This window comes from Neobacillus sp. OS1-32 (assembly GCF_030915425.1).
Classification (GTDB): domain Bacteria; phylum Bacillota; class Bacilli; order Bacillales; family Cytobacillaceae; genus Neobacillus; species Neobacillus paridis.
On the sequence record NZ_CP133263.1, the window covers coordinates 3,689,539 to 3,804,881 of the forward strand.

The 115,343-nt window shown below is 42.0% G+C and carries 90 protein-coding genes and 4 pseudogenes (2 of these 94 only partly in view); 62 read left to right on the forward strand and 32 right to left on the reverse strand.

Annotated features, from left to right (window positions below; genetic code table 11):
* The 12 genes from manA to RCG24_RS18325 all read left to right on the forward strand — a co-directional run.
* A protein-coding gene (manA, locus tag RCG24_RS18270; protein ID WP_308077670.1) for a mannose-6-phosphate isomerase, class I crosses the window boundary here: on the forward strand, positions 1-536 show its 3' portion. It extends 424 nt beyond the left edge of the window; 536 of the gene's 960 nt are visible here — the last part of the coding sequence; the start codon falls outside the window, past its left edge; the stop codon is at positions 534-536.
* Positions 537-1,615: 1,079 nt separating this feature from the next.
* Positions 1,616-2,944 carry a group II intron reverse transcriptase/maturase gene (gene ltrA, locus RCG24_RS18275; protein WP_308076963.1) on the forward strand — a complete coding sequence of 443 codons (1,329 nt, stop codon included), beginning with the start codon at positions 1,616-1,618 and terminating at the stop codon, positions 2,942-2,944.
* A gap of 754 nt (positions 2,945-3,698) precedes the next feature.
* Positions 3,699-5,270 carry an L-carnitine/gamma-butyrobetaine antiporter gene (caiT, locus tag RCG24_RS18280; RefSeq protein WP_202655982.1) on the forward strand — a complete coding sequence of 524 codons (1,572 nt, stop codon included), beginning with the start codon at positions 3,699-3,701 and terminating at the stop codon, positions 5,268-5,270.
* Positions 5,271-5,365: 95 nt separating this feature from the next.
* Positions 5,366-6,505 carry a crotonobetainyl-CoA dehydrogenase gene (gene caiA, locus RCG24_RS18285; RefSeq protein ID WP_202655981.1) on the forward strand — a complete coding sequence of 380 codons (1,140 nt, stop codon included), beginning with the start codon at positions 5,366-5,368 and terminating at the stop codon, positions 6,503-6,505.
* A 72-nt stretch (positions 6,506-6,577) separates the two neighbouring features.
* The gene (gene caiB / locus RCG24_RS18290) at positions 6,578-7,789 is read left to right on the forward strand and encodes an L-carnitine CoA-transferase (RefSeq protein WP_308077671.1); all 1,212 of its coding nucleotides are present in this window, start codon (positions 6,578-6,580) and stop codon (positions 7,787-7,789) included.
* 118 nt (positions 7,790-7,907) lie between these two features.
* Positions 7,908-8,678, forward strand: coding sequence for an electron transfer flavoprotein (locus RCG24_RS18295; RefSeq protein WP_308077672.1), 771 nt, complete (start codon positions 7,908-7,910; stop codon positions 8,676-8,678).
* Positions 8,679-8,702: 24 nt separating this feature from the next.
* Complete coding sequence (locus RCG24_RS18300; protein ID WP_308077673.1) at positions 8,703-9,656, forward strand: electron transfer flavoprotein subunit alpha/FixB family protein; 954 nt, start codon at positions 8,703-8,705, stop codon at positions 9,654-9,656.
* Between the two features lie 133 nt (positions 9,657-9,789).
* Entirely contained in the window at positions 9,790-11,073 is a 1,284-nt protein-coding gene (locus RCG24_RS18305; RefSeq protein WP_308077674.1) for an FAD-dependent oxidoreductase, read from the forward strand.
* On the forward strand, positions 11,070-11,354 hold the full coding sequence (locus RCG24_RS18310; RefSeq protein ID WP_202655976.1) for a ferredoxin family protein: 285 nt from the start codon (positions 11,070-11,072) through the stop codon (positions 11,352-11,354). Before RCG24_RS18305 ends, RCG24_RS18310 begins: the two co-directional genes overlap by 4 nt.
* Positions 11,355-11,421: 67 nt before the next feature.
* Positions 11,422-12,978, forward strand: a complete 1,557-nt coding sequence (caiC, locus tag RCG24_RS18315; protein WP_308077675.1) for a crotonobetaine/carnitine-CoA ligase — start codon at positions 11,422-11,424, stop codon at positions 12,976-12,978.
* Positions 12,979-13,267: 289 nt separating this feature from the next.
* A complete protein-coding gene (locus RCG24_RS18320; RefSeq protein ID WP_202655974.1) occupies positions 13,268-14,143 on the forward strand; it encodes a MaoC/PaaZ C-terminal domain-containing protein in 876 nt (291 codons plus the stop codon).
* A gap of 119 nt (positions 14,144-14,262) precedes the next feature.
* On the forward strand, positions 14,263-15,603 hold the full coding sequence (locus RCG24_RS18325) for an MFS transporter (RefSeq protein WP_308077676.1): 1,341 nt from the start codon (positions 14,263-14,265) through the stop codon (positions 15,601-15,603).
* Between the two features lie 132 nt (positions 15,604-15,735).
* Here RCG24_RS18325 and RCG24_RS18330 read toward each other — a convergent pair whose 3' ends face one another.
* The gene (locus RCG24_RS18330; protein ID WP_308077677.1) at positions 15,736-17,208 is read right to left on the reverse strand and encodes a sigma-54 interaction domain-containing protein; all 1,473 of its coding nucleotides are present in this window, start codon (positions 17,206-17,208) and stop codon (positions 15,736-15,738) included.
* Positions 17,209-18,220: 1,012 nt separating this feature from the next.
* Between RCG24_RS18330 and RCG24_RS18335 the strand changes: the two genes are divergently transcribed.
* A complete protein-coding gene (locus RCG24_RS18335; protein WP_308077678.1) occupies positions 18,221-18,364 on the forward strand; it encodes a hypothetical protein in 144 nt (47 codons plus the stop codon).
* Positions 18,365-18,665: 301 nt separating this feature from the next.
* On the opposite strand, the gene RCG24_RS18340 is transcribed toward RCG24_RS18335, so the two are convergent.
* On the reverse strand, positions 18,666-19,286 hold the full coding sequence (locus RCG24_RS18340) for a GntR family transcriptional regulator (RefSeq protein WP_308077679.1): 621 nt from the start codon (positions 19,284-19,286) through the stop codon (positions 18,666-18,668).
* Positions 19,287-19,514: 228 nt separating this feature from the next.
* Between RCG24_RS18340 and RCG24_RS18345 the strand changes: the two genes are divergently transcribed.
* From RCG24_RS18345 to RCG24_RS18370, 6 genes are all read left to right on the forward strand, one after another.
* The gene (locus RCG24_RS18345) at positions 19,515-21,146 is read left to right on the forward strand and encodes a mannitol dehydrogenase family protein (protein WP_308077680.1); all 1,632 of its coding nucleotides are present in this window, start codon (positions 19,515-19,517) and stop codon (positions 21,144-21,146) included.
* A 2-nt stretch (positions 21,147-21,148) separates the two neighbouring features.
* Positions 21,149-22,219 (forward strand): mannonate dehydratase, encoded by a 1,071-nt coding sequence (gene uxuA / locus RCG24_RS18350; RefSeq protein WP_308077681.1) that lies wholly within the window; start codon positions 21,149-21,151, stop codon positions 22,217-22,219.
* A 14-nt stretch (positions 22,220-22,233) separates the two neighbouring features.
* Positions 22,234-23,256, forward strand: coding sequence for a zinc-binding alcohol dehydrogenase family protein (locus RCG24_RS18355; RefSeq protein ID WP_308077682.1), 1,023 nt, complete (start codon positions 22,234-22,236; stop codon positions 23,254-23,256).
* Positions 23,257-23,464: 208 nt separating this feature from the next.
* Complete coding sequence (locus tag RCG24_RS18360) at positions 23,465-24,826, forward strand: MFS transporter (RefSeq protein ID WP_308077683.1); 1,362 nt, start codon at positions 23,465-23,467, stop codon at positions 24,824-24,826.
* A gap of 26 nt (positions 24,827-24,852) precedes the next feature.
* Positions 24,853-25,500, forward strand: a complete 648-nt coding sequence (locus RCG24_RS18365) for a bifunctional 4-hydroxy-2-oxoglutarate aldolase/2-dehydro-3-deoxy-phosphogluconate aldolase (RefSeq protein WP_308077684.1) — start codon at positions 24,853-24,855, stop codon at positions 25,498-25,500.
* 25 nt (positions 25,501-25,525) lie between these two features.
* Positions 25,526-26,548 (forward strand): sugar kinase, encoded by a 1,023-nt coding sequence (locus RCG24_RS18370; RefSeq protein ID WP_308077685.1) that lies wholly within the window; start codon positions 25,526-25,528, stop codon positions 26,546-26,548.
* Positions 26,549-26,692: 144 nt separating this feature from the next.
* On the opposite strand, the gene RCG24_RS18375 is transcribed toward RCG24_RS18370, so the two are convergent.
* The 11 genes from RCG24_RS18375 to RCG24_RS18425 form a co-directional block, all read right to left on the reverse strand.
* On the reverse strand, positions 26,693-27,691 hold the full coding sequence (locus RCG24_RS18375; protein WP_308077686.1) for an HAAS signaling domain-containing protein: 999 nt from the start codon (positions 27,689-27,691) through the stop codon (positions 26,693-26,695).
* Positions 27,678-28,025, reverse strand: a complete 348-nt coding sequence (locus tag RCG24_RS18380; protein ID WP_202655970.1) for a PadR family transcriptional regulator — start codon at positions 28,023-28,025, stop codon at positions 27,678-27,680. Before RCG24_RS18380 ends, RCG24_RS18375 begins: the two co-directional genes overlap by 14 nt.
* Positions 28,026-28,230: 205 nt before the next feature.
* Positions 28,231-28,458, reverse strand: a complete 228-nt coding sequence (locus RCG24_RS18385) for a hypothetical protein (protein ID WP_202655969.1) — start codon at positions 28,456-28,458, stop codon at positions 28,231-28,233.
* Positions 28,455-29,672 (reverse strand): Ger(x)C family spore germination protein, encoded by a 1,218-nt coding sequence (locus tag RCG24_RS18390; RefSeq protein ID WP_308077687.1) that lies wholly within the window; start codon positions 29,670-29,672, stop codon positions 28,455-28,457. Before RCG24_RS18390 ends, RCG24_RS18385 begins: the two co-directional genes overlap by 4 nt.
* Entirely contained in the window at positions 29,669-30,775 is a 1,107-nt protein-coding gene (locus tag RCG24_RS18395; RefSeq protein ID WP_308077688.1) for a GerAB/ArcD/ProY family transporter, read from the reverse strand. Before RCG24_RS18395 ends, RCG24_RS18390 begins: the two co-directional genes overlap by 4 nt.
* Before the next feature lie 11 nt (positions 30,776-30,786).
* Positions 30,787-32,325 (reverse strand): spore germination protein, encoded by a 1,539-nt coding sequence (locus tag RCG24_RS18400; RefSeq protein WP_374049165.1) that lies wholly within the window; start codon positions 32,323-32,325, stop codon positions 30,787-30,789.
* 572 nt (positions 32,326-32,897) lie between these two features.
* Entirely contained in the window at positions 32,898-33,977 is a 1,080-nt protein-coding gene (locus RCG24_RS18405) for a YkvI family membrane protein (RefSeq protein ID WP_308077689.1), read from the reverse strand.
* Positions 33,978-34,225: 248 nt separating this feature from the next.
* Complete coding sequence (gene menC / locus RCG24_RS18410; protein ID WP_308077690.1) at positions 34,226-35,332, reverse strand: o-succinylbenzoate synthase; 1,107 nt, start codon at positions 35,330-35,332, stop codon at positions 34,226-34,228.
* The gene (locus tag RCG24_RS18415) at positions 35,329-36,345 is read right to left on the reverse strand and encodes a GNAT family N-acetyltransferase (protein WP_308077691.1); all 1,017 of its coding nucleotides are present in this window, start codon (positions 36,343-36,345) and stop codon (positions 35,329-35,331) included. Before RCG24_RS18415 ends, menC begins: the two co-directional genes overlap by 4 nt.
* The gene (locus RCG24_RS18420; protein ID WP_202655956.1) at positions 36,311-37,483 is read right to left on the reverse strand and encodes a M20 peptidase aminoacylase family protein; all 1,173 of its coding nucleotides are present in this window, start codon (positions 37,481-37,483) and stop codon (positions 36,311-36,313) included. The genes RCG24_RS18415 and RCG24_RS18420 overlap by 35 nt, the downstream gene beginning before the upstream one ends.
* A 279-nt stretch (positions 37,484-37,762) precedes the next feature.
* Positions 37,763-38,614 carry a MurR/RpiR family transcriptional regulator gene (locus RCG24_RS18425; RefSeq protein WP_202655955.1) on the reverse strand — a complete coding sequence of 284 codons (852 nt, stop codon included), beginning with the start codon at positions 38,612-38,614 and terminating at the stop codon, positions 37,763-37,765.
* Positions 38,615-39,051: 437 nt separating this feature from the next.
* Here RCG24_RS18425 and RCG24_RS18430 point away from each other — a divergent pair, with 437 nt between their 5' ends.
* Complete coding sequence (locus RCG24_RS18430) at positions 39,052-40,233, forward strand: NupC/NupG family nucleoside CNT transporter (protein WP_308077692.1); 1,182 nt, start codon at positions 39,052-39,054, stop codon at positions 40,231-40,233.
* A gap of 544 nt (positions 40,234-40,777) precedes the next feature.
* On the opposite strand, the gene RCG24_RS18435 is transcribed toward RCG24_RS18430, so the two are convergent.
* Positions 40,778-41,296 carry a glycerol-3-phosphate acyltransferase gene (locus RCG24_RS18435; protein ID WP_308077693.1) on the reverse strand — a complete coding sequence of 173 codons (519 nt, stop codon included), beginning with the start codon at positions 41,294-41,296 and terminating at the stop codon, positions 40,778-40,780.
* A gap of 304 nt (positions 41,297-41,600) precedes the next feature.
* On the opposite strand from RCG24_RS18435, the pseudogene hcp reads away from it, so the two are divergent.
* The 3 genes and pseudogenes from hcp to RCG24_RS18450 all read left to right on the forward strand — a co-directional run bounded on the left by hcp (position 41,601) and on the right by RCG24_RS18450 (position 45,552).
* Positions 41,601-42,892 (forward strand): annotated as a pseudogene (gene hcp, locus RCG24_RS18440) (hydroxylamine reductase).
* 191 nt (positions 42,893-43,083) lie between these two features.
* Positions 43,084-43,905 (forward strand): ABC transporter ATP-binding protein, encoded by an 822-nt coding sequence (locus RCG24_RS18445; RefSeq protein ID WP_202655952.1) that lies wholly within the window; start codon positions 43,084-43,086, stop codon positions 43,903-43,905.
* 3 nt (positions 43,906-43,908) lie between these two features.
* The gene (locus tag RCG24_RS18450) at positions 43,909-45,552 is read left to right on the forward strand and encodes a hypothetical protein (RefSeq protein WP_308077694.1); all 1,644 of its coding nucleotides are present in this window, start codon (positions 43,909-43,911) and stop codon (positions 45,550-45,552) included.
* A gap of 98 nt (positions 45,553-45,650) precedes the next feature.
* On the opposite strand, the gene RCG24_RS18455 is transcribed toward RCG24_RS18450, so the two are convergent.
* From RCG24_RS18455 to RCG24_RS18465, 3 genes are all read right to left on the reverse strand, one after another.
* On the reverse strand, positions 45,651-46,868 hold the full coding sequence (locus RCG24_RS18455; RefSeq protein WP_308077695.1) for an MFS transporter: 1,218 nt from the start codon (positions 46,866-46,868) through the stop codon (positions 45,651-45,653).
* Positions 46,869-47,088: 220 nt separating this feature from the next.
* Complete coding sequence (locus RCG24_RS18460; protein ID WP_202655949.1) at positions 47,089-48,720, reverse strand: PucR family transcriptional regulator; 1,632 nt, start codon at positions 48,718-48,720, stop codon at positions 47,089-47,091.
* A 202-nt stretch (positions 48,721-48,922) separates the two neighbouring features.
* Positions 48,923-49,816, reverse strand: coding sequence for a sulfite exporter TauE/SafE family protein (locus RCG24_RS18465; protein ID WP_202655948.1), 894 nt, complete (start codon positions 49,814-49,816; stop codon positions 48,923-48,925).
* Positions 49,817-50,158: 342 nt separating this feature from the next.
* On the opposite strand from RCG24_RS18465, the gene argF reads away from it, so the two are divergent.
* The 5 genes from argF to arcC all read left to right on the forward strand — a co-directional run bounded on the left by argF (position 50,159) and on the right by arcC (position 55,919).
* Positions 50,159-51,172 carry an ornithine carbamoyltransferase gene (gene argF / locus RCG24_RS18470; RefSeq protein ID WP_308077696.1) on the forward strand — a complete coding sequence of 338 codons (1,014 nt, stop codon included), beginning with the start codon at positions 50,159-50,161 and terminating at the stop codon, positions 51,170-51,172.
* 50 nt (positions 51,173-51,222) lie between these two features.
* Complete coding sequence (locus RCG24_RS18475) at positions 51,223-52,746, forward strand: YfcC family protein (RefSeq protein ID WP_308077697.1); 1,524 nt, start codon at positions 51,223-51,225, stop codon at positions 52,744-52,746.
* Positions 52,747-52,878: 132 nt separating this feature from the next.
* Positions 52,879-53,733: a dimethylarginine dimethylaminohydrolase family protein gene (locus RCG24_RS18480; RefSeq protein WP_308077698.1), complete on the forward strand. Its 855-nt coding sequence runs from the start codon at positions 52,879-52,881 to the stop codon at positions 53,731-53,733.
* Positions 53,734-53,803: 70 nt separating this feature from the next.
* Entirely contained in the window at positions 53,804-54,736 is a 933-nt protein-coding gene (locus tag RCG24_RS18485; RefSeq protein ID WP_308077699.1) for an NAD(P)-dependent oxidoreductase, read from the forward strand.
* Between the two features lie 244 nt (positions 54,737-54,980).
* Positions 54,981-55,919 (forward strand): carbamate kinase, encoded by a 939-nt coding sequence (gene arcC / locus RCG24_RS18490; RefSeq protein WP_308077700.1) that lies wholly within the window; start codon positions 54,981-54,983, stop codon positions 55,917-55,919.
* Positions 55,920-56,134: 215 nt separating this feature from the next.
* Here arcC and RCG24_RS18495 read toward each other — a convergent pair whose 3' ends face one another.
* Positions 56,135-56,662 carry an NUDIX hydrolase gene (locus tag RCG24_RS18495; protein ID WP_308077701.1) on the reverse strand — a complete coding sequence of 176 codons (528 nt, stop codon included), beginning with the start codon at positions 56,660-56,662 and terminating at the stop codon, positions 56,135-56,137.
* Positions 56,663-57,100: 438 nt separating this feature from the next.
* On the opposite strand from RCG24_RS18495, the gene rpoN reads away from it, so the two are divergent.
* The 12 genes from rpoN to caiB (RCG24_RS18555) all read left to right on the forward strand — a co-directional run bounded on the left by rpoN (position 57,101) and on the right by caiB (RCG24_RS18555) (position 72,633).
* Positions 57,101-58,483, forward strand: a complete 1,383-nt coding sequence (rpoN, locus tag RCG24_RS18500) for an RNA polymerase factor sigma-54 (protein WP_308077702.1) — start codon at positions 57,101-57,103, stop codon at positions 58,481-58,483.
* 53 nt (positions 58,484-58,536) lie between these two features.
* The gene (locus RCG24_RS18505) at positions 58,537-60,495 is read left to right on the forward strand and encodes a sigma-54-dependent Fis family transcriptional regulator (RefSeq protein ID WP_308077703.1); all 1,959 of its coding nucleotides are present in this window, start codon (positions 58,537-58,539) and stop codon (positions 60,493-60,495) included.
* 294 nt (positions 60,496-60,789) lie between these two features.
* Positions 60,790-61,557 (forward strand): electron transfer flavoprotein, encoded by a 768-nt coding sequence (locus RCG24_RS18510; protein WP_308077704.1) that lies wholly within the window; start codon positions 60,790-60,792, stop codon positions 61,555-61,557.
* Positions 61,558-61,575: 18 nt separating this feature from the next.
* Complete coding sequence (locus tag RCG24_RS18515; protein ID WP_308077705.1) at positions 61,576-62,511, forward strand: electron transfer flavoprotein subunit alpha/FixB family protein; 936 nt, start codon at positions 61,576-61,578, stop codon at positions 62,509-62,511.
* Positions 62,512-62,538: 27 nt separating this feature from the next.
* Positions 62,539-63,828 (forward strand): FAD-dependent oxidoreductase, encoded by a 1,290-nt coding sequence (locus tag RCG24_RS18520; protein ID WP_308077706.1) that lies wholly within the window; start codon positions 62,539-62,541, stop codon positions 63,826-63,828.
* Positions 63,825-64,112: a ferredoxin family protein gene (locus tag RCG24_RS18525; protein WP_308077707.1), complete on the forward strand. Its 288-nt coding sequence runs from the start codon at positions 63,825-63,827 to the stop codon at positions 64,110-64,112. The genes RCG24_RS18520 and RCG24_RS18525 overlap by 4 nt, the downstream gene beginning before the upstream one ends.
* 211 nt (positions 64,113-64,323) lie before the next feature.
* A complete protein-coding gene (locus RCG24_RS18530) occupies positions 64,324-66,387 on the forward strand; it encodes an FAD-dependent oxidoreductase (RefSeq protein WP_308077708.1) in 2,064 nt (687 codons plus the stop codon).
* A gap of 90 nt (positions 66,388-66,477) precedes the next feature.
* Positions 66,478-67,233 (forward strand): enoyl-CoA hydratase/isomerase family protein, encoded by a 756-nt coding sequence (locus RCG24_RS18535; RefSeq protein WP_308077709.1) that lies wholly within the window; start codon positions 66,478-66,480, stop codon positions 67,231-67,233.
* A gap of 38 nt (positions 67,234-67,271) precedes the next feature.
* Complete coding sequence (locus RCG24_RS18540; protein ID WP_308077710.1) at positions 67,272-68,549, forward strand: MFS transporter; 1,278 nt, start codon at positions 67,272-67,274, stop codon at positions 68,547-68,549.
* 59 nt (positions 68,550-68,608) lie between these two features.
* Positions 68,609-70,186, forward strand: coding sequence for a class I adenylate-forming enzyme family protein (locus tag RCG24_RS18545; RefSeq protein ID WP_308077711.1), 1,578 nt, complete (start codon positions 68,609-68,611; stop codon positions 70,184-70,186).
* Positions 70,187-70,214: 28 nt separating this feature from the next.
* Positions 70,215-71,366, forward strand: a complete 1,152-nt coding sequence (locus RCG24_RS18550) for an acyl-CoA dehydrogenase (RefSeq protein WP_308077712.1) — start codon at positions 70,215-70,217, stop codon at positions 71,364-71,366.
* A 34-nt stretch (positions 71,367-71,400) separates the two neighbouring features.
* Positions 71,401-72,633, forward strand: coding sequence for an L-carnitine CoA-transferase (gene caiB, locus RCG24_RS18555; protein WP_308077713.1), 1,233 nt, complete (start codon positions 71,401-71,403; stop codon positions 72,631-72,633).
* Between the two features lie 385 nt (positions 72,634-73,018).
* Here the strand turns inward: caiB (RCG24_RS18555) and RCG24_RS18560 are convergent, their stop codons facing one another.
* The 5 genes from RCG24_RS18560 to RCG24_RS18580 form a co-directional block, all read right to left on the reverse strand.
* A complete protein-coding gene (locus RCG24_RS18560) occupies positions 73,019-73,795 on the reverse strand; it encodes a TIGR03084 family metal-binding protein (RefSeq protein WP_308077714.1) in 777 nt (258 codons plus the stop codon).
* Positions 73,796-73,899: 104 nt separating this feature from the next.
* Positions 73,900-74,760, reverse strand: a complete 861-nt coding sequence (locus RCG24_RS18565; RefSeq protein WP_308077715.1) for a GNAT family N-acetyltransferase — start codon at positions 74,758-74,760, stop codon at positions 73,900-73,902.
* Position 74,761: 1 nt separating this feature from the next.
* Positions 74,762-75,679, reverse strand: coding sequence for a DUF2156 domain-containing protein (locus RCG24_RS18570; protein ID WP_308077716.1), 918 nt, complete (start codon positions 75,677-75,679; stop codon positions 74,762-74,764).
* Positions 75,680-76,088: 409 nt separating this feature from the next.
* Positions 76,089-77,342 carry an MFS transporter gene (locus tag RCG24_RS18575; protein ID WP_308077717.1) on the reverse strand — a complete coding sequence of 418 codons (1,254 nt, stop codon included), beginning with the start codon at positions 77,340-77,342 and terminating at the stop codon, positions 76,089-76,091.
* A 68-nt stretch (positions 77,343-77,410) separates the two neighbouring features.
* Positions 77,411-78,628, reverse strand: coding sequence for a CoA transferase (locus RCG24_RS18580; protein WP_308077718.1), 1,218 nt, complete (start codon positions 78,626-78,628; stop codon positions 77,411-77,413).
* Between the two features lie 844 nt (positions 78,629-79,472).
* On the opposite strand from RCG24_RS18580, the gene RCG24_RS18585 reads away from it, so the two are divergent.
* The 5 genes from RCG24_RS18585 to RCG24_RS18605 all read left to right on the forward strand — a co-directional run bounded on the left by RCG24_RS18585 (position 79,473) and on the right by RCG24_RS18605 (position 85,980).
* Positions 79,473-80,441 carry an SIS domain-containing protein gene (locus RCG24_RS18585; RefSeq protein WP_308077719.1) on the forward strand — a complete coding sequence of 323 codons (969 nt, stop codon included), beginning with the start codon at positions 79,473-79,475 and terminating at the stop codon, positions 80,439-80,441.
* Positions 80,442-80,459: 18 nt separating this feature from the next.
* A complete protein-coding gene (locus RCG24_RS18590) occupies positions 80,460-81,278 on the forward strand; it encodes a fructoselysine 6-kinase (RefSeq protein ID WP_308077720.1) in 819 nt (272 codons plus the stop codon).
* A gap of 88 nt (positions 81,279-81,366) precedes the next feature.
* Positions 81,367-82,086: a GntR family transcriptional regulator gene (locus RCG24_RS18595; RefSeq protein ID WP_308077721.1), complete on the forward strand. Its 720-nt coding sequence runs from the start codon at positions 81,367-81,369 to the stop codon at positions 82,084-82,086.
* Between the two features lie 733 nt (positions 82,087-82,819).
* The gene (locus RCG24_RS18600; protein ID WP_308077722.1) at positions 82,820-84,442 is read left to right on the forward strand and encodes an amidohydrolase; all 1,623 of its coding nucleotides are present in this window, start codon (positions 82,820-82,822) and stop codon (positions 84,440-84,442) included.
* Positions 84,443-84,507: 65 nt separating this feature from the next.
* Positions 84,508-85,980, forward strand: a complete 1,473-nt coding sequence (locus tag RCG24_RS18605; protein WP_308077723.1) for a YfcC family protein — start codon at positions 84,508-84,510, stop codon at positions 85,978-85,980.
* 104 nt (positions 85,981-86,084) lie between these two features.
* Here the strand turns inward: RCG24_RS18605 and RCG24_RS18610 are convergent, their stop codons facing one another.
* Complete coding sequence (locus RCG24_RS18610; protein ID WP_308077724.1) at positions 86,085-87,800, reverse strand: putative bifunctional diguanylate cyclase/phosphodiesterase; 1,716 nt, start codon at positions 87,798-87,800, stop codon at positions 86,085-86,087.
* Positions 87,801-88,341: 541 nt separating this feature from the next.
* Between RCG24_RS18610 and RCG24_RS18615 the strand changes: the two genes are divergently transcribed.
* The 10 genes and pseudogenes from RCG24_RS18615 (at position 88,342) to RCG24_RS18660 (ending at position 101,026) form a co-directional block, all read left to right on the forward strand.
* Positions 88,342-88,833: a zinc ribbon domain-containing protein gene (locus RCG24_RS18615; protein WP_308077725.1), complete on the forward strand. Its 492-nt coding sequence runs from the start codon at positions 88,342-88,344 to the stop codon at positions 88,831-88,833.
* Between the two features lie 12 nt (positions 88,834-88,845).
* On the forward strand, positions 88,846-90,462 hold the full coding sequence (locus tag RCG24_RS18620) for a double zinc ribbon domain-containing protein (protein WP_308077726.1): 1,617 nt from the start codon (positions 88,846-88,848) through the stop codon (positions 90,460-90,462).
* A gap of 57 nt (positions 90,463-90,519) precedes the next feature.
* On the forward strand, positions 90,520-91,956 hold the full coding sequence (locus RCG24_RS18625) for a zinc ribbon domain-containing protein (protein ID WP_308077727.1): 1,437 nt from the start codon (positions 90,520-90,522) through the stop codon (positions 91,954-91,956).
* Position 91,957: 1 nt separating this feature from the next.
* Positions 91,958-93,313: a beta-N-acetylhexosaminidase gene (nagZ, locus tag RCG24_RS18630; protein WP_308077728.1), complete on the forward strand. Its 1,356-nt coding sequence runs from the start codon at positions 91,958-91,960 to the stop codon at positions 93,311-93,313.
* 570 nt (positions 93,314-93,883) lie between these two features.
* Positions 93,884-95,202 (forward strand): annotated as a pseudogene (locus RCG24_RS18635) (GntP family permease).
* A gap of 381 nt (positions 95,203-95,583) precedes the next feature.
* Entirely contained in the window at positions 95,584-96,360 is a 777-nt protein-coding gene (locus tag RCG24_RS18640) for a 3-hydroxybutyrate dehydrogenase (RefSeq protein ID WP_308077729.1), read from the forward strand.
* Positions 96,361-96,727: 367 nt separating this feature from the next.
* Positions 96,728-97,564 (forward strand): DUF4405 domain-containing protein, encoded by an 837-nt coding sequence (locus RCG24_RS18645; protein WP_308077730.1) that lies wholly within the window; start codon positions 96,728-96,730, stop codon positions 97,562-97,564.
* A gap of 217 nt (positions 97,565-97,781) precedes the next feature.
* Complete coding sequence (locus tag RCG24_RS18650) at positions 97,782-98,993, forward strand: acyl-CoA dehydrogenase (protein WP_308077731.1); 1,212 nt, start codon at positions 97,782-97,784, stop codon at positions 98,991-98,993.
* A gap of 94 nt (positions 98,994-99,087) precedes the next feature.
* Positions 99,088-99,864, forward strand: a complete 777-nt coding sequence (locus RCG24_RS18655) for an SDR family oxidoreductase (RefSeq protein WP_202655918.1) — start codon at positions 99,088-99,090, stop codon at positions 99,862-99,864.
* A gap of 91 nt (positions 99,865-99,955) precedes the next feature.
* The gene (locus RCG24_RS18660) at positions 99,956-101,026 is read left to right on the forward strand and encodes a phosphotransferase family protein (RefSeq protein WP_308077732.1); all 1,071 of its coding nucleotides are present in this window, start codon (positions 99,956-99,958) and stop codon (positions 101,024-101,026) included.
* 260 nt (positions 101,027-101,286) lie between these two features.
* On the opposite strand, the gene RCG24_RS18665 is transcribed toward RCG24_RS18660, so the two are convergent.
* The 3 genes from RCG24_RS18665 to RCG24_RS18675 all read right to left on the reverse strand — a co-directional run bounded on the left by RCG24_RS18665 (position 101,287) and on the right by RCG24_RS18675 (position 103,011).
* Complete coding sequence (locus RCG24_RS18665; RefSeq protein WP_202655916.1) at positions 101,287-102,192, reverse strand: PhzF family isomerase; 906 nt, start codon at positions 102,190-102,192, stop codon at positions 101,287-101,289.
* Positions 102,193-102,329: 137 nt separating this feature from the next.
* A complete protein-coding gene (locus RCG24_RS18670) occupies positions 102,330-102,533 on the reverse strand; it encodes a zinc ribbon domain-containing protein (protein WP_202655998.1) in 204 nt (67 codons plus the stop codon).
* A gap of 175 nt (positions 102,534-102,708) precedes the next feature.
* A complete protein-coding gene (locus RCG24_RS18675; protein ID WP_308077733.1) occupies positions 102,709-103,011 on the reverse strand; it encodes an MTH1187 family thiamine-binding protein in 303 nt (100 codons plus the stop codon).
* Between the two features lie 215 nt (positions 103,012-103,226).
* On the opposite strand from RCG24_RS18675, the gene RCG24_RS18680 reads away from it, so the two are divergent.
* Positions 103,227-104,024, forward strand: coding sequence for a carbon-nitrogen hydrolase family protein (locus RCG24_RS18680; RefSeq protein ID WP_202655914.1), 798 nt, complete (start codon positions 103,227-103,229; stop codon positions 104,022-104,024).
* A gap of 154 nt (positions 104,025-104,178) precedes the next feature.
* On the opposite strand, the gene RCG24_RS18685 is transcribed toward RCG24_RS18680, so the two are convergent.
* Positions 104,179-105,099, reverse strand: coding sequence for an NAD(P)H-dependent flavin oxidoreductase (locus tag RCG24_RS18685; RefSeq protein WP_202655997.1), 921 nt, complete (start codon positions 105,097-105,099; stop codon positions 104,179-104,181).
* Between the two features lie 354 nt (positions 105,100-105,453).
* On the opposite strand from RCG24_RS18685, the gene RCG24_RS18690 reads away from it, so the two are divergent.
* Together RCG24_RS18690 and RCG24_RS18695 are read left to right on the forward strand one after the other, a co-directional pair.
* Positions 105,454-106,233, forward strand: coding sequence for a hydroxypyruvate isomerase family protein (locus tag RCG24_RS18690; protein WP_308077734.1), 780 nt, complete (start codon positions 105,454-105,456; stop codon positions 106,231-106,233).
* 16 nt (positions 106,234-106,249) lie between these two features.
* Positions 106,250-107,143 carry an NAD(P)-dependent oxidoreductase gene (locus RCG24_RS18695; protein ID WP_202655912.1) on the forward strand — a complete coding sequence of 298 codons (894 nt, stop codon included), beginning with the start codon at positions 106,250-106,252 and terminating at the stop codon, positions 107,141-107,143.
* 224 nt (positions 107,144-107,367) lie between these two features.
* On the opposite strand, the pseudogene tatC reads toward RCG24_RS18695, so the two are convergent.
* From tatC to RCG24_RS18715, 4 genes and pseudogenes are all read right to left on the reverse strand, one after another.
* Positions 107,368-108,074, reverse strand: a pseudogene (gene tatC, locus RCG24_RS18700) (twin-arginine translocase subunit TatC).
* Positions 108,075-108,209: 135 nt separating this feature from the next.
* Positions 108,210-108,857 (reverse strand): DUF1232 domain-containing protein, encoded by a 648-nt coding sequence (locus RCG24_RS18705; protein ID WP_308077735.1) that lies wholly within the window; start codon positions 108,855-108,857, stop codon positions 108,210-108,212.
* A 120-nt stretch (positions 108,858-108,977) separates the two neighbouring features.
* Positions 108,978-109,622 carry a sporulation membrane protein YtaF gene (gene ytaF, locus RCG24_RS18710; RefSeq protein ID WP_308077736.1) on the reverse strand — a complete coding sequence of 215 codons (645 nt, stop codon included), beginning with the start codon at positions 109,620-109,622 and terminating at the stop codon, positions 108,978-108,980.
* A 1,237-nt stretch (positions 109,623-110,859) separates the two neighbouring features.
* Positions 110,860-111,760 (reverse strand): annotated as a pseudogene (locus RCG24_RS18715) (AraC family transcriptional regulator).
* A 164-nt stretch (positions 111,761-111,924) separates the two neighbouring features.
* Between RCG24_RS18715 and RCG24_RS18720 the strand changes: the two are divergent.
* The 4 genes from RCG24_RS18720 to gnpA all read left to right on the forward strand — a co-directional run.
* Complete coding sequence (locus RCG24_RS18720; RefSeq protein ID WP_202655909.1) at positions 111,925-113,268, forward strand: carbohydrate ABC transporter substrate-binding protein; 1,344 nt, start codon at positions 111,925-111,927, stop codon at positions 113,266-113,268.
* A 74-nt stretch (positions 113,269-113,342) separates the two neighbouring features.
* Positions 113,343-114,233, forward strand: coding sequence for a carbohydrate ABC transporter permease (locus RCG24_RS18725; RefSeq protein ID WP_308077737.1), 891 nt, complete (start codon positions 113,343-113,345; stop codon positions 114,231-114,233).
* Between the two features lie 12 nt (positions 114,234-114,245).
* A complete protein-coding gene (locus RCG24_RS18730; protein WP_202655907.1) occupies positions 114,246-115,127 on the forward strand; it encodes a carbohydrate ABC transporter permease in 882 nt (293 codons plus the stop codon).
* Between the two features lie 18 nt (positions 115,128-115,145).
* Positions 115,146-115,343, forward strand: partial view of a 1,3-beta-galactosyl-N-acetylhexosamine phosphorylase gene (gene gnpA, locus RCG24_RS18735; protein WP_308077738.1) — the beginning only. It continues 1,974 nt past the right edge of the window; the window shows 198 of its 2,172 coding nt (coding positions 1-198); its start codon is at positions 115,146-115,148; its stop codon lies beyond the right edge, outside the window.

The window sequence follows — 115,343 nt, forward strand, 5'->3', positions numbered from 1 at the left end:
AGGAATTGGTCTCGATGATTGACCAAGGGGAATGGGACAGGCTGTTAAGGCGCATTAAAGTCAAGGCCGGCGACTTTGTCTATGTTCCCAGCGGTACCATTCATGCGATTGGAAGAGGCATCGTCATTCTCGAAACGCAGCAAAGCTCTGATATCACATATCGTGTTTATGATTATGATCGGACAGATGCTACCGGTAAGAAGCGCGAACTGCATTTGGAACGGGCCAAACAAGTGACTACTGTTCCCCATCAGGATGCGGTTTTAGAGCAGACGGAAACCGTGAATGGCGGCTTAGTTGAAAAGAAATTAGTAGAAGAACAGTATTTTACCGTGTCTCATTGGCAAGTAGACGGACAGGCCAATTGTAAAATGACAGCAGATTACCTGCAGGTGAGTGTCATCGAAGGGAAAGCTGTGCTCACAATTGCTGGACAGTCCTTCGACGTCAAAAAAGGCAGCCAATTTATCCTGCCTCATGGTGTTCGGGAATATCAATTAGAGGGAAAAGCGGAATTTATTGTTTCGCATGAATAAGTAAAAATTGTCACTCAGGAGTTTTTTTAAAAAAGGGTTTAAAGCATGGGGGAATGCCCTCATGCTCTTTTCTTACGCAGGAAAGGGGGTAAAGATCTGAACGGTGTCAGCCATCGTTTATTTTTTAAATAAAGTGGTGGAAAAAGCAACGTTGAGGACGACTTGAGTGTCGTTCTTTTTTCAAACGAGGGAAATAGGAAGCTCACGGAAAATTCTTCTGGAAAATTGTCGTGTGAAAATTCAATTCAATTAAACGTTTGTTTAAAATGACAAGATTTTTAAATATTTAGTGGCCAGACTCATTACCTACCAAGGAATTGGCTATTTTTAATCAAACGATTGTTTAACTTTGCTTAGCAGGACAATGTTGAAATTTGTCAGCGGTTAAACCTGAATCATCATTTTTTCAAAAAAAGAATGATGATTTTGTGCGCTTGGCAGCGCATCGGACTAGAGGGTGAAAGTCCCGAACACACCGAAGTGGCGGAAGTGTATAGCTGACAGGTAGTGCATTGCCGTGAGGAAATGTGCAGAGGACTTGAAGGCAAAACCTGGAACAGGCGACTATTTAACCATGTTGGCTGGCTGAGTCGGATAACCCTGCAAAATAAGGGAGTGTCCAAAACCACAAGAAGGCTCTGTTAGTTAGGAGGACTGGATTCAGGGGAAAGCCCGATGACGTGACCCAAGGAGGTCTCATCGTCTCCATACATACTATGGTAAACCTTAAACAAGTCAGTGATTGGCAAGTTAAGGCTATGGATGGTGAGAAGTCAGAGCAGGGGATAGTAGTGAACAAACTTACCGGAAAGGTCGCAAAGGTAAGTGACTCAATACCTAGTTATTGAGAGGAGCCATAACCCAAAAGGTATGGACTCTATGCGAAGCCCGTCTGTCCATGGAAGAGAAACTGAGTTAGCTTAGAATACGTCATGTCCATACAGAAACCGAGAGGACAAATCCATAGAATCGGGGTCGAACAGAAGGGTAGACCGTATGGGGCGTAGTACTTTATGGATCTGTTGATATTGCCGAGGTTGGGCTAGTTAATCATCAGACTGAAAGGAAAGAAACGGAACATGAACGGAAAAGAAGACAAACAAGGTTTTCGTGAGGGAGTAAAGACTCCACAAAAGAAGAAATGGTATAGTCTCATAGATAAAATATGGGCAATGCCTAACATGGAGGAAGCCTTTAAAGAGGTAAAAAGGAATCGTGGAGCCGCAGGGGTAGACGGAGTAACCATTAAAGCATTTGAATTTGGTGTGGAGGATAATGTACAAATCCTTCAACGTGAGTTACGAGAAAAGACATACAAGCCGAGACCTGTGAAGCGTGTATATATTCCAAAGGCTGACGGTTCAAAAAGACCTTTAGGCATCCCAACCGTGAGAGACCGAGTAGTACAAGCTTCTGTACGTAGAATAATAGAACCAATATTTGAAGCTAAATTTCTTGATTGTAGTTTTGGTTTTCGACCGAATCGAAGTGCACATATGGCATTAGAGAAAATCCGAAAGGATTTACTGGATGGGTATGTGTACGTAATTGATGCAGACCTGAAATCATATTTTGATACAATTCCGCATGACAAACTTATGACTTTAGTTAGGGAAGAAATAGTGGACGGAAGTGTCATTAGATTGCTTGAAAGTTTTCTCCAAGCAGGAATTATGGAGGGTGGCAGTTTCCATCTAAATGAAAAAGGTACTCCACAGGGCGGTGTCATCAGTCCGTTACTTGCGAACATATATTTGCATCCATTGGATGAACTTATGACAGAAAGAGGGCATCGCATTACACGATATGCAGATGACTTCGTTATTTGTTGTAAATCACAAAAGGGTGCCGAAAGGGTACTTAAATCAGTCACTCGATTCCTTGAACAAAAACTCGGATTAATCATCCATCCCGAAAAGACTAAGATTGTTAATAATATGAATGAATCATTTGTTTTTCTGGGGTATGAATTTAAACAAGCTTTCTGGGTTAAACCTTCTAAGAAATCTATAAAGAAGTTTAAAAGTAAAGTCAAGGAGATAACAAAGCGAAACCAAACGGTGAACATTGAAAAACTGATTAAAGAAAGACTCAACCCATATTTAAGAGGATGGGGAAATTATTTTGGATATTGGCACTCAAAGACACTAATGGTTAAGTTTGATAAATGGATTAGAAGAAGATTACGGTCTGTTCAATTAAGAAGTTGGAGGAAAATAAGGAAACTACATAGGGAGTTACGCAGAAGAAAATGGAAAGGGGAACTTCCACAGCTTCGGATGTATGCATGGAGAAGTTCAAAGTGTAAACCCGTAAACGTAGCCCTTCCAAATGAATGGTTTTATAAAGAGAAAGGTCTTGTTTCTCTTGTGGATATTTACAATGAACATCATCCCCAACGGGGATAATCATGGAGGAGCCGTATGCGATGACCCGCACGTACGGATCTGTGAGAGGCGCATGAGTAATTCATGCGCCTACTCTATTTTTTTTTGAGCAAAAAAGTGTCTCTCGAAGATCATCTCTGCTGAAGATTTTGAAATCCGAGCAACTTTGATTAGTAAAATAATTTTTACACCAACGCAGATTCCTTATGAAAAAAGGATATTTTCCTAGAAAAAATATTTTACACGTAAAAATTTTTTTACAACAGAGAATATTGGATTCTATTTTTTCTATCCGTTCTTTTTAAATTGAGTGACAAAATGCTCACCATTTCACATGTTAGTCACAAATTCGTGATATTCCTGTCAAAATTTCAGCGGCATGATTTTAAAATTTGGCACGGATGATGCAAATATATAAGGACGAAACCATGGTTTTTAGTACAAAGAGTTTTAGTTTCCTACAAAACATTCTAATTGAAGGGTGGGTGGCTTTTTCAAAGAGAGGATTTCAAAGAATGTGTTTAGCTAATAAGGAAGTGAAAATTTTTCCAAAATTTATACTCCCTTATGTCGCATAAATTCAACTACGCCTCATGAACCGTCCTTAAGGACTCGTCAGTCGGCAAGTTTTCATTTAATCGCAAACTTAAAGCTGAAAGCAGAATACAATTCTTGAAAACCAATCTACCAACAAACTTCTCCAGGCCCATAATAAGCAAAAACAATTAGATGGACCAACATTTGGAATTTTAATTTAGGTAGGAGTGGGATCTTTATGGAACCAAATAAGAAAAAATTGAGTCTTGATCACGCCATATTTTGGCCGCCATTAATCATTATTGCTATTGTATGTGCATTCATTATCAAAAATCCTGAGCAGGCAAACAAAATATCGGGAAGTGCCTTAAGCTGGGTAACCAACAACCTTGGCTGGGCCTTTGAATGGTACGTCATTATTATGTTTGCGATCTGTATGTATTTCGTTTTTGGAAAGCTCAAAGATAAGAGATTGGGAGACGGCCCGCCAGAATTCAGTACGTTTTCTTGGCTCGGAATGATGTTTACCTCTACGTCAAGTGCAGCTCTCATTTATTGGGCATCGATTGAATGGCTCTATTATATGCAAAGTCCGCCGCATGGCGCTAAACCATACTCAACGGAAGCGGCTATGTGGGGATCTGCTTATGGGATGTATCACTGGGGACTTATTCCTGTTGCCATGTATGTAGTTGTCGGTGTAGCCATTGGATACAACTTCTTTGTTAAGAAAAGAGATGTCATTAAACCAAGCAGTGTGTGCGGCGTTTTAGGCAAGCGGAAAGAGGGCTGGCTCGGGAAAGTGATTGACGTCCTCTATATTATTGGGATGGTTGCCGGCGTGGGAACATCGTTAGGCTTAGGTACTCCACTTGTAGCTGAACTTATTTCCAAGATTTTTGGAGTTAAACATACCTTATCGCTGGACGGTTCGATTCTGATCGCCTGGATTGCCTTATTCATCATCACTCTCTATTTCGGTTTACAGAAGGGGATCAAATTCCTTAGCGACCTCCGGGTTTGGCTGGCATTTGGAGTTATCATATTCGTTCTAATTTTTGGGAACATGTCTTATATTTTAAACGGCTTTACAGATGCAGTTGGCATGATGCTGCAAAATCTAATCGTTATGACCTTTTATACCGATACATTTGGAAAATCCGGTTGGCCGCAAGGTTGGACGATTTTCTATTGGGCTTGGTTCTTGAACTGTGTATTATCTTATGCGATTTATCTTGTCAAAATTTCCAAAGGAAGAACGATTCGCGAATTTGCGCTCGGCGTTTTAGGATCGATTACCATTGGTGAAATGGTGTTCTTCGGTGTGTTTACCCCTTACAGCATGAATATTTACTATAAAGGAATTATTGATATTCCAGCGATCTTTGCAAAATTTGGAGCACCACATACCATCGTCGAAATTTGGTCTACTTTACCGCTAGCTGCAATCGTTTTACCTGTTTTACTTGTATATTGTTTTGTTTCTACTGGTACATTCATCAACGGTGTGGCTTATACGTTGGCAATGGTTACGACGAAAGGGATTACCGAAAATGATGAACCTTCAAGATTTAATCGTATTTCCTGGGCGTTGATTCTTGGTTTATTAGCGATTTCATTATTGTTACTAGGTGGACTGCAGCCGTTACAAACTTCCTCTGTTATCGGCGGCTTGCCAATGATGGTCGTTTGTATCATTATTCCGATTTCTTTCTTCAGAGAAATTAAGAAGACCGGCTGGGGCGGTATTGAGCAAGATTTAAATGCAAATGTAGCGATGAATCTGAAAAAGAAAAAACAAAGTGTCTAGAAAAAACAACCGGATAAACATTTGTAAAAAAGCAAGTTTTCTCTGCCGCTTAGGCAGAGAAACTGCTTAATTGATAGATTTAGGAGGTTTCAACAATGGATTTCAGACTTACAGATGAACAGGAATTATTAGTAAAAGGTATTCAGGATTTAATGGCAAGAGAAAACTGGGAAAGTTATTTTGCAGAATGTGATGCCAAAAGTGAATACCCTGAAAGATTTGTAAAAGAACTAGCTGATTTAGGTGTGGACAGTCTTTTGTTACCTGAAGAATATGATGGCTTTGATGCAGGATTGGTAACGGTAACAGCTGTTTGGGAGGAACTTGGAAGGCTGGGTGCCCCGACTTATGTGTTATATCAGCTGCCTGGATTTAATACGATTTTGCGTGAAGGCACCGAGGAGCAAATCGAGAAGATTATGGCTTTACGTGGTACCGGCAAGCAAATGTGGAATTCAGCAATTACTGAACCAGGAGCAGGATCAGATGTTGGTAGCCTGCAAACAACGTACACCCGTAAAGATGGAAAAGTATATTTAAACGGCCATAAAACATTTATCACAAGCAGTGCAAAAGCTCCTTACCTGGTGGTTATGGCCAGAGATTCCGAAAACTACGATACCTTCACAGAATGGTTTGTCGATATGAAGAAACCAGGAATCAAGCTGGAAAAGCTGACAAAGCTTGGTTTACGAATGGACAGCTGTTGCGAAATCTACTTCGACAATGTGGAATTAGAAGAAAAGGATATGTTTGGTAAAGAAGGCAACGGCTTTAACCGTGTGAAAGAAGAATTTGACTTTGAACGCTTCCTCGTTGCCTGCACGAACTATGGTACGGCTTATTGTGCGCTTGAAGATGCCGCGAAATATGCGAACCAACGGGTCCAATTCGGTGAGGCGATTGGAAGAACGCAATTAATTCAAGAGAAGTTCTGCAACATGGCAATCAAAGTAACGAACATGCGCAATATGTTATATGAAGCTGCTTGGAAATATGATCATGGCATGATGACTTCCGGAGATGCGGCAATGTGTAAATATTACTGTGCCAATGCTGCCTTTGAAGTGGTTGATGATGCGATGCAGGTTTTAGGCGGCGTAGGTATTGCTGGTGACCACCGCATCAGCCGTTTCTGGCGCGACCTTCGTGTGGACCGCGTTTCTGGTGGAACCGATGAAATGCAAATTCTTACTGCAGGTAGAGCAGTGCTTAAAAAATATCGTAATCAATAAATAGCAATTTTTCGCTAGGAATAGTTGTTTAACAGCAATGGTGATCCGCTCAAGAGGAGGAAATGAATCGAAATGTCAATGGAAATGAAAACTCCCGCATTTGGGAACTTACAAGGATTAAAGGTTGTTTACTCCGCTGTTGAAATTGCCGGTCCGGAGGCCGCACAGATGATGGCAGAATGGGGTGCCGATGTTACCTGGATCGAAAATACCTCCAATGGGGATTCAATGAGGGATACAACATATGTCAAAGAATTGGAACGCCGCAATCAAAAGAGCTTATCCTTGAATATCTTCTCAGAGGAAGGCAGAGAAGTATTCTTAAAATTAATTGAAACCGCCGATATTTTTATCGAATCAAGTAAAGGTCCGGCATTCGCCAAGCGTGGTCTTACCGATGAATTATTATGGGAGCATAATAAATCACTCGTTATCGTCCATGTTTCCGGATTTGGTCACACTGGGGTACCGGATCGAGTCAACCGGGCTGCCTACGACCAAACAGCTCAAGCGTTCAGCGGCTATTTAGCCCAAAACGGTACAGAAGAACAGCCAATGATTGCTTCTCCATATACAGGTGATTATTTTACATCCCTAATGGTTGTAGGATCTTCGCTAGCCGCCCTCTATAAAGCACAAAAAACAGGGGTTGGCGAAAGTATTGACGTCGCCATGTACGAAGTTATGCTTCGCATGGGTGCCTATTATATGATGGATTACCTTAATGGCGGCATTCTCTATCCGCGTGCCGGGGCAAGACATCAGAACCTCTGCGGCATCGGGGTCTATAAATGTAAAGATGGCTTTTTGAGCCTCTGTCTATATGGAGCGAAACAGAACAAAGCCCTACTTGATCGAATCGGTCTGGGTTACCTGTGGGGTACTGAGGAGTATCCGGAAGGCACGACTGCGCTTTGGCTTGATGGACCTAAGGCAGAGCTTATCGAGCAGAAACTGGAAGAATACTTATTGACGCAGCCGGTAGACGAAGTGGAAGAGGACTTCTCCAATTGCAAAATTGCTGCGAATAAAGTGATGACATTTGAAGAATTGCCGGAGCATCCACATTTTAAAGCGCGTGAGGCCTTCATTGAATGGGAAACGATGGAAGGCAAGAAGTGTAAAGGACCAAACATCTTCCCTAAATTCAAAAACAACCCGGGACAAGTTTGGCGGCCAATGCCAACACTAGGAATGGATACGAAAACGATTTTAACAGATTTGGGATATTCCAGTGAAGAGATCCACGAACTGAAGGAAAAAGGCATTATTAAAATGTCTTAAGGGAAATGGCTCACATTTCAATTCATGAAGCGGGATGTATGAATCATTTGAATTCATGCACCCGCCCTATCAAGAAATCAACGATGAAGCAGACTAATGATTAAGAAGGTGTAAAAAAATGAGAGTTATTGCATGTAGCAAAGCGGTTCCTGAAGAACAGGACATTGTTATTTCAAAGGATAGACAAGTTTCTTTTGATAAAGCGGAATGGAAATTCGGTTCCTATGACCTAAACGCAGTTGAAGCAGGGAAACAGATTGTCGAGGCTGCAGGGGGCCAATTATCCGGTTTATGTGCCGGCGGAAAAATTCTCGAAAATCCAAAAATGAAAAAGGATATCGTTTCCAGAGGGCTTGATGAGTTATTTACCGTAACAGATGAAGCGCTAGAACAGGTAGACAGTTTTCAAACGGCTAAAGTTCTTGAAGCGGCAATTAAAAAAATGGGCGAATATGATCTCGTTTTATGCGGCGCTGGTTCTTCTGACTTATATGCACAAGAAGTCGGTAATCAACTAGGTGAATTATTAGGCGTGCCGGTAGTGAATGCGGTCAACAAAATTACTCCTGAAGGAGATAAAGTGATCGTGGAACGGGCGCTGGAAAATGAAATTCAAGTGCTGGAAATTTCTCTACCTGCCGTTCTGTCTGTAACTTCAGAAATTAATACTCCACGTATTCCTGGAATGAAGGACATTATTTCTGCGAATAAAAAACCAGTCACAAGATGGAGCTTGGCTGACATCGATGTGGCTGAATTGGAACCATCTCGTGAAGTTGTCAGTACGTTAGCACCAGAGCAAGCCGATCGCCGCCTGAATATTTTAGAAGGCGATTCTGAAGAAGCAGTTGCAGAATTTGTAAAACTGATTAGTGCCGAATTGAAGTAAACAGAATAACGAGGTGAAATGAACATGACTGTAAATAAAGTATGGATTATAACGGATGACCGTAATGCTTTAGGAGAATTATGTGCTGGCGGACGCCAGCTGGGCGAAACAGTATCCGCCGTTGTCTTTGCCGATAAAACACAAGCAGAAGAAGCGATTCAACTTGGAGCAGACGAGGTTTACGTATTTGGACAGCCTTCGGAATCAGTGGTGATCGAATCTTATTCCAAAGCAATTGCCGATATGATTCGTGAGGCGGAAGTAAATTTAGTGATGGTTCATGCTTCTGTTAGCGGCAAGCTCATTGCCGGAAAAATTGCCGCCCAATTAGGAACGGGAGCATTAGCTAATATCTCAGATATTGATGTCGAAGATGGCATCGTGGTGAAACATATGGTGTACGGCGGGGCCGCAGTTAGAACGGAAAAGGCCTTATCAAAAACGGCTGTTGTTACCGTAGGAACCGGTGTATTTACAGCATTGGCAAAAGATCCGTCACGACAAGGGAGCGTAACTGAAGTAAATCCGGAACTGGCTAATACAGGAATCCGCGTCTTGGAAACACGTCCAAAACAAGGTGAGGTCGTCAATTTAAGTTCCGCCAAACGAGTAGTCGGGGTTGGCCGTGGTTTTGCCAGCAAGGATGACCTGCAAATGGCGGAAGAACTTGCTACTTTAGTTGGTGCGGAAATGGCTTGCAGCCGTCCAATTGCCGAAGGTGAGAAATGGATGAGCAAGGAGCGCTATGTAGGTGTTTCAGGTGCCGTTGTGAAGCCGGATATTTATCTGGCAATTGGAATCTCTGGCCAAATCCAGCATATGGTAGGCGTCAATCAGGCAAAAACACTTGTGGCCATTAACAAGGATAAAAATGCCCCGGTATTCAAACAAGTGGATATTGGTCTGGTCGGGGATATCTATCAAGTTCTGCCGCAAATTGTTGCCAAATTAAAAGAGCAAAAATTAGTGACGGTTTAGTAAGTGGAGGCTGCTGACAGCAGCTTCTTGCCACATCTAAACAAAAGGATAAGCAGAACGGAAGACAAGCTGCAAGGTTACAGCAACTTAGAATCAATTATCATCAAATACAACAGGGCAGAGGTGAAAAAGATTGAGCGAATTTGATGCCATTATAGTAGGTGGAGGCCTTGCCGGCTCTACTGCGGCTTATGTCTTGGCGCAGCAGGGGTTGGAGGTTCTACTTATCGAAAGAGGAAATTATGGTGGTTCCAAAAATATGACCGGCGGTCGTCTCTATGCTCACAGTTTGGAAAAAATCATTCCAAACTTTGCTGAGGAGGCACCAGTCGAGCGAAGAGTGGTTAAAGAGCGGATCAGCATGATGACAGAAAATGATGCGTTCACGATCGATTATCATTCACCGCGTTTAGCACAAGCTGGCAGTGATTCATACGTTGTCATGCGCGGTGAGTTTGACCGCTGGCTTTTCGACAAAGCGGAAGAAGCAGGAGCGATGACTGCAGCTGGTATCAAGGTAGACGAGCTGATTGTTGAAAATAATCGCGTCACTGGTGTGATCTGCGGTGATGAGGAAATGCGGGCTGACGTCGTCATTCTCGCCGATGGGGTCAATTCCTTATTGGCAGAAAAAGCTGGCTTAAGAAAAAGAGTTCAACCATCTCAGGTAGCCGTAGGAGTCAAAGAAGTATACGGGCTGCCTGCCAAGGTGATTGAGGATCGCTTTGGCTTAACAGGTAATGAAGGTACGGCTTGGTTATTTGCCGGTTCGCCAAGCAATGGCTTGGTTGGCGGCGGCTTTCTGTATACCAATAAGGAAAGCATTTCTCTTGGTCTAGTCCTCGGTCTTGAACATATCGGCGAAAGTGAAAAAACAATTGAAGAAATGATGGTTGCCTTTTCCAATCACCCTGAAATAGCTCCGTTAATTAAGGATGCCAAGCTATTGGAAAGAAGTGGACACGTTGTTCCGGAAGCCGGTTTATCGATGGTTTCAACCTTGTACGGTGACGGTTACTTAATTTGTGGCGATGCCGCCGGCTTTTGTTTAAACATCGGTTACATGGTGCGAGGAATGGATTTGGCGATTGCCTCAGGAGAGATGGCCGCAAAAGCTGTCATTGCTGCAAAGGAAAAAGGCGACTTCAGTTCAGCGACACTACAAAGCTATAAAACTATGCTGGATGAAAGCTTTATCATGAAGGATCTGGCTGTTTATAAAAATTTCCCATCGTTTATGGAAAATCTGCGGATTTTTAACCAATACCCGGCAATGGTATCGGAAATTATGGCAGAAATGTTTATCGTCAACGGGTCTCCTGCCGTTCCATTACGGAAAAAGGCCATGAAACATCTGAAGACTGTTGGCTTAATGAATCTGCTAAAAGATGGATTTAAGGGGGTTAAATCTGTATGACCATGTCTGTTGAAGAAAAATTGGGCGTCAATAAGTTTTTTGTGAATGAAGGCAAACCCCATATAGAGATCGACCCTAACTATCCCGATATGAAGGAAAAGCTGAAGCTTGTCAAAGCCTGTCCGGGCGGCTTATATAAACTGAATGAAAATGGAACATTATCGTTTGATTATGCCGGCTGTCTGGAATGTGGGACCTGCAGGATTTTGTGTTTAGGTACGGTTGTTAAGAAATGGGAGTACCCGGAAAGTACCATGGGTGTGGAATACCGGTACGGATAATAAAGTGAAACTTCCATCAGCGGGGATAAAATAGCTGAACCTTTTGAGATGCTAAGAGGTGGAAAAAATGGCAGATATAGTGGGGAACAAGACTTTACGGGATTTGTGGGATGAGCTGGTCCGTATCTACGGTGAAAAAAAAGTCTTGATCTTTCATGACTGCAATGGAAATGTCAATGAATTTACCTATCGACAGTTAAATGAAGAAATTAATAAGACAGCCAATTTATTCCTCGATCTAGGAATAAAGAAGGGCGATCATGTTGCCATTCAACTGCATAATTGCCCGGAATTTTTAATGAGTTGGTTTGGTCTGGCAAAAATCGGTGCCGTCATGGTTCCTTTAAACACACAATATACCGAAGAAGAATGTGAATACATTATCAATAAATGTGACGGTGTCGAGCTCGCCATTGTGGAAGAAGAGTTTTTACCGTTTTACCAAGGTGCCGACTCTGGCAAGATGATGGGGATCAAACACATATTGTTGGCGAGAACTGATAAGCAGCTCCCTGGTACAGTAAATTTTACCGAAAACAAAGACAAGCAGCCTGTGGAATTAACGGAACTGATCCCTTTAACAAGCGATGATACCGCCGAGATTTTGTTTACATCAGGAACTACATCAAGACCAAAGGGTGTTGTGCTGACACATTGCAATATGTTATATGCCGGTCATTTTACTGCCTGGCAGCTATCGATGCGGCAGGATGATCGCTATTTAACAATTATGCCGGCCTTCCATGTTGATTTTCAGCTTAATGCCTTAATGCCTGTGTTGACCGTCGGGGCGACGATGATTGCTGTGGAGAAATACAGTGCAAGAAGGTTTTGGAAACAAATTGTTGATTATAAAGCGACGATTACAGAATGTGTCCCGATGATGCTTCGGACAATGATGCTACAGCCTCAGCAGGAATGGGAAAAAGACCACTGCGTTCGTGAAGTGTTCTTCTACCTAGCAATGACTCCTGAAGAAAAGTTAGCTTTTGAAGAGCGTTTTAACGTGAAATTTTTAAATTCATATGGCTTAAGTGAATCTCTTGTTGGTGTTATTGGCGACTCTCCATCTGGAGAAAGGAACTGGCCTTCGATAGGGAAACCGGGACTGTCCTATGAAGCAAAAATTATTGATGAAGAAGGCGATGAGCTTCCTCCTAATGCCATTGGAGAAATTTATATAAAAGGTGTTCCCGGAAGAACGATCATGAAGGAGTACTATCATGACCCTGAAGCGACAGCAAAATCCCTAAATTCAGAGGGATGGCTGCATACCGGAGATAAGGGTTATGTGGATGAGTCCGGTTGGTTTTACTTTGTGGACCGCAAAGTAAATATGATTAAAAGATCGGGAGAAAACATTTCCACCTCGGAAATTGAAAATATTCTGATGTCCCATCCGAAAATTGAGGAGGCGGCAGTCATCGGCGTCCCCGATCCGATTCGGGACCAGGCAGTCAAGGCCTTTATTGTCTTTAAAGAGGGCGAAGAGCTTAGCCAGGAGGAGATCTTAGCCTATTGTCATTGCCATATGGCTAAATTCAAAGTGCCTTCCTTTATCGAAATAAGAAAATCATTACCAAGAACCTGCACTTATAAGGTCCAAAAAAAATTACTTAAATAAGCAGATTAGTCAGCTCTGGCTGCATGAGCGGTCTATGAAATGATCAAACGCTGATGAATAGAATGAGTGGTAACAACTAGCATTTGCTAGGCTAATAAAAAAGCGTGCCTGTCTTCCTAAAGCTTTATACTTTCTTAACGCATAAGCGCACCAAGGAAAGCTTCATAAAAGCATAGGTATCGCAGCCCAAAAGTTATGTTTTGGGCGACCTAGCCTCTGCCTTCGCCCTTTGGGGCTCGCCAGTCGGCGAGTTTTCTTTAAAATTATAGATTTAGAAAGGATGAAAAAAATGACGTCAGCAACAGAAACCAAATCAAGAATTAAAATGGAAATGGTTGGACAAACATTCGGCCCATTCGAAAGGGATTACAATTTTAAAGATTTGATCCTTTTTGCCCTTGGCTGCGGTGCCGGCATCGATGGTAAAACAGATTTGGAATATGTTTACGAGAAGGACTTGAAAATTCTCCCCATGTTTGCAGCGATGCCAATTGTCGACAGTGAAGTCACGAAAACGATTGATTACGGCTATAATTATGCCGGCTCCCTTCATTGGGGCTTTGATTTAAAATTCCACAAGCCGTTGACAAAATTATCTGGTAAACTAAGTACACATGTATTGCTGAAGGGCTTATACGACCGTGGTCCTGACAAAGGTCTGTTAGCCCAGCATGTTGGTGATACGTATGATGAAAATGGCGAATTATTATTTACCAATGAAAGCTGGGATTGTTTAATTTATGATGGTGGCTTTGGCGGACCGAAACCACCAAAAGATATTGTAGAAATGCCGGATAGAGAACCTGATTTTGAAGTGGAGGAGCGGATTCCTGAGAATCAAGCGTTAATTTACAGACTATCAGGAGATTTCCATCCACAGCATATCGATTGGGAATATGCCAAGGCAAATGGCCAAATGAAGCCAATTCTTCATGCTGTAAGTTTTGCTGGGGTTGCCTGCCGTCATTTTATTAAAACATTCATTCCTGGTGAACCGGAGAGATTAACCCGCTTCAAAACACGTATAACGGCTTCTCTTCTGCCTGGAGCAACGATTAAAACACAAATGTGGAAAATGGGTGAAAATAAGATTCATTTTAGAGTCATCGATGCTTACACACAAGCAAAGCCTTACCTGAACTTTGGCATTATTGAATGGAAATAGATTGATGATACCTAAAGGTTAAACTCACTGGAATGCGGCAGCGGAGCCTTGGTGATTGTTAAAGAGTGAGCAAGTGCTTCGCTCCACTTCCAGCCGAAGGTTTACCAAAAAGGGAGATAATGATGATGCAACCACAAAAAACCCTCGATGATTTTGAATTAACACCTTTTTTAAAAAAGATTATCATTTTTGCCAGCGGCGGTCCATTTTTGGATGGCTATGTTCTCGTTATTATTGGGGTAGCTCTGGCCCAATTAGGCCCAAAATTGCATTTGACGGCGCATTGGAGTGCATTGGTCGGAGCAGCCGCCTTGGCAGGGATTTTTATTGGCACGGCCCTATTTGGTTATGTAACCGATATAATCGGCCGACAAAAGATGTTTACTATTGATATTATCGCTATTGCCATTATTTCTATTGCTACAATGTTTGTTACTACCCCCATTCAACTTGTTATTATGAGGTTTTTAATCGGGATCGTGATTGGAGCAGATTACCCGATTGCCACTTCTCTAGTAACGGAATTTACACCACGAAAGTACAGGGCTATTTCAATCGGATTTATTGCTGCTATTTGGTATGTAGGAGCCACCGCAGCGGACATTGTCGGATACTATTTGATTGATGTTGACGGTGGTTGGCGCTGGATGCTGGGCAGTTCTTTTATCCCTTGCGTGATCCTTTTAATCGGAAGATGGGGAACACCGGAATCGCCGCGCTGGCTGGCAAGCAAAGGGCGGATGGAAGAGGCGAGAGCGATTGTAGCCAAGCTCTTTGGTCCCGATGTAGAAGTGGAAGCAGAAGAGGTTCAAAAGACTCGTTATAGTAAGATTTTTGAAAAAGGCTATTTCGGAAGGATGCTGTTTGTCGGTACCATCTGGGCCTGTCAGGTAGTTCCGATGTTTGGATTATATACCTTTGGGCCGCAAATCATGAGTGCCTTTGGCTTTGGTTCAGGCAGCCAAGCGATATTAGGTGATATCGTGATCAGTATGTTTTTCTTAATCGGCTGTATTCCGGCAATGTTCTGGCTCAATTCGATTGGCCGACGCCCTTTACTAATTGGCAGCTTTGCGATTATGACGTTTGCCCTAGCTGTTTTGGGATTTTTCCCAAACGCTAATATCTGGATTGTTGTTGCGGCCTTTGCGCTATATGCTTTCTTTTCCGGCGGACCTGGGATTTTGCAATGGCTTTATCCAAATGAACTGTTCCCAACGGAGATTCGCGCTTCGGCTGTAGGAGCCGCCATGGCCTTTAGTCGAATTGGCACCGTTTTGTCAACCTATGCCTTACCAATCTTTATGGAGGCTCGGGGAGTTGGCCCAACGATGTTTGTTGGCGTGGCCATCACAGTTCTCGGTTTAGTCGTGTCCATAGCGATGGCTCCTGAGACAAAAGGATTAACATTGGCTCAGTCAAGCTCGGTCGATTTAGGGAAACGAGTAATAGCCAAATAATCTGGTTCCTAAACCGTATGCTGAAAAATTCGAAGAGATCCTTAATCTCGTATTACATTAAAAAGTTATCCTGAAAAAGACAATGAAAAAACCTTAACATTTACGAAAAAGTGTTAAGGTTTTTTATTTGTACTATTTAATGTAAGTCTCATGCTCGATGTCGATATTCAATTTCTTTAGTTTGTAAAATAAACTTTGGCGTGACAAGCCTAATTCTTTTGCAGATTGATTCATATTCCCGTTATTTCGCTTGAGCGCTTGCAGCAATATATCTTTCTCAACTTGGTTCATAATTTGTTTAAAATCGTTTGTTTTTGGCAAAATGATCGGCAAAATATTACTTTTGAGGGCATTCTCTTGAATGAAAGCAGGTAAATGCCGTACTAACAGGGAAGTATCATTGGGATCAACCATGTTCATTGCATGCTCGATACAGTGACTTAATTCCCGGACATTTCCCGGCCAGTTATAATTTTCGAGTATTTTCATGACCTCCGGGGAGAGTCTGTCGATTTTTCTTCCCAGAATCTTATTGTATTTTTTTATATAATGCCAGGATAATGTAATGATATCCTCCTTTCGGTTTCGTAAAGATGGACATTCTAACGTAACAACGGCGAGCCGGTAATAAAAATCACTCCTTAGCTTTTCATTTTCAATCGCCTCTAAGGGATTAATATTCATCGCACTAATAATCCGTGGATTCACAGGGATTTCCTGGTTCCCTCCGACCCGGCGAATGCGATTGGTCTCCAATGCTCTTAACAATTTGGCTTGTAGAACAATACTCATGGAATTGAGCTCATCAAGAAAGAGAGTGCCATTTTTAGCTTCTTCAAATAGTCCGGCTTTATTTTCAGCCCCGGTAAAGGCACCTTTCGTTGTTCCGAACAGTATGCTTTCCAGTAACGAATCTGGAATCGCCGAGCAGTTGACGGCGATAAACGGCTCTTTTGCGCGGGAGCTTTCGTTATGAATACTTTGGGCAAAAAGCTCTTTACCGGTTCCGGTTTCCCCTAAAATCATGATGCGTGACTCTGACCGGGCCATTCTTTTTGCCGATTGAATCACACTTTGCATCGCTTCTCCCGAGCCAATAATGTCCTCGAAGCAAAACTGGGTTCCATTATTAATCTGATGATGCAGTTGATTATTAAGGGCTTTTTGCAGTTTAGTGACAATCTCTGTAAGGGCTTGGATTTTGCTGGTATCGCGGCTGATCGCGACTGAACCGGTGACCTCCTGTCCTGTGAAGACAGGAAAAATGTCCATTACGAGCTCTACAGGCCCTCCACTGGCTGAAGTATAACGTAATAGCGTATTTTTTAATACCCGTTTTTCTTTGATAGCCTTTATGTGGACACTATTTTCTTCCCCGAGTTTATAAACATCTAATACATTTTCTCCGATAATTTCACTCGTTTTATAGCCGTCCAGCTTTTCAAAATCCTTGGATGCAAAAACGATTCTTCCTGTGGCATCAACAATGGAAATATAACAGTCTTCTAAGCAATCTAAAGAGTGAATAATTAATTCCAAATCATCATGGTCCGCTATCGAATTGTTTTTAACTATTTGAGATTTCGAAAAATTGTTTATGGCCATCAATTACATCTCTCCTAAATGGCGTTCATTATTTGTTAAAAAAATCAGATAACTTACTGAAAAATCTTTGATGTCCTGTAACAGTACCGTTTCCTCTATTCTATTTTGTCACAGTTTTTCTAGCTGTGTGATTTCAAAAAATGAAAGTTTTATTAAATTTAGCTGCCTGTTATCTTGACGAAAGCTGGGATGATCGGGAAGTAAAGTTGATTGAAATTTTTTGATGCTACAATCACAATCAACATAGAAAACAATCCTAAGACGGCGATGAATCCATAAAGATTCATATTTCTTTAATTACGGGAGATGGTCATGAGAAATGCAAGACTAATTAGAATTCACAATGTTGTCACAAAGATTCGCTTGATTCTTAATTTTCTGTGTTACAATGTAATTGTAAAAGATAAATAACAAAAACATAACATCTTAGGAGACTCAACCATACGTGTTCGTTCCGTTCGTGAACGAGTAGTAAGGTAATTCCTTTACAAAACGGAATGAGGCGGAGCAAGAAGATCATTTTGAGAAAAGGATAAATCATTAATGATTCCTTCAAAATTAGCATTAGTTAAACCTAATGCTCAATTAAGAAGCAAGCTTGAAAGTGAATAAAAAAACACTTACAAGTCAGAAAAATCAATGATTTATAAGGTGAATATGAAGGAAAATAAACCGACATATTCTACCCGACTTGATCAAAAAGATCGATTGCGAAGAGGTCAAATTCCAATTGGGGAATAAAGAGTCTTAATCGGTACTAAACCGAAAAAGTTTCTTACAGGAATTTGAATTCCATTTAATATGCGAATTAATTCCTTTAACGGAACAAACACACATCGGCTAATTTTACCGAAAATCCAAATTAAAATTACTTTTAATAAGGATCAGGTTAAAATTTTAAATTGGCTGATGTCATGGTTGGGTCTCCTAAGGTGTTATTTACTAAGGAGCTGTTTCATAAAATGGAGCAGTTCCTTTTTATTATCCTAAAATCAAATAAATACTGTGAACATTGCTGAATTTAAAGAAAAAAGCCGATCAAGATCTCGATCGTTTTAAAGTTACCGTGATGGTTGGTGTGATGTTAATTGGCTTCGTTGCCTTGATGGCTGCGATTAAAAATATTTTTGATATTAATGCGTTGCGTATGGCTTGATAAATTTTCTAGGTGTAGGAATACTCCATTGGCAAATCATTGGTGTCTAGCACCGAGCGAACCATTTAATTCCAAGCTTTGTAAAATTATATTTGGATTTTGTAAAAAAGCTGTAGACTTTGTTAAATTATCCTTCGATTTCGTAAAAAAAGCCGTGGTTTTTGTAAATATGTGCTCGGATTTTGTAAAAATAGACGAAAAAGGCCCGCCATCTTCAGCGGGCTCAATTGGGTAACAAGAATAATTTCTGTTAATCACTTCATTTAAAAAAGTCAGGGAATTTATTTACTACTATTTCTTGCTAATCTAACATCATATGGAGATGGGCAGCCGTTAAAAAATTAGCTTCTTCGGGATCTTTATTGATCAATGCCTCTAGTAGACGATAGTGTTGGCTAATTAGTATTTTCAAATTAAGATCTTCTGTGGTGACCCGTAACCAGCGGAAGCGTTCAAGATGGATATTATGATCATCTAACCAGTTCCAAACTTCTTGCCGTCCCGCAATTTCAAAGCACGCTTTATGGAAAAGATTGTCGTTATGAAAAAATGAGCGTCGATCTTTTGCATTCACGGCTTTTTCTTGCTCTTCAATGAGTGTTTCCAAAATTTTTTGTGTTTCTCTTGTTAGTTTTGCACAGCATTCAATCATGACCTGTCTTTCTAAGTGCTCACGAACGAAACGAGCATTTTTAGCTGAAGCAAGGTCAATCAATGAAATATATGTTCCACTTTGTGGGATCGTATATACTAATTCTTGCTGTCGTAATTGGATTAATGCTTCTCGAATCGGCGTGCGTCCAATATTCAACATTTCCTCTAAACCCTTTTCAGAGATTTTTCTTCCTGGTTCTAAATCAGAATAGATTATTTTTTTACGGATTGCTTGATAAGCCTGTTTTAGTAAACTTGTTGTCAGCACTCCTTTTCCCCCTCTATCTTTCTTTGCTGTTATTATATCAAAAAATGTTATGGTATAAATCTAACATATCAGTTTTTGGCATAATTCTAAGGATATTAACCTAAATCATTATAAACCCATAGTAAAAATAGCGTTATTAGTAAACATTTTGTAATTGACACCGCTATCACATGGGTATATAATGCAATTAATCCCAAAAACTAATATATCAGTTTGGAGGTCGAAAGAGTGATTTCAATAAAAAATTGGCAAGAGTCATTAATAGAATTAAAGCAGCAAGGAATTGAAGTTCCGAATTTTGATGTAAATAAACTAAAAGAAAACGGTCAAAAGCATCCGGTTTGGCTCCATTTTGGAGGCGGAAATCTCTACCGTGGTTTTCATGCTGAAATTGCTCAACGATTAGCGAACCAAGGAGAATTGACTTCTGGTGTTGTTGTTTGTGAAACTTTCGATAATGAAGTGGTGGATCAAGCCTATCATGCCTACAACAACGACTTTTTAGAAGTAGTCATGCATGAAGACGGAACATTAGATAAACGTTTGATAGCAGTAACAGCCGACAGCTTTTACTGCAATCCGCAAAATGAGGCAAGTTTTTCACGTGTGGTCCGCTATTTTGAAGACCCAACGTTGCAATTTACGACTTTCACAATTACAGAAAAAGGTTATGGCTTAAAAGATCCGAATGGAAAATTTTTTCGAATTGTGGCTGAAGACATTCAAAATGGCCCAGAAAAAGCTCAACATACCATGAGTATCGTGGCTAGTCTACTGTACAAACGCTTTTTAGCAGGAGAGTTGCCAATTGCAATGGTCTCTACCGATAATTTTTCTCAAAATGGTAAACGCTTCCTAGACAGCGTCTTGACCATCGCAAAAGAGTGGCAAAACAACGAATTCGTCCCAGAAGCTTTCATTGCTTATTTAGAAAATGAGGAAAAAGTCAGCTTCCCATGGAGCATGATTGATCGGATCACACCAAATCCATCTCAATCGGTACAGAAAATATTAGAAGAAGACGGTTTTACCGATTTGGATATCATCCATACGCAAAAACATACCAATATTGCTCCATTCTCAAATACTGAAGTGGTTCATTACTTGGTGATTGAAGATCAGTTTCCAAATGGCCGGCCTGTGTTAGAGAAAGCCGGTGTGATTATGACTGATCGGAACACAGTCGATAAGGCTGATACGATGAAAGTTACGACTTGTTTGAACCCGTTGCATACAGCATTAGCAGTTACTGGCTGTCTACTCAATTACAAGTCTATCTCCGAAGAAATGAGTGATCAAGATTTAGTAAGCTTGATTAAAGAAATCGGCTATTACGAAGGGCTGCCAGTAGTAGAAAACCCCGGAATTATTGATCCAAAGCAATTCATTGATGAAGTCATTAAACGTCGATTGCCTAATCCTAATATTCCTGACACACCGCAACGTATCGCTAGCGATACATCACAAAAAGTGGCCATTCGTTTTGGTGAAACAATTAAAAAATATCTAGCTAAAGACAAAGATGCTGGTCAATTGACATTTATCCCAGTTGCAATTGCTGCTTGGTTACGTTATCTCCTTGCGGTAGACGATAATGGCGAAGGCTTCCAACCAAGTCCAGATCCATTACTTGAAGATCTACAAAAACAGCTTACTAGCATTGAAATCGGAGTACAAGACCAGCAAAAAATTCATGAAGCGGTGATGCCGATTTTAGCCAATGAGACGATCTTTGGATCTAATCTGTACAAGGCTGGTATAGGAGAAAAAATTGAAAAAATCTTTACTGAAATGTTGACAGGGATTGGTGCTGTTCGTAAGACATTGCATCAATATGTAACAGAATTTGGAGGAAAATAAACATGGAAATGACTTTTAGATGGTATGGTCCCAACGAAGAAAGAATTTCTCTGCAAGAGATTCGCCAAATTCCCGCAGTAAAAGGGATTGTCGGTACGTTGATGGATATCCCAGTCGGAGAAGTTTGGCCAAAAGAACGCATCAAGGCACTAAAAGAAGAGATTGAGGCAGCAGGGTTGACGTTGAAAGTCATTGAAAGTGTAAACATTCATGATGACATCAAGATTGGTTTGCCTACACGGGATAAATATATTGAAAATTATAAACAAACAATTCGAAACTTAGCTGAATTCGGAATCGAAGTCATCTGCTACAACTTTATGCCTGTATTTGACTGGGTGAAGTCTGCTTTGGATTATAAACTGCCAGATGGCTCTTTAACCTTAGCTTATATCGCTAAAGATATCCCTGAGGATCCTGAAGAAATCATCCGCAAAGTTGAAAATTCCAGCAACGATTTTTCGTTACCTGGTTGGGAACTAGAACGTTTAGCCCAAGTTAAATCCTTATTTAAAGCATATAAAAATGTCGATGAAGAGAAACTGCGTGAAAACTTTGCATACTTCTTGAAAGCGATTATCCCTACTTGTGAGGAAGTCGGCGTGAAAATGGCGGTCCATCCTGATGATCCTCCATACTCGATCTTTGGTTTACCACGAATTGTGAAAAATCGAGAAGACTTGGATTGGCTATGCAATGTCGTAGACAGCCCTTGCAACGGGATCACGTTATGTACTGGAAGTATTGCTGAAGATCCGGCCAATGATGTCTATGCTATCTTGGCTGAATTCTGTAAACGTGATCGAATTCCATTTGCTCATGTACGTAATATTAAATTCATCCAAGATAAAGACTTCTATGAAGCACCTCATAAATCAGAATATGGTTCTTTAGACTTATATAAAATCTTAAAGACTATGTATGATAACGGCTTCGACGGCTACATTCGTCCAGACCACGGACGCATGATCTGGGGTGAAACGGGCCGTCCAGGTTACGGTTTGTATGACCGTGCATTAGGTGCAAGCTATCTAAACGGTTTATGGGAAGCAATCGAAAAAAATAATTTATAGAAGGAGGTTTTAATATGTTGGCAGCAAAAGTTTACGGAAAAGAGGATTTGAGATTAGTAGAAGTAGAAAGACCCGTACTTTCAAAAGACTCGACTGAAGTAATTGTAAAAGTGAAGGCAGCAGGTATCTGTGGAAGTGACAATCATATCTATCACGGAGAAAATCCCTTTGCAACTTTACCGAGAGTTATCGGGCATGAATTTGTTGGAGAAGTGGTTGAAATAGGAAATAAAGTGTCTGGACTAAAGGTTGGCGATCACGTTGTAATCGAACCTATTACCTATTGTGGAAAGTGCTATGCATGCCGGCAAGGAATGCCTAATGTTTGTAAAGAATTAAAAGTATCGGGTGTTCATGTTGATGGCGGGATGCAGGAATATGTAAAAGTCGATGCGAAGCAAGCACACATCATTGATAAAAAAGTTCCATGGACTACAGCTGTATTGGCAGAACCTTACACGATTGCCGGAAATGCAACAATCAGAGGCAAAGTGGAATTAGGAAAAACCGTGTTGATCCAAGGAGCAGGCACCATAGGACAATTAATTTTAAGAATGGCTAAAGCTAAGGGAGCATCAGTAATGATTTCAGATATATTGGACTCCCGTTTGGAATTTGCAACATTAAATGGTGCTGACAGAGTTGTAAACGTTTTGAATGAGGATTTAGCGGAAAAACTGAACGAGTGGACAAATCATGAGGGAGCAAATGTAGTAATTGATGCCGCCTGTACAAGAAAAACATTCGAAAGCTGCTTTGCATACGCTTCAGTAGCTGGTGCGATCGTACCTTTAGGAATGTCTGCAGAGCCTTCCCAAATCGCACAGAAACCAATCATGCAAAAACAATTGACTGTCTATGGTTCCAGATTGCAAGCTTATCAGTTTGCCCCTGTTATTAAAGCGATAGAAGAAGGAATATTAGCAGATGACGGAATTGTCACACAGACATTTTCAATTAATGATATTCAAGAGGCTTTCAATTTAATTAATAAGGAACCAGAAAAAGTAAGAAAAGCTGTTATTATTTTTGAATAATCACCTGATGGGAGCATCAGTAATGATAACTGATGTCCCCTAAACCCGATTAATCACCTGGTATAGACAGAACTGTAAACGTTTTAAAAGTGAAAATAGTGAAAAGATGAGCGGACTTTTAATTAATAAAGAACCAGAAAAAGTAAGAAAAGCTGTTGTTACTTTTGATTAATCACCTGTCATGTCTGGCAGATAAGGAGAGGGCATTATGAAAAATAAAAATACTGACTATCATATTTCAACCAAAGAGTTAGTTAAAGTTACTGCAAGTGGCTGGTTGGGTACGGCTATGGAGTTTATGGATTTCCAACTGTATTCATTGGCTGCGGCTATCGTATTTAATCAGATATTTTTCCCGGAAGCCAGTCCGGCAATGGGCTTAATTATGGCAATGGGAACCTACGGCGCTGGTTATGTAGCTCGTTTAGTCGGTGCTTATATTTTTGGACGAATGGGTGATAAGATTGGAAGAAAAAATGTTCTAGTTGTCACTATTATGATGATGGGGATCGCTACCACACTAATCGGTGTGTTACCAACTTATCAACAAGTAGGTATATTAGCTCCAATTTTATTAATTGTGTTGCGAATTATTCAAGGACTAGGTGCCGGCGCTGAAATTAGCGGTGCTGGAGTAATGGTTGCTGAATTTGCGAAACCTTCAAAACGTGGGTTAGTAGGTAGTTTTGTTTGCTTAGGAACATCTTCTGGAACACTATTAGCGAATTTGGTCTGGACAATTATTTTGACAGTTCAAACAGAGCAGCAGCTTCTTGCATGGGGCTGGAGGATTCCTTTCTTCCTATCTTTATTAACAATGATCACGGCGATCATCATTCGTCTGCACATTAAGGAAAGCCCAGTTATGGAAGAAAAGAAAAAATTATTAATAGAAGAAAGGGAAAATGCAGTACATTCTGGATCCAATTTGTCTAAAAATAAAGCTAACGTAGCAAAAACTAAAAATGGCAAGAAAAACTTTTTCGTTGCTTTAGGTCTTCGCTTTGGACAAGCAGGTAATAGTGGGTTATTACAAACCTATATGGCAGGTTATATTGTAACAATTTTAGCTTTAGAAAAAACGATTGCAACAAATGCTAATATTATTTCTTCGCTAATATCCTTTATTACAATTCCAGTAGTAGGTTATATAGGTGATAAAATCGGCAGGAAAAAGATGTACATGATATTATCTATAGCAATGGCTATCTTTGCTATTCCGATGATGATGATGATAGATTCAGGTAATCCAGTAATTATTACTATCGCTTTAATACTAGGCTTGAATATTGGCGTACAAGGAATGTTCGCTCTCGAAAATGTTGTTTTGGCTGAACTATTCGGTTCCAAGCATCGAATGACTTTGATGGCTTTGGCAAAAGAAATTGCAGGATGTATTGCCACTGGATTTGGTCCTATCATTGCAGCAGCACTTGTCGCAGCCTTTACTAATAGCTGGATTCCACTTGCGATTATGATTATTGTCTTCTCTTTATCTGCCTTTATCAGCGCATATGCATCAGCTGATACTACTGGCAGGAATTTAAATGAACTTGAAGATGCGGCGTAAATTGTTAAAGAGAAAGAAGGATTTAAATGAAAAAAGTCAATATTTTAAATAGATTGGAAAAGGCCGGCGTAGTAGCAGTTATTCGCGGTGAATCAAAAGAAGAGGCATTAAAAGCAAGTCACGCTATTATTAATGGAGGAATGAAAGGGATTGAATTGACCTTTACGGTCCCTCAAGCCGATCAAGTAATTGCTGAACTTGCCAGAGAGTATGCTAACAACAAAGATATTGTGATTGGTGCAGGAACCGTGTTAGATGTAACAACAGCTCGGCTGGCCATTATGGCGGGGGCGCAATTTGTTGTCAGTCCTTGTTTTGATGAAGAAACCGCAAAACTCTGTAATCTTTATCAAATCCCTTATTTACCTGGCTGCATGACAATCACCGAGATGAAAACGGCCTTGACTTATGGGGTGGACATTATCAAATTGTTCCCGGGTAGTGCTTTTGGACCAAGTATCGTCAAAGCTTTCAAAGCCCCGATCCCTCATTTGAACATTATGCCAACCGGTGGGGTAAGCCTGGACAATATGGAAGATTGGTTCAAAGCCGGTGTTGTTTGTGTTGGCGTTGGAGGCAACTTGCTTGCACCAGCAGCAACCGGAGATTTTGAAAAAATTACTGAAGTAGCTAAACAGTATATGAAAAAATATCAAGAAATAAAGGCAAATTAGTTGTTAAAGAAGTGGAGGCAATTGAATGAAAGTCCTTACTTTTGGTGAAATGTTGCTGCGCTTGAAACCACCAGCTAATGAACGGATTTTACAAACACATACATTTGAAGCAACTTATGGAGGAGCCGAGGCTAATGTAGCGGTATCCTTAGCACTACTAGGAAATGAAGTCGCTTATTTATCGAAGTTTCCGAATAACTTGCTTGGTCAAAGTGCGGTAGGCACCTTGCGAAAATACGGTGTGGATACGAGTAAAATTTTGACGGGAGACGGTCGTCTAGGTATCTATTTCTTTGAAAAAGGGGCCAGCGTTCGTTCGACCAATGTTATCTATGATCGGGCGTACAGTGCCTTTTCACAAACGAAAGCTGCTGAATTTAACTGGGGAGAAATTTTTAAAGACGTCGATTATTTCTATTTTTCTGGTATCACTCCAACGATTTCTAAAGAGTTGAAGGATGCCGCTTTAGCGGCCTGCAAATATTGTCAGGCGCATGCAATCCCCGTAGTTTGCGATTTGAATTACCGGGGCAAAATGTGGACACCAGAAGAAGCCCAAACTGTTATGGGTGAGATCATGGAGTATGTCACCGTTTGTATCGCCCATGATGAAGATTTTGAAGCAACGCTAGGGATCAAAGCCTTTGATGGAGATGACTCCCGTGGAATAGAACAAAAAGAATCTTTCAAAACGGCGATGAAAAAAGTCCAAGAGCGTTATCCAAACTGCAGAATGATTGCCAGCATTTTACGCAACATCTATTCAGTAGAAGACAGTGAATGGACTGCCCTATTACTAACGGACGATGTCTTTTACGAAACCACCACCTACAAGATGCATGTAATGGAAGGTGTAGCTGCTGGAGATGCCTTTGGTGCTGGATTAATGCACGGACTATTACATGACTACACCCCAACTGAACTCGTACAGTTTGGTTTGGCAGCCAGTGTGCTAAAACTAACTGTCTCTGGGGATCTTAACTTAGTTTCAGAAGTAGAGATCAAAAACTTGATAAAAAGTAATAACGGTGCGCGACTGGCTAGATAAATGGCTTAATTTAATCTAAATTTAAAGCTTGTGGGTTTAAACTGATTACCCACAAGCTTTATTTGTGACAGCTGCTGCCTTGCTCTTCATATGAAAAAATATCCGCCCCCCTCACATTAAAACAGGCTATGGTCAAAATTCAACTTAACGGGTCCCAGCCTTGCGAAACCCATCAATGACATTGAACGCCGCAAATACAGTAAAGATGGAAATTATACCGCCAACGATCCACATTTTTAACTGACTGGCAGTAATAGAAAATAGATTGGTCAGATACGTAATAAAATCGTAGTTTAATAGATTGGGATGAACTAGTATCACAATGAATACGAGGGTTCCTAATACTTCAACAACAGAATGGCAGATGGCAACGTTTTTCGTCCATTGTCTTGCGGTTAATTTATATAGGGCCAAGGCAATCTCCAAACCGATGACCAACACAACGATTGGCCAATATTGGAGTAAAACATTTTGATTGAAAGCAGGAGTCACGAATTCAATTCCATTGTTGCCGCCTTGATAAACACCGACAAGCTGATTGGCATAAAAATAAAGTGTTGCCCAAATCGCGGTCCACATTAAACTTCCAAACACTTCAGTCTTTGAAATGGCTTTTTTCCTGGGGATATTAGGGATTTTTTTTAAATCATCAGGGGTCCATTTTTTAAGGCAGGCTGCCAGCGGTTTGTTATCTTTTCGATTATCCATTCTTTCGATCATCGCAAACACAATTGTCAGCCAAAAGAATGTCTGGATTCCCACTTCTATGATTCTCGCAATCCCTTTGCCTATTAGACTTATAATAATACCGATGACAGTTTGGTCACCGCTATACCCGATAAAATATTCCGCCAGCATCGTGATCAACGAAATAACCGCTGCAATCGGCAAAATCATTTTTAGAAGTGTCAGATAGACATCAAAATAGCGCGGACCAATTAAGTGCCTTGGCCGATCCTGATAATTGCCGGCCAACGTAACGGGGTCCCCCAACTTTTCAAGAACCGCCTTTGCCTCATCTTCGCTGTAATCAGCTGGCAGCATATCCTCAATCGTTGACCGTAACTCTAGGGCAATATCCTCCCGATTTTTTTCTGGAAGCCTTCGAGTCACTTCCTGGATATAAATCTCAATTAGGTTCATCTTCTTCCTCTCCCTTTAATAGGCTATATAGCTGTTGCGAGTTCTTCAGCCACTCCTTTTTTAATTGTAAAAAAATCTCTACCCCATAATCGCTTAAAACATAGTACTTGCGGGGTCTGCTCTCGGATGTATCCCAGCTGCTCGTCACCAGCTCCTGTTTTTCTAAACGGCGAAGCAGTGGATACAGGGTGCTTTGATCGATGGTAATTCCCGATCCCTCCAATAACTGAACAAGTGAATAGCCGTATTGTGGGGTCCGCAACTGACTTAATACCGCTAATGTCAATGTTCCTCTCCTAAGCTCGGTTGTTAATGACTGCAATAATTGACTCATTCCCCCACCTCATTTCCATTACTGTAGATGATACAGTATTTGCTATATACTATGCATCGTACACTATTATTGTGCCGAAAACAATGAAAAACTAAAAAAGAACCAACAAATTAGACCTCGTCTAAAGTGTTGGCTCCTTTTTTCAGGGCTGATTGATTTTATACAAACTATTGGAATTTTACCGGAACCCACTGGACCCTGTCACTCATTTCTCCAGCAGTTTCCCCAAAGGTTTAAAGATTCCGTCCATCAGCTCTGTCGGACCAGGCGGATTAGGAAAGAAAACAAGCATGCTTCCAAGGAACCAGCCGATTACAGATAGCGAAAGGAAAATAATTTTTTCCTTTTTCGATCCCCGCCCAAGCTTCGGCCATTCAAATAATGCCATGCAAACGAAAATGAACGTAATCCCTAGTACCGCAGCCCACTTCATTCCGTTTTCACCTCTTGTTTCGGATAAGCACCAGGTTCGGTGACGATTCCCGGTCTGCGGATTTTCGCTGTTGTCTCAAGCGTTACTTCAACCGTTGGAAAAATATCATCCCAATTCTGTTTGTATTTTTTCCAGACATTGGGGTAAGCACGGTGGAAGGCTTCGGCAAAGCCAAAAATATCGGCATTCATCTCGTGCTGAACCTGCTTTAAAGCTTCCTTCACTTTATTATCAATATCTGCCTTTAAGTCTTGTTCCAGCCTGTGAATCGTTTGCGGATTTCCAGTATTAAGGGTTGTCCCATTTTGAATAAGGTCATCTTCTGTTTTGGCTTGCATGGTGATTTTCCATTTTCCATTTTCAATTTTAGGAATCAGCCTAGAGTAGGCCCGCAGCAGTTGCATTGAAACGTATCCTTCCGTATTGTCCGGCTTTACCGTTACAACGGCTAATTCGATTTCATTTCTCAGCCATAGTAATCCCCTTGTTGTCGAGGCATCGATCGAACCAATCATTTTTCCATTTTTCAAAACGGCTGTTCCAATAATATCGGCGATCGTTTGCTTTTTATCTTGACTTTCCGGCGGAGATAATATATCGATGTAAGGCAAAGCGGCGGTTCCACTTTCCCCGATGAGCATTTCCGCGAGATCTTTCAACGTGATATCCACGCCAATCTTTAAGCCTGCCAAATTCCGCAAGACTTCTGCCAAATCCCGCTCTAATGGTGGATTAAGGCTAAATATGTTTTTCACCTTTTGTTTGCTGATAAATATGTGAGAACGTTCACGTGTTTGTGGATGGCGCATGATAAAATCGATGGTAGGGCGAAGATCTTCGTCTCTGGCCAACTCCTCATCGATCACAAACACCTCATTATGCCCCCAAAATAAATGACGGGGGAATTCCTGTTGTAGCATCGAGATCGCCTCCGCAATCGAGATGCCTTCAGCTGAACGGACTAATACTTGCTGACCTTGACCGCCGTTGCCGCCGCCCATTTCTTCTCCCACACCGGCGTTTTTCGGAATATAGACAATCACACTTAATTCAATCGTCGATTCTGTTTTTTTATCAATGCCAGCCGCCGTAATAATCGCCATATCATTCAATTCTTTTCTGTCCCAGCAGCCTGTAAGAAGGGTAACAGGCAGGAGAAGGGAAGAGATTTGCAGCAAGATATTTAATTTTGTAAAAAAAGTAATCGCTCTCATTGGCCTCTATCCTTTTTCTGTTGAAACTTCTGTTGGATCCAAGCGATGCATAGCAGTACAACCGGAATCCCCAGCTGGAGCGTTAACATATAAAAAGCCCCCGATGTTCCTAGAAAGTGCGCTAATGATTGCAGATTGGGAGCTGCCCAATGGCCGAGCACCAGTATAAGAAACCCGATTGGCAAAACAATCGGGCGATAATCAGATAGGCTGAGCCACTGAGCCATCCCAAGAACAGTGCTGTAATAAAACATGGAAATTTTTATAAAAGTTCCGGACACCCAAATGGCCATAACGATGGCTTCAAGATGCTCCAAAAAGTCAGCAATACTGATGTAGCGGACGGCAACCATGACCGGATAGGTATCCTTTATGGTCAGCTTGCCTAGAAGCATATAGGTGGACAGGTTCGTTATGACTAACAGGAACATGACACTTAGAACGGAAAGCACGCCCCATTTCATCGCTTTTCCGGAATCTTTTAATAACGGTAGGACAAACGCCATCAGGATGAACTCACTGAACCAGGCTGAGGGGACAATCGAGCCCATGAAAGAGGGCATGATTCCATTCTCCATTACGGGTAATAATTTTTTCGGATCAAGATCTTTGACGAGTAATAAGGTCATAACTAAAAAAAGCAAACTTACGACCGGTACGATTATTTGTGAAGATCTACCGATTGCCTCAATTCCGCCGTAAACGGCAAGGGCGCAAACAAGGAGCATCGAACCCATCACCACATTCATCGGTGTGGTGTTAAGAAAAGTGCCAACGACAAACTCACCGTATTCCCGGACGATAATCCCATTCAGGTGGAGAAAATAAAGCAAGAAGATCAGCCCCAAAATTTTTCCTGCTATTTTCCCCAGGATTTGCTCGCTATATTGAATAAGACTTTTTTCAGGATAGAATTTATTTAATTTACAGGAGATATAGACCGTTAACAAGCCGCTAATAGCTGCCCAAATCGGTGATAGCCACAAATCTTGTTCAGCGTGTTTGGCTGTAATCGCCGGAACTAATAATAAGGCTGTCGCAAAAATGGTCGGATTCATCATCAGCGCCAGCTGAAAGGCAGATATTTTCCCTTTTTCAATCATTGTGATAACACCTACTCCGTACCTTTGGATGGGTCTGGTTTTTGCCCCGGTGGCTGCCGATTTTGATTGTAATCCCCTGTTAAACGGGGCCGTTTGCGCAGTGCCCACCACGGCGCCCGGAACATGACATCCTTCATTTCGCTCGCTCTCATTGGACCCATTGGCGATAAATAAGGCAAGCCAAAGGAGCGCACGGTGCTTAAATGGACAATAATGGCAATCAGTCCAAGCATAATTCCCAGCAGTCCTAACGTCCCCGCCAGGAGCATGATCGGAAAACGCAGCATTCGGATGGCGATAGCGGCGTTGTAGCGTGGTATTGTGAACGAAGCAATTCCCGTAATCGCCACAACCATAACCATGGGCGCGGAAACAAGGCCTGCGGATACGGCCGCTTGCCCGATGACAAGTGCCCCGACGATGCTGACAGCAGAACCAACTTGCTTAGGAAGCCGGATTCCCGCTTCCCGTAATGCTTCGAAGGTGATTTCCATAATCAATGCCTCGACCAACGCGGGAAAGGGAATCAGTTCCCTTGACTTGGCAAAACTGAGCAGAAGAGTGGTGGGCACCATCTCTTGATGATAGGTAAGGACGGCTACATACCCAGAGGGCAGCAACAAGGCCATCACGAGAAATCCATAACGCAGCCAACGAATTAATGTGCCAATCATGAACCGTTGATAATAATCCTCGGAGGCTTGAAGCAGCGAATAGAGTGATGTCGGAACAATGATGACAAAAGGCGTTCCGTCTACCAATATCACAATCCGTCCTTCCAGGAGATTAGCCGCAGCCACATCCGGACGTTCGGTGTTCAATATTTGCGGAAAAGGGGAGTATGGATGGTCTTCAATGAATTCTTCGATATACCCGCTTTCCAAGATGCCATCAATCTGAATCCGTTGCAAGCGACTCTTAGCTTCCTCTACCAGGGTGGTATCTGCCAGCCCGTCCATATAGGCGACGATTACTTTCGTCTGTGTTTGCCGTCCAATGTTCATCGAAATCATTTTAAGCTGGGGACTTTTAATTCTCCTTCGTAAAAGCGAAGTATTGACAGCAATCGTTTCCGTAAAACCTTCCCGTGAGCCGCGAACGACTGATTCAGACAACGGTTCTTCAATCGCTCGTTTTTCCCATTTGGACAAACCGACAGAAATGGCTATGGAATATTGATCTACAAGGATGACAGGGTTGCCCGTTGAGATTTGTTCCGCTACTTCAGCAAACGTCTTGTTTTCTTTTATACTGGAAACGGTTATGCTTTGTTCCATGATTGCATGCAAATTTTCTAACTCGGCGGGTGTTTGCTGCATGAGTGGTGACAGGACGCTTTTATCCATTTCTTCAATATTAGACATGCCTTCAATATAGATCAGGAGAGCTTTCATTTTACCGGCAATGGAAAAATGACGATACACCACATCTGCACAATTGTGGTAAACCGATTGAAAGAACTGCTCATTTGTTTGTAAATTCGCGCTAAGTGAATCCTGCAATGAAAGAGACGATGGATTCGTCCCCGGCTTTTGAATGGGCTCCTTCAATCCGGTTAATTTTCTTTTTTTCAATCTTTTAAACAAACCCAACTACATCACCCCAATTCATTGCATCCTTGAACTTGTCACGATCTTCATAACATTGCCCTTTGTTAGCTAACAGGAAAGTATAACTATTTTCATTCTTTGTGGTGCAACGCTGATTTTGCGCTGCATGGTGGACTAACAGGAAAGTCTAAGTTTTTTACTCAAATTTAGACTTTCCTGACGCATAAATTCAACTGTGCCTCATAAACCGGTCTTAAGGACTCGCCAATCGGCGAATTTTCATTAATCTGCGATTTGGAATGTGATACGGGAGAATATCGGCAAACACCCCGGCAAGTCGACCACACCCCAGTATTTACATTATTCCTCTCATTTAAACCATTATCGGCAAATGGGGAATGTGGTGAATGAATGGGCGTGGCAGAAATGCGTGAGGCTGTGGTGGGAAAGTCAAAAGCATTTTTTTAACAAAAAACTCCCCAAAAACAGCGGTGTGCCCGTGTTCTTGAGGAGTTTTTTATTTTTTTTACGTAGGTATCCATTTCATCGGTTTTGACCGAGAACTTTCTACACTAAACTGCGATTTCTCCCTCTTGCTTTTCTGCTTTTTCTTTCCGTGAACGAGCCCAGGACACGATAATCGCGGCCATAATGGTAAAGCCGAGGTATCCCATGACAGGATAAACAGTTCCGACCAGCTTGATAAAGCCGATAAAGCTGGAAGCGAAGGCTAGGATGCCAAACCCGACAACAGCCGGTTTAAATTTGGAATTGCCCGGCTTTACGATGCGGGCGGCAAAGGCGTAAAGCATGCCAACCGCTGTATTATAAATCATTCCGAGCAAGGCAATCGACATTAGTGCTCCAAGCACAGGATGGAGCTGGTTAGCAAGAAGTAATGTTGGCATGTCTACTCCTTGTAACGTATCCAGCTTGGCAAACATGCCAATGTTAATGAGTAAAATTAACAGTCCAAGCCCAAGACCGCCTAAAATTCCGCCACGACCAGCGACCTTTGCATCTTTTGTTGTTCCTCCCATCACCGCAAGCATCGCTGCTCCCGCGGCTATATTATAAGAAACATAAAGAAGTCCGCCGAGCAGCCAGTTTGATGCTGCTGCCGGTTGTTTTTTGGCAACGGCTTCAAGTGCAGTAAAGCTTTGATCCATCGTTAATAAGGAATAGCCAGTAATAATGAGGACCAGCACCATTAAATATGGCGTAATCCAACTGATGACGGACAGTAATTTTTGAACATTTAGGCAAACGGTTAAAATGGTGAGGACCGCCATAACGACATTTCCGACCATTGCCGGCAACCCAAATTGCTGTTCAAAAATCGAGCCGCTTCCGGCCATCATGACAACCGTCACGCCGAATAAGAAGAAAGTAATAATGATATCCACAACCACTCCCAGATAACGGCCGCAAATATGATAAATGACCGCTTTATGAGAATCGGTTTGCAGTTTTGATCCAAGCTGTGTTAATTGCATGCCCAAGAAGGCAAAGAAAAAGGTTGCAATCACACCACCGATGATTCCCAGTAAACCAAAGCTGGTGAAAAATTGTAGTATTTCCTGACCGGATGCAAAACCGGCCCCGACGATAATGCCGATATAAGCCCCGGCAATTTGTAAGCTTTTCCTCATGATAAAACCTCCAACCTATTCGTTAAATTATTTAAATATTAAGACAATTTATGGCGTGAGAGGGGAAGACCTCTCTTACGGAAAAAATGAAAATCGCTAATAAAAGCTTTAGAATCGCTAATATATCGCTCGAATTCGCTAATAAAAGATCTAAATTCGCTAATATACCGTTCAAAACCGCTAATAAACGGTTTAAAACTGCTAGCTCAAACTAATAAATAGCCCTAATCCGCCATATACAGTGATTTTTAAGAAAACGTCTGCTCGCGAACGGTAAAGCGGTCAACCGTATTTAAGTCAACGCTGTAGCCGATTCCCGGTGCTGTTGGGACGGTGATCAGGCCATCATGGACGGTTACCTCCGGTTCGATGATATCCTTTTCCCAATAGCGTGAGGAAGCTGCGGTATCTCCCGGCATTGTGAAGTTAGCCAATGTTGTTAAAGCAATATTATGGGCTCTCCCGACACCTGCCTCCAGCATGCCGCCGCACCATACCGGGAGCCCGCGTTCCATGCAGAGGTCATGGATTCGTTTGGACTCCGTTAAGCCACCGACCCGGCCAATTTTAATATTAATAATTTTGCAGCTTCCAAGACTGATAGCCTTCCGCGCGTCTTCTACCGAATGGATGCTTTCATCAAGGCAAATCGGTGTGGCCAGCTGTTTTTGCACAACGGCGTGATCAACGATGTCATCGGAGGCGAGCGGCTGCTCAATCATCATTAAATCGAACTCATCCAGCTGTTTTAACAGCTCAATATCATGAAGGCGATAAGCAGAATTGGCATCGGCCATCAATTGAATCGTCGGAAATGATTTGCGAATTTCGCGGATGACGTCAACATCCCAGCCCGGCTTGATTTTTACTTTAATCCGGCGATATCCTTGTGTCACAGATTGGTCGATAATTGTTAGCAGTTCATCGACAGTTTTTTGAATCCCGATGCTGATTCCGACTTCGATTTCTTTTTTCTCACCGCCAAGAGCGGTTGCCAGCGGAAGATTCTCGCGCTTGGCATACAGGTCCCAAATCGCCCCTTCAATCGAAGCCTTGGCCATATTGTTTTTGCGAATCGGTTCAAATAAAGCGGAAACCTCATCCGGATGGGTGATTTCCTTATCCAGCACGAGTGGAATGAGGAAATCCTCAAGGATGTGCCAGTTTGTCTTTAATGTTTCTTCATTATAAAGCGGTGACATAAAGGCGACGGATTCGCCCCAGCCGGACCTGCCGTTTTCATCCTTCACTTCCACAAGGATAAATTCCTTATCAAGGAAAGTGCCGAAGCTTGTGGTAAACGGAAATTTCAGTTTCATTTTTAAGTGGCGCAGTGTGACATTTTTGATGTTCATTTTGTATCCTCGCTTTCTAATCGAAGTGTAGTGCGTTTTTTCAAGACATAATAATGGACTGGTTCATCACTCATTTTTATGAGCTTCACTGCAGTAAACCCTTGGGTAAACAGCGCTTGAAAAATATGCCTTGTTTTTATGCGCCAATCCAACGCCAGCTCAAAGTGCTCTTTTTTGAGCTGCTGAAAATACCTTGGGATTGGAACGAGCACCGCTTCTTGGTCGTTAAAAAATGAAGCATCCACTTCGAACGGTGTTGGCTCTCCATCTACAGTCAACTCGTACGGAATACGTTTGTAAGCGGTCCAATCATCCGTATCATTTTCATTGATGTGTGGGCTTTGAATCCACCATTCCACCTGAAAACGGTCGGAGGCGAGTCCCCGGTTAAGCGGGTTTTCCATGTCGCCATAACAGTTTTCAATATAAGTGCTGCAAATTGCTTTTAATTTTGTCAAATTTAAAAAGGCATTTGCGCTTTCAAGCGGATCATAAGTCCAGGTGACCATCTTATATCCTTTTTCAATTGCGGCCTGTCTTTGCGCTTCTTTTAACATTGCGCCAATGCCATGGCTGCGAAAGTCTTCGAGAATTCCCAGCATATGGGAGCAAAGATAGGATTGGCCGTTGTGAAAACCGGCAAACCCGTAGCTGAAGCCGACCATGTTTTCTCCATGAAAGGCACCAATCATAATGCCACCGTTTTTCACCGCAGTCAGTGTGTGGTGAATCGGGATCGGCTTCATGTTCCAAATCGCTTTTTCGAGCTGTTGTACCCGTTCCAGCTCGCTAATCGTAACAAGTTGTCGTACTTCAATTGCTTCCTGTAGGTTATTTTTCTCCAGTTTTGGCTCAACTGCTGTTGGGCCCTCTGATGCTTCCGGCATGTTGAATTCCTCCCGTTCAGGTTTAAATATGGGTGGTGTTGGCTCTTCCGTTGGAGCTTGCATATGGTGTTCCGTCAGTCTAGGCCTAGAGTCAGCTTGGATTGGCCTTCCGATTGCTTCCGTCATGCTGCGTTCCTCCCTCAAGAAACTCAAAGGTATTTAGGATGGTTTTCGTTAAAATTTCAATTCCATCAAAGATGGCGTCGCGGTTGAAAGTCATATCGGGATGGTGTAATCCCGGCTTGAGATCACAGCCAAGGCCTAACATCGTCGCTTTTAGCTGTGGTCGTTTCAACGTGTAAAAGTGAAAATCCTCACCGCCGCTGGTTGGTGCGGGTTCCACGAGATGCTCTGCCCCAAGTGTATCGGTTATCGCTTTAGCCATCAGTTCTCGTGCCTTAGGATGAACGGTCGCTCCGACCACTTCTGCTTTCGTCTCCAAGGGAATTTCCACCTCGTACATTTCAGCAAGTGCTTTTGTGATAGTTATCACTTTTTTTGTGATAAATTCCATCGCATCGTTCGTCTGGGCCCTAAGGTCAAGATGGAACGAGGCATGTCCGGGGATCAGGTTGCTGCTTTCTCCGCCCGCATGGAACTTAGTCATTTTCACCGAATAAGGAATCATCGGGTCGAGATGAATTTTGCTTAGCTCCTGAACAAGCGAGGCGCCAATTTCGATCGCATTTTTTCCTAAATGTGGCCGAGCCCCGTGGGCATCCTCACCGATAATTTCACCGGCGATAAATTTTGCCGCACCATGCAGAATCGCAGGAGCCGCCTCTCCGGCTTGGAGCTCTTGAATGGGGCGCAGATGGACGCCATATAAAAAGTCGAGGTCATCAATGACGCCTTTTTCTACCATTTTAAGGGCTCCGGTTCCTTTTTCTTCGGCTGGCTGGAAGATAAATTTCAGTTTGCCGCTAGGTTGATAGTTTAGTTTTTTCAAAAGCAAGAGAACGCCCAGGGTCATTGTCATATGAGCATCATGACCGCAGGAGTGATTAGCTTGAAACGTTCCGCCGACCTCTTGCCAGAGAGAGTCGATATCGCTCCGAAGTCCAACGGTGTAAGGCCCGTCGCCATATTCCACGACAAGCCCGGTACAATCGCAAAAGGTTCGTACCTGAAATCCCTCCGCCTCGAGCAGCTTGGAAAGATAAGCCGTCGTCTCAGTCTCCTGCCAACTTACCTCCGGATGCTGATGTAAATGATCAAATATCTCACAAAGCCTCGGCTTCAATTCCGCTAACAGCGTCTTCATAGTTTCCTCCTTTTGGAATATGGTGTCAGGCACCGCTCGTGGACATTTGTCCGCGCAGGGTGGACAATTTGCTTCTAAAACGCGGCCCACTGTTGTGACAGGATTACCTTTCAGATACTCCGTAAATTTGAGCTCGTGGGCATTTTCCTATGTTGCCTAAATTCAACTCCGCCTCATGAACCGTCCTTAAGGACTTGCCAGTTGGCAAGTTTTCATTTCGGGGACGCTGTTTGTCGCTTCCCTATACCGTTGCCATTTTTTGGAAGTCTCTGCTGTAACCTATTCCTCGTAGAACAGATGCCTGATGTCCAGTGATTCGTATTGTTGTTTTCGGTTTTCAAACCGTTGTTTGTCTTGGACGGATACTTTCGCCACGATGGCGTTTAACAATGAGAACAGTGACGGTGTTGTATCAAGGGTTGACTTGCCGGAGGGGGCGATGGTCAGCAACACATCGGCAAATTTATGGATCGGCGCCAATGGTGAATCGGTAATCCCAATGACCGTCGCTCCCCGCTGTTTGGCAAGTTTGGCCATATTAATAGTTTCTCTGAGATAGCGGTGGAATGATATTGCTACCAAGACGGAGTCTGCATTTAACCGATCCAACGCAGCCCCCAGTCCGTCAGTATCTGATTTATATAAGAAAACATTTTCCCGCATCAGCCCTAATGTGAAAGACAACCAATGAGCTGCAGCAAACGATGAACGCAAACCGGAAATCAGAATTTGTTCGCCGAAAATAAGATGGTCAACGGCTTGCTGGACATCCTTTTCATTCATTTGTGCTGCCGTTCGTTTGATGTTTTGGCAATCTTGCTCCATCACATGTGCAAAAAAATGCGGTTCGTTCAACAGTTCAAGCTTGTTCGAATAATATTGGTCCAAGCTGCTTTTTTGCATCAGCAATGCTTCGCGAACCTTCTTTTGCAATTCCGAAAATCCGTTATAGTCCAAGGAATAACAAAAACGGATGACAGTTGTTTCGCTCACGCCAACTTCCTTGCCAATTTGATCCGCTGACTTGATCGCGAACTGGTGGGGCTCATCCAGCAGGAACTTAGCAATTTTCTTTTGACTTTTGGAAAACTCTGGAAACTTCTCTTTGATGCTTCGCTGAAAGTCGGTCATGATCAACACCTTTTCTAAAAAAATAATGAAGCTTGTCATTCATTTATTACGAATAATGAAGTATACACTTCATTTTTATATATTATAAAAAGTACCATCATTCTGAAAACTCCGCAATATAAAAGACTGAAGTTTTTGAAAAATAATTTAACGGACCTTTGCCATCTGAATCCGCTGTTTTTAAAAAGGCCTCAAGGTCGGAAATGTTTTGTCAGCGGAAGACAGCATCGAACTGGTCAAAAAATGAGGCAGGCCCGCTTTGTTAAAAGCGAAGCCTTAGTAAATAGTAACAGATAAAATTGGGGATAATTTTAGCAGTAAATGAAAACGTAATCATCATGAGGTCTTCCTGCCCGTTAAAGCAGGATAAATTTTTTACACCTAGCGGAAGAAAGGCAACAGCATCAGATATTTTTACATCTTTGGAGGACAACAACATGAAATACATCATTGCCATCATTGGTTTACTGGTTGTTTTTGGCTTAGCTTACATCGTCAGTAATAATCGAAAAAATATCCGGATCAAGCCAATTATTACTATGATCATTATTCAATTGATATTATCTGCTTTATTATTAAATACAACGGCCGGTTTGGAATTAATCAAGGTGTTTGCTGGCGCTTTCGGTAAACTATTGGAATATGCTGGCGCCGGGGTATCATTCGTGTTCGGCGGCATTGCCAATAAAGGAGAATCTCCATTCTTCCTGAACGTCCTGTTGCCAATTGTGTTTATTTCCGTGTTAATTGGAATCTTCCAGTACCTGAAACTTCTCCCGTTGATTATGAAGGTCATTGGCATCCTGCTTAGCAAAGTGAACGGCATGGGGAAATTGGAATCATACAATGCTGTGGCATCCGCGATGATTGGTCAATCTGAAGTGTTTATCACCGTGAAAAAACAGCTTGGCTTACTGCCGGCTAATCGTTTGTACACTCTTTGTGCTTCGGCCATGTCCACGGTTTCGATGTCGATTGTCGGGGCGTATATGACAATGATTGAACCAAGATATGTCGTCACGGCGCTAGTGCTCAACTTATTTGGCGGATTTATCATTGCCTCGATTATTAACCCTTATACGGTAAAACCAGAAGAGGACCTTTTGGAAATTCAGGATTTGGAAAAACAAAGCTTTTTTGAAATGTTAGGAGAATACATTTTGGACGGTTTTAAAGTTGCCGTGATTGTCGGTGCGATGTTAATAGGCTTCGTTGCCTTGATGGCGGCGATTAATAATATTTTTGAGATGATTTTCGGCATTTCTTTCCAAGAAATTTTAGGCTATATTTTTGCCCCAATTGCCCTCATGATGGGCGTTCCTCTTTCGGAAGTGGTAAAAGCGGGTGGGATTATGGCCACCAAGCTGGTGACAAATGAGTTTGTCGCGATGATGGACCTGGACAAAGTGGCGAACACATTAAGCCCGCGGACATTGGGGATTATCTCCGTCTTCCTCGTCTCGTTTGCCAACTTCTCTTCGATCGGGATTATTGCCGGTGCTGTTAAGAGTCTTAACGAGAAAAAAGGAAATGTGGTCGCCAAATTTGGTTTAAAACTGTTATATGGTGCGACATTGGTAAGTGTCTTATCAGCTGTCATCGTAAGCGTTGTTTTATAATGCGTATGGCTTGATAAATTATGGAAAGACAATTTGTAAAGGTAAAAAACTGCTTTTCCTTATTTTAACGAGGGAAAAAAGAAATTCGTAAAAATGGGCTAGGATTTTGAAATAAGGACCACGATTTGCAGAGTTGCACCATTTAATTCCAAGTTTTGTATAATTGAATTGAGATTTTGAAAAATTGCCCAGGGGTTTTGTTAAATTATGCTAGGATTTTGTAAAAAAAGAATGCAAGTTGCAGAGTTAAACCATTTAATTCCAAGTTTTGTATAATTGAATTGAGATTTTGAAAAATTGCCCAGGAGTTTTGTTAAATTATGCTAGGATTTTGTAAAAAAAGAATGCAAGTTGCAGAGGGGAATCACTCAATTTCTAAGTTTTGTAAGTAAGGTTGAGAATTTGTAAGATAAAAGAAGGGGACGTATCTTCTGCTTCAGTTTGTGGATGAATGAAGCCAGAGAAGCGTCCCCACGCTTATTGCACTGACTTAAGTTCCAGCTGTCCACGATCAGTGTTTGACACCACGACCATCTCCAGCAGATCAAGCAATTTTTCCAAAACAGCACAAGGATAATGAAATAACGCAACTTAGCCAATTTCCGCTTTTTATCATGATGGTTGCAGGGGTGGCGAGAAATGCCCCCAAACCTGATAAGGTAAAGCTTTTGGTGAATGGGTAGAGGACGAGAAAGCTAATGATAATGACGAAAGCAAGCCACGGCTCAAGGGCGAGCATCCCGCCGATAAAGGTCGAAACGCCTTTGTCGCCTTTGAATTTCAACGTAATCGGTTTGATGTGGCCAATAATTGCAAACCCAAGACCGAGCAGCAGCAGAGGTTCGGCATAGTTGAGATAGCGCCCGAGGAGAATAACGGAAGCACCTTTCAGGGCATCTCCGAGAAAAATTGCCGCAAACGCAGACGCCCCCCGCAGACGCCCCCCATTCCGTGCCCCCACATTCCCGCTTCCAACCGAACGAATATCCTCCCGATAAACCAACCTCATTACCCAATAACCAAACATTACACAACCAATCAAATATGAAAAAATAAAATACAACTTATTCCCTCCCTGTCAGACAACATAAGTGGACATGTTGGCGGTATTGTCCACATGGGGTGGACATTTAAGTTGTTGGTATTTTATAACATCCCTACCTTTATTTTGCGGTTAAATGGTGAGGATTTCAAATGATTTTTTTGGCTGGGGGGTCATATTTTGATCTTTCTGGTCAAAAGATTGACCATAATTTTTTGAACATTTTTTAACAACTAGAATTAGTGTGATTTGCATCACAACAAGGGAGTGATCTTTTTCCTATCCTATTTACGATACATAAATAAGAGAAAGTGAGTGATGAATGATGTTTTGTCATCAATGCGAACAAACTCCTGCAGGCGGCTGCAAAGTTCTCGGCGTGTGTGGAAAGGATGAAACGATTGCCAGCCTCCAAGACACGATTATTTTTGGGTTAAAAGGGATTGCAGCTTATCGCACGCATGCCAACCAATTAGGATTTACCGACCCATTCGTTGATACGGTAACCCATGAGGCCCTTTATATGACGCTGACGAACTCAAACTTTAATGTCCAGGAACATATTGACATGGCGATGAAGGTCGGACAATCAGCCGTGCGCGTCATGGAAATGCTTGATGAAGCCCATACGAAGCGCTTGGGCATCCCGGAACCGATTCGTGTCAGCCAAAATAAAATTGAAGGTCATTGTATTGTCGTTACCGGACATAATCTGTTTGCCTTAGAAGAATTATTGAGGCAGACAGAAGGAAAGGGTATCAATATTTACACTCACTCGGAAATGCTTCCGGCCCATGGTTATCCGGCATTAAAGAAATATTCTCATTTAAAGGGCAATATCGGCAAAGCATGGTATGACCAGCGCCGCCTGTTTGAAAAATTCCCAGGGGCCATTTTGGCGACGACGAACTGTGTAATGCCGATTAAAGGCTCCTATGCCGATCGGATGTTTTCCTATGAAGTAGCCGGGCTTGAGAATGTCCAAAAATCGTCAATGACGACTTCTCGCCATTGATTGAAAAAGCGTTGGAATTACCTGAGGCAGCTATTGATTCAGACGAAACCTTATTGACAGGATTCCACCACGAAACGGTTTTAGGCTTAGCTCCTGAAGTGATCGATGCTGTGAAAACGGGAAAAATCAAACGTTTCTTTGTGATTGCCGGCTGTGATGCCCCTGGGAAAGGCGGGGAATACTATCGTGAGCTTGCTACTTCCTTACCGCCGGAAACGGTTATCTTAACAACATCATGCGGTAAATTCCGCTTTAACGATGTGGATTACGGTGTTGTACCGGGAACTGAAATTCCACGATATATTGATTTAGGACAGTGCAATAATTCCGTCTCCACAGTTAAAATCGCTAAGGCTCTAGCCGAAGCATTTGAATGTGAGATCAATGAACTTCCGGTCAGCATCGTGTTATCCTGGTTTGAGCAAAAAGCAGTTGCTATTCTTTTAGGCTTGTTCAGTTTGGGCATTCAGGATATCCGAATTGGACCAAAAGCCCCGGAATTTATCTCTGAAGGGGTATTGCAGGTTCTGCAAGATGCTTTCAATTTAAAACTCATTGGCACTGCCCAAGAAGATATGAAAGAAATGCTGCAACTGGCATAATTTATTAATAAGCGCTGGGGTTTTCTACTAAACTAGAAATCCTAGCGCTTTTATTTTTTTTCAATGAATGACAGAACTTGTATTCACCTCATGATGAGGACAAGTGAGGCAGATTTTCTCCGCGAGCTGTCCTCATAACTGTTCGTAAAAATTCCAAAATCTTAAAAAAGCCAGAGGAAAATTATGCTAAAATGGAATTAACTTCGAGAGAGAAGGTGATTGTGATCGAACAAAATCAAGAAATTGCATTGTGTCTAAAGGGTCTAAAAAAGGATTATGGAAGCAAACAGGTATTAAAAGGAATTGATTTAACGGTCCAGCGCGGGCAAATTATCGGCTATATTGGTCCGAATGGTGCCGGCAAAAGCACGACGATCAAGATTATTCTTGGGCTTGAAGGCGACTACTCCGGGAAGGTGGAAATTTTCGGTGAAGAAGTTACCGAACAAAGCGTTGATTATAAACGAAAAATTGGCTATGTCCCGGAAGTCGCCGAACTCTACGATAATTTGACAGCGCGGGAGTATTTGACCTTTGTCGGGGAACTATATGGGCTGGACTTTCAGACGGCCGATCAAAAAGCGCAGCAGCTGATGAAAGTTTTTGGTTTGGAGGAAGTGTACCACGCAAGGATTGCCTCTTATTCCAAAGGGATGCGGCAAAAGGTGCTGATTATTTCCAGTTTAATACATAACCCGGATTTGTTATTCTTGGATGAGCCATTGAGCGGTCTCGATGCCAACAGTGTCATGGTGTTCAAAGAAATTCTCGCCGTCCTTGCGGCACAAGGGAAAACGATTTTCTACTCATCCCATATTATGGATGTCGTCGAAAAAATCAGCAACCGGATCATCCTTATTAACGATGGAAACATTGTTGCCGATGGCAGCTTCGATGAGTTAAAGCAGCAAAATCATGAGGGGACATTGGAGCAAATCTTTAATCAGCTGACCGGTTTTAATGAGCATAAGGCACTTGCTGAGGAATTTGTCGCGATTGTCCAAGGGGTGTAAGCGATGAAGGACTTTCGAACATTACAAATTTTAGATTTATGTAAAGGTCTTTTCGAGCGGCTTGGCGTTGATTATCCCGTTATGCGAAAAATTCTCGCGGTCAAATTAACGATGGATGGGCGCCGAACACCGACCATTTTTAATCAGCAGCAGGCGAAGAAAAAGAATAAGCCGGAAGAAAACGGTTTTCTCAAATCATTGGGGATGTATGTCTTATTGAGCCTATTTATCATTCCGATTATGCTGTTCTTTGACAATTATCTTTATCAAATGAGTATTTTCTTCGGCATCGTCATGTTTTTGGTGATGACCTCGATGATTTCCGATTTTTCCAATGTGCTGCTCGATCTTAAAGATAAGACGATCCTGCAGACAAAGCCGATTGATAAAAAAACGATCAGTGCCGCCAAAACGGTCCATATTTCGATCTATTTATTTTTCCTGACCGCGGCCATCGCCGGTGCTCCCATCATTGCCGGGACGATCAAACATGGATTGTTGTATTTACTTTTGACACTGGTGGGGCTGGTTTTCGTCGACTTATTCATTGTTGTGTTAACGGCGATTATCTATTTTCTCATCTTACGGTACTTTGACGGGGAAAAGCTAAAAGATATCATCAATTATGTGCAAATTGGCCTGTCAATCACCATTGCCATCGGCTATCAGATTTTGGCACGGGCGTTTGAGTTTGTCGATCTAAGTATTACCTTTACCCCCAGCTGGTGGCATTACCTCATTCCGCCTATATGGTTTGGAGCGCCGTTTGAACTGTTTTTGAATCACGATTCAAGCGGCTACCTGGTAGGCTTTTCCTTATTGGCCTTGGTTATACCGATTTTCATGATGATGATTTACAGTAGGATGTTACCTTCCTTTGAGCGAAATCTGCAAAAGCTGGCAAGTCAAAGCGGGGAAGGGAAACGCAAAGATAACCGTTGGAAAAATTGGCTGGCCGGGATCGTCTGCCGCAGTCATGAGGAAAGGGTGTTTTTCCGCTTTGCCGATCATATGATGCGGAATGAAAGGGAGTTTCGCTTAAAGGTTTACCCAGCCTTAGGTCTGTCACTTGTTTTTCCATTCGTGTTTATCTTTAACGAAATTCGCATGAATTCCTATGCTTCTTTAGTTGCGAGTAAATGGTATTTGGCGATTTATATGGCGTGCCTGATGATCCCGAGTGCGGTGGCGATGCTGAAATACTCGGGAAAATATAAAGGAGCCTGGATCTACCAAACGGCACCGCTGACTAGTCTAGCACCTTTATTCAGTGCGGTGTTAAAAGTGTTTATCGTCAATCTGTTTTTACCGGTGTATCTTGTCCTGAGCGTGATCTTTATCGCCATCTTTGGGTGGAGAGTGGTCCCGGACCTTTTGGTAGTGTTTGTTTCTTCGATCCTCTTTACGGTTATTTTTTCCGTATTCTTAAAAGACAGCCTGCCGTTTTCCGAATCGTTTGCGGATGCCCAACAAAGCGGCGGTATTAAGATTCTTCTTGCCACTCTGGGAATTGCGATGTTTGTCGGGATTCATTTTGCCGCAACCTTAGTTCCATTTGGGGTATGGGGATATCTCATACTTTTGCTCTTGATCACCTATTTTGCCTGGAAACTGGCGTATAAAACGATGTGGAATGTTAAAACCTGACATTGGAATATTTTTGTAAAATAGCAAGGTAGTTATACAAAAAAGGCCCGAACGCTTCGGGCCTTAAATTAATCTGTTTGAACATTCAATGATAACGCCTACTGTGCTGTATGTTTGGCCAACTTCGGACTCCGATGAGAGGCTGCATATAAGATCAATCCGCTCACAATTAATAATGTACTGGTGCTGATGAAGACGGCGGAAAATCCGTAGAAGCCGGAGATGAAGCCGCCGAGCATCGGACCGACGATATTTCCAAAAAATCGTAGGCTGGTATTATAGCCGAGAACCTCTCCCTGCATCTCAATCGGGGCTTCCTGACGGATATAAGCAATCCTAGTCGGGACAACGCCGCCGATTAGGACACCAAGCACAAACCGAATGACGACAAGCTGCCAAAAATGATTGACGGCTGCTCCCGGCATGTAGACTACACCGGCTGCGATGAGAAGAATCACCAGAATTTTAGTATAGCCATACTTGTCGGCGATTCCTCCCCATTTTCTCGCCATGAATAAGTTCCCCAGCCCTGCCGCGGAAAAGGCAATCCCGGAATAAAAAGCAACATTGGCTTTTCCATGCAAATCGCTGACAAACAAGGACAAAATTGGCTGCACGCTGTAATGAGCAATTTGCTCCAGCGCAGACAGCAGCAGTACCGTTAAGAAAACGGGATTTTTGACAATGTGTTGTAACACTTCTTTGCTGGAATAGAGTGCTTTGCTTCCTTCATTTACATCCATGCGGTATTCCCTCGTAAAGAAAACCAGCAGGACAGAGATGTAAATCGCAATCGATGTCCATCTAAATGTCATCGCAAACCCTAACGAATCAGCCATTAAGCCTCCGAGCATCGGACCAAGTAAAGAGCCAGTGATGCTTCCTGTTTGCAGCGTCCCCAAGACACGACCGGCAATTTTTCTTGGCGTTTGCGTGGAAATGAAGGCCTGCGACATTGAAATAAACCCTGAGAAAAAGCCCATAAAAAACCTGAGAATAAATAGTTGCATAACGGAATCGACAAAGCCCATGAGAAAAATGGAAGTCCCCAGTCCTAATCCGGAGTAAATCAGGATTTTTTTCCGGCCGTAACGGTCACCAATTCTTCCCCAAATCGGTGAAAAGAGAAAAGCCGAGACAAAGGTAATACTGAAAGTAATTCCCGCCCAATGCTGGACATATTTTTCTGAAAAGTTACCAAACGACTCTATATATAATGAGATAAAAGGCAGAATCATCGTCATGCTGCCGCCGACAAAGAAGTTGGCAAACCACATGATCAACAGATTCCGTCTAGCACTCTTCTGTTGATTCAAGGAATAACACTTCTTTCATTAAAATACTTCGTATCACTAAATATTATCATAACGAAACTTTTTTGCAAATAGGCAGGAATTACTAGCGTCGGCTTTTGGATCATGATTTATCAAAAGAAACTGTTTCCAAATAGGGAATTTTTACATCTGGAAACAGTTTCTTGTTGAAAATATCGTTATTCGTTTTCCGTGGAGTTTCTTTCAAATCGCATAATCTATCTTAATTGATTGATTCATAAATTTTTAAGGCAATCTGCATATTAAGCATGTCATCATTATTAGTGGTGTCAATCGATAAAATATCTTCAATTCGCTTCATTCGGGCGCGAAGTGTATTTTTATGAATGTAAAGTTCATCACTTGTTTTTTTGTTGGAAAGATTGTTTTTAAACAATACTTTCAATGTGTCCAAAAGCTGTGTATTATTTTTGGTATCGTAATCGATAATAGGGTAAATAAAAGAATGTAATAATTCTTCGAAATAAATATTATCAATATCCCCCTTTTTATCGGTAAGGAGCCGTAAAAAGCCTAATTCCGTATAAAATTGATAATTTTTCGGAGAATGAATCTTTGTTAAGGTATTGAGCGCCTGTTTTGCTTCTTTCATTCCAACATATGATTTTTCGAACCTTTGTAATTGGCTAATACCTGCGTAAATGTCGTTACAGGAAAAATAATATTGAAAAAGGCTAAGTAGTTTTTCTATCGCTTTTTCCGGATTGTCGATTGATTCCCCCAGAAAAATAATTAATTTCTCATCTTTAATAAAGACAATAATTTTGGAGTAGTTTTCATAATTCATTTTCAGAAACTCTGTAATATCTTGTTCCTGTTCTACCAGCCGAATTGTTTTGTTGTTTTGGCTTGGCAATTGAAAAATACTGATGTAGTAATTATTTTCAATTAGATGGCCAATGGTAAGTTCAAATTTAATTTTTTGTGTACTGGTTAAATGTGTAAGATTTAAGATTTCATCAAGTATTAAATCATGATAATAAAGATTTGCTTGATAGATATCGCTATAGATCATATATTTCAATACGAGTATTTGGGCAAAACTTTGAATTTTTAAGATTAGACTTTTTTCTAATAAAGTAGTGTTCTCATCGATTTTGATTAAAATATTGGATATTGTTTTATTTTTATGCTGTATAGGATAAACGACCAGTTGGTATTCATTTGCATCCCTCTTTTTTTTGGGCGTATAGACATATCCCATGATCGGATGATCCTGAAAATCAAAACCGATAACAGTACTGGAATTTTTATTGATGGAAAACTGCCTTAATGCATTTGTCCAGTCAAAGTCAGATGATGCGTCAACAATTTCATTATGTTCGTCAATAATGGCAATCGAATGATGAATCGCTGGTGCAATGCTTGTACACATGTTCTCAAATGAGTGGTTCATGAGAACAGAGTTAATTAAGGCACTCTGAAAATGGTCAGACTCCAAAAGTAATTGTTGTTGCAGTTTAATGATTGCTTGCGTTATCGGTGTCATTAGCTCGCTCCAGCTAAAAACATCCGAAACAACAATGATTGGAAAGTTTAGCTCATTAGCTAATTTAATAAAATCCTCGGAAATATGTTTTGTGAATTTTTCCTTGGTAATGATGCCAGAACAATTTTTTTCATTTAGCCTTATCATAAATTCTGCATCAACGGTATTTTCAAAAAAAGTTCCTACGATTAATAATTCATTTGGTTTGATCCATTCATCGATAGTTGGTATATCCATAATGGTGATGCTAGTTACTTTTTTTGTTAAAGCATTTTTACCTGAAAGCAAATAGGCATTACTAAATTCTTTTAAAACCATTAAATCTTCGATTGTTAGATTCATCATGAAAACCACTCATTTTTACATAATATTTCTTTTTAATTTTGAAATACCCACGTGAGATATTTCACAAATTTCGTTAGAGTATTTATTTTTTAAAATTTGAATCCAAACTCTTTATGTGGTGTTTCAATTAAATTTTAGAATATCTAATCAGAAAATCAATGGTTAATCTTCCTGGCACTTATAGAATAATAGATTTACTTTGTTAGGCTACCGTAGAGTTTTCACCGTGTTTGTTCACTGCATAGGATTTGAACATTTTCAACGAAGTATAAAGTACAACTACTAAGATGATCCATTTTAAAGCGGCTAGTGGAATCGACTTCACGATAAGGCAAGCGATTAAGGCGCCGATGACACCGAAAATCGTAATGGCTAGCGAGGCTTTTCTATCATAAGTGCCTTCTCTGATAAACTTGAGACTGGCAGTTGGCTGAAGGAATGCACAGGCCGCCATCATAATGGGAAATGCTGCCGCAGGGCTCATCCCCATTGCATAAACAAGCGCCATACATGGGGCAAAAAAGCCGATCCCAATATTCATCAAAGCCCCTAAAACAAACACGACAGCACCAGCAATGATAAGGTTCACTCCTGATAAGCCAATAGCTTCCCCGCCAGCAGGCATTAATTTTAGTTGACCAAGAAGAATGAGTGCCGCGACAACGGCTAATGCGGTCCCCATTGCCAGTTGAATGAACTTTTCTGGCAGTTTAGAAATAATCCCTGCGCCAATAAATCCTCCTAAAGATGCCATTATGGTTGTAACGATTAATGTTGTCGGGTCGACTTTAATGGCTGTGACAAAAATGAATGCCTCCACTGCACCGCCAATCGTAGTCGAAACCATCAATGTCCCCGGGAGTGTTTTATCCTTTGTTAATTTAAAGTTTTTGACCATAGGTGTAATGGTGTTAAAACTGCCAATCCCTAATGAATCCAAGAATAAAGCGATAAAACCGACAATGCCCATTTTCCAAAAGCTAGTTTCCTTTTCCAACAGGTTTGCCGCCCTCGCCTGGGAAATATCCCTTAAAAAAATAACAGTGAAAAAGACAATCAAAATAAATATCAATCCTAATACTATTTTTGTTAGCACGGCTCTTCCCTCCTTCTCATTGGTTTTAAAAATTTTCCGTCGGACTCACATTCGTTGTTCCTGTCCTCCTGTTTTTGGGAGCAGGCCAATCGGAAGTACAAAAAAATCAAAATTATATGTTCCGTTATGCTTTCAGATCTCGGCTTTTTGTAAATCTATTTTGTATCTTTTTATACTACTAATATACCTCTATTAAAACGCTTTCTCTGCAAGTTTGCTATGTGAGAAGATACAATAATTCACTATGTGTTTTGTACCTTTGCCTAATTTAAACAGGTATTCAGTCCGCCTTATAATGCGATTGTAAACACCACAGCAACAGATTTGAGAGGGGACAGAAAAATGAAATCAGTATTTCAAGGCCGCAGTTTATTGTCAACGAAGGATTACAGTAAGGAGGAGTTAATGTATCTCATTGAATTTGCCGAGCATTTAAAAGAAATGAAAAAGAAAGGGGTCCCACACCGGTATCTGGAAGGGAAAAATATTTGCCTATTGTTTGAAAAAACATCCACACGTACACGTGCTGCCTTTACGGTAGCTGCTATTGATTTAGGCGCTCATCCAGAATTCTTGGGGAAAAGTGACATCCAATTAGGAAAAAAAGAAACTGTAAGGGACACGGCCATTGTCCTAGGATCCATGTTTGATGGCATCGAATTCCGTGGTTTCAAACAATCAGTTGTAGAAGAACTGGTTGAACATTCAGGAGTGCCAGTTTGGAATGGCTTAACAGATAAGGAACATCCAACTCAAATGCTTGCTGATTTTATGACAATGAAAGAAGAGTTCGGAAAACTGGAAGGACTTAAACTTGTTTATAGCGGTACTGGTCGAAATAACGTCGCTAATAGTTTATTAATTACCGGCGCGATCCTAGGTGTCAATGTCACAATTGCCACACCTAAAGAGTTATTCCCAGAAGTTGAAATCATTGATGCTGCAAAACATTTCGCCGAAAAGAGTGGCGCAGTCATTGAAATCACCTCTGATGTAAAAGCTGCTGTAAGAGGGGCAGATGCTATTTACACCAATGTTTGGGCAGCTATGGGCGAAGAGGGCCAATTTGAAGCGAGGGTTAAACTCTTAACACCATATCAAGTAAATAAAGAATTATTAGAACATGTTGGAAATGACGATTATATCTTACTCCACTGTCTGCCTGCATTCCATAATACAGATACGACGATTGGACGGGAAATTTTTGGGAAATATGGTGTTGCAGAAATGGAGATGACGGATGAAGTTTTTTACTCAAAAAATGGTCGTCAATTCCAACAAGCTGAGAATCGGATGCATACCATTAAAGCCATAATGGCTGCCACATTAGGTAATCTTTATATTCCGCGTGTCTAAAAAGTAAAAGAAAAACAGTTCCATTTAAATTGGAAAGGGGCTTGAGAAAGATGGGAAAAGAAGGTGTTGTAGAAAAGAAAAAGAAAAAAGCCTTCAAATCGCCGAATGTGTATGTCACACTGTTTCTCATCATTGTTTTTATCGCAATTTTGACATGGATTATTCCTGGTGGACAATACGAAGTAAATAAAGCTGGACAAGCTGTAGCAGGTACCTATAAACAGGTTGATTCAAACCCACAGGGTCTATGGCAAATCCTCATGTCACCGATCATTGGCATGATCGGGGGCGAAGGTATTACCGGTGCGATTGGAATCTCGCTATTTGTCATGCTATTTGGCAGCTTACTAGAGATGATGGATCGCTCGGGAGCCATAAAAATTGCCTTGAAAAATATTACTTTAAAAAATAAACATAATATGCATAAGTTAATTGCTATTTTAGTCATTATTATGGGCATTTTGGGAACAGTAGAAGGGGCATACGAAGAAGGCTTTGTCTACATGTTAATGATCATGCCGGTCATTCTTGGTATTGGCTTGGACCCGGTAGTTTCAGTCGCTATTGTCGTTTTGGGTACTCAAGTTGGATGTTTGGCATCAACGATTAACCCATTCTCAGTCGGTGTAGCTTCAGAAATTGCAGGAATTAGCCCTGGTGAAGGATTATTCATGAGGGTGATCATGCTTATTGTATTTTTATCAGTTACCATTATCTTTATTTGCAAATACGCAGATAAAGTTCAGAAAAACCCGCAGTTATCACCACAATTTTTTCGAAGAGCAGAAGATTTAAAAGAGTTTCCTTTGGCTGAAGAGGAAAATGTCGCCATGACGAAGGAGCAAAAGAGAGTTCTAACACTTTTTATCGGATTATTTGTCATCATGATTATTGCCTTAATCCCTTGGGATTCGCTTAACTCCCATTGGACCTTTTTTATCAGTCTTAATAACTGGTTGATTGGAATACCAGTAATCGGGAAAATCCTTGGTACTGATATGGTTCCATTTGGTCAATGGTATTTTAACGAGCTTTCCATGTTAATATTGGTTATCACTTATTTTTGTGGTGTTGCCATGCATATGAAATCCGGAGAAATAATCGATGTTATTCTAAAAGGAGCAGGAAATTTAGTAGGTACAGCTCTCATTATCCCATTAGCCCGTGGGATCCAAGTTGTGATGAATAACGGTTTAATTACTCCAACGATTTTGCACTTGGGAGAAACATCGTTAGGCAGCTTGTCTCCTGAAATTTTTGCAGTCGTAAGCCTGTTATTCTATCTTCCTTTAGCAGCACTGATACCGAGTTCAACCGGATTGGCTGCAGCAACTATGTCGATTATGGCTTCTTTGTCCCGGTTTGCCAATTTGCCTGAGGACCTGGTGATCACTGCTTATGCTGCTGCTCTTGGAATAGCCAAGATGATTGCTCCTACATCCATCGTTGTGATGACAGGATGCCAGCTATCTCATGTCAGCTATACGACCTGGGTTAAATATTCCTGGAAGTTTGTTGTTGGGGTCATCGCTTTAAGTGCTGTGTTCCTATATGTAGGCGCTTTACTAGTCTGATAGATAGAAATTAAACCCGCTAAGTATCGATTGAAGGTCTCATTAAAAACTCGCCAAATATAACAAGTTGTGGTTCGCTCGAGACCTCCATCTTATACTATTAAATTTGTAATAAAAGGAAGGGATTTCAAAATGTCGGAACAATTTTATGTGAAAAATGCTACAAACAAATTAGAAAAGGTTCTTGTTTGCTCACCTAAGTATTATAAGTTTAATGCCATCAATGAGATTACAAAAAGCTGGATGGAAAAAGGAGACGCCGAGAAAAATGACGTCATGGTTCATGAATGGGAGTATTTACTACAGGCCTACAGAGATAATGGCGTTGAAGTTGTCGAACTGGAACCAGATCCACAACTAGAAGTAATGACTTTTGCAAGAGACTTCGGAGGAATGGTAAAAGAAGGCGCGATTATCGGACATTTCCGTCATCCCGCACGTCAAAGGGAAACAGAAGTTTATGAAGCAAAATTAAAAGAACTTGGGATTCCTGTTATTGCCCGTGTAAATGCTGGCTGCTTTGAAGGTGGAGACATTTGGATGTTGGATGAGCATACCATCGCTTTTGGACTTGTCGATCGTACGGATGAAGCCGGTGTAGCAAACTTACGAGATCAATTGTCAAAATACGGTTACACCGTAGTGGGAGTTCCCGTTCCTCCAGCAAATCTGCATTTGGATATGGTATTTAATATTGTTACAGAGGATGTTTGTTTAGCAGCGACAAGGGAACTGCCATATAATTTCCTACAAATGGTGAAACGTCGTGGTTTTACCATTATTGATGTACCTTCAGAAGAAGTTTTCAGACATGGCTGTAATGTCCAAGCTTTAGGAAACAATAAGGTCATTGCGATTGAAAATAATCGAACGATAAATAATAAGATGAAAGAGGCAGGAGTGGAGGTTATCGAGGTTCCATTTGTTCAAGTTTTACATGGTGGCGGAGGCCCTCACTGTTTAACATTCCCACTAAAACGGGCGTAGAAAGGTTAAGGTGAGCAAAATGAAAATCCTTATAAGTGACTATCCCGAATCGATGATGCCTACTCACGATTTGGAAAAAGAAGTACTAAAAAAAGGATTAGGGAATGAAATTGAAATCGAAGTATATCCATATCATGACGCCAAAAGAGACGAATTTTATGACCGATTAAAAGATGCTGATGCATTATTGACGGCATTTATCAAAATAGATAAAGAGGCATTCGAACATGCCGCCAATTTGAAAATCGTCTCATTAAACTCAACGGGATATGATGTGGTAGATTTACAAGAGGCAACCAACAGAGGAATAGGGGTCAGTCCTGTAGGAGAATATTGTACTCAGGATGTTGCTGAAGGAACGTTAGCCTTCATGTTTGCCCTTAACAAAGGATTAAAACATTATATTAAAGATATTGATGAACTTGCCCGTTGGGATTTTGCTAGTTTCGACCCAACTCCTAGAATGGAAAAACAAACGGTTGGTATTTTCGGGTTTGGAAAAATAGGGCGCTGTGTTGCAAAGAAAGTAAAACCTTTATGCCAGAGAGTTATTGCCTATGACCCTTATGTTGATAAGTCATTAGCTCACGAATTAGATGTTGAACTTGTATCAGCTGAAGAAATATATAAACAAGCTGACATTATTTGTAATCACATGAATTTAAATAACACAAATGTCCACTTTTTTGATCATAGAGCGTTTGAATTGATGGAAAAACAGCCAATTTTTATTAATATGGGGCGTGGCTTAAGTGTAGACGAAGATGCCCTCGTAGAAGCATTAAACACGGGAAAAGTTCGCAGCGCCGGTCTTGATATTCTGACAAATGAAACACCTGATTTGAAGAATCATCCACTGGCACATCGCGAAAATGTGATTATTACACCACATGCTTCGTTTTATTCAACAACATCACTGGAGTCTCTTCAAGAGCTTTCATGTGAAAATATTGTTCACTATCTAAAGGGAGAAAGGGACAAAGTATTTAAACTGGTGAATTAAATGGTAAACTGTGTGTTTAAAAAGATGTTGTGTAAATTGCAAAAATGGTTCATTGTCAATTAAAAAGTATGCCGGTTAAGGACAGATGTATGTAAACGGAGTTCACAAAAGGATGCGGTACTTATAAAAATGAATCTTTTGGGGTGTCCAAAGCCTTAATATTGGGCCCTTTTTTTTAACCGCTTTTAAGCAGAATTACTTTTATTTTTAAAATAAATGATGATTTGGGAAGGGGAGAATAACAATGCCGCGACAAAAACTAGTAATTGCTTTAGGAGGAAATGCGCTTGGCAATAGTCCTCAGGAACAATTGAAATTAGTAAAAGAAACAGCTAAAACGATTGCCAGCTTTGCAAAAGAAGATTTCGATATTATTATCGGTCATGGAAACGGTCCACAAGTAGGAATGATCAATCTTGCTTTTGATGTTGCAAGTCTTAGCGATAACATGATCCCTCCTATGCCTTTTCCCGAATGTGGAGCGATGAGTCAGGCTTATATTGGTTATCATCTTCAACAAGCCATTCAGAATGAATTGGCAGCCCAACACATTAACCGCACTGTATGTACATTGGTGACTCAAGTAGTGGTTGATGAGGGAGATCAAGCATTCAAAAAACCTTCTAAGCCAGTAGGAATATTTTATAGTAGAGAGCAAGCAGAAAAACTGGCACAAGAAAAAGGTTTTAAATTTGTTGAAGATGCAGGACGCGGGTATCGGCGCGTAGTTCCAAGCCCATTGCCCAGAAAAATTGTCGAAATGGACTTAATAAAAGAGCTAGCTTCAAAAGGTGAGATTGTTATTACAGTAGGTGGTGGGGGAATTCCGGTAATAGAGGACGAAAATGGTTATCATGGAGTTGCAGCTGTAATCGATAAGGATCGTTCAACTGCTAAGGTGGCGATAGATGTCCATGCTGATTTGTTTTTAATTTTAACTGCAGTAGACCAAGTGTACATTAATTTCAACAGCCCTAATCAAAAAGGGTTGAGTTTTATAAGTTTAAAAGAAGCAAAGGATTATATTATGGAAGGGCAGTTTGCTAAAGGCAGCATGCTTCCTAAAATAGAGGCATGTTTATCCTATTTAGAGGCATGTCCAAGTGGCCAGGCAATGATTACTTCCCTGGAACATGCACCAGCTGCTCTAGCAGGTAAAACTGGCACTGTTTTAACGGTTTGAGAATGATTGAATTATGATTTATCAAAAGAAACTGTTTCCAAGCAGAAAATTTATCCGGTTGGAAGCAGTTACTTTTTGTAAATATCGTTTTTTGTTCATTATGACTTATTTGCAGCCTTTTCTCTTTTACCTTGCCCCAGTATAAAGAATGCGATTTCTTTTTACTAGGCGGGGAAATTTGCCAAGCCCTTGTTTTTTCAAGAATACGGTGTCTGTTAATCAGTAATGAATTTGTATCGTAAAACCGCCGCGAGGCCTGCACCATGCTTGAATTCGCCAATTTTAATTAACGTTTTTAGTTCTTCCATGGTCAGTTTATGTAATTCGATTTGCTCGCTGCTTTCCAGTTTTTGTTCAGTAGGAATTAAGCCGGCAGCGGCAAATAAGAAAATTTCTTCAGAAGTGGATCCAGGTGACGGGTAGAAGCTGCCTAATTCAAGCCAATGTTCGGCCTGATAGCCCGTTTCTTCCGCAAGTTCCCTTTTTGCTGTGTCCAGCGGAGTCGGGTCCGCCTTGTCAATCGCGCCGGCCGGCAATTCCCACTGCCAGCTTTTTAAAGCGTGACGGTATTGTTTCAGGCAAATGATTTCCGCGTCCTCGGTAATCGGGAGAATACAAACTCCTTTGGCAAAATCTAAATAGGCAAAGGTTTTTTCCTCTCCATTGGGGACTACCACCTGGTCGATCGTTACCGTATAGCGGTTTATTTTTTCCTTATGTGAAGAACGAATCGTCCATTCCATTTATTATTCACCTCAATAAATAGTTTATAGCCATTTTAAATTTATCATTTTTAAAAAGAAAACACGAGCTAGTGAGCCATTCCTTTTAAGATTATAGTAGGGAATGAAAAAAGCTACTTAACGACCGTAGGATTCAAATAATAGCTAAAAAGGGGATTTTTGGTGAAATTTCTGTTCGGAAGATGTGAATATTATATGTATATTTTTTGACAATATTAGTACTTTGAAATTTGTAATCTTATTGAAAAGTAAGATTTCTACTACAATGATTAAATAGAGGTAATAGTACTAAGATATAGGAAAAACATTTTATGGTATTAGATATGATGTCGAAAAATCAATTTACTTCATTTGGTAAAGGATATTCCTTTTTTAAATAGTAGTTAGGTCGGTACCATGTTCCGACAGGTACCTGCCCCACAGTGAGGAGGTGATAGAATGGGCAGACAAATAATTGCATTTAAGCAGCAGCAAAAAATTTCATCAAAAGCAATTCAAAGCCTACAAGTTTTAGCTCTTCCAATTACAGCACTCAGTGAATTCATAGATGGCGTTATGATGGAAAATCCCGTAATCGAACTTGATTATGAGAGGAAGGATATAGAGGTTTCAGCTCAAGAAATAGTAGATGACTCGGCTGTAAGATTAAATTACTCCCAAAGGAAAAAGGATTTAATGGATGCCTTGGCTGAAGGGGCGTTGTTTGGTAGCAATGTTCCAGAAAGTGAGACATTGCATGGATTTTTGAGATTGCAATTATTAAATTATCATTTAACTGAAGAGCAAGAACGACTAGGTGAGGAAATCATTGAAAATATTAATGAAGACGGTTATTTTGTAGGGGATTTGCGGGAGTTGTGTTATTATCAGGGCCTTAGTGTATCCGCCGGGGAGGAAATTCTAAATATTATTCACACTTTTTATCCCAAAGGTGTAGGTGCAAGAAGTATTGCTGAATGCATTGTGTTACAAATTGACCAGACCATCCCCAATTTTAAAAAAATTGTTGCCATGATTGAAAACGATCTAGAGGAATTAGCGGATCGGAAAATCATGAAATTATCAAGAAAATATGGAATGAAAAAAGATGAAGTCCAGAAAGTATTAGACTACATTCAAGCACTAAATCCCAGACCAGGGAGCGAATTTTATAAAGAGGAAATTGTCAACTATGTTATCCCTGATGTAGTGATTAACAGGGAAAACTCCACTTTCTCCATAGGCTTAAATGAACAATGTCAATATCACTTATCTATTAACAAACAATACTTGCAAATTTTGAATGACACTACAGTAAATGAAAGTCAAAGGGACTATATTCGTAAAAAGTATAATGAAGCAAAAATGATAATGAATAGTTTGGAAATGCGCGAGTCTACCCTAAAAAAAATTGCTATGTACCTTCTTCATGTCCAGAGACCTTTTTTCGAACATGGAAAGTTAGGGCTACAGCCAGTTATGATGAAGGAGGCAGCGGAATTTCTTGGCTTACATGTATCAACAATTAGCCGGGCAGTTCAGGAGAAATACATCCAAACTCCGTGGGGTGTCTTCCCATTAAGATATTTTTTCTCCTCTACGGTTTCGAAGTACTCAGACGAGCATCTTTCGCCAGAGGTAGTAAAAATAAAAATTAGAGAGATTATTGAAAAGGAGGATACACTCCATCCTTTCAGTGATTGTGACATTACGGAGATCCTCAATAAAGAAGGAATAAATATCTCAAGGAGAACAGTCGCCAAGTACCGTCAAGTATTAGGGATTCCTGGACAAATTAAACGAAATCGTTTTCACCCCCCATTAGATGCACGAGAAAAATGATTAATTGAACTATTCCTGAGTCCATCCGTCAAAGAAAAAGGAGTTTGATTTTCATGCAATACAATTCGGAGAGAGTTCTCACGGCTTGGAAAGCATTTGTAGGGAAAGGATTTTTGATGGAAGACCATTTGCGACCAGAGGTCGCTCGTTCCTGGATAAGATGCAGGCAAATGGGTGCAGACCCTTGGTCAACTGATTTCCCCAGGCCTCTGATAGAAGAGTATAAGAAAAAGAGGGAAGACAACCGTCTGTTTTTGCAAAAGGCTCATCCAGTGCTAGAGTACTTGTCAAGTATTTTTAATAGCAATGTTTCTTTCTGTGATTACGAGGGTTTCATTTTTGAATTTATCTCCCCCCTGGATAACTATCCAAGGACTGTTGGAACGTATATGGATGAGGGTATTACTGGAAGTGGTGCAATTACTATTTCATTTAAAGAGAAAATTCCATATCGGACAGACGGTTTTGAACATTATCGTATTGTTTCTCAAAGATATTCAAATGTAAGTTCCCCTGTTTTTGTGAATGAAAAATTTATTGGCGTTCTTTCAATTACAAATCCATTTTCTTCTTTGCCCGATTCAGCTCTTGATTGCTGCATTGAGGCAGCAAATATTATTTCCTTGCTATTAAACGGGAGGAATCAAGAAAGGACGCTTTTCTCTACTGCTAATATATTTGAGACGTTATTAAATGGCAGTGATGAAGGAATCATTGTTTTGGACGAAGAAGGAAGAATTCTACTCGCTAACAAAACTGGTAGAGATATTATTCCCGATTTCAATGAGATTGGTTATGGAGAACGCTCATTTGGAGATTATTTAACCAATAAGGATGATCTGGGATTCTTGATTGATAATAATTTAGAACTGGACAAAGAGAAACTTCTTCAATTTAAGAAAGTAAGTGGTGTTCAAGAGGTAACCTTGCCAATAGTTATGAGAAGGCATATATCTTTGCCTAACGGGCTTAAACATATCCTGTTAAGTTTTGAAATGAAGATAAAGGAGAAGGAAAAGGAAAACAAACCGATCCTCAGAAATGAAGAACAAAACGTCGATTATATTGGTAAGAGCAAAGCGTGGAAAGAAGTAGATCTAAAGGTAAGGAAAGTGGCCAAATTTGATGTAAATGTATTATTGCTGGGTGAAACGGGAACAGGGAAGGAAGTTGTAGCAAGAGCTATTCACCGCCGGAGTGGCAGAACTGGGAAGTTCATTGCTGTGAACTGCGGAGCCATTCCAAAAGACTTGCTCAGTAGTGAACTTTTTGGCTATGAGGGAGGAGCCTTTACTGGTGCCAAGGCAAGTGGATCAATTGGAAAATTTGAATATGCCCAAGGGGGGACGTTGTTCCTAGATGAAATTGGTGAAATGCCTCTAGATATGCAAGTTGCCCTCCTTCGTGTGCTTCAAGATAGGGCAATAACCCGTGTCGGTTCAAATAAGAGCATCCCTATAGATGTGAGAATTATAGCCGCTACAAATCGAGACATTCCCCAAATGGTTAAGGAAGGCACATTCCGTGCAGATTTATACTATCGCTTAAGCGTCATCGACATCCGTCTACCCTTACTAAAAGAAAGGGACTGTGATATTGCCTTATTAGCGGAATATTTCAATGGAATTTTATCAGAACAGTTAAGGATTACCCACCAATTACTCTCTGAAGAATTAACGAATGCCTTGATGAACTATGATTGGCCCGGCAATGTTAGGGAATTGAGAAATGTTGTTGAGAAAATGCTAATTTTATCAGAAGGTGAACCAATCACCATTGACCTCCTCCCTGACTATATAAAAAATGAAATCCATGTCAAAGAGAAAAGAACATTTTGCAATGACAGAGAAAATCCCATTTCCGAAAGAGATGCTATTTGCCTTGCATTGGAAAAATGGGGTGGAAATATTTTGAAGGCTGCTAAAGATTTGGGAATGGCAAGAAATACATTATATCGAAAAATTGAAAAATATCATATTGAGTTGAAGACTTTTGCAATAAAGAATGAATAATAAGGTGTTATAAAGTGTAACTTCGAAAGGAGTTACACTTTTTTTGAACACATTGTTCCAAGTTAAGTAATAACCGGATTACTTGATATAGGAAAGAATCGATGATGCCTACCGCCCAATTGACCTTTATCAGTCTCTTTTAAGTAAAAACTGCCACAATTGTGGCAGTTTTTTGTCTATAAGGGGTCATGGCATCGAAATTGCTCTATATATAAGTGAAGGTCGGAAGAAAGTTGCTTATCTTCCTTCAATGTTCCCTAAGGGAAGAAAAAGATACAAGAATGGAGTGGGAAAATGGACGTTATCGTTTGTTGCAAAATCGTTCCTGAAGAGCAGGATATTGTTGTATTGTCTGACAGAACCCTTTCCTTTGATCGGGCAGAATTTAAAATTGGGCAATATGATTTGCAAGCCATAGAAGCTGGTGCTCAGTTAGTAGAGGTAAGTGGAGGAAAAGTTACAGCACTCACAGCAGGGAGCAGCAGTGTAGATAATTCTAAATTAGTGAAAGGGATCCTATCAAGGGGACTCAATGAACTGGTTGTTGTGAAGGATGATGGTTTATCTGAGGCAGACAGCTTTGCTACAGCAAACATCTTGGCTAAAGGCATCAGCAAAATGGGTCACTATGATTTAGTCCTTTGTGGTGAAGGCTCTTCTGATTTATATGCCCAGCTTGTAGGAGCTCAGTTGGGAGAAATTCTTGGAGTTCCCACCATTAACGGAGTAAGGAAAATTATACAAAATGGGGATAAAATCACCGTTGAACGCACCTTGGATCACGAAATTGAAGTTTTGGAGATTTCTTTGCCAGCAGTTATTTCTGTTACGACTGATATTAATGTGCCACGGGTGCCGACTATGAAAGATATTTTAGGAGCCGGAAAAAAACCGGTTAACAAATGGCAGCTGCAAGATTTAGAAGTAGAAGATTTACAAAAACATGTGAAAACCGTCAGTACTTTGGCACCAGAGCAAGTGGAACGGAAGAGGGAAATTATCAACGGAGACGACAAAGATCAAGTACAACAATTTTTGGATAAGATTCAAAAGGCTCTTTAACAGGAGGGGAAATGATAAATGAGTTTACTAAATAAGGTCATCGTTTTTAGTGATGAGATCCAAGCTTATGAAGAGCTTTGTTCAGGAGCGAGGATACTTGGAAATGAAGTTAATGCCGCTGTCATAGGAACAAAAGAAGACGCAGAAAAAATAGCTGCATATGGAGTAAAAGTATATTGGTTAGGAGAAAAAGCAGCAGATGTTATGGTTGAGGATTATACCCAAGCCATCGCCGAGCTGGTGAAGAAGGAGGAAGCGAATCTTCTTTTAATGAAAGGTACTAGAAAAGGAAGGCTCATGGCAGGAAGACTTGGGGTGATTTTAGAGGCTGGAGTTGTTCCAGATGCCATTGAGCTGCAAGTTGAAGATGGAAAGGGCCTGTTAGTGAAGAGGCTGGCTTATGGTGGTACTGCAATCAAGACGGAAAAACCAGTAACTGCAAAAGCCATTGTATTGATAGGTTCAGGAGTTTTTCCTATTTCAGATTCTGTGGCACAAGGGGAAGTCGTAACAGTTGGTGATGCACCAGTTAAAAGCAAAATAACCTTACTTGAAACCCGAGAAAAAGAAGGGACAAGCGTAGATATTGGAATAGCTAAACGGGTTGTGAGTGTAGGTCGGGGCTTTGCCAAAGAAGAGGATTTGGAACTGGCTAAGGAATTAGCAAAGAAAATCGGTGCAGAAATGACTTGCTCACGGCCAATTGCAGAAGGCGAAAAATGGATGGAAACGGGGCGTTATATCGGGGTTTCCGGAGCGATGATAAAACCTGACGTCTATATCGCTATTGGAATTTCAGGCCAAATTCAGCACATGGTCGGTGTGAACAGTGCAAAAACAATCATCGCCATCAATAAAGACAAGAACGCTCCGATTTTCCAATATGCGGACTTTGGAATTGTTGGTGATTTATATAAAGTTCTTCCTCTGCTAGCGGAGAACATTACCAATTAAACAGAAGGAGTCTTGAGTGGTGATAATATGAGCGAAGACAAATTTGATGCCATTATTGTTGGCGGCGGTCTTGCTGGATCAGTGGCCGGATACATTTTGGCGAAAGCTGGTTTGGAAGTAGTTGTCATTGAACGGGGAAATTACAGCGGGGCCAAAAACATGACTGGTGGAAGATTATACAGTCACAGTTTGGAAAGGATTATCCCGAATTTTGCTGAAGTAGCCCCTGTAGAACGGAAAGTGACAAAAGAAAGAATCAGCCTGATGACTGACCAAAGTGCCACAACTGTTGATTATAGTAGCAATAAGCTAGGAGTAAAAGGCAAAGACTCCTATGTGGTATTAAGAGGTAAATTTGACCGCTGGCTTGCAGAAGAGGCAGAGAATCAAGGAGCCATGTTCGTTTATGGAATCTGTGTTGATGATTTGATCATTGAAGATGGAAAAGTGAACGGAGTCCTTGCTGCAGGGGAAGAAATGAGAGCTAATGCAGTCATATTAGCTGATGGGGTGAACTCCTTACTTGCCCAAAAAATAGGATTCAAGAAGGAATTAGATGCACATGAAGTTGCTGTAGGTGCAAAAGAAGTCATCCGGCTGGATGAAAAGACAATCTGCAACCGCTTTAACGTAAAAGAAAATGAAGGTCTTGCCTGGCTGTTTGCTGGTTCTTGCAGTGGCGGAAATATTGGCGGCGGATTTTTATATACAAATAAAGACAGTATTTCTTTAGGAATTGTTGCAACTTTAGGCGACATAGGGAAATCTGAGAAGAGCATTCCAGAGTTGCTGGAAGATTTCAAAAAGCACCCAGTCATTCAACCGCTAATTGCAGGGGGGGAATTGGAGGAATATTCCGCCCATCTTGTACCTGAAGGGGGCTACAGCACGATACCTACATTATATAAAGATGGGGTCCTCGTTGTTGGAGACGCTGCCAATTTGGTGATAAACATTGGCTACATGGTGAGGGGAATGGATCTAGCTATCGAGTCAGGAAAATTAGCTGCAGAAACAATATTGAAAGCGAAAGAAAGAAATGATTTTAGTCAAGCTTCATTAGCACACTATCAACAGGAGTTAGAAAATAGCTTTGTGATGAAGGATCTAAAACACTATAAGAAATTTCCAACCTTTATGCAAAACTACCGGATTTTCAATGAATACCCACAAATGCTTGATGAAATCATGGAAAAAATGTTCATGGTAGATGGCAGCGAACCTGAAAAGATCCTTTCAAAAGCGATGAAGCCGGCGAAAAAAGTCGGCCTCCTGACCATCTTAAAAGACGGCTATAAGGGGGTTAAGGCATTATGAACGAAATGACGGTGGAAGCAAAGCTAGCTGTAAACAAGTTTTTTGTCGATGAGGAAAACGCTCATATTGAAATTGACAAAGATTATCCAGATAAACAAGAGATGTTGAAACTAGTGAAAGCATGTCCAGCGGGCCTGTACAAATTTGACAAGAGCGGTGCATTGACTTTTGACTATGCAGGCTGTTTGGAATGTGGCACATGTCGTGTATTAAGCAAAGGAAAAGTGATTAAAAAATGGAATTATCCTGAAAGTAGCTTTGGCATCGAATTTAGAATGGGATAAAGCAAGATTCACTTAAAATCATACGTTGCGAACTCATTTTATACGTAAATTTTTCCGTCCAAAGGAAAATCCCCCAATTTTCTGTAGGTCGGATAAAAGGAATATCTGTCGAAAATTTATGAAGCCCATCATGGAGGGGAATCCTTTAGTGATCTTCTTCTATGAAGTGTGAAATTTATTTAGAAAAAACATGTGAAAAGGAGGTAGGAGAATGTCCCAATTTACCTTATTAAGTTCACCAATCCAAATCGGAAACCGCACATTAAAGAATAAATTGATGACAACATCCATGTCACCTGGACATGGTTATGTGTCCGATGATGGGAAACCTACACAAAGAATGCTAAATTATCTGGAAGAACGGGCAGCTGGACAAACCGCCTTAATATGTCAAACAGTAGCTTTCTTTTATCGAAAACCAGGGACCGGCCACCCTCTTCCCTTTGCTTACAATGATAGCCATATTGACGACCTGAAGAAGATGGCAGAAGTGGTTCAGAAGTATGAAGGTCTTCTGATTGGGCAGCCGTGGGCCGTTCATGATTGGAAACCTACGAATGAGGAAGAAGAGAAACCATGGGGTCCCTCTGAGACGGTGATTCTCAAAGGCATGAGACCGTTCACACCGATGACTAAAGAGCATATCGAAATGTTCAAGCATCAAATGGTCCAATGTTCCTTAATCTTGCAAAAAGCAGGATGGGATGGGGTAGAAGTGATGGCAGGAGTAGGCGGTATCATCAATCGCTTCATCTCTCCGGCAACTAATAATCGGACAGACGAATACGGTGGCTCGCTAGAAAATAGATGCCGTTTGGCAGTTGAAGTAATTGAAGCGATCAGGGAAGCGTGTGGCCCAGATTTCCTTATTCTCGTCAGATGGTCCCCTGTCGAATATGTTAAGGCTATTCAAGAAGGACATGGTATTGAAGAATCAATGAAGGTTGCTCCTATCTTGGAGAAGGCAGGCATCGATTTGCACAATTTAGCAGTCGGTTGGCATGAATCATCTGTGCCATTAACAACAAAAGATGTAGCTGATGGCCACTGGTCTTGGATTTCAGAAAAAATTAAAACAGTCACAACAAAACCGGTTGCTACAGGTTATCGGGAAACAAATCCTTATGTAATGGAAGAAATCCTAAAGCAAAAAAAAGCAGATATGATTGCTGGTCTTCGATACAGTATTGCCGATCCGGAATTTCCAAAAAAAATCATGGAAGACAGACCTGAAGATATTAATAAGTGTATCTGCTGCTGTCGATGCCTAGATGATGTTGTCAGTCAAGGAAAACCGCTGGAATACTGTGGTGTAAACCCTCGTCTTGGTCCTGAATTGGATACTCCGGTTCAGAAGACAAAAAAACGGAAACAAGTCATGGTGGTCGGAAGCGGACCTGCAGGGCTTTCAGCAGCAGTGACAGCTTCAAAGAGAGGCCACGATGTAACAATTTATGAAAGAGGTCCAAGAATAGGCGGATGCCTTGTAATGAGTGCGATATTCAGTCCTAGCTATGAACGCCTAAAAAAATATTATCAAACATATTTGGAAAAACATCCAGAGATAAAAGTAAAACTAAATACAACGGTCACACCTGAATTAGTCTATCAAGTACAACCTGATGTAGTAATTGTTGCTGTTGGGGGACATCCAATCTCCATCAATGTCCCTGGATCAGATGGACGAAATGTCGTTCAATCCCATGACTTTTTGGAAATGTTAAATGGAAAGCCACCTAAAAAACCGGGAATAGTTAATAAATTCATGTGGAATGCAGGCTCAGTCTTTTTGAAGTTCTTTTATACACCTGATTTGGCAAGAAAATTTATGAGCATTTCCCATTGGCCGTTAGGAAAGAGAATAGCTGTCATTGGTGGTGGACTGCCAGGTTGTGAACTTGGAAAAGAAATGATGCATCATAACCGGGAACTGGAAATCTTTGAGGAAAGGAAAAAAATTGGTTGGGATGTAGGGGGAAGCGAACGTTTCCATATTACATCAGCATTTAAGAAATCTCCTCATGTGAAATTGCACACACTTTCAAAAGTGAAAGAAATCACAGACAAAGGTGTCAAGGCTGTTGATAGTGAAGGGAAAGAAGTCTTTACTGAAGCGGATACAGTGGCTGTTACCCTTGGATTTGAACCGAATCTTGATTTGGCAACGGCTCTAAAAGAAAAAGTGGAGGAAGTTCATGTTATTGGTGACTGCAAAAGCCCAGCTCGGATGGCAGATGCAACAAAGGCAGGATACTTAGCAGGAGTGGCTCTATAAGCAAAAAGTGGGAAAAAATAATACACAAAAAGGGCAAGAAATCAGAGAGGTACGCGCCCTTAAAACATAATCAATAAAGGAGGGATAGACTTGAAAGACGTAATCTACAGTGATGTAAGAGAGGATGGCATTGCCTTTTTGGTCATCAATAAACCCCAGCGTAAAAATGCCATTGACGGAAATATGATGGATGTACTTTCGGAACAGTTACAACGCTTAAGCGATGACCCGGATGTACGTGTTATCATTCTCAAAGGAGAAGGGGAAAATTTTTCAGCTGGAGGAGACCTTAAACAAGGTGGCCCTGAAGGATTAACAATTGAACAAAGCCGCAAACTATTAAAGAAATATACACGAACAGTGAAAACGATTCAGCAAATATCCACACCAGTGATTGCTATGGTTGATGGCTATGCTGTCGGTGGCGGAATGAGCCTGGCTCTGGCTTGCGACATCATCTATGTTTCTGACCGGGTAAAATTTCTCCCTAACTTCCTTAAAGTTGGAATTATCCCGGAAATGGGGGCAATGATGTTTCTTCCCCAATTAATTGGACCTTACCGGGCGAAAGAACTTTGGTTCACAGGAAAAGTGGTGGATGCAGAAGAAGCTTACCGCCTTGGAATTGCCAACAAAATCTTCCCTGCTGATCAATTGGAAGTGGAAACATTAGCTTTGGCAAAAGAAATTGTCACATTATCCTATACTGCGGTGGAAATAACCAAAAAAATCACAAACGGAACGATGGGGCCAATACTCGATCTTGTATTGGAAGCTGAAACGACAGCATCACCATTTTGCACCCAAACAGAAGAATACAAATCGATGGCTGCTCGGCTAAATTAGAAAAAATCCTCACATCAATAAGGTTCGGGGTGAACAATATGAGCGGACAATTTAGTCGTTTAACACATGGAAAAATACACTATGCTTGGTGGATATTTGCAACTTGCTTTTTCGTTAATGCTTGTGTCATGGGGATTGTGGCAAATACTGCAGGGATATATCTGCAACCAGTTAGTGCAGAATTTGGATGGCCTTTGGCAAAAATGAATTTTTACTTAACTATTGTCCAAATTGTTATGACATTAACCTTGCCCATTGCCGGATATATAATTCCGAGAATTAATATCAAAATAGCAATCGGGGTTCCTGCATTACTAATGGGAGGCACTTATGCACTTAGCTCTTTGTTTCAGTCATTGACTGCCTGGTATATTGCCGGTATTGTCCTTGGAGCATGTTACGGATTCTTAATGTATGTACCTATTCCATTATTAATTAATAACTGGTTCAAGAAACATGTGGGAACTGTGCTAGGGTTAGTTGTAGCAGGTGCTAGCTTAATTGCTGCTTTTACTAATCCAATTGGAAGTATGCTCATTGTTGAGCATGGATGGAGGTTTGCCAGGGTAGTCTTGGGGGTGACCTCCCTCATCCTTTCTCTGCCTCTAATCATCTTGGTCCTACGCTACAAACCGGCTGACATTGGATTATTGCCATACGGTGCAGAAGATAAAATGGATAACACTGAGAAATCTGCTGCGGTAGAAGTGGGCATAGGCTCAAAGAAAGCATTTCGATCCCTTTCTTTTATCACGATCTTTTTGTTCTCAGGACTGCTTGTAATGACAGCATCTATGCTTCAGCAGGTCCCTGGATATGCCGTTTCACAAGGGATTCCTGCAACCGTTGGGGCGACGGGAGTTTCCTTTATTATGCTTGGTGGAATTATCGGAAAAATCATCCTAGGTGCATTGACAGATAAAATTGGCTTTGCAAAAACAGCGATACTGGCCTGTTTTTGTGGAATCGGCGGTGTCGCCCTCATCATGTCTGTGGGTAGCAATATTCCTTTGTTCTTGGCAGGTGCCAGTATTTTTGGCATTGCCTATGCATCGATTGTTATTATTCCCCCTATGGCAGTACGTGGAACATTCGGAACGAAAGACTATAGCCAAATTTATTCATGGATTACCGTGGCAAACGGGGCTTTCGGTGCCATCACACCGATAGGGGTCGGTTTGATTGTTGATATGACTGGCTCTTATAAATTGGCTTGGATTATTTGTTTATTCTCTTATGGAACAGTAATTCTTTTAACACTCTTGACAAAGGTGAGCAGCAGAAGTTACGCACCAAATTTTAAGAATCCGGCTTAGTGAAAGCTTGGCTCACAAATTGTGGGCAGACAAGGTGCTCGGCGAAGGGAGGAAATGATATGCCTTATAAAAACGTCGCCGAATTGTTACTGTTAAATACAAACCGTTTCCCGAAAAAAACAGCTATTGTCTACAAGGATCAAAGATTCACATATAGTGAGTTAAATCAAAGGGTTAATCAGATTGTTCATGCCCTTGAAGAACTTGGCGTCACACAAGGAGACAAGATAGGGTATATGCTCCCGAACTCCAATCAATTAGTCGAAGTGTATTTTGCAATTCAAAAAATGGGTGCTATCGCCGTTCCACTCAACAAATGTTTGATCCCTCGGGAAATGAAATTATTACTCAATACAAGTGAATGCAGTGTGTTGATATATACTGATAAATTTGCGGCTAAGGTTGAAGAAATCAGGAAGAACCTTGAGACCGTGAAGCTGTTTATTTGTTCGGGAAGGCAACAGGCTCCAGACCTTTGTCTGGAAGAAATACAAAGGAAAAGCAGCAGTGACGAGCCTTCTCTCTTTGAAAATGAACAGGCAATTTCCCGCATTCAATTTACCGGTGGAACGACGGGAATTCCGAAAGGCGTAATGAGAACTCATGCCAACGATTTAGCAGAGATTTTAAGTGTCATGATGTCGAGCAAGATGGGGGCAAATCCGAATGAAATCATCCTTATTCAGTGCCCGATGGAACATCATGGGGGACATAGCTGGTTTACTTCTGTCATCGGCACAGGAGCAACACTTATCATTTGTGATGCATTCAAAGAAGATGAGATTCTAAGCTTAATAGAACGGGAAAGAGTAACTTATCTCTTGTTGCTCCCGCCAAGCACTCACTTACGGCTATTGAATTCAACTAATTTTTCCAAATTTGATTTAAGTTCCGTTAAATTGGTTCAAAGTGCTGCGGGAGTAACAACACCGGAGATTATTAGACGGATCTACGCTGGTTATCCTAACTGCCAGATGAATTACGGGTGGGGGCAAACAGAAAGTGGAACCGGTTCTAGCCTTGTGCTTACTTTAGAAATGGCTGAAAAAGATTTGCCTGAAAGCAAAAGTATTGGCAAACCTATGCCTTTTCTTGAGATGAAGATTATTGATGAACAAAATCAGGAACTCCCTATTGGCGAAGTGGGCGAATGTATTGTTAGAGGTCCCTCAGTAATGACAGGCTATTATCATCTTCCTGAAGAAAATACGAAAGTCTTCTTGGAAGGAGGCTGGATGCGGACAGGGGATTTAATGAAAAAGGATGAAAAGGGCAATTTCTATTTAGTTTCCCGAAAGAAAGACATGATTAAATCAGGGGGAATTAATGTTTTTGCTGAGGAAGTATCCAGTTTGATTAGAAAACATCCGGCAGTTGAAGAATGCATCGTATTCGGTGTTCCAGATAAGATCCTAGGGGAAGCAGTAATGACTGTTGTTCAATTGCGGAAAGATCAACATTTAACTCTGAAAGAATTACAAGAATTTTGCAAGCAATTTTTATCCAGTTACAAAAAACCATTATATATGGACATTATAGATCAATTTCCAATGGATGATGCCGGAAAAATCCCCAAATACAAACTTATTGCAGAGTATAGGGAGAAGCTGCGCAAACAACCAGTGGGAACATATTGATAATAGTTCAACAGAAGGAGTGGAAAAAATGGATTTCAGAATTACTGAAGAACAGGAATTGTTATTGGAAAGTATTCGAGAAATTATGGCACGGGATTGCACAGAGGAATATATGAAGGAATGCTACGAAAAAGGAGATTACCCTACAAGATTTGAACAAGCCCTTGCCGAGAATGGCTTTAGCTTGCTAGGTGTTCCTGAGGAATACGGTGGCACCCCTGTAAATACAATGACAATGATGTTAGTTGCTGAGGAAATTACAAAGAATGGAGGACCTCACTTCGTCTTTGGACAAGCCCTTTCTATTGCTGATATGCTCGAATTTGGTTCAGATGAGCAGAAAAGAGATACCATGGAGGCAGTAAAGGCAGGTAAAGTTGCTTTCGTTCTTGGTTTTACTGAACCACAAGCTGGTTCTGACAGCAGTGCTATCGCCACCACTTTCAAACGGCGAAATGGAAAAGTCTATATTAATGGACACAAGACCTTCATGAGTAATGCTGCGAGGGCCCCATACATGCTATGCCTTGCACGCAACGCTGATGAAGCAGATAACCCAGACAAGAAAAATGCCTTTTCTATGTGGTGGGTTCCAATGGACGCCCCTGGTGTCAAAATTGAAAGAATCAAAAAAATCGGCTGGCATATGATTGACACATGCGAAGTCTACTTAGAAGAAGTGGAACTTGAGGAAAAGGATCTTGTAGGAGTGGAAGGGAACGGGTTCATGCAGGCAATGATCAATTTTGAAGTAGAGCGCCTGTACATTGCTGCATCACTGCTAGGAATGGCTGAGTGCGCCTTTGAAGACGCTGCCCGTTACGCCAATCAAAGGGTTCAATTCGGTCGCCCCATTGGAGCAAACCAGCTCATTCAGGAAAAAATCACTTATATGAAAATGAAAATCGAAAATATGAGAAACATGGTCTATAAATGTGCCTGGGAAATCGATAACGGAATTTCAGTGCAAATTTCATCCGCATTGGCAAAATTATATTGTGCCCAATCAGCTAATGAGGTCATTGATGATGCCATGCAAATCATGGGTGGAATTGGCTATACTAGCGATTGCCGGATTTCCCGCCTATGGGTCGATGGACGGGTACACCGTATTGGTGGAGGAACTGATGAAGTAATGATTCATATTGCAGGCCGGGCTATTTTGAAGGGATACAAGTAATTGATTGAGCAATCTTATTATTGGAGGGATAGGTATGGCCAAGAGAACAGAAATTCCCCAATTTGGAGTACTGTCAGGAGTAAAAGTAATCCACAATTCAGTTTCGATTGCAGGACCTTTTGCAGCAGAATTGTATGCTGATTATGGGGCTGATGTAGTATGGATTGAAAATCCAGCTGCTCCTGCAATGAATCGTGTTGGAACAGGAAACTCATGGCAACAAGATTCAAAGAACATGAGAAATATTTCGATGAATATTTTCAACGGAGAAGGCAAGGAAATCTTCCTGACAATGTTAAAGGATACGGACGTCTTTATTGAGGCATCTAAGGGAGGCCAATATAACCGTTTTGGGTTAAGTGACGAGGTGTTGTGGGAGCAAAATCCCCGCCTCGTGATTGTTCATATCTCAGGATTCGGCCAGACAGGAGAACCTGATTTTGTAAAGCGACCAAGTTATGACCCAATTGCACAAGCATTCGGAGGGTATATGGACATGAACGGATTTCCAGGGATGCCCTCGATGCCAACGAACCCATTGACAGCGGACTTTATTACTGCTTTGTTTGCCTTTGGAACATCTGTAGCTGCCCTCATGAAAAGCAGGGAGACAGGAAAAGGAGAAAGTATTGACCTAGCCCAATATGAGCTGCTCATGCGTACCCAATCCCGCTACCCAATGGATTATATTAGAAATGGTCAGAAATTCGTCAAAGAGGGAAGTCATAGCAACTTCTTTGCTGGATATGGAACGTACACTTGCAAGGACGGAAAAGAAGTATATCTCTTATATTTGGGCAATGGGGTATTAAAGAAAGGATTGCCTTTCATGGGAGTTGAATATGGAAATACTGAAGTCCCTGAAGGAAGCTCTGTAGTCAATCTTGATTCATCCGCTGGCCAAAAGCTAGAAGGGAACATCAAATCTTTCTGTGAACAGCATACAGCAGAAGAAGCTGAGAAAGCATTCATCGATGCAGGAGTCCCATGCTCAAGGATTATGAAATATGAAGACTGCCTCACCCATCCTCAATATTTAGCGAGAGAGGTATTTACAGAATGGGAGGCTGCAAATGGCCAAAAGGTGAAAGGGGTCAATATATTTCCTAAGTTTAAAAACAGTCCAGGGAAAATTTGGCGGGGTGCCCCTAATATCGGAATGGATAATGACGATGTTTTAGTAGAGTTAGGATTATCACAACAGGAAATTCAATCTTTATACGAAAAGGGTATCATAACACGGAAAGATTACATTGATCATTTATAGACTCGTAGAATCTAAAACGGAAACATTCGTCGGACAGGCTGCCAGACTGGCAGTCTTTTTTTCATAGAACCGATTTTGAGCTTATGAGGAAATAGAAAGAGCTATGCCAGGAAAGACCTGCTGCAAAGGATTCAACGACGGACAGGAAGTTATCATTCGGAGGGTTGGTAGGGGACGTAATTATTATCATAAGATATCGGCAGTAGAAATTATCACCGCTAGAAAGGTATCGAATATTGGAGTAGCTAATTGAGAAGTCTACCAAAGGTGAGGTAGGCTTCCATTTCTTTGCGGATTTTTTGACTGATTGCTTAACACTAGCTGTAGTTGAAAAAAGAGCTGTCTATAAGTGATGGGCACTTGAGGACAGCTCTCATTTGTTTATTTAGCGTTGGCGCTTTGGTTCTGGGGCCTTTTCAGCTGGGCCAGCAAAGCATTGAACAACAGAAGCATAGCGACGGGCCTCATCACCCACAACTTCTAGCTCAGTATCCATCCAGTGTCTTCGCCGAATCGAAACCAATGCCCATTCTTTGGCGGTGCCTTTAATATAATTGTCAGCAGTAGGATCACCCTTTGTCCAAATCTCTCCTGAAGGTAATTGGAGTTCAAGATACATAGGTGTATCTGGAAGATCAAAATCATTGATCCGGTAAGCAAAAGGGCGTGCTTGCCAAGATAGGAATAAAGTGCTTGTAATGCGGTCTTCGACAACTGGGTCTAATCCAAGGGCGTCATAGATATCTACTGAATGGGCCCATAGTTCCATAAGTCTCGCAGATGCGAGGGATTTTGCTGACATAGGCATTCCAGGAGCCCAAGGGATTCGGTCCTTCGGATTCATATCATAGAATGTAGCAGTCATCTGAGTCCGTTCTTCTCTCCACCATGCCAAAACTTCCTTACCTGACATATACCTGAACTTTGTAGCACGAACATATTCATCCTGCTCAGCTTCCGGTGTAATGGCCATGAGATCCTCAGCGCCCCCACGCATGAGTTTGTTTGCACAGTAATCATAGAATGCAATATGAATAATTGCATCCTTGATGTCCCATTTTTCAACAGGGACATCGATAAGCCACTGTTCCTCCGTAAGTTTGTTTACAAGGGTATCCACTTGCACTTGTTCGGCTACTAAATCATTAATAATGTCTTTCATTAAATGTGCTCCTTTCTACTATTTTACGACCCATCCTCGTAAATTCGAAAGGAATACCTGTCAATACTATTATACAATAATCCTTTAATAAGGAATGTGTCCATTTAATTAAACATAAGATTCATATATCCCCATAGATTAGGAATATTCTTAGTTGTGAAGAATTTTATGCATCCAATCGGGTATGTTTGCTCTAAGGCCAAATGAGGCGGAACAATCGTACTTATTTTCGGCTGTTTGTAAAGGCAGGATAATTTTTGTCCAAGGGTGCGAATAGCCTGAACATCAACCCCGCATCCTTCCTGGATAAAAGGAATTCCTCCATTTAAGCCAACAAAGGCATAAGCCATGGACCGTCCGTCATTTTTCAAGAGGAATACCTTTCCCCCCGTGGCTGTAAAGAGATGGATCTGTTTTTCCCAGTATGTTTTATCTCTAATAATGACTCCATTGTAATTCATTACGCTTTGTTCATAGATGCTGGCTAAAGATGGAATGTCTTGTTCTCTCGCTGTCTTAATCTGAGTCTGGTCAGATGCGTCATTGGAGACTACGTCTATTAAACTTGCATAGAAGCCTTTCCTATAGCCAAACTTCTCGTATAAAGCAAACAGTGTCTCCTCCTGGGGGATAAGAATAGAGGCAAAGTTGCCCCGTAATTTTCCAAGTTGGAAGGAGAAGTCCATTAAATCTGCCATCATTCCTTTATGCCGATAATCGGGGTGAGTGCAGACACCGTACACATACTGAACCGGATAGTTTTTATTATTGATTGTAAGTTGATATGGGTAAACCTGAAGCATAGAACAGATAGTATGATTAACACAGTACAATAAAGTATGGTCATAGGAAAAAACATACTTAAAAAACCAAGCGTCAAATCTCCCATCATCAGGAAAGCATAGCTTCCATAAGGCTTGTATTTGGTTACGGTCTTCTTGGTCTGCAAAGCGAATGTTATTCACCTTAACCATCTCCCTTTACTGTTGCCATATATTTATATGCGATGAAGGCGGGATAATAAGAAAGTTTGGCTTTTCTGAGACCTGCAACTCCTAAATCTTCCTCCCGGTTAATCCACGTCACATGCTGGCAATTTGCCATTGCAAACTGTTGGTTAATCATTTGGTAAGAACCACTGATATTGGAATCGGCCTTCTCAAAGTGCACGATAACCTGATCTTTTTTGCTCTTGCTCTGGGAGCCGATGGAGAAAGCAATGATTTCACCATTTAGGCGTAGCAATCCACCTTGAAGTTCTAAAGCAGCATAGTGTTGAAAGGCGTGTTTCAAAGCCTTCTTTTCATCAAATATGGAGCCCGCCTCCTTACGGTCTGCATTATTCTCGAACCACTTGTGGCAATAATCTTTTACCTCTTCGAGGTTTTCAAGAGTGATATCTTCATATCTCCATGAATCCCTATACATTTTCATGAAGTGGTTAATATGGTTTTTCTTACTGTGGTATTTATTCCCTTTTAGAGAAATCATATCATTGCTTTCATAAACATAATCAGCTTGATCTCGCAAATTTGTAAAATTATATTTGTTTGGAAAGGTAGTTTCAAGCGCCTCTTTTATCTCCCTTGAGATAGCTGTTATCTTGAGTGGAATATCTCTTATTGCCGCATCCACAGAGAGTATTTTCAAAGCATGTTGTAAATTTCCGCGACCGATTGGAAATATATACATGGGTGTTTTTTGCGGGTAGGAGACAACGGTTAGAAATAAGAACTGATCCTTTATACAAAATTTAGTTTGATACATGTCTTTCCAAAGAAACATATCCACAAAGGAATGGTCACATAGGTAGGATCCCAAATTATCTAAGTATGAATTGATTTCATCCATGTCTTCAATAGTAATTGGTTTGAAATCAAGCATGTTATAGCCCCTTTCTCAGCCAATCCATTTGTGAAATTCATCGGATATCCTTAGCAGCACTATTTAATCCACCATAACGGGCATAAGGCCCCACCTTTTATTTACAAAACAAGGAAGATGGAAGGGGAAACGCCCGTTAAAAACCTACGAAGGATCGGGTTTGTCTAGGTCAAATAAGTTAACGACGTGGTGGAACAATTGTAAACCGTTTAGATGACAACAGTGGGATAGCAAATATCCCAATTAGTGATGCTTCACTTTATTTGAGGATGGCACTGGTTTCGTATCTCTGTTCATATAAAAAGAAAAAACACCTACTATGACTTCCTTCAGAATTCGAAGATTAATCATTTATTAATAGGTGTATTTTCTCGTTAATCAGAGAACGTCATTGCTCATTGTTTTCTATTTAGGCAGCGTGTTGACTTGCATTTTGTTTCTGCATTCTTCTACCCATTGCTAGGATCGTTGGGATAAGAATAGCAGCTACAATATATCCTGCAATAACAATGATAAAACCTAAATTGAAGGATTTGGTAACATCATAGATTTGAGCGTATAATAATGGTGCCAAGGCACTAAAGATGAAAATTCCAGCAGTTACGTAAGAATAGATTTGGCTGTAGTCTTTAGGACCAAATGAATCCTTTGTTACCATTGGACAAACAAGTGTTAATCCAGAGTAACCACCACCGAATATCCCCATTCCAATGTAGAAGAGAACGGCATTCCCACTACCTCCAGCAAAAAAGGCTAAGGCGATTCCTGCGGCCCCACAAATGGTACTGAAGAATCCCATGACTTTTGAACCGAAGGCATCGTTTACAATACCTAGAACGAATTTTCCAACAATACCGCCGACCATGACGATGGAAACAGCCATCGCTCCTGCAGCAGCACCAAGTGAGCCTGTTGCAGCATAGCTTGGAATTTGTTGGAAGAAGGAAGCGTTAAGGCAGAATAATCCTGCTAATAAGATAAGTAGGTAAAATGCCGGGCTCTTAATAACTTTTCCGAAGCTGACACCTGTGTCTTCTGGTGCAATAGCATTTTTTTGATTTTTTCCAGTTTCTTCATAACCATACGGTTTTAGACCTATTTCTGATGGAGATTTCTTGACTAATAGTGTCAATGGCAATGCAATGACAAGTGTCACAATACCAAGGATAATACGAGTTGTTCTCCAGCCGTATGAAACGATTAGGGCATTTCCTACAGGGCTGGCAATCGCTGCAAAGATACTTAATGCTGCACCAGTAATTCCAAGAGCGAGACCAGCTTTTTTGGAAAACCAGTTATTAACTAACCAAGGAGTTGGAATGTACATAAAGAATCCCGCTGTAATCCCATAGATAACTCCGAAGGCATTCCAAGCAAGAACTGAGTGTGCTTGTGAGGTGGCAATAAAAGCTACACAAAAGACAACCACACAGGTAGCTAGAATTAACTTTGGATTGTATTTTTGCAATACTTTACCAGCAATTGGCTGAATGACAGCTGCTACAAGTGGGAAGATGGTTAGATACATGGAAGCTTCTGTTCGTGTCCAACCCATTTCATCCATTACAGGTGTAAGGAAAATCCCGGCTGTATTACATAAGACCCCTGTAACAAGTGCATAAAATCCAATACTAGCCATCAATATTTTCCAACCATAGTGCATAATTAACGCTCCTTTACTTTTTCATATTTTAATAGGTTTTTGCCTACATAAAACAAAACATTGGTTGGTTATTTCGTAGGAGGATTCATAATACCTTTTTCATAAAATGCTTGAATTTCTTCATCTGTATAGCCGAACTCATGCATAACATCTTCATTATCAATCCCATATTTTGGACCACCCCGAAAGATTTGTCCTGGGTTATTCTTGAACTTAGGAATAAGGTTAATGCCTTTAATTTTTCTATCTGTAACCTCGTCATACCATTCGGTAATGGTTTCCCGGGCTTGATAATGTGGATGCTCAAGCATATCTTTATAAGTCAAAATTTTACTGCACGGAACCTTCAATTCAGACATAATATTTGCCACTTCATCAACGGTTCGCTCTAGACAAAAATCTTCTAACGCTTTAACAAACTTTTTAGCTCTTTTTGGTTGCTGCCTGGTGATTGTTTGGATGGGCCCTTGGAAGTCTGGGTCATTTTCAAATCCTAATAACTTAATAAGTCTTCCAACTGGTCCAGCACCACCGACTGCGATAAAGATCCAACCGTCCTTGCATCTTTCTGTTCCATTACATGCCCCTGTGATATCGTGGTTGCCCATCCTGGGATATTGAATGCCCTTGTTCAATCCATCAGACATGTAGTTAGCTTGTAGTCTTGCCAATGATTCATATTGGGTAACGTCAATGCTTTCCCCTTTCCCTGTTTCCCTTGACCGGATGACAGCTGCTAGGCAGGCCCATGCTCCAAATAGGCCAGTAATGTAATCGCCTGTATATGGTTTTACAGCATAGGGTGGGTTAGGCTCTGGCATTCCGTTAATGGCCATGAACCCACTGAAGGCTTGTCCAATACTGTCAAAGGATGGAAGAGAAACATAGTCGGGATGACCTGTTTGCCCAAATCCTGAGATGTGAACAATGACAAGAGCAGGATTTGCTTCCCATAATACTTCGTCAGAAAGTCCCCATTTATCCCAAGTGCCACCCTTTGAGGACTCTACTAGAACGTCTGCATCTTTAACCATGCGCAATAATATTTCTTTTCCTTCTGGCGTGGGAATATTAAGTGAAACCATTCTCTGGTTTCTTCTTTCCACTGACCAGGCATCTCCAAAATTTCGGAACATATCCGGCACTCTTGTACTTTCAAGCTCAATTACGTCCGCCCCTTGTTCAGCGAGTAAGCCACATAGAAAAGGCCCGGCAACAACTGATGCAGCATTAATCACTCTTAAGTTTTGCAGATTTCCGAATTTCGGGATTTCATTTTTTTTCATTTAATCAACTCCTTTACTCTGCTACTGTCATAAGAAAAATTGTTTGGCACTTGACATCTATATTAGAAGCAAACCGTGTGCCAAACTCAAAAATAGACGGTGTTTATTTGGAATGGTTCATAAATAGTTCAATATTTCACAAATAAAATACCGAATAATTCCAGAACCTAGAAGGATTCATCGTCTTAAGAATATATTTTTCTAGACGAACACACTCAATTGATCTCATTAGTTAAAAAGATTTGTAACAAAGTGTTCCACTGATTACAGAATGCTCAAACTGTGGGACAAGTGGAGGACAACAACGAGGAGACATGTAGAGACCATTGAAGAGTCCCCTGTTTATAAGGACAGAGACCTTCTTTTTTTGCAACTGCTAGAAAAGGGGATTCTGTCTACTGGTTGAAATACTAGATAAGTTTCCAAGTCATTTTTTCTGCCGGGGCGTAAAATTGATGATTAGAAAGTCAAAAAAGATGGAGTTCTACCCTAATAGGTTTTCATGAGAACAGACAGGTAATGAAGATAGTTGGATTTGGCTTCATAAAGCGTTCATGAGAACAGTAATCCCGGAAAAGAGTTGTGGAAAGTTCTCATAAGGCGTTCATGGGAACAAAACACCGAGGAAAGGGCGGTTGAGAGTTCTCATCAGCCATCTATGAGAATATAAGCCAAGGAAAAAGCAGCTGCAGGTTCTCATAAACCAGATCAAAGGCACACTACCGTTTTTTTCACCCAAACGACACAAATTTGCCATTGACGAAGGTGATGGAAGCGTTTATATTAAGAGTGTAATAATAATACGTTATATAACGTTATATAAAAAACAAAAGGAGTGTCTCCAATGAACGTAGTTAATGTCATCAACGAAATCAATTCTCAGACCGAACAGGGGATTACCGAGGTATACCTGGTTGCCTGTGGCGGATCTTTAGTAGATATGTACCCGGCAAAATACTTCCTTGAAAGCGAAGCGAAAAAGGTTGTGACCGGTTTATATACCGCAAACGAATTTGTTCATGCGACGCCAAAGCGTTTGAATCAAGATTCTCTTGTGATTGTCTGCTCTCATGGCGGCAACACGGCAGAATCAGTCAATGCAGCAAAAGTGGCGAAAGAACATGGTGCCCATACGATTGGCCTGACCCATAACAAAGACGCTGCCTTGAATGAACATTCCGATTATGTATTTTTGTATGAGTGGGGCAAGGACAGCGATGTCAAAAATAATCCAATGGCGATCATCCTCCAATTAGTGGTTGAGGTTCTTAACGTAACGGAAGGATATGCCCATTACGAGGCATTCCAAAGCGGCATCGAAAAAATCAATGGCATTATACAAAAAGGCGAGCAGCAGGTTGCCGACCGTACAAAAGAATTTGCCGAAAAATACAAAGATGAAGAGCTGTTTTATGTTTTATCCAGCGGTGCATCCTATGGACATGCCTACGGTTTTGCGATTTGTTCCCTGATGGAAATGCAATGGCTTAATGCGGCTTCGATTCATTCGGGCGAATATTTCCATGGACCGTTTGAAGTCACCGATAAAGAAACACCGTTTATTTTGCTGATGAATGAAGGACGGACACGGGCATTGGATGAACGGGCGAAAACATTCCTCCTTGAATACGGTGAAAAAGTCGAAATTGTCGATGCCAAAGAGTTAGGTATTAACACGATTGCCGATGAAGTGGTGGAATTTTTCAATCCAATTTTATTTTATAGCATTATGTGTGTGTATCGGGAGGCATTGGCTGAAGTGCGCAATCATCCATTAGAAACTCGCCGCTATATGGGGAAAGTATCATACTAAAAATAGAGGGTGAATGATATGGTTAAAGTAATAGGGATCGGTGATAATGTCGTAGATAAATATGTTCATATTAAAACGATGTACCCGGGCGGAAATGCCTTGAACTTCAGTGTGTTTGCAAAAAAATTAGGCTTTGAAGCGGCGTTTATCGGAACATTCGGTGATGATGCCGAGGCCGAGCATGTTCAGCGTGTGGTCAATGAAATCGGCATCGATGTCTCGCATTGCCGTCATTTTAGCGGAGAAAATGGCTGTGCCCGCGTTACCTTGGAGGATGGCGACCGGGTTTTCCTCGGCAGTAATGATGGCGGGGTGACACGTGAACATTTACTGGAGCTGACAGAAGACGATAAAGCCTATATTCAAGAATTTTCGCTTATCCATACAGGGCTGTACAGTCATACGGGCCATATTTTAACAGAACTAAGCGCTCTCGGAGTGCCGCTATCATTTGACTTTTCCGATGATTTCCAGCAGGAACAGATTGACCAATTTATTTCTGATGTCAATTATGGCTTTTTCTCCTGCAGTCACTTGTCTGAAGAAGAGGCCAAACAATTATTAAAGGCCAATTTTGCAAAAGAGGGGCAAATTCTCTTGGCAACCCGCGGCAGTGAGCCGGCGATTGCCTTCGACGGGGCAAACTACTATTATCAAGCTCCGGAATATGTCAAAGCCGTGGACACAATGGGAGCGGGCGATTCGTTTATTACTGCGTTTCTGCTTTCTTTGATCACAGGTCATGACATTCAAACAGCGATGAAGGAGGCGGCCGGGTTTGCGGCGAAGAGCTGTCTTGTAGAAGGATCGTTTGGCTATGGTGTGCGCTATCAGTAACATGATTGGTTCCTTCTTGTGATAGAACGAAAGCTCTGGTACTCTTTTCATAAGAGTAGATAACGTTTTAAACAAGAAGGGGAACATAATGTTAAACGCGGACCATCAAGAACCATTATATATTCAATTGAAAAAAGCCATTCAAGCTGCCATTTTAAATGATCAATTTCAGCAGGGGGAAAAAATCCCCACTGAAGTGGAATTAAGTGAGCGGTACGATGTTAGCCGAATTACCGTCCGTAAAGCGGTCGAAGAGCTGGTTAAGGAAGGTTACTTAGTGAAGCGGCAAGGAAAAGGTACGTTTGTCAGCCTTCGAAAAATTGACCGCAAAATCGAATTTGATCATGTCATGGGCTTTACCGCAGCCTGCCAAGCTAATGGCCTAAGCTCGCACAGCATCGTGACGAAAAAAGAACTGATCAAGCCTGATGCTGCTCTTCGTCAGCTGCTGCAATTGGCGAAGGATGAAAAGGTGCTCTATATTCAGAGGAAAAGATATGCTGGCGATGCCCCGCTGATGCTGGAAAATAACTATTATCCCGGTACCCGCTTTCGCTTTCTGCTGGAGGAGGCGTTGGAGGGGTCACTCTATGATTTGCTGCGGGAAAAGTATGGAATCAGTCCGGAGCAATCGGGAAAAACCACTTTAGAAATCGTGTTAGCCGATGAAGAAAAGGCTCAGCTGCTGGAAACATCGATTGGGAAGCCTTTGTTCTTGATGAAGACAGTTATATTTGACCAAAACAACGATCCGGTACATGTCGGCAAACAGTATATTATCGGTGACCGCTATCAGTTTACGTTGTAGTTAATGATGTTTTGAATAAGCGCGGGATTAGCGCACACTCGGCGTTGTTGGAGCCCGAGCGATGGAAAGTTGAGTTGTTTCGGTCCCCAATAGGCTGGATAGGCGCCCGGACGGTCAAAAATTTAAGCAGTTTAGTCACCAATAAATAGTATAGGCGCCCGCGCGGCTGATAATTTGATCAGTTCGGTCCCCAATAGACGTTGTTGGAGCCCGCGTGATGGAAATCTGAGTTGCCTTGGTCACCAATAGCTCTGTTGGGCGCCCGGACGGCCAAAAATTTGAGCAGTTTAGTCACCAATAAGCAGTATAGGCGCCCGCACGCTCGAAAATTTATGTTGTCCGGTCACCAATGCTCAGTGTTGGAGACCGAGCGACCAAAAATTTAATCAGTAAGGTCACCAATAGACCGGATAGGTGCCCGAGCGCGGGAAAATTTGTGCCGCCCTGGTCGACAATAGCATCGATCAGCATAACGTTCCATATCGTTATGCTAAACTAAATCTATTTTTTCAAAAATGACAGCGTTTTAATAAAGGAGATCATCATATGCCTCATATAAAACGTCAACAAATTGCGGGAATGAATATTCACTATCTGTTCTATTCACTGGATTAATACGGGAAAGGGGGCTGGTGTCCGAATCAGTACCTAAATATTCCTAAAAGTATTTCTAAATAGTAGCAAGGCTGAACTATCTATGCTTTACCATTACCAATAGGAAGAAGTTGCTTGTATGACAAATACTGTATCGGATGAGACGCTGCAACATACCGAGGCTGCAAATAGCCGAGCGGCAGACATTGTCCTAATTTCAAATCATATTTTTTCAAGCGAGCCGGATGCAGAAGAACCGTTTGCTGGGTTTATTGCGATTCAAGGCAACAAAATTGCCGCTGTTGGCGCACAAGATGAGGCTCAGCAATGGATTGGTCAGGAAACAAAGGTGTACCAACTCGGGGAACAGCTTGTGATGCCGGGCATTCATGACAACCATGTGTTTTTCACCGGATACATGTCGATGCATCGAGGTGTCGATTTATCAGGCACCACAACGGTTGAGGAAGCATTGCAGCGGTTGATCGAGTCCGCCGTTATCCTCGATTCGGAACAAAATCTGTATGCCTATGGTTGGGATCAGGAAACTTGGGGTGGCAAACCGGAACAGCGCCTCCTTGATGAAGCTTTTCCGAACAGGCCGGTGATTGCCATTAACCGCACGAAAAGCTTTGTTTGGATGAATCAAAAGGCGATCGACCAATATCATTTTACACCGGAAAATTGCAGTGCCGAGGCAAGGGCCCATTTATTAAAAGACATGCTGCAGGACCAGAAGCAAGTGAAGCAGGAATTCCTGGACTTCTGTCGGCTGCTGGCATCCCGTGGGGTCACCTCAATTAAGGATATTGGGTTTGATCAATATGACCTGCTACCGGTATTAACCGAGCTAAAATCGGAAGAGCGCCTGCCATTAAGGGTCCACTTTGCCTTGGAACCTGTCTTGGAACCTCTTAATCTCGAAGTCGGGCAAACCTATCAAGCCCAATATTGCGATGACCACCTCCATTTTCAAGGTTTTAAAATAATGATCGATGGTGTCGTCGCTGACCATACCGGCGATATGCTCGAGCCATATGCCGACATGCCCGGAGTCAAAAGTTTACTGGATATTGATTATCAAAAGATTGAAGAGTTGGTGTTACAGGCGGACAAGCTGGGGCTCAAATGCTGTTTGACTGCGGAGGGCGACGCGGCCATTCGCCAGGCAGTATCCATTTTGGAAAAATGTCGCCAAGTCAATGGTCAGCATGATGTCCGCCATTCGCTTAGCGATCTAGAGTTTCCTCATCCGGACGATTTAAAGCGAATGGGTGAGCTGGGGGTATTTGCTGAGGTTTATGCCCAAGTGCTGCTGCTGAATCCTTCGTATCAGGAGGCTTATATGGCAGCGGTTGTCGGAAAGGAAAAAGAACATCGCTTTTACGATTATCGCGCGATGCTGGATGCAGGGATTACGGTTACCGCCGGAACCGATTTGCCGCTGTTCATTACCAGTGTTCCGGATTCTATTTATGCCGCTAACAAGCGCTTGTTCCCTGATGGCTCACCAGAGGGAGGCTGGTTCCCGGAGCGGGGCATGCCGATCCCGGAGCTTCTAAAAGCATGGACGATTAACGGGGCGAAGCATCATCAGATGGAGGACCAAACGGGCTCGCTTTCGGTCGGGAAATATGCCGATCTTGCCGTGTTTGACCGGAATTTATTTACCACTGATGCCTCCGAAGTCCGCGCTGCCAAGGTGGTTTTGACGATTGCTGATGGAAAAATTGTTTATGATCTCATAAAAGAGAACGAATGAAAGTGTTTCTTAGTTTTCGGTAATACGTTATAAAACGTTATTTTAAAAGGAAATGGGGAACTGCCATGGAAGCAAATCAATTGCAAGCAACATTCGAGGAAAAACAGCCACAAAAAACGGAAAAACGAAAAAAATGGACGCTGCCACATAGCTACACACTTATTTTTCTGATTATAATTGCTGTCGCCCTGTTGACCTGGATTATTCCGAGCGGTCAATTTGACCGTAAAGATGTAACCGTCGACGGAACAACAAGAAGTGTCATTGTTCCGGGAACATTCCACACCATCCCGAAAACAGGAGAAAATGGTGATTTACGCCAAGGTCTTTCAGGCATCCTTAGCGCACCGATGGAAGGTGTCATCAATGCCGCTGATGTCGTCGCCTTTGTGTTGGTTGTCGGTGGAGCATTTGGGATTATTTTAAAAACAGGTGCGATAGACAGGGGACTGGTCGCCCTTGCCGGCAGATTGAAAAATAAAGGGATTCTCGTCATCCCGATTGCGATGATTATTTTCAGCTTAGGTGGATCAACGTTTGGGATGAGTGAAGAAACCATCCCGCTTTATGCCATCTTTATTTCATTAATGTATGTTCTACAATTTGATTCGATCACGGCGATTCTGATTCTATTTTTAGGGACGCAAATCGGCTATGTCGGTTCGACACTCAATCCGTTTTCCGTCCTGATTGCTCAGGGCGTGTCCGGAATTGAAGGAAATCCGCAATTATGGCTGCGCTTTATCGAGTGGATTGTCTTCACCGGAGTTTCAATTGCGTTTACGATGTGGTACGCCAACAGAGTACGGAAGCATCCGGAGAAGTCGGTTGTTTATAAAAATGACCTGGAAAACCGTGACCGCTTCATCAAAGCCGATGATGGGCAGGATATTACTTTCTCTTTCAGAGATAAATTGATTTTGTCAGGGTTTGTCGTTGCACTTGGCTTAATTGTTTGGGGCATTCTTGCTAAAGGCTGGTATATGACAGAAATCGGTGCAATTTTTGTCGCCTTAGGTTTATTTGCCGGTATTGTTGCGAAAATGAATCAAAAGGAAATGGCCGAGAACTTTGTTCAAGGCTGCGCCGACTTCATCTACGCGGCTGTGATTATTGGACTGGCCCGTGGAATCCTTGTAATTGCTGATAACGGGATGATCATTGATACTATTTTGAATACATTGGCCGGCTGGATGCAGGGACTGCCGAAATTTGCTTTTACCACCATCATGCTGCTGGCTCATAATCTGATTACCTTCTTTGTTCCATCGTCATCAGGCGAGGCTGCCCTAACGATGCCAGTCATGGCTCCATTAGCGGAGCTCGTCGGGATTAACCGCGAAGCAGCGGTTACCGCCTACCAATTTGGTAACGGGTTAACGAACCTTATTTCGCCAACCGGCGGTGTGCTGTTAGCAGGCTTAGCCATTGCCCGCATCAGCTTTGGCCAATGGCTGAAATTAATCATGAAGCTTTTCCCGATCCTCTGGGTCATCGCAGCCATTTTCGGAGCTATCTCCGCTTATGTTGGGATGTAAGTAACGCTGGCTTTCAAAGCGTAGAGAATTAGGCTTATGTAAAAAATAAATCTAGTACAAAAAAGTAGGGAGCAACGTCTCTCTACTTTTTTATGTATTTCTTTTTACTCATAACTGTAGTGTTTCACCAAATTATCTTCTAAAAATTTGCTGAAGTCTTCTGATGCCATTGGCTTGGCGATATAATATCCCTGAATTTCATTACAGCCCATTTCGCCTAACACGCGAAGCTGGTCATCGGTTTCGACACCCTCGGCGACGACTTTAAAGTCTAAGGATTGGGCCAAAGAAATAATCGAACGAATGATGGCGGCATCTTGATGATTGAAAAAAATATCCTTTATAAAGGAACGGTCGATTTTTAAAAAGTTAATTGGAAGGGATTTAATATAACTTAAAGACGAGTATCCGGTTCCAAAATCATCCAATGAAATGGTGACACCAAATTGCTGTAAATGCTCTAATTTTTGAATCGTGTCTTCAATATTGTAAAGCGCAATTCTTTCGGTAATTTCCAGATTCAGGGACTGAGGCTGGAGGGAGTTTTCCCTGATAATTTGTTCGATCATTTTTGTGAAATCGTTTTGTAAAAATTGGATACTGGAGATATTGACGCAAACATGCAAATCAGAATACCCCATCTTCTGCCATTCCAAGACTTGCCGGCTGGCTTCTTCCAAAACCCATTTTCCGATCGGAATAATTAAACCAGTCTCCTCGGCAACCGGGATAAATTCATCCGGGGAAACATTCCCCAAAACAGGATCGTTCCATCTTAACAGCGCCTCTAAGCCGGTAATTTGATTTAAATGCAAGTCGAACTTCGGCTGGTAAAAAACTTTCAGCCGCTTCTCCTCCAACGCTTTGCGTAATCCTTGCTCCAGTAACAGCCGGCGATTGGCTGCTTCAACAAATTTCGCACTATAAAACTGATATTTGTTGCGACCTGTCTCTTTGGCAAAATGCAAAGAAGAACTTGCTTTTTGTAAAGAAACCTCGAGCGAATCTTCCTCTTGAATATGGACAATTCCGATGCTAGCAGACAGGCGGATTTCTATTTTTCCAAAATGAATCGGCTTTGAAAATTCCATTAATATTCGATTTGCTAATTCTTTTGCCTGGTCAGGGAGTGTTTCCGGCAGGTAAAGGATGAAATCGTCGCCCCCTGATCGTACAGCAGTACCGCCTGGTTCTATCAAAGACAGCAGCTTTTCGGCAACGAGTTTAAGTATCTGATCACCAAATGGGTGCCCATAGGAATCATTGATCAGTTTAAACCGGTCCAAATTAAAGAACATTAAACAAGCGGGTATTCTGTTTATCTTATTCTCTTCGAACTGTTTCGTTAAACGGTGGCTAAAATAATTCAAATTATATAGTCCGGCTAAGGAATCGTGAAAGGCGATATATTCCAAGTCTGCCTTTGCTTCTCCTAATTGCCGTTCCAGCTCCTTTTGCCTCCCCAGTTCCCGATTATTCCGCTTCACAAGTTGACCGACAATAACCGTAATTAGGACATTAACCAAAATCAGCTCTGCTAACGTGATTAGTCCTTGACTGACAATCCCGCTAGGTTGAAGTGATTCAGTCAAAAGAAAGAGCAGCGAACCTGCCCCTGTTGAAAGAATTCCATATTTACTGCCATGTAAAAAAGTTAAAAACAATGTTGGAATTAAGTAAAGAAACCAAAGGATATTATGAAAATAAAGGTCATTAAAGTCTATTAAATCCAACAGAGCAGGAAAACCATAAAATAGGATGATAAATAGCCATGTTTTCACAGGAACTTTGAAGAGTTGAATGGATAGGAAATTTGACATTTTGGCAACCCTCCTTAGGGGAATAGCTCAGCAATTACCTCTAAGGGTAAAAATTTCCTCAGCTTATGTCGAAAGTATATGAAGTTTGCAGAATAATGTCAACGATTGTCACGGACCTAACACAAAATGTTCAAAGTAACATTGGCGTAACTTCGGCTCAATTTAGCGCCCCACACCGCCACTTCTAACAAAATTTGTTGTTTCATATATTAATAGGAAAGTACAGATGGAGGTGGTTGGGGGATGCTAAGCGGCATGGATATTTTGTACAAGAATGATCTTTTAGAGACCATTATTATGTTGTCCCCTTCAAAATCCCTCATTTAACGGATTATTTTCTTGAAAAAATATCACGGCTAAATAATTTTCCAATATAACATTATTCAACTTCTGAAAAGTCCATTTTTGTTGCAGTACATGGGGCATCCGAATGTAATTTATTTTCTTAAAATAGAAATAATTTATGAATTATCAGTCTAAATGCCTAAAAATATGGTAAATTAGTAATTGGATTTTATTTTTAGAATAGGAGGAATGGAACATGAGTAATTTACAGACGAAACTTGGGGGCAGCATAAATAAAATCCAAGATTCCCTGCAACAAGGGAAGCAGAAGTTTCAGACTGTTCAGGAAATGGGCCAGTATAAAAAGGAGATTCAGGACATTTCCGCAGCGCGGAGCAGTCTGATTTTAAAACTGGGAGAAGAAGCTTATCAAAAAATTCGTACCGGTGAACTTTCAGATTCGAAACTTCACGGTTATGTTGTTGATATTGCAAATCTAGACAGCCAAATCTATCAAGCACAAAAGGCGCTGGAAGAGTTAAATCAAAAAAGCGCCACCAAAACATGCACAAACTGTGGGGCAACAATTGATCATGATGATAAGTTCTGCGGATACTGCGGCCAAAAGCAGGAAACGGCCACTGATATGAAGGGACAAGCTGAACTGGTCAGTTGTCCGACATGTGAAGAACAAATCCCCGCAAATGGCAGCTTCTGTCCTTGCTGCGGCAGCCGTCTGGTTTTGTAGGAGGTTTATAGGATGTATTGTAAAAGCTGTGGGGCAGAAAATCCTGCATCTGCCAATTATTGCTCCCACGACGGGGCCTTTTTGAAAAATCATAATGTAAAATATCGGAAACAAGAGCAAAGCTCCAACTATTGTCCCCAATGTGGGGGAACGGTTTCGACCCTCGCAAACTATTGTCAACATTGTGGTCAAAGCTTGGGAAAGTATGTAACTGAAAAAAGTAATACTCCAACCATCATGAAGGATCCAACAAGACTCACACCGACAATGCCGAAGCTGGGAAAATGGCCTTCCATAAGTTTTCAACAGATCAAAACAACGGTTATTCCGGCTCTGCTGGCTATTGTGATTGTTTTTGCCATTTCCTTTTTCATGATGAAATCAACGGAAAAGCTGTATAGCAACCTGATGAATGAAGCCATGTCGGATTCTGAGATCTCCAATTTGGTTGGTTCGGATGTCAAACTGCTTACGGGTAAATTTATTGGTGTGACCGATATCATGATGATGGCGAACCTGCAAAATCCCAACCTTACCGTAAAGGCAGGAGGGGACTTGGGCTTTGATGAGGGAAGTTTTTCCGTTGATGCACTGGCGAAAAACGGTTATTTGCTCTATTTATTGATTCCGTTTATTGGTTTGTTTGCCGCAGGGATGGTTGCCGGCCGGAAAACAAGGGGAGAGGATTTAGCCAGACGCCTCACTGACGCCGCAGGGATCGCGATTATTTATGCGCTTGTCTGCACGGTCATTTCTTTCTTTGCCGGATTCTCGCACGAGGTCAATATGAGCCAGATGGGAATGAAATTTTCTCTTAGCATTGATACCCATTATTCCTTTTTCAGAACACTGCTGATGACGTTATTGATCGGCTTTTTATTTAGCGGTTTTGGAATCTTGTTTTCTACTAATTTTAGAAAAATCACCGGGCATCTTAGCGGGAAGCTTCCGTTTGGAGAGTCCATCCACCAGGCAATTGCCGTACCGTTTAGAGGCATTCTCATTTTCTCAGTGATCATTTTTGCGATGTTAGTAAGTCAAGTTGCCAAACTTAAAGAGGAATTAGGCTTTGAATTGGATGGTACGCCATTAGAAGAGCTGTTGAACAAAAGCTATTCGCTGATTGCCGCTTCGTCCGTTCAATTGGGGACCTATTTGTGGAATTTGCTTCATTTTGCCTCGTTGACTTTTAGCGGAGGAGAGGATAAGAATACGGGCTCGATTTCATATCATTTTTTATCCGGATTCCACTTAAAAGGCGAAGCTGCTGATTCCGATTTTGAAGCGATTGCCAGCTTGATGGCAACGAATGACGTTGGAATGTATTTAAAGTTTGCTCTTATTATTCCAATCATCTTGCTGGTTTGGGCGGGATTCCGCATCGCCAAACAGCCGAATGTGGTTAAGAATCTGGTTATTTTCAGCGCTGTGTATGCGGTTATTATGATGGGACTGGCCTCGTTCTCCGACATTGGTTTTTCTCTCACCAGCGTGGACAATGGGGATCCTTACAGCATGTCGATGATGCTCGGATTTAGTCCATTTAGCACCTTAATTTTCAGTTTTATATTTTCCTTTATTTGCGCCTATGCTGGTACATGGCTTTATAAACTCCGGATGAAGCAATAGGAAGCAAGTAAGATTTTATGAAATATTTCACCATCAGACCGAAGGAAGTGTAACAGCATGGAAAGTTGCCATAACTGTGGACATCAATTAAACCCCGGGCAAAAATTTTGTCCAAAATGTGGTGCGGTGCAAAAACGGGAAGCGGCAGTACCGCCTCCTTCCGCCCTAGAAAATCGTTCGCGGGAAGAAAACCGTAAAGGACCGTCTTTTTTTCGCTCGAAAAAGTTTAAGGTTCTTGCCGCGGTCATTGTCATCCTGGCAATTGGATTGATTGGCGCCTATCAATATATCGCTTCAACCATGACACCTGGAAAAATTCAAGCTCAATTTGTAGATGCCGTGAAAAAGCAGAATGTCAAGGAAATGAAACAGATTTTAAACAAAAATCAAACGGAACTGGATCTTACGGATGATGCGATTTCCAATTTTCTTACGTATTTAAAAAAACACCCTGATGTATATACCAAAACGGTGTTACAATTGAAAAAGGATGCAGGAAAATTAGCCGTTAACAAGGACTATGATGATCGGAAAAGACCGGTCAGCCTTGTCCGCGACGGAAAAAAATGGCTGGTATTCGATTACTATGCCATCAATGTCAAGCCGTATGCGGTTAAACTGGAAACCGATCAAGATCCTGTGGAGATTTCGATAAATGGAAAAGCTGTTGGCAAGCTTAGCAAAAGCAATGACACCTTTGGTCCATACTTGTTAAGTGATATTGAGATCAAAGCGACGTATAAGGGTGAGTATGCAAATGTCGTGAAAACCGAGTCGATCGATCCTTATGAAGAGGATGGTCAAGACAAAGAGGGAATTCAAAACATCAACGTGAAGCTGGATTTTTCAGGGAATATCGTAACGGTTACATCGAATAATGAGGATGCCCTTTTATATGTAAACGGCAAATCGACCGGAAAGAAAATGAAAGATATTGATGAATTTGGTCCAGTTAAAACGGACGGTTCAATGAAATTGCAGGCCGTCTATCAATTGGGTTCCCACATCGTGAAAAGTCCGGAAGAACCGATTACCTCCGATGGCCAGGAAGTGTACCTGGAAATTCCGGCGACTGATTTTGTTGGTGATTATTACGATGATAGTGAATATTCCAACTATAACGGGGATTCGGAATATGATGGCGACAAAGAAGCGATTGCCCAAGCCGTCCGTGATCATTATAACTATATTTCAAGCGGCAATTATCAGGAAGCGTATGACTTATTTTCTTCGAAAAAACAACTCAACTATGATCACTGGAAACGCGGTGTTGAGAAAAATTACCGAAATATAGTAGAGATTTCTAATGTCGAGCAAATTGATGATACAAATGCCGAGGTTTCACTAAACTTAACTTCATACGACCGGAAGTCTGACAGTAAAACATTAGTTCAAGTGTGGGGGGGAACATGGAGTCTTATTTATCAGGATGGGCACTGGCTGCTCAATGCTTCCAAGATTAAGAAATTAGATTCCTATACGACGAATGAATAGGATGGATAGAAGAAAGAAACAGAAAAAATCGGCCTGGATATTATTGCTGGTTGCTGTCGTCCTGCTGGGCGGGCTGGCCTTTCAGTTTTATCATCAGAAACAAGTAACCAAATTGGCGACGCAGCAAAAACAACAGTCGGCAGAAAAAAATAAATCTGCTGCTAACAAAGAGGAAAACGGGAAGCAGCAAAAGTCAAGTCCGGCAACTGCTGCGAAAAAAGACAAGAAGCCCGCTGCGGGCAAAAAGCAGTCGACTGCAGAAAAGGTAGACAAACTGTTAAAACAGATGACTTTACAGGAAAAAGTCGGGCAGATGTTTATGGTGGGGTTTCAGAGTACAGAAGAGGATCAAACGATTCAAAGCTTGATTCGTAAACAAAAGGTCGGCGGGGTGATTTTGTTTGATCGTAACATGCAATCGCCTGAGCAGGTGGCGGAGCTTACAAACCGGTTAAAACAGGAAGCAGCGAAAAACGATGTTTCGCTTCCGCTCATGATTGGCCTTGATCAGGAAGGCGGCCCAGTGTTACGTATGCGCGACCGCGTTTCACCGATCCCCTCTCAGCAAAGGCTCGGAAGGACAGCAAGTCCCGACCAGGTATATAAGGTGGCCCGGTTAAATGGTACCGAACTTGCTGCGATGGGGATTCAGGTCGACTTCGCACCGGTTCTGGACTTGTCTGCCAATGATGAACGGTCATTTGGCCGCGATCCCGGAAAAACGACGACACTGGGACTTGAGGCAGTGAAAGGTTTAAATGCTGCTCATGTTACCGCCTCACTAAAGCATTTTCCAGGGAACGGCCGAGTCGTCGTTGATCCGCACTTGGATGAATCGATTGTAAAGGCCGATAAAGCGACACTGGAAAACGTCGATATGGTTCCGTTCAAGCGAATGATGGAAAAACAAGCGGAACAGCAATTTTTCGTCATGGTCACTCATGTAAAGTACCCGGCCTTCGACGCAAAAATGCCGGCCAGCATCTCCAGGACGATTATTCAAGATGTTCTTCGCGGCCAGCTGGGGTATCAAGGAATTGTTGTCACGGACGATCTGGACATGGGAGCCGTGAGTAAATACTATTCCTATGATCAGCTGGGATACATGGCGGTAAATGCCGGTGCAGATCTGTTGTTAGCCTGTCATGAATACGACCATCAGTTGAAATTGTATCAGGGTATTCTTCAAGCAGTTCAGGACGGGAAACTCAGCGAGGAGCGGATCAATGAGTCGGTGAAACGCATTCTTACTTATAAATTGGAGCATGTCTCAAATGATCCGGTTTCACCGGCTAAAGCCAGCCAAATCGTCCGCAGCCCGGAACATGTTGAGCTAATGGAAAGCATAACGAAATAAGTACTATTGGACAGGAGATCACACATCTCCTGTTTTTTTTACCGGATAGAAGCGGAGCACTACGGAATCCGTCGAAGTTATTTTTCCGCGGCAGAGGGTTGTTAAAGGGAATTGAGAAGCCCTCTAAAGTGGCTTTTCTGCACCAAAGGGCTGTCTCCTCCTTGAAAATTAAATTTTTTAAAGAGATTAGATAGAACGAATTGGTGTACCGGGGAAATGCAATATAAAAATCAAACCTTGAAAAAAGAGCCCCCTGGGAATTCCTAAACGAGATTTCCACAAATCTGGAATCTTTTCCGAAATTCTGGAAGGTTCGTTACACTAAAGTATGTAGACGTTTACAATCATTGTGGTATTCGTCCATTCCAGCTTTCCGGACAGGATCCATCACAAGCATAGCCACCATTACGAGTATTTAGCTGTTTCATAGATTGGCACAGTGCTTGCATAAATATAGACAAGGCAATCTAAAAAGGGGGAGATTTTTCAGGCAAAAAGGAAACCGAAAAACAGGAAATGCCGGCTGGTTAGAGGTGGAACGAAAGATCATTTCGCTAAGGGGGAAACGGAATGCTAAGCATGATTGGTCTTATCGGAGGTTTACTTCTCTTAATCTACTTAACGATGAAGGGGATGAATTTGCTCATTGCCGGGCCGCTTTGTGCCTTGTTCGTGGCGGTCTTGAGCGGTTTACCATTGTTTCCGCAGCAGGTCGGCCAAGGGGAAGCCAATTTAGTGACAAATTACATGGGCGGCTTTTCTGGATTTGTGACGTCATGGTATTTGATGTTCCTTTTAGGATCGATTTTTGGAAAGGTCATGGAAGACAGCGGGGCCGCTGACAGCGTATCGAAGTGGGTCGTTGAAAAATTAGGGATGAAGCATGCAGTGCTTGCGGTTGTTGCCGCCTGTGCAATTTTAACCTATGGCGGCGTTAGTTTATTTGTCGTCGCTTTCTCGGTCTATCCAATGGCCTTGAGCCTGTTCAAGCAGGCAGATCTGCCACGTCGCTTTATCCCGGCGGCACTGGCCCTCGGATCGGTGACGTTTACGATGACGTCCGCTGGGTCGCCGGAAATTCAGAACTGGATTCCGATTGAGTATCTTGGAACTTCGCCATATGCCGGCTGGGAAGTCAGCTTGATTGTTGCCGTCTTTATGGCGGTGTTTGGTTACTGGTGGCTGAAGCGGATGATTAAAAAAGCGGTTGCCAGGGGGAGAGGTTCATTACCCGTGACAACGATCCGAAGGTGGAGGATAAGAAGCTGCCGAATCCACTGACTGGCTTAATTCCATTATTAGTGGTTCTGATTATTTCCTTTGTTTTTCACGATACGCTGAAACAATCGGCGCTTATTATTGCCTTGTTAGGCGGGGTGATCGCGACTTATTTATTGAATCGCAGCTATTTTAAATCATTTTGGAACGCGGTTTCCGATGGAACGATGGGCGCTTTGGTGGCAATTGGTAATACCGCCGCGGTTGTTGGCTTTGGCGGCGTTGCCCAAGCGGTCCCCGCTTTCAAAACCGCAGTTGAGGCAATGACTAGCATTCCAGGAAGCCCCCTCATTGGCGGTGCGATTGCCGTCAGCGTGATTGCTGGGATGACTGGTTCTGCTTCTGGCGGGCAGGCTATTGCCTTGCCGCTGTTGGCTCCGCATTATATGGATATGGGCGTTAACGCCGAGGCACTGCATCGGACTGTGGCGATTTCCTCGGGTGCGCTTGATTCCCTGCCCCATAATGGCTATGTGGTAACGACCATCCGCTCCATTTGCGGCGAGTCCCATCAGGATGCGTATGGCGCTGTTGGCGCCTTAACGGTGATTGTTCCGGCCATTGGCGTGGCGATTGCGATTGTTCTGTTTTCACTTGGATTGGGCATTTAAGTTTGCCTGGTTTACAGGAGTAGTTTACTGCCGCTAAATCTAGGTTTACAGTTGTTTCACAATGGGTTACTGCCTGGATGTGCTTGGTTTACTGTCTTATAACTCTGAGTTACTGTCGTAAAACATTGGAATACTGTCGGATGGACTTGTATTACTGTCTTATAACTTTAATTTACTGGAGCAAAACATTGGCTTACTGTCGCTAACTCTAGATTTACCGTCGCGGAACCCCGAATTACTGGCTTATAACCTTGATTTACGCCACAAAATATTGATTTACTGTCACTAACCTGTTTGGCTGGTTTGTTGGCTGCAAAGGAGAGCTTCTAAGGGGGATCAGCCAATCGGCCAGCCCAATTTAGGAAGGAAGGTTGTTTTTCCATGGTGGAAAATAAGGTCGTTTTTATTACCGGTGCGGCACAGGGCATTGGTTTCGAGATGGGAAAACTTTTTGCCGAAAACGGCGCCAATGTGGTGTTAACCGATTTAGAAAAAATAGCAGTAGAGGAGTCCGCAGCTTCACTGCAAGATGCCGGTTTAACAGCCATAGGGCTAAAATGTGATGTCACGAATGAACAAGAATTGAAGCAAGCCCTAGCCGAAACCATTGAGCAATATGGCCGCGTTGATGTTCTAATAAATAATGCCGGTCTGCAGCATGTGGCCCCGATCGAGGAATTCCCTAAGGAAAAATTTCAATTGCTGCTTTCGGTCATGTTGACGGCGCCTTTCATCGCGACCCAGCAGGTTTTCCCGATTATGAAAAAACAAAAATCCGGTCGGATCATCAATATGGCCTCGATCAATGGCTTGGTTGGATTTGCCGGAAAAGCTGCCTATAACAGCGCCAAGCATGGGGTGATTGGCCTAACGAAGGTGGCGGCACTGGAAGGGGCGGAGCACGGAATTACCGTCAATGCAGTCTGTCCTGGATATGTTGACACTCCGCTCGTCCGCAACCAGCTAGCCGACCTTGCCAAAACTCGAAATATTCCAGTGGAGCGGGCCCTCGAGGACGTCATTTTTCCACTCGTACCGCAAAAAAGACTACTTAGTGTTGCTGAAATTGCCAATTACGTGATGTTTCTTGCCAGTGAAGAGGCGAAGGGGATCACTGGCCAAGCCTGCGTTATCGACGGCGGCTACACGGCCCAATAAGTATGTTGGAAGCCTTGTGCTTCCTATTTTTTTACATGTCTTCCAAAAGAGTGAGTTCGTGAAATATTGGACTAAAACCACCGAGGGCTTAAGAAAACGGCTGCCAATATAACGGGGGTGTAGACCCAAAAGGAGAAAGTGAGCCGCTAGTCCTCCTGGAGCGTTCATGAGAACAGAAAGTGAGGAAAAAGTGCGTTGCTAGTTCTCATAGAGCGTTCATGAGAACAGAAGGCGAAGAAAAAGCCCATCTCCAGTTCTCATAAGGCCATGACCATCCACTTGTGGTCTCAAAGTTAAGGATTTCTTAAGATTCTCCCGCTAAAATGTGAAATAGTTAAGCAAACATGCTTGAATTGGGAGGATTAGAATGAAAAAGAATTATATAAAGATGGTACTCGATTTACTGATGGCGATTACTTTTGTGTTACTGATGAATCCAAGGGTTTTAAACGGGCTGCCGTTTCACGAGATTGCCGGTTTGGTGATCGGGGTGGCCATTTTGACACATATCGGATTGAACTGGCGCTGGGTAATCAATACAACGAAAAAGATTTTTACTCCCAAGCTCCCTGGGAAAACAAGATTGAGCTATTTGTTAAACATCTTGCTATTAATTTCGATGGCGACTGTGATTATCTCCGGTATCTTCATTTCGCGGGTGGTTTTTCCAAATCTCGCTATTGAAGGTTGGCACTCGCTTCGGGGAATCCACAGTTTTTCGGCTGATGCAACTTTGGCATTAGTTGGTCTGCATATTGCCCTGCATTGGCAATGGGTGATGAGCATTTGTAAAAAAGCATTGAAAACGAAGGAAGGAAAACTGCGCAAGGGTATCCTTGCATCCGTTATTCTGTCACTGGCCATCTTGGCAGGAGGAATGCAATGGTATGCTTCGACAGCGACTCCAAGTATGGGAGAATTCTATCCAAAACAATTTCAACAAAGCGACGCGGGGCCATCCTTTAATAATGGCAACAACACGGGAAACTCGACGTTTTCGCATCAAGGGCCGCCACCTAATGGAGATTTTCGTGACGGCAAATTTCACGGAAAAGATGGACATGGCGGCAGCAATAACCCATTTCTTGAAATGTTGAACTATTTCGCGATTTGGGCAGTGATCATCGTCCCTGCTTACTTTGTGGAAAAACGAATCCTAAGGAGTAAACGCAAACCAAAAGAGGTTCAGCCTAAACTATCTTGAAGACGTGCTCTTTGCTTTTCGAATTTGTGCCACCTAAATTTTGTCGACCCTTCGACAGAATACTAGGTGGCAAAGTTATACTTGAAAATCATGACTCTTTTGTTTTAAAATAATCATATGGTTCGAATTTTCAAAATTAATCAAAAACAGACGACGAAATTTTTTTACACAAAACATACTAACTGGTCAGTCAGTAAAAATAATAAGGAGGCATAACATGGACTTTTCTTATTCACTGAAGGTACAGGAACTGCAAAAAAAGTTGAATGCATTTATGGATGAGTATGTTTATCCGAATGAGTCCGTATACGAACAGCAGGTAAACGAGCAGAAGGACCGCTGGAGCGCCGTTCCGCCAATCATCGAAGAGCTGAAGGAGAAAGCAAAGCAAGCCGGTTTATGGAACTTGTTTTTGCCGGAAAGCGAGTATGGGGCCGGGCTAACGAATGTGGAGTATGCCCCATTGTGTGAAATTATGGGGAGGTCAATGATCGGACCTGAAATCTTTAATTGCAATGCTCCGGATACGGGAAATATGGAAGTACTGGTCCGATACGGAACAGAGGAGCAAAAACAACAATGGTTAATCCCGCTGTTAAATGGGGAGATCCGCTCCTGTTTTTCAATGACCGAACCGGCGGTTGCGTCCGCTGATGCCACAAATGTCGAAGCGGATATTCGTAGAGAAGGCGACGAGTACGTGATCAATGGACGCAAATGGTGGTCGTCGGGCGCGGGCGATCCCCGATGCAAAATCGCTATTTTTATGGGAAAAACGGATCCAACCGCGAAAAAACATGAGCAGCAGTCGATGATTTTGGTTCCGCTGGATACGCCGGGGGTCAAAATTGAACGGATGGTTCCGGTTTTTGGATATGACCACGCGCCGCACGGCCATGGAGAGATCACCTTCGAAAACGTACGGGTTCCCGTTGACAATATTCTTTGGGGTGAAGGCAAGGGGTTTGCGATTGCTCAAGGTCGTTTAGGTCCAGGCAGAATTCATCACTGTATGAGATTAATAGGTGCCGCGGAACGGGCATTGGATCTTTTATGCGAACGTGTACTCAAGCGTGTTGCATTTGGAAAGCCATTAGCTGAACAAGGCGTGATCAGAGAGTGGATTGCTGATTCCCGGATTGAAATAGAACAAGCCAGGCTGTTGACACTGAAAGCCGCCTACATGATGGATACGGTGGGAAATAAAGTCGCAAAATCGGAAATTGCGATGATCAAAGTCGTTGCCCCATCGATGGCGCTTAGAGTGCTGGACCGGGCGATACAGGCCTTTGGCGGTGCCGGTGTTTCTGATGATTTCCCGCTGGCTGCCCTTTGGGCGAATGCCAGGACTCTTCGGATTGCCGATGGGCCGGACGAGGTTCACCGTGCTTCCGTAGCCAAATATGAACTGAGAAAGCATCTATCGTAGGCAGGATGAATAGGTTAAAAGAATAGCAGGGATAGTTAGCAAAGAGCATCTGTCATAGCTTAAATTAGTAGATTAACAGGAAAGAGGGATGGGTATGAAGGTATTGGAGTTGTTTGACTTAACCGGAAAAACGGCAATTGTGACTGGCGGTGGCCGCGGTCTGGGGGCTCAGATTGCGGAGGGCTATGCTGAGGCCGGTGCCAATGTCGTGGTTTGTTCAAGAAAAGTCGAGGCCTGCGAAGAAACGGCAGCCCGCCTTTCCGATTTGGGGGTGAAGGCATTGGCATTAAAATGCGACATCACCAGTCCTGACGATGTACAACATGTTGTTGAGAAAACCTTAGCAGAATTTGGTTCGATTGACATCCTCGTCAACAATAGCGGGGCCACCTGGGGGGCGCTTGCAGAGGAGATGCCGCTGGAAGCCTGGGAGAAGGTGATAAACGTTAATGTCACCGGTACCTTTTTAATGAGTCAGGCTGTAGGGAAAGTGATGATTGGGCAAAAGTCCGGAAAAATCATTAATATTGCCTCCGTAGCAGGGCTTGGCGGTACCGATCCAAGAGTGATGAACACGATTGGCTATAACACCAGTAAGGGTGCCGTCATTACGATGACCAAGGATCTTGCGGTGAAATGGGGACAGCATAATATCAATGTTAACGCCATTGCTCCCGGCTTTTTCCCGACGAAAATGTCCAAGGTAATTATTGAACATGGAAAAAATCCAATTCTCGAAGCGACACCACTCCGGCGATTTGGCTCGGACGATGATTTGAAGGGAGCCGCCTTATTCCTGGCATCCAATGCCTCCAACTACATCACCGGGAATGTCCTGATCGTCGACGGCGGCACCCATGCGCGAGGTTAACAGATTGATCGATGGCTGCGTCTTCCAAAAGGAGGGAACCTCAAGCATGCTGTGCCAGGGCACCGATACATTGAAAAAAGGAGTGAAATGATTGGAGCGTCAAGTGAACCTAGACACCATTCCTGTTAGAAAAGGAGAGCAATTAAACGAAGCGGTATTGGAGGAGTTTCTTCGAGAGCATATCGATAGCCTGCCTGATGGGCCCTTAGAGGTCCTTCAGTTTTCCGCGGGTCATTCCAATCTGACTTATCAAATTAAAATTGGCGAATGGGAAGCCGTCCTGCGCAGACCTCCTCTGGGGCCAGTTGCCCCGAAAGCTCATGATATGGCCAGGGAATACCGGGTGCTTTCAGAAATTCATCCGCTTTTCCCACAGGCACCAAAACCATTATTGTTTTCCGATAATCCCGCAATTGTCGGCAGTCCGTTTTTTATCATGGAAAGAAAACGCGGTCTCGTTTTGGATACCACTTTTCCAGAAGGAGTGGTTCCCTCGGAAGCCCTGTGCCGCCGGATATCGCAACTAATGGTCGATAAACTTGCCGACTTGCATTCCATTGATTACAAACAGACAGGGTTGGTGGAAATCAGCAATCCCGATGGCTTTATGGAAAGGCAGGTACATGGCTGGATCCAGCGCTATGAACGGGCAAAAACGGAGGAAATTAAAGAAGTTGAGCTGTTGAAAAAGTGGCTGACCGGAAATATTCCGCCAAGTGGCCAGCCTGCTATAATTCATTATGACTACAAACTAAATAACAGCATGTTCAATGAAGACTTGACTAAAATGACCGGCTTGTTCGACTGGGAAATGACAACGGTGGGTGATCCCCTTGCCGACCTCGGAGCGGCCATGAGCTATTGGCTCCAAGAGGATGATCCAGACTGGCTTAAATATGGAATGGGGAAGCCATCCGTAACCATAAATAAAGGATTTTATAGCCGTCAGCAGTTTATCGATGCCTACGCGGAAAAAACAGGCCGTGATATATCCAAGGTGAATTTTTATTTGACCTTTGCCTATTTTAAGCTCGCGGTCATCTGCCAGCAAATCTATTACCGCTTTAAAAAGGGCCAGACAAATGATCAACGGTTTGCCCAATTTAACGAGGCAGTCAAGGTGCTGATCCAATACAGCCTTCATGTCGCAGGCGAAAGATAGCAGCATAATGCTTGTCTGAGTGAATGTTTGTCGAGAAAAATGGGAATAGAAATTAAACAAAAGGGGCTGTCCTTAAAATGGAGGATCCCTAATATTCAAGGCTTTTAAGCATAAAAAGGGGTGCCAAAACTCAAAACTATGATTCTGGACACCCCTATAATTTAATTTTTCCTTCCGCTAAAGCACACAAGCTATGGCAAATACCCTCATTGGTTAACAAGTATGTAACCGGGATTAATCATTTGGTTCACTCTAGCAGGTTATAAAGTCAGCTCAGTTTTAAAAACGATGACCGCTGTACCCGAAATGCTGACTTCTACAGGTTCTTCATTGTCTATTTGAACGGCAACATCAATCGTCCCGGTTCGTTCTATTGCTTCCCCTTGTTTCGCCTTGAATTCGAAGGAAGAACCATTGTAAGGTACGAGTTTGTGATGGATCAGATAAGCACCAAGGGGCCCATTCGCATTTCCGGTTACGGGATCTTCGTTAATTCCTATGGCTGGAGCGAACATCCTCCCATTTATCAAAATATCCCTCTCGGCAGAATCCATTGTGAAAGTATAATAACCATTACAGGCAATACGTTTACTCAACTCTGTAAGAGCTTGATAATTCGGCTTGAGTTGACTTAATATCGAACTGCTTTTTAGGCCAATCATCACTTTTGAGTGACCAGTTGATACAATTTGAATCGGACAATCGGCAATTAAGTCTTCTTCGGTGAGGTTGAATGCGGCCAAGAGATATGCTCTGTTTTTTCCGTCAATAACTGAACCGAACTCAATTTTCCCCTGTTTCATAATGATTTTATAATCGTTTTGTTGCCGAATGATATCTACTGGTAAAATGCCTGCCCCAGTTTTATGATAGACTCGGGTGGTATTCAATTGTAGTTCAACAGCCCGGGCGTAATGGGCAGCAATCGTTGCATGTCCGCAGATCGGCACCTCAGTAGTCGGAGTAAAAAAACGAACATGAGCATCATACTTTGGGTTATCAGAAGAAAAAATAAACGCTGTTTCCGAATTGTTAAGTTCCCTCGCGATTTTCTTCATTTCGTTTTCAGTCAAGCCATCAGCATTTGTGATAACACCAGCAGGATTTCCAGCAAACTTGTCTTTCGTAAACGAGTCAATCTGATAGAGACGGTATTTTCTTGCCATGCCGCTTTTCCCCCATTAGGATTCTATTTTTAGCTAAGAGGAAATTTTTCCAAATTTTATACTTTCCTCTGTCGCATAAATTCACCTACGCCTCATGAACCGTCCTTAAGGACTTGCCAGTCTGCGAGTTTTCATTTTCAGCCAAAGAATAAATCAAGAATATTGGATGCCGTGGATGATTGCTTATTATAGAACTCGGAATACCCACAGTTTTTGCAATATACGACAATAAACGTGTTATGCTGAACGTCAAAAATTTTCGATAATCCGGTTCCTGTCATGGCAACTTCTTTTTTTCCTGCATCCTTGCTTCCGCATTTAATACAACCTTTTTCCGCCATCATTTAATTCCTCCCAAACGAACAGAATGATTTGTACAATAATACGGAGATAACCCGAAAAGGTTTCAGTGGGTTAGGCAAAATGTTTAGCTTCTATCTAAGAATATCATTACCATACTGATTTGGTCTGATTATCGGTCTTTCTTTTCCCATCACAAAAATTAAAATGTTCAGCCTATAATTTTTGCTGTACCGATTTCACCTTTTGTTCCATCGTGAGGTCTTTGTCACGGCGGTCATCGATGCGGATGTTGGTGCAGACTCTTTGGGCGCCTTTTTCAAATGGAAGCTCGTGCAGCTGTTGGACAATTTTCAGCAATTCTTTCAGGTCGCCTTCGATTAAGGTACTCATTGCCGTCAATTCATATTTAATCGAACCTTCATACTGCTGCAGGAACTTATGGAGTTCGGCGACATACCAGCTGACGCTTGGCGAAGCCGTCCCAACCGGAATCACAGTAATATCAACAATAGCCATTTTAACCATTCCCCCTAATTGGATAATCTACTTTCATCATAGCATACCTTATTCAAGTGGCGGTCATACGGGGCTTGACACACCGTGATTTTTCCATTTACCCAAGAGACTTTACTGTACGCATTCAGTCCAAATATGAAAATGAACAAAATAATGCCACAATATTATAAAATAAACTAAGAACCTAAATCAGAAATCTGTAGGAGGTATGTGAAGTGAGAGTCGCCATTGCACAATTAACGACAAGTGCTGAAAAAGAAGCGAATTTATCCAAGGCAAGAACCTATATTGCGAAGGCAAAAAGTTTCGGAGCTGATGTGGTCATCTTGCCCGAATATTTTATGGGACTGGCGACACCAAGAAACGGTATTTTACCGGTGGATTTGGCTGAACCGTTGGATGGTCCGTTTGTGACCGCTTTGAGGCAGGCTGCTGCTGAAAATCACATCTATGTCGTCTGCGGGGTGTACGAATCCAAAATCGGCGATGAGAAAAGAGCTTATAATACGTCCGTTTTTATCAATCGTTCCGGCGAACTTCTCCATGCTTATCGAAAAACCCATTTATATGATGCCTTTAATCATAAAGAATCGGACACGATCATCTCCGGTGAGAATCCCTATACAATAGTAGAAACAGAGTTTGGAAAAATTGGCTTGATGGTTTGTTACGAATTGCGGTTCCCCGAGATTGCCAGACAATTCGCCCTTCAAGAGGCCGCGATATTGTTCGTTCCGGCCGCATGGGTGTACGGGACGTTGAAAGAGGACCATTGGGAAACGCTCATCCGTGCAAGAGCAATCGAAAACACGATGTTCGTTTTTGGCGCAAACCAGGTTGGAAATATGTATACCGGGCGTAGTTTGATTGTTGATCCTATGGGGGTGATCGTCGCCAGTGGTGGAGAAGAAGAAACGTTGATTTTGGCAGACATTGACGTCAATCGGATAGAGCGGGTGAGAGAAAAACTTCCAAGTGTACGAGACCGCAAACCGGAATTTTACTCAAACTAGATACCTGCTCATTCATAAAGGGGCAGCACCAGGGAACCACATTTACAATGTTAAGAAAATTTCAATATTAAAAAGCCTAATTTCTCAATTTAATACGTAGAAATTAGGCTTTTTTCAGTTCTCCATTAAACAATTCTTTTTCCGGTTGGGGTTGCTAGATGCACGCTTTGTATTCGTTCATGATGTTGTGAATGATGGTTTTTACAGGAAGTATTTCGTTTATTTCGTCCACCCTTGCTCCCGCAAAAACGAGACCATTCTCGCAATCCCCATTCATTGTTGTTATCAAAGAATCCAATGTACAAAAGCGATAAGAGCAATTTTTAAGACAATCCATGCACTTCTTGATTTTTACCTTTTTATCATCAGATATGAGTTCAGTAAAATGGTTCTTTATTGCCCGACCTTCCAATCCCACGGTTGTTTTTACTAATATCGTATCTTTTTTCTTCGCCTGTACATATTTTTCTTTAAATGCTAATGGTGCGTCACACTCGTTACTAGCAACAAATCTTGTTCCCATTTGAACCCCGGATGCCCCCATTCGAATGGCACGGGCAAGATCCTCTCCTGTCATAATCCCTCCAGCAGCAATGACGGGAATCTTAACGGCCTTCACCACTTCCGGCAAAATATCGAACAATGGTCTCTCGGTCCCCAGGTGTCCACCGGCTTCATGGCCTTCGACAACAACGGCAGAAGCACCAAGACGTTCTGATATTTTTGCGAGTCTTGCTGAGGATACAATCGAGATAACCGGTATGCCAGCCTCTTTGCCCCAACTATACATATCCCTTGATATACCAGCACCCGAAATAATGAAATCGACTTTTTCCTCAATCGCTACTTTCATTTTTTTAGCAAAATCATTCATCGCAAAAAGAACATTGACGCCAATATAGCCATCCTGAATGGATTCTTTCGCCTTCCTAATGTGATATCGCAACTCATCAAAACTAATCCCAGTTCCAGAAATAATTCCTATTCCTCCGGCATTTGCAACAGCAGAAGCTAGTCCGCTTAAAGAAATACCAACTCCCATTCCACCTTGTATAATTGGAACCTTGGGTACCATATGTCCAATTTTTAATTGAGAAAAGCTCAAACGAATCCCTCATTTCTTCATGATTGTTATCCCCCAAGCTTATTGTAACGACTTGATACCAAATGAATAGTTACAAATATAATACCTAATCCTAAAGGCAGATAATAATTTTGTTATTGTCATAAAATGTTCAAAATAATAAGTACCACCGCTTGAGTTTTGTCGAAATAACATTGTAATTTTGACGTGTTTCGGGTAGTGCCGGGCACCTTAAGTAATTAGAGAAGTGCAAAGGCATTTCTCTTTTTTTAGGTTAAAAGCCTTTTCGTAGTTGGTCTGATGGTTTACAATATTAATAATATTTAGATAATAGGGGTCGAGCAAATGGTTAAACAGCCATTTTTAAACAATATGGCAATAAATCTATCAACGATTTTTACGGAAGTCCCCTTTTTGGCGCGGTTTGGGAAGGTGCGGGATTACGGGTTTTCTACTGTCGAGTGTCAATTTCCTTATGACTATTCTGTTGCGGAGATCCGCCAGGAATTGGAGCGGCATCGGCTTTCCCTTGTGTTAATCAATTTGCCTGCGGGGAAATGGCAAGCAGGCGAGCGGGGGCTGGCTGTGGATCCTGCCCGAATTCCAGAATTTAAGGAATCGGTCCGACTGGGAATTCGCTATGCCACTGCCTTGAAGGTACCAAGAATTCATTGCATGGCCGGTGTGGTTGCGGAAACTGCCGATTTAACAGCAGCAAAGCAGGTGTATATAGAAAATCTTCGCTACGTTGCGAAAGAGGCGGCGACCTGCGGGCTAACCATCCTGATAGAACCGATTAACCGGTTTGATATGCCGGGGTATTTTTTGAATGATATCCAGCAAGCGAAGGCAATTCTTGACGAAGTGAATTTGCCAAACGTGAGGCTGCAATTTGATTTTTACCATATCGAACGAATATATGGAAACGCCCTCGCAGTTTTTCAACAATATGCGAGCCTTTGCGATCATGTTCAGATTGCTGATGTTCCAGGGCGGCACGAGCCGGGTACAGGGGAGATGGATTATCAGGCGATCTTTGACTATTTAAGCAGTCATTACAATGGTTACATCGGTTTGGAATACACCCCGCTTGGAAAAAGCGAAGCCAGCTTTAAATGGCTGTAGGCAGGAGGGAATTAAGATGAAGATTGGCTTTATCGGAACAGGTGTCATGGGGGCGCGGATGGTATCACGGCTCCTTGTACACGGCTATCAAGTCCAGGTCTACAATCGGACCAAAACGAAAGTACAAACATTGGTAGAGCAGGGGGCGGTGCAGGCCGCATCGATTTCCTCGCTGTCGGCTGATTGTGATATCATTTGTACTTGTTTATCGATGCCCGAAGATGTACTGGAAGTTTACCTCGCGGATTCGGGGATCATCAACCATGCCCATCCCGGCACGATTTGCATTGACCTGACAACAGTAGGAGCCGATACGAGCAAGACCATTTTTGAAAAAGCAGGCAGCCGAGGGATCGATTATTTGGATGCTCCCGTTAGCGGCGGGCCGGAAGGAGCAGAAGCAGGGACATTAACAATTATGGTCGGCGGTTCGCACCGGGCTTTTGAAAAAGTTTTTCCATTGCTTGAGGTTTTAGGAAAAACGATTGAATATCTTGGTCCGTCTGGCTCGGGAAGCATCGCCAAGCTGATTAATCAATATCTTGTCGCTGTTCATTCGCTGGCCGCATCAGAGGCAATGGTCACGGGAGCAGCCTTTGGACTCGATGCTGAAAAATTGCTAAACATTTTAAAAGTCAGCTACGGGGACAGTAAAATGCTGCGGCGGCATATGGAACAATATGTGTTGGACCGCGAGTTCGAACCGGGCGGGGCAGTCAAATATGTTCATAAAGACGTTCGCCTTGCCAACGTACTGCTGCAACAGGCTGGTCTCCGTAAATTTACCGGGCAGATGGCAGAAAGCGCCTTTGCAACTGCTGCCGCTCAAGGTTTGGACGACCTCGATATGTCCGCGATTATTCAGCCGTTAGAAAAACAATGCGGGGTTATCGTCAGGAAGCGCTCATAATATATGGATCAAACAGAAAAAGACGATCTGCTAGTTTAAAAGCATTTCGTCTTTTTTTATGTATTGGCGGGTAAAGTGGGAAAATTGGCGGGTAAACTATTAAAATTGACGGGTAAATCGAAAAGTCGACGGGTAAATCTGAATTTTTGACGGGTAAATCGCCAAAATCGGCGGGTAAAGGCGTTACCAAAAAAGGGAAATGGAAAAATCACCTCTCTGCTTCCTCAGCTATTCTTCCGTTTAAAAACGATAATAGATAAAAAGATACTAATCTCGTAAATCAAGATGAGCGGTATGGCAACGGAAATATGTGAAATGAATTCCGGAGGAGAGATCATGCTGGCGATGATGACCAGAACGAAATACGCATATTTGCGCAGTTTTGCGAATTTATAAGGATTGATAATCCCTAATGTGGTTAAAAACATAAGCACAATCGGCAACTCAAAGGCAATGTCAAATGGTAATGTCATATTAATTAAAAAGCTAAAATATTTTTCTGCTGTAAAGGAGGCGGTCATTAAACCATTCCCCAATTTAAGTAGAAACCTTAAGATATTCGGAAAAATAAACAAATAGCCAAATGCCAATCCGCCAATAAAAAGGAAAAACATCGCAGGGATATAGGCTAACGCTGTCTTCTCTCGGCCGGCTTTAAAGCCGGTTTGACAAATAGCCACATTTGCCAAGCGGCAACGGGAATGGCGCCGGCTATAGCGATGATGGATGCCACATGAAAATAAAGGAGCATAATGTCGCTTGGTCCTAAAACCATGAGTTTATACCCCAGGTTTCCCATAAAAAAGCGAAAAATATCCTGCACAAAGACAAAGCCGACAATAAGAAAAAGCAAAAAAGCGATAGCCGAAATAATTAACCTTTTGCGTAATTCACCTAAATGCTCTACTACATTTTGTTCGCGATCATCCACATTCTACGCCTGCCTTCATTTAATTAACTGCTTATAAGAAATTTGGAAGAAAAACAACCGTTTGTCTACTTCACAAGGATGCAAGAACCACCGCACTAACCCGGTGAAGCAGAAGAACCAGGGACCGATATTTTCCTATTTTTTCGTTAAAAATTCTGATACAAGCTGGACAGCGACAGCATCATCGAGATAGCCGATTGGAAAAATATAATCGGGAATGACGTCAACAGGTAAGATGAAATATAATAGTACCCCTCCGATGATGGAAAGGTGATGGGACGAAACCTTCTTCGAACAAAATGTGTCAAACATCTCCTTTAAATGGCTGATAAAAGGTCCGATGCTTCCTAATTTTTGCAACTTCTCGTCAAAGCTCTTTAGAATCGTTGCTTTCCCTTCCTCGGTTTGGGAAAACTGTTGATATTTTTCTAATTGCTCCTCTACACGTTCAATCGTGAAATTTTGATCATATAACTGAGAGGACTCAAGAATTTTCTGAATATTATCAACAGATAAATAAAGATCATCGGAATAAGCTTTTTTCTGCTTGGACTCAATGGGATACCCAGCGGCTGCAAAAAGCTCAGCAATCGGAACATTTAGGCAGTCGGAAAATTTTTGTAAATGTTCCGGCCTTGCTTTTCGCTTGCCGTTTACAATCCGTGAAATAGTCGCCGTATCAATTTCCGTAAGCTCGCTCAATTTCCGCATGGATAAAGACCGTTTTGCCAATAACTCCTTTAACAATGGGCCAATCGATCTGCTATTATTGACTTTAGGCATTTCCTGCCCCTCCTATCCTTGTTAAAGCACCCTCTTGAGATGTTTGTCTATCATTCTATGAAAATAATATAGTTGTTGTTGACGTTTTGTCAATGTTGTTCGAGTTTTTACCGAAAAGCTCTAAAAAAACGCGGTGAAGGCAATGACGATAATTATGATCCCGCTAATAATCGTCCCAAATTGTCCCAGTGAATAGCGACCAATCCGAACTTCAGCAAGTTTTATCCCTAACTTTACTCCTCCCCAAATACTAATCAGGCTGCCAATTGCGGCTGTCAGTGAGATGGCATGAGGTGAAAATCCAAGCAACCCGGCACCTAAGCCGTTAGTCAGAGCATTTGCCGATAAGGCAATGCCAAGAATCACCGCCTCCCCCCAGCCGATCTCCCCGGAATTATCGGCATCCGCCAGTTCGGGATTTTTTAACAAATGTTTTATGTTTAGTTGGTGGGGTTGCTCATATCCCGTAAAACCTTCAGTATCGGTTACCGTCACTTTTTTGCGAGGGGCAGCCAATAAAATAATCCGAATTCCAATGATGAATAGCAGCAGCGTTCCGATTACAACCGGGAATGCCCCCGGTAGAAATCGTGCCATCCAAAGGCCAAAGGTAATGCCTGCCAAACTCATAAGATAGCAAATGACCGCAATCAGGAGGTTAGCCCCAATACCAATGCCAATTTTTCGAACTCCATACGAAATCCCAATCCCCAAATTATCTATACTTGATGAAGCAGCAAATGCCACAATAATTAGCCAAGACAATGTAAATCCCTCCTCATTTTTTTACATTGTATTGAACTGTTGATTAAATGTTGACATATATTCAACAGATGGTACAAGTGCTTTTAATAAAATTTTTGAAGGACAAAAGTGAAATTGGGCTGAGGAAAGACAAAACAGGAAAAGTAACTTTCATCAGGCTTATGAAGGACAAACCAGGGTAGAAACCGCCTAAAGTGTCTTTCATCAGGCTTATGAAGGACAAACCGAGGCTAGAAACGTCTTAAAGTGTCTTTCATCAGGCTTATGAAGGACAAACCGAGGCTAGAAACGTCTTAAAGTGTCTTTCATCAGGCTTATGAAGGACAAATCAAGGCTAGAAAAACTATAAAAGTGTCTTTCATCAGGCTTATGAAGGACAAACCAGGGTAGAAAAACTATAAAAGTGTCTTTCATCGGGCTTATGAAGGACAAACCAAGGCTAGAAATGTTTTAAAGTGTCTTTCATCAGGCTTATGAAGGACAAACCAGGGTAGAAAAACTATAAAAGTGTCTTTCATCAGGCTAATGAAGGATAAATCAAGGTTAGAAACCGCCTAAAGTGTCTTTCATCGGGCTAATGAAGGACAAACCAAGGCAACAAACCGCCTAAAGTGTCTTTCATCGGGCTTATGAAGGACAAATCAAGGCTAGAAACGTCTTAAAGTGTCTTTCATCAGGCTTATGAAGGACAAACCAAGGCTAGAAACCTGCTAAAGTGTCTTTCATCAGGCTTATGAAGGACAAATCAAGGCTAGAAACCGCCTAAAGTGTCTTTCATCGGGTTTATGAAGGACAAATCAAGGCTAGAAACCGCCTAAAGTGTCTTTCATCAGGCTTATGAAGGACAAACCAAGGCTAGAAACCTGCTAAAGTGTCTTTCATCAGGCTTATGAAGGACAAACCGAGGCTAGAAACCTGCTAAAGTGTCTTTCATCAGGCTTATGAAGGACAAACCAAGGCTAGAAACCTGCTAAAGTGTCTTTCATCAAGCCTATGAATTAAAAATTATAAATTGGTGAACACATCCTATTTTGCAGGGAAAATGGGATCTAATTTACAAAAACAAGACGGGATAAAATCATTTTCAAGCAGATCAATATCATTTTGGATGATTTTACCGTTTTTCTGGTAACTAGAAAAGGACCGCTTCGTTACGAAGGGACCTTTGGTTTGACAAGCAATTTCCTGCTGCTTTTCGAGATTATCCGCGGGCGAGACCTGGAGTTTCTTCCATTGGTTAGGAGAGGCGAGGTTCTTTTTTGTTCGCCTTTGATTTGCTGCGTTCGCTTTTACGGGATGAAGCAGAGGAACTCTCCCCATGCATTCTCCGGTATTGGGAGGGAGTTTGCTTTGTAACCCGTTTAGGATTGGGCAAAGAATGATTGGGAAGAGAAGCCGGTAATCGTAGCAATATTTGAGATCGGGTAATTAGTGGTCTCTAATAAGATCTTACTCTCTTTAATCCGGATTTGAATTAAATATTCAATTGGTGATATGCCGACTGCTTTCTTAAAGGAATGGGCGAGATAGTATTTATTAATATGACCTGCCTCGGCTAACGTATCAAGATTGATATTTTCACGAAAATGCTGCTTCATGTAATTTTTAATAAAGGCGATATCTTTGCTGATGATTTCGGAAGCGGTCTTTTCCAGGTTGAAGGTTTTTTTGCGCATCATTTTAAGCAGTAATATTTCCAATAAATTCTGACAAACCAACTCATAATCTTCTTTGCGGCTTTCCACTTCCTTTATGAGCTGCTGAAAATAGAACTGATAGGCCTTTTCGCCTTGATGATCGTTGAGAAAATTGACCTCTAATCCCGTAGCATCTGGAGATGAAAACGCCAGCCCTTGAATACCAAGTGCAATGTATTCAAGCGGGTAGTCCGCACAAGATTTTTCCGTGTGCTCCACATTTGGGTTGATGATGATGAGATCATTTTCTTTAACAGGGACTTCTTCATGGGAAAAAACAAAGGTCCCTTTTCCTCTGGTAATATATAAAAGTTCTGTAAAGTGATGAGCATGATTCGTGCTATGCCAATCTTTGTCGTACTTTGCCTTGGTAACATAGAGCAGTTTTACGGAAAGATGCTCTTTTTGAGTTTGCTTCATTTCATATAGCTCATTTGACAAAAAATGAACCCCCTATCAAAGCCTCGTTCTTCCTGTACTTTCATTTTAGTGAGAGTTTTTGTGAAAAGCAAGATATCTAAAAAACAGAACAATATGTTGATTGTGAAAGCGCTTTTTCAGCCGTATACTTTAGCTAGAAACAGGAAAAAAGGAGGAGGAGCAGGTTGAGAAAGAAAGCTTTGTTGACAGGGTTGACAGTCTTACTATCCCTTAGTTTAATAGCTTGTCAGAGTGGTGAAAGCAAGAAGACAGACTCAAAAGGCGGCAAGGCCACGGATGAAAAACAAACGCTCCATGTGGCTGCACTGGAATCTGCTTATGGTAAAGATATGTGGACGAAAGTCGCCGAAGCCTATCAGGAGGCAAATCCGAAGGTCAAAGTGGAACTGACTGTCGATAAAAACCTGGAAGAAGTTATCAGCCCGAACATGAAGGCCGGAAACTATCCGGATGTTGTGCTATTGGCAACCGGGAGAAAACTGGCACTGACTGAAACATTAATTAAGGATAAAGCGTTAGAAGACATTACCGATGTTTTCGATAAGAATGTCTATGGGGAAAATGTCAAAGTCAAAGATAAGCTGGTACCGGGCTTTACTGATACACTTGCCACTAATCCTTATAACGACGGTAAAACCTATATGGCACCAATGTTCTACAGCCCGACAGGTTTATTCTACAATGCCGCCTTATTTAAGGAAAAAGGCTGGGAAGTGCCAAAGACATGGGATGAGATGTGGGCATTAGGAGATCAAGCGAAAAAAGAAGGAATTTCCTTATTTACCTATCCAACAGCCGGTTATTTCGATGCCTTCTTCTATTCATTACTTTTAGAAGCAGGTGGACCTGATTTCTACAATAAAGCCATGAGATATGAAGACGGTATTTGGGAGTCCCCGGAAGCCACGAAGGTATTTAACATTGTCGGAAAACTAGCGAAATACACGGCACCAACCACAGTGGCCAATGCCAACGATAAGGACTTTACGAAAAACCAGCAATTAATTCTGGATAACAAAGCATTATTTATGCCAAATGGCACATGGGTAGTCGGAGAAATGAAGGATGCCCCAAGAGCAAAAGGCTTTGAATGGGGGATGACGGCACTCCCAGCCATTGACAATGGCGGTGATCGTTATGCCTTTACGTTCTTTGAACAAATGTGGATTCCGTCCCAAGCAAAAAATAAAGATGCTGCAAAAGATTTCTTAACATTTGTGTACTCCGATAAAGCAGCGGAAATTTTTGCAGAATCTGGAGCCATTCAGCCAATTGAAGGAATTTCTAGCAAACTGTCTGGCGACAATAAACTGTTCTACAGCATCTATGATAATGGTGCTAAAGCAGGTATGGGTGGATTTGCCGCAACCGAGGCCGTTGAAGGCGTCAACATGGGCGATACCTTATTCCGTACAGTCGACAGTATTGTATCTGGCGATAAAACGGTGAAACAATGGCAGGCGGCCGTTGAAAAAGCTAGCGATCAATTGCGGAAAGCCTTAAAATAAGAGAGATTTTATTCGCTACAGAATAACGGTGAGCAGCCATTCTCACCGTTATTTTCTTAAAAGGGGTGAATACAGTGAATAAAACAACCCAAAAAAGAATTTTTATTTTTGTTTGTACCGCACCTGCTCTGCTTCTGTTTACGATTTTTATGATCATTCCAACGGTTGAGGTATTCAGGATGTCGCTCTATAAGTGGGGCGGTTTCTCCAATCATAAAGTATTTGTCGGATTCAATAACTTTAAAATCTTATGGACTGATATGAATTTTATTCGCTCATTGCAAAACAGTGTGTTATTGATCGTCGCAGTTACGATCATCACGATGACGCTGGCGGTATTATTTGCTTCGATCCTGACAAGGGAAAAAATGAAGGGTAACAGCTTTTTCCGGGTTATTTTTTACATCCCCAATATTTTATCAATCGTCGTCATCGCGAGGATTTTTTCCGCCGTGTATGACCCAACAACTGGTTTATTAAATAATATGCTGGCCCTATTCAATCTTGACCACTTGCAAAAAATGTGGCTGGGCGACCAAAAAATAGCGATTTACAGCATCGGCGGGGCGCTTGTTTGGCAAGCTATCGGCTACTATATGGTCATGTATATGGCGGGCATTGCCAGTATCCCGGAAAGCTTTTACGAGGCGTCTGCTTTGGAAGGAGCCGGGCGCATCAGGCAATTCTTCGATATTACACTCCCGCTTATTTGGAATAACATTCGGACCACTCTGACATTCTTTATTATCAGTACGATCAATTTGAGCTTCCTGCTCGTTCAAGCGATGACAGGCGGCGGGCCTGATGGGGCGACGGAAGTATTTTTAAGCTATATGTATAAACAGGCGTATACGAATTCTTCTTATGGATACGGTATGGCGATTGGCGTTGTCATCTTCTTGTTCTCCTTCGCATTATCGGCCATTATCAGCCGCGTCACCAAACGGGACATACTGGAGTATTAGGGGGCGGAAGTTATGAAAAAACATGCAGGAGTAAGTGCAGAGAAAATTTATCATCTTTTTATATATGTCGCTCTCATTACACTTGCCATTTCCATTATTATCCCGGTTGGCTGGGTGTTTCTAGCGTCGATTAAGCAAAATAAAGAGTTTTATGGCAGCCCATGGACATTGCCGGAAGGGTTTTATTTTCAAAACTTCATTGATGCCTTTGAAAAAGCGAACATGGGGACATATATGTTGAATTCGGCGATGGTTACAGCCTTGGCGCTGTTGATTCTGCTGGTCGTGGCGTTGCCGGCGGCCTATGTCTTGGCGAGGTATACCTTCAAGGGCAGCAGACTAATGAATTCGTTGTTTAAAGCGGGTTTATTCATTAATGTGAACTACATCGTTGTCCCGATTTTCTTGATGTTATTAAAGGGAGATACGTTGTTACGCGAACAAATTGGCGATGGCTTTTTTCTCGATAATTTATTTGTTTTAGCGGTTGTCTATGCGGCGACGGCTTTACCGTTTACCATCTACTTGTTATCCAGCTATTTTCAGTCCTTGCCATCCACCTTTGAGGAGGCCGCAATGGTTGATGGGGCGGGGTATTTCAAAACGATGGTAAAAATTATGATTCCGATGGCACGGCCAAGTATTATTACTGTTATTTTATTTAATTTCCTGGCATTTTGGAATGAATATATCATTGCGCTGACATTGATTCCCGGACCAAATAAAACACTGCCTGTCGGATTGATGAACTTAATGGCGGCACAAAAGTCGGCTGCGAACTATGGTCAAATGTATGCGGGCATGGTTCTCGTCATGCTGCCAACCTTGATTTTATACATTATCGTGCAAAAGAAATTGACACAAGGTATGACCCTTGGCGGATTAAAGGACTAAGGTGAGGAGGATTTTTAGATGAAAAAGCCTAGAGGACGTGTTACCTTACCGAGTGAGCAAAACTTTCTCAACGAGACAAAAGAATTGATGGAACGCTGGGGTGCCGATGCCATTCGCGACAGTGACGGGACGAAACTCGATGATGAGATCAAAAAACTCGAAGCAAAAATTTACACTACTTATTTTGTGGCCCGCGGCCATAATGATTTTGCAGCC

Coding starts and splice junctions, on each gene's coding strand:
- RCG24_RS18730 (WP_202655907.1), top strand. CDS start 114,246: ATGAAAAAACATGCAGGAGTAAGTGCAGAGAAAATTTATCATCTTTTT.
- RCG24_RS18610 (WP_308077724.1), bottom strand. CDS start 87,800: ATGTCAAATTTCCTATCCATTCAACTCTTCAAAGTTCCTGTGAAAACA.
- RCG24_RS18675 (WP_308077733.1), bottom strand. CDS start 103,011: ATGGCTATTGTTGATATTACTGTGATTCCGGTTGGGACGGCTTCGCCA.
- RCG24_RS18670 (WP_202655998.1), bottom strand. CDS start 102,533: ATGGCGGAAAAAGGTTGTATTAAATGCGGAAGCAAGGATGCAGGAAAA.
- ltrA (WP_308076963.1), top strand. CDS start 1,616: ATGAACGGAAAAGAAGACAAACAAGGTTTTCGTGAGGGAGTAAAGACT.
- RCG24_RS18510 (WP_308077704.1), top strand. CDS start 60,790: ATGGACGTTATCGTTTGTTGCAAAATCGTTCCTGAAGAGCAGGATATT.
- caiA (WP_202655981.1), top strand. CDS start 5,366: ATGGATTTCAGACTTACAGATGAACAGGAATTATTAGTAAAAGGTATT.
- RCG24_RS18560 (WP_308077714.1), bottom strand. CDS start 73,795: ATGAAAGACATTATTAATGATTTAGTAGCCGAACAAGTGCAAGTGGAT.
- RCG24_RS18295 (WP_308077672.1), top strand. CDS start 7,908: ATGAGAGTTATTGCATGTAGCAAAGCGGTTCCTGAAGAACAGGACATT.
- RCG24_RS18570 (WP_308077716.1), bottom strand. CDS start 75,679: ATGCTTGATTTCAAACCAATTACTATTGAAGACATGGATGAAATCAAT.
- RCG24_RS18575 (WP_308077717.1), bottom strand. CDS start 77,342: ATGCACTATGGTTGGAAAATATTGATGGCTAGTATTGGATTTTATGCA.
- caiT (WP_202655982.1), top strand. CDS start 3,699: ATGGAACCAAATAAGAAAAAATTGAGTCTTGATCACGCCATATTTTGG.
- RCG24_RS18695 (WP_202655912.1), top strand. CDS start 106,250: ATGAAGATTGGCTTTATCGGAACAGGTGTCATGGGGGCGCGGATGGTA.
- RCG24_RS18545 (WP_308077711.1), top strand. CDS start 68,609: ATGCCTTATAAAAACGTCGCCGAATTGTTACTGTTAAATACAAACCGT.
- RCG24_RS18415 (WP_308077691.1), bottom strand. CDS start 36,345: ATGACGGAAGCAATCGGAAGGCCAATCCAAGCTGACTCTAGGCCTAGA.
- RCG24_RS18330 (WP_308077677.1), bottom strand. CDS start 17,208: ATGGCCATAAACAATTTTTCGAAATCTCAAATAGTTAAAAACAATTCG.
- caiB (WP_308077671.1), top strand. CDS start 6,578: ATGTCAATGGAAATGAAAACTCCCGCATTTGGGAACTTACAAGGATTA.
- RCG24_RS18420 (WP_202655956.1), bottom strand. CDS start 37,483: ATGAAGACGCTGTTAGCGGAATTGAAGCCGAGGCTTTGTGAGATATTT.
- rpoN (WP_308077702.1), top strand. CDS start 57,101: ATGGGCAGACAAATAATTGCATTTAAGCAGCAGCAAAAAATTTCATCA.
- RCG24_RS18515 (WP_308077705.1), top strand. CDS start 61,576: ATGAGTTTACTAAATAAGGTCATCGTTTTTAGTGATGAGATCCAAGCT.
- RCG24_RS18405 (WP_308077689.1), bottom strand. CDS start 33,977: ATGAGGAAAAGCTTACAAATTGCCGGGGCTTATATCGGCATTATCGTC.
- RCG24_RS18445 (WP_202655952.1), top strand. CDS start 43,084: ATGGAATTAACTTCGAGAGAGAAGGTGATTGTGATCGAACAAAATCAA.
- RCG24_RS18380 (WP_202655970.1), bottom strand. CDS start 28,025: ATGAGTCAATTATTGCAGTCATTAACAACCGAGCTTAGGAGAGGAACA.
- RCG24_RS18600 (WP_308077722.1), top strand. CDS start 82,820: ATGACAAATACTGTATCGGATGAGACGCTGCAACATACCGAGGCTGCA.
- RCG24_RS18585 (WP_308077719.1), top strand. CDS start 79,473: ATGAACGTAGTTAATGTCATCAACGAAATCAATTCTCAGACCGAACAG.
- RCG24_RS18645 (WP_308077730.1), top strand. CDS start 96,728: ATGAAAAAGAATTATATAAAGATGGTACTCGATTTACTGATGGCGATT.
- RCG24_RS18685 (WP_202655997.1), bottom strand. CDS start 105,099: ATGGTACCCAAGGTTCCAATTATACAAGGTGGAATGGGAGTTGGTATT.
- menC (WP_308077690.1), bottom strand. CDS start 35,332: ATGAACATCAAAAATGTCACACTGCGCCACTTAAAAATGAAACTGAAA.
- RCG24_RS18665 (WP_202655916.1), bottom strand. CDS start 102,192: ATGGCAAGAAAATACCGTCTCTATCAGATTGACTCGTTTACGAAAGAC.
- RCG24_RS18310 (WP_202655976.1), top strand. CDS start 11,070: ATGACCATGTCTGTTGAAGAAAAATTGGGCGTCAATAAGTTTTTTGTG.
- RCG24_RS18605 (WP_308077723.1), top strand. CDS start 84,508: ATGGAAGCAAATCAATTGCAAGCAACATTCGAGGAAAAACAGCCACAA.
- RCG24_RS18450 (WP_308077694.1), top strand. CDS start 43,909: ATGAAGGACTTTCGAACATTACAAATTTTAGATTTATGTAAAGGTCTT.
- arcC (WP_308077700.1), top strand. CDS start 54,981: ATGCCGCGACAAAAACTAGTAATTGCTTTAGGAGGAAATGCGCTTGGC.
- RCG24_RS18385 (WP_202655969.1), bottom strand. CDS start 28,458: ATGAAGTGGGCTGCGGTACTAGGGATTACGTTCATTTTCGTTTGCATG.
- RCG24_RS18620 (WP_308077726.1), top strand. CDS start 88,846: ATGTATTGTAAAAGCTGTGGGGCAGAAAATCCTGCATCTGCCAATTAT.
- RCG24_RS18595 (WP_308077721.1), top strand. CDS start 81,367: ATGTTAAACGCGGACCATCAAGAACCATTATATATTCAATTGAAAAAA.
- RCG24_RS18425 (WP_202655955.1), bottom strand. CDS start 38,614: ATGACCGACTTTCAGCGAAGCATCAAAGAGAAGTTTCCAGAGTTTTCC.
- RCG24_RS18530 (WP_308077708.1), top strand. CDS start 64,324: ATGTCCCAATTTACCTTATTAAGTTCACCAATCCAAATCGGAAACCGC.
- RCG24_RS18390 (WP_308077687.1), bottom strand. CDS start 29,672: ATGAGAGCGATTACTTTTTTTACAAAATTAAATATCTTGCTGCAAATC.
- RCG24_RS18650 (WP_308077731.1), top strand. CDS start 97,782: ATGGACTTTTCTTATTCACTGAAGGTACAGGAACTGCAAAAAAAGTTG.
- RCG24_RS18475 (WP_308077697.1), top strand. CDS start 51,223: ATGGGAAAAGAAGGTGTTGTAGAAAAGAAAAAGAAAAAAGCCTTCAAA.
- RCG24_RS18430 (WP_308077692.1), top strand. CDS start 39,052: ATGAAATACATCATTGCCATCATTGGTTTACTGGTTGTTTTTGGCTTA.
- RCG24_RS18690 (WP_308077734.1), top strand. CDS start 105,454: ATGGTTAAACAGCCATTTTTAAACAATATGGCAATAAATCTATCAACG.
- RCG24_RS18320 (WP_202655974.1), top strand. CDS start 13,268: ATGACGTCAGCAACAGAAACCAAATCAAGAATTAAAATGGAAATGGTT.
- RCG24_RS18615 (WP_308077725.1), top strand. CDS start 88,342: ATGAGTAATTTACAGACGAAACTTGGGGGCAGCATAAATAAAATCCAA.
- RCG24_RS18525 (WP_308077707.1), top strand. CDS start 63,825: ATGAACGAAATGACGGTGGAAGCAAAGCTAGCTGTAAACAAGTTTTTT.
- caiB (WP_308077713.1), top strand. CDS start 71,401: ATGGCCAAGAGAACAGAAATTCCCCAATTTGGAGTACTGTCAGGAGTA.
- RCG24_RS18480 (WP_308077698.1), top strand. CDS start 52,879: ATGTCGGAACAATTTTATGTGAAAAATGCTACAAACAAATTAGAAAAG.
- RCG24_RS18365 (WP_308077684.1), top strand. CDS start 24,853: ATGAAAAAAGTCAATATTTTAAATAGATTGGAAAAGGCCGGCGTAGTA.
- RCG24_RS18395 (WP_308077688.1), bottom strand. CDS start 30,775: ATGATTGAAAAAGGGAAAATATCTGCCTTTCAGCTGGCGCTGATGATG.
- RCG24_RS18540 (WP_308077710.1), top strand. CDS start 67,272: ATGAGCGGACAATTTAGTCGTTTAACACATGGAAAAATACACTATGCT.
- RCG24_RS18505 (WP_308077703.1), top strand. CDS start 58,537: ATGCAATACAATTCGGAGAGAGTTCTCACGGCTTGGAAAGCATTTGTA.
- RCG24_RS18370 (WP_308077685.1), top strand. CDS start 25,526: ATGAAAGTCCTTACTTTTGGTGAAATGTTGCTGCGCTTGAAACCACCA.
- nagZ (WP_308077728.1), top strand. CDS start 91,958: ATGGATAGAAGAAAGAAACAGAAAAAATCGGCCTGGATATTATTGCTG.
- RCG24_RS18355 (WP_308077682.1), top strand. CDS start 22,234: ATGTTGGCAGCAAAAGTTTACGGAAAAGAGGATTTGAGATTAGTAGAA.
- RCG24_RS18360 (WP_308077683.1), top strand. CDS start 23,465: ATGAAAAATAAAAATACTGACTATCATATTTCAACCAAAGAGTTAGTT.
- caiC (WP_308077675.1), top strand. CDS start 11,422: ATGGCAGATATAGTGGGGAACAAGACTTTACGGGATTTGTGGGATGAG.
- RCG24_RS18300 (WP_308077673.1), top strand. CDS start 8,703: ATGACTGTAAATAAAGTATGGATTATAACGGATGACCGTAATGCTTTA.
- RCG24_RS18325 (WP_308077676.1), top strand. CDS start 14,263: ATGATGATGCAACCACAAAAAACCCTCGATGATTTTGAATTAACACCT.
- RCG24_RS18625 (WP_308077727.1), top strand. CDS start 90,520: ATGGAAAGTTGCCATAACTGTGGACATCAATTAAACCCCGGGCAAAAA.
- RCG24_RS18590 (WP_308077720.1), top strand. CDS start 80,460: ATGGTTAAAGTAATAGGGATCGGTGATAATGTCGTAGATAAATATGTT.
- RCG24_RS18375 (WP_308077686.1), bottom strand. CDS start 27,691: ATGAACCTAATTGAGATTTATATCCAGGAAGTGACTCGAAGGCTTCCA.
- RCG24_RS18705 (WP_308077735.1), bottom strand. CDS start 108,857: ATGCCTAAAGTCAATAATAGCAGATCGATTGGCCCATTGTTAAAGGAG.
- RCG24_RS18550 (WP_308077712.1), top strand. CDS start 70,215: ATGGATTTCAGAATTACTGAAGAACAGGAATTGTTATTGGAAAGTATT.
- RCG24_RS18580 (WP_308077718.1), bottom strand. CDS start 78,628: ATGAAAAAAAATGAAATCCCGAAATTCGGAAATCTGCAAAACTTAAGA.
- uxuA (WP_308077681.1), top strand. CDS start 21,149: ATGGAAATGACTTTTAGATGGTATGGTCCCAACGAAGAAAGAATTTCT.
- RCG24_RS18520 (WP_308077706.1), top strand. CDS start 62,539: ATGAGCGAAGACAAATTTGATGCCATTATTGTTGGCGGCGGTCTTGCT.
- RCG24_RS18655 (WP_202655918.1), top strand. CDS start 99,088: ATGAAGGTATTGGAGTTGTTTGACTTAACCGGAAAAACGGCAATTGTG.
- RCG24_RS18495 (WP_308077701.1), bottom strand. CDS start 56,662: ATGGAATGGACGATTCGTTCTTCACATAAGGAAAAAATAAACCGCTAT.
- RCG24_RS18640 (WP_308077729.1), top strand. CDS start 95,584: ATGGTGGAAAATAAGGTCGTTTTTATTACCGGTGCGGCACAGGGCATT.
- RCG24_RS18460 (WP_202655949.1), bottom strand. CDS start 48,720: ATGATGAATCTAACAATCGAAGATTTAATGGTTTTAAAAGAATTTAGT.
- argF (WP_308077696.1), top strand. CDS start 50,159: ATGAAATCAGTATTTCAAGGCCGCAGTTTATTGTCAACGAAGGATTAC.